General features: G+C 41.9%; 90 protein-coding genes and 1 pseudogene (2 of these 91 cut by a window edge). 19 read left to right on the top strand and 72 right to left on the bottom strand.

The window, feature by feature from the left end; all coding sequences use genetic code 11:
* Together dhaK and NST25_RS14855 are read right to left on the bottom strand one after the other, a co-directional pair.
* Window positions 1-1,599 carry the 5' portion of a dihydroxyacetone kinase subunit DhaK gene (gene dhaK, locus NST25_RS14860; protein ID WP_339191078.1) on the bottom strand. 162 nt of this gene lie to the left of the window's left edge, so 1,599 of the gene's 1,761 nt are visible here — the first part of the coding sequence; the start codon lies at window positions 1,597-1,599; its stop codon lies beyond the left edge, outside the window.
* A gap of 1 nt (window position 1,600) precedes the next feature.
* The gene (locus NST25_RS14855) at window positions 1,601-2,737 is read right to left on the bottom strand and encodes a glycerol dehydrogenase (RefSeq protein WP_076280637.1); all 1,137 of its coding nucleotides are present in this window, start codon (window positions 2,735-2,737) and stop codon (window positions 1,601-1,603) included.
* Window positions 2,738-2,940: 203 nt separating this feature from the next.
* Between NST25_RS14855 and NST25_RS14850 the strand changes: the two genes are divergently transcribed.
* Window positions 2,941-3,999: a PocR ligand-binding domain-containing protein gene (locus NST25_RS14850; RefSeq protein ID WP_076217596.1), complete on the top strand. Its 1,059-nt coding sequence runs from the start codon at window positions 2,941-2,943 to the stop codon at window positions 3,997-3,999.
* A 24-nt stretch (window positions 4,000-4,023) separates the two neighbouring features.
* Here NST25_RS14850 and NST25_RS14845 read toward each other — a convergent pair whose 3' ends face one another.
* The 3 genes from NST25_RS14845 to NST25_RS14835 form a co-directional block, all read right to left on the bottom strand.
* A complete protein-coding gene (locus NST25_RS14845) occupies window positions 4,024-4,950 on the bottom strand; it encodes a VanZ family protein (RefSeq protein WP_076280638.1) in 927 nt (308 codons plus the stop codon).
* Between the two features lie 158 nt (window positions 4,951-5,108).
* The gene (locus tag NST25_RS14840) at window positions 5,109-7,067 is read right to left on the bottom strand and encodes an RICIN domain-containing protein (protein ID WP_076280639.1); all 1,959 of its coding nucleotides are present in this window, start codon (window positions 7,065-7,067) and stop codon (window positions 5,109-5,111) included.
* Between the two features lie 208 nt (window positions 7,068-7,275).
* Window positions 7,276-7,701 (bottom strand): MerR family transcriptional regulator, encoded by a 426-nt coding sequence (locus NST25_RS14835; RefSeq protein WP_076276522.1) that lies wholly within the window; start codon window positions 7,699-7,701, stop codon window positions 7,276-7,278.
* Window positions 7,702-7,870: 169 nt separating this feature from the next.
* Here NST25_RS14835 and NST25_RS14830 point away from each other — a divergent pair, with 169 nt between their 5' ends.
* Both NST25_RS14830 and NST25_RS14825 read left to right on the top strand, forming a co-directional pair.
* Window positions 7,871-8,191, top strand: a complete 321-nt coding sequence (locus NST25_RS14830) for a carboxymuconolactone decarboxylase family protein (RefSeq protein WP_076276521.1) — start codon at window positions 7,871-7,873, stop codon at window positions 8,189-8,191.
* 18 nt (window positions 8,192-8,209) lie between these two features.
* Window positions 8,210-8,605, top strand: coding sequence for a cupin domain-containing protein (locus NST25_RS14825; protein ID WP_076217591.1), 396 nt, complete (start codon window positions 8,210-8,212; stop codon window positions 8,603-8,605).
* A 68-nt stretch (window positions 8,606-8,673) separates the two neighbouring features.
* Here the strand turns inward: NST25_RS14825 and NST25_RS14820 are convergent, their stop codons facing one another.
* The 25 genes from NST25_RS14820 to NST25_RS14700 form a co-directional block, all read right to left on the bottom strand.
* On the bottom strand, window positions 8,674-11,838 hold the full coding sequence (locus tag NST25_RS14820) for an ATP-binding cassette domain-containing protein (RefSeq protein ID WP_076280640.1): 3,165 nt from the start codon (window positions 11,836-11,838) through the stop codon (window positions 8,674-8,676).
* 103 nt (window positions 11,839-11,941) lie between these two features.
* On the bottom strand, window positions 11,942-12,358 hold the full coding sequence (locus tag NST25_RS14815) for an SRPBCC domain-containing protein (RefSeq protein ID WP_076125634.1): 417 nt from the start codon (window positions 12,356-12,358) through the stop codon (window positions 11,942-11,944).
* 2 nt (window positions 12,359-12,360) lie between these two features.
* Entirely contained in the window at window positions 12,361-12,681 is a 321-nt protein-coding gene (locus tag NST25_RS14810; RefSeq protein WP_339191074.1) for a metalloregulator ArsR/SmtB family transcription factor, read from the bottom strand.
* Between the two features lie 216 nt (window positions 12,682-12,897).
* A complete protein-coding gene (gene ascB / locus NST25_RS14805; RefSeq protein ID WP_076278465.1) occupies window positions 12,898-14,370 on the bottom strand; it encodes a 6-phospho-beta-glucosidase in 1,473 nt (490 codons plus the stop codon).
* Between the two features lie 42 nt (window positions 14,371-14,412).
* The gene (celB, locus tag NST25_RS14800; protein ID WP_038571015.1) at window positions 14,413-15,711 is read right to left on the bottom strand and encodes a PTS cellobiose transporter subunit IIC; all 1,299 of its coding nucleotides are present in this window, start codon (window positions 15,709-15,711) and stop codon (window positions 14,413-14,415) included.
* Window positions 15,712-15,770: 59 nt separating this feature from the next.
* Window positions 15,771-16,094 carry a PTS lactose/cellobiose transporter subunit IIA gene (locus tag NST25_RS14795; RefSeq protein ID WP_051490993.1) on the bottom strand — a complete coding sequence of 108 codons (324 nt, stop codon included), beginning with the start codon at window positions 16,092-16,094 and terminating at the stop codon, window positions 15,771-15,773.
* A gap of 23 nt (window positions 16,095-16,117) precedes the next feature.
* Window positions 16,118-16,435: a PTS sugar transporter subunit IIB gene (locus NST25_RS14790; RefSeq protein WP_036677859.1), complete on the bottom strand. Its 318-nt coding sequence runs from the start codon at window positions 16,433-16,435 to the stop codon at window positions 16,118-16,120.
* A gap of 143 nt (window positions 16,436-16,578) precedes the next feature.
* A complete protein-coding gene (locus NST25_RS14785; RefSeq protein ID WP_339191072.1) occupies window positions 16,579-18,501 on the bottom strand; it encodes a BglG family transcription antiterminator in 1,923 nt (640 codons plus the stop codon).
* 221 nt (window positions 18,502-18,722) lie between these two features.
* On the bottom strand, window positions 18,723-19,613 hold the full coding sequence (locus NST25_RS14780) for a hypothetical protein (protein WP_339191071.1): 891 nt from the start codon (window positions 19,611-19,613) through the stop codon (window positions 18,723-18,725).
* A 213-nt stretch (window positions 19,614-19,826) separates the two neighbouring features.
* On the bottom strand, window positions 19,827-20,747 hold the full coding sequence (locus NST25_RS14775) for a zinc ABC transporter substrate-binding protein (RefSeq protein ID WP_076306448.1): 921 nt from the start codon (window positions 20,745-20,747) through the stop codon (window positions 19,827-19,829).
* Window positions 20,744-21,586: a metal ABC transporter permease gene (locus NST25_RS14770; protein ID WP_036677866.1), complete on the bottom strand. Its 843-nt coding sequence runs from the start codon at window positions 21,584-21,586 to the stop codon at window positions 20,744-20,746. Before NST25_RS14770 ends, NST25_RS14775 begins: the two co-directional genes overlap by 4 nt.
* The gene (locus NST25_RS14765) at window positions 21,579-22,322 is read right to left on the bottom strand and encodes a metal ABC transporter ATP-binding protein (RefSeq protein ID WP_303047199.1); all 744 of its coding nucleotides are present in this window, start codon (window positions 22,320-22,322) and stop codon (window positions 21,579-21,581) included. Before NST25_RS14765 ends, NST25_RS14770 begins: the two co-directional genes overlap by 8 nt.
* Before the next feature lie 239 nt (window positions 22,323-22,561).
* On the bottom strand, window positions 22,562-24,364 hold the full coding sequence (locus NST25_RS14760) for an alpha-L-fucosidase (RefSeq protein ID WP_340394310.1): 1,803 nt from the start codon (window positions 24,362-24,364) through the stop codon (window positions 22,562-22,564).
* Entirely contained in the window at window positions 24,358-25,524 is a 1,167-nt protein-coding gene (locus NST25_RS14755; RefSeq protein WP_076125641.1) for a glycoside hydrolase family 88 protein, read from the bottom strand. Before NST25_RS14755 ends, NST25_RS14760 begins: the two co-directional genes overlap by 7 nt.
* Window positions 25,525-25,571: 47 nt before the next feature.
* Window positions 25,572-26,603 carry a glycoside hydrolase family protein gene (locus NST25_RS14750; RefSeq protein WP_340394309.1) on the bottom strand — a complete coding sequence of 344 codons (1,032 nt, stop codon included), beginning with the start codon at window positions 26,601-26,603 and terminating at the stop codon, window positions 25,572-25,574.
* A 16-nt stretch (window positions 26,604-26,619) separates the two neighbouring features.
* Entirely contained in the window at window positions 26,620-27,819 is a 1,200-nt protein-coding gene (locus NST25_RS14745; RefSeq protein ID WP_340394307.1) for a glucuronate isomerase, read from the bottom strand.
* A gap of 59 nt (window positions 27,820-27,878) precedes the next feature.
* Window positions 27,879-29,441, bottom strand: coding sequence for an extracellular solute-binding protein (locus tag NST25_RS14740; RefSeq protein WP_340394306.1), 1,563 nt, complete (start codon window positions 29,439-29,441; stop codon window positions 27,879-27,881).
* Window positions 29,442-29,649: 208 nt separating this feature from the next.
* Window positions 29,650-31,476 carry a sensor histidine kinase gene (locus tag NST25_RS14735; protein ID WP_076276513.1) on the bottom strand — a complete coding sequence of 609 codons (1,827 nt, stop codon included), beginning with the start codon at window positions 31,474-31,476 and terminating at the stop codon, window positions 29,650-29,652.
* Complete coding sequence (locus NST25_RS14730) at window positions 31,476-32,501, bottom strand: response regulator (RefSeq protein WP_076276512.1); 1,026 nt, start codon at window positions 32,499-32,501, stop codon at window positions 31,476-31,478. The genes NST25_RS14735 and NST25_RS14730 overlap by 1 nt, the downstream gene beginning before the upstream one ends.
* A 171-nt stretch (window positions 32,502-32,672) precedes the next feature.
* Entirely contained in the window at window positions 32,673-33,536 is an 864-nt protein-coding gene (locus tag NST25_RS14725) for a carbohydrate ABC transporter permease (RefSeq protein WP_076125649.1), read from the bottom strand.
* A gap of 18 nt (window positions 33,537-33,554) precedes the next feature.
* A complete protein-coding gene (locus NST25_RS14720; RefSeq protein WP_076190487.1) occupies window positions 33,555-34,448 on the bottom strand; it encodes an ABC transporter permease subunit in 894 nt (297 codons plus the stop codon).
* 179 nt (window positions 34,449-34,627) lie between these two features.
* On the bottom strand, window positions 34,628-36,988 hold the full coding sequence (locus tag NST25_RS14715; protein ID WP_340394304.1) for a glycoside hydrolase family 95 protein: 2,361 nt from the start codon (window positions 36,986-36,988) through the stop codon (window positions 34,628-34,630).
* Window positions 36,989-37,158: 170 nt separating this feature from the next.
* Window positions 37,159-38,973, bottom strand: coding sequence for a hypothetical protein (locus NST25_RS14710; protein WP_340394303.1), 1,815 nt, complete (start codon window positions 38,971-38,973; stop codon window positions 37,159-37,161).
* 289 nt (window positions 38,974-39,262) lie between these two features.
* Window positions 39,263-40,246, bottom strand: coding sequence for an aldo/keto reductase (locus NST25_RS14705; RefSeq protein ID WP_076184577.1), 984 nt, complete (start codon window positions 40,244-40,246; stop codon window positions 39,263-39,265).
* A 15-nt stretch (window positions 40,247-40,261) separates the two neighbouring features.
* On the bottom strand, window positions 40,262-40,852 hold the full coding sequence (locus NST25_RS14700; RefSeq protein WP_340394302.1) for an SDR family oxidoreductase: 591 nt from the start codon (window positions 40,850-40,852) through the stop codon (window positions 40,262-40,264).
* A gap of 156 nt (window positions 40,853-41,008) precedes the next feature.
* Between NST25_RS14700 and NST25_RS14695 the strand changes: the two genes are divergently transcribed.
* Window positions 41,009-41,917, top strand: coding sequence for an AraC family transcriptional regulator (locus NST25_RS14695; RefSeq protein WP_076278454.1), 909 nt, complete (start codon window positions 41,009-41,011; stop codon window positions 41,915-41,917).
* 570 nt (window positions 41,918-42,487) lie between these two features.
* On the opposite strand, the gene NST25_RS14690 is transcribed toward NST25_RS14695, so the two are convergent.
* Window positions 42,488-43,984, bottom strand: a complete 1,497-nt coding sequence (locus NST25_RS14690; RefSeq protein WP_340394301.1) for a glycoside hydrolase family 43 protein — start codon at window positions 43,982-43,984, stop codon at window positions 42,488-42,490.
* Between the two features lie 143 nt (window positions 43,985-44,127).
* Between NST25_RS14690 and NST25_RS14685 the strand changes: the two genes are divergently transcribed.
* Complete coding sequence (locus NST25_RS14685) at window positions 44,128-44,991, top strand: AraC family transcriptional regulator (RefSeq protein ID WP_340394300.1); 864 nt, start codon at window positions 44,128-44,130, stop codon at window positions 44,989-44,991.
* Between the two features lie 460 nt (window positions 44,992-45,451).
* Here the strand turns inward: NST25_RS14685 and NST25_RS14680 are convergent, their stop codons facing one another.
* Window positions 45,452-46,432: an aldo/keto reductase gene (locus tag NST25_RS14680; RefSeq protein ID WP_076125870.1), complete on the bottom strand. Its 981-nt coding sequence runs from the start codon at window positions 46,430-46,432 to the stop codon at window positions 45,452-45,454.
* A gap of 352 nt (window positions 46,433-46,784) precedes the next feature.
* On the opposite strand from NST25_RS14680, the gene NST25_RS14675 reads away from it, so the two are divergent.
* Window positions 46,785-47,915, top strand: coding sequence for a glycosyltransferase family 61 protein (locus NST25_RS14675; protein WP_340394299.1), 1,131 nt, complete (start codon window positions 46,785-46,787; stop codon window positions 47,913-47,915).
* Between the two features lie 76 nt (window positions 47,916-47,991).
* Here NST25_RS14675 and NST25_RS14670 read toward each other — a convergent pair whose 3' ends face one another.
* Both NST25_RS14670 and NST25_RS14665 read right to left on the bottom strand, forming a co-directional pair.
* Window positions 47,992-48,717 (bottom strand): RibD family protein, encoded by a 726-nt coding sequence (locus NST25_RS14670; RefSeq protein WP_340394297.1) that lies wholly within the window; start codon window positions 48,715-48,717, stop codon window positions 47,992-47,994.
* Window positions 48,718-48,729: 12 nt separating this feature from the next.
* Window positions 48,730-49,476: an SDR family oxidoreductase gene (locus tag NST25_RS14665; RefSeq protein WP_076278451.1), complete on the bottom strand. Its 747-nt coding sequence runs from the start codon at window positions 49,474-49,476 to the stop codon at window positions 48,730-48,732.
* Window positions 49,477-49,644: 168 nt separating this feature from the next.
* On the opposite strand from NST25_RS14665, the gene NST25_RS14660 reads away from it, so the two are divergent.
* Entirely contained in the window at window positions 49,645-50,190 is a 546-nt protein-coding gene (locus NST25_RS14660; RefSeq protein ID WP_076278450.1) for a TetR/AcrR family transcriptional regulator, read from the top strand.
* 316 nt (window positions 50,191-50,506) lie between these two features.
* Here the strand turns inward: NST25_RS14660 and NST25_RS14655 are convergent, their stop codons facing one another.
* The 11 genes and pseudogenes from NST25_RS14655 to NST25_RS14605 form a co-directional block, all read right to left on the bottom strand.
* Window positions 50,507-52,366, bottom strand: coding sequence for an ABC transporter ATP-binding protein (locus NST25_RS14655; protein WP_076125678.1), 1,860 nt, complete (start codon window positions 52,364-52,366; stop codon window positions 50,507-50,509).
* Window positions 52,353-54,092: an ABC transporter ATP-binding protein gene (locus tag NST25_RS14650; protein ID WP_312150640.1), complete on the bottom strand. Its 1,740-nt coding sequence runs from the start codon at window positions 54,090-54,092 to the stop codon at window positions 52,353-52,355. The genes NST25_RS14655 and NST25_RS14650 overlap by 14 nt, the downstream gene beginning before the upstream one ends.
* Window positions 54,093-54,110: 18 nt before the next feature.
* A complete protein-coding gene (locus tag NST25_RS14645; protein WP_076184571.1) occupies window positions 54,111-54,596 on the bottom strand; it encodes a nitroreductase in 486 nt (161 codons plus the stop codon).
* On the bottom strand, window positions 54,583-54,975 hold the full coding sequence (locus tag NST25_RS14640) for a hypothetical protein (RefSeq protein ID WP_340394295.1): 393 nt from the start codon (window positions 54,973-54,975) through the stop codon (window positions 54,583-54,585). Before NST25_RS14640 ends, NST25_RS14645 begins: the two co-directional genes overlap by 14 nt.
* Before the next feature lie 201 nt (window positions 54,976-55,176).
* On the bottom strand, window positions 55,177-56,781 hold the full coding sequence (locus tag NST25_RS14635) for a response regulator (protein ID WP_340394293.1): 1,605 nt from the start codon (window positions 56,779-56,781) through the stop codon (window positions 55,177-55,179).
* Window positions 56,771-58,537, bottom strand: a complete 1,767-nt coding sequence (locus tag NST25_RS14630; RefSeq protein ID WP_076190387.1) for a sensor histidine kinase — start codon at window positions 58,535-58,537, stop codon at window positions 56,771-56,773. The genes NST25_RS14635 and NST25_RS14630 overlap by 11 nt, the downstream gene beginning before the upstream one ends.
* Before the next feature lie 103 nt (window positions 58,538-58,640).
* Window positions 58,641-59,480 (bottom strand): carbohydrate ABC transporter permease, encoded by an 840-nt coding sequence (locus NST25_RS14625; protein ID WP_076125690.1) that lies wholly within the window; start codon window positions 59,478-59,480, stop codon window positions 58,641-58,643.
* The gene (locus NST25_RS14620; RefSeq protein ID WP_076125692.1) at window positions 59,480-60,379 is read right to left on the bottom strand and encodes a sugar ABC transporter permease; all 900 of its coding nucleotides are present in this window, start codon (window positions 60,377-60,379) and stop codon (window positions 59,480-59,482) included. Before NST25_RS14620 ends, NST25_RS14625 begins: the two co-directional genes overlap by 1 nt.
* Before the next feature lie 57 nt (window positions 60,380-60,436).
* Window positions 60,437-61,792 (bottom strand): extracellular solute-binding protein, encoded by a 1,356-nt coding sequence (locus tag NST25_RS14615; RefSeq protein ID WP_340394292.1) that lies wholly within the window; start codon window positions 61,790-61,792, stop codon window positions 60,437-60,439.
* 225 nt (window positions 61,793-62,017) lie between these two features.
* The gene (locus NST25_RS14610) at window positions 62,018-62,347 is read right to left on the bottom strand and encodes a hypothetical protein (protein WP_256717452.1); all 330 of its coding nucleotides are present in this window, start codon (window positions 62,345-62,347) and stop codon (window positions 62,018-62,020) included.
* Between the two features lie 116 nt (window positions 62,348-62,463).
* Window positions 62,464-62,631, bottom strand: a pseudogene (locus tag NST25_RS14605) (formylglycine-generating enzyme family protein); the annotation flags it as partial.
* Window positions 62,632-62,821: 190 nt separating this feature from the next.
* Between NST25_RS14605 and NST25_RS14600 the strand changes: the two are divergent.
* Together NST25_RS14600 and shc are read left to right on the top strand one after the other, a co-directional pair.
* The gene (locus NST25_RS14600; RefSeq protein WP_076125698.1) at window positions 62,822-63,268 is read left to right on the top strand and encodes an OsmC family protein; all 447 of its coding nucleotides are present in this window, start codon (window positions 62,822-62,824) and stop codon (window positions 63,266-63,268) included.
* A gap of 135 nt (window positions 63,269-63,403) precedes the next feature.
* A complete protein-coding gene (shc, locus tag NST25_RS14595) occupies window positions 63,404-65,296 on the top strand; it encodes a squalene--hopene cyclase (RefSeq protein ID WP_076303776.1) in 1,893 nt (630 codons plus the stop codon).
* Window positions 65,297-66,513: 1,217 nt separating this feature from the next.
* On the opposite strand, the gene spoVB is transcribed toward shc, so the two are convergent.
* A complete protein-coding gene (spoVB, locus tag NST25_RS14590) occupies window positions 66,514-68,070 on the bottom strand; it encodes a stage V sporulation protein B (protein ID WP_076302059.1) in 1,557 nt (518 codons plus the stop codon).
* Window positions 68,071-68,546: 476 nt separating this feature from the next.
* On the opposite strand from spoVB, the gene NST25_RS14585 reads away from it, so the two are divergent.
* The 5 genes from NST25_RS14585 (at window position 68,547) to NST25_RS14565 (ending at window position 77,536) form a co-directional block, all read left to right on the top strand.
* Window positions 68,547-72,026: a sugar-binding domain-containing protein gene (locus tag NST25_RS14585; protein ID WP_340394291.1), complete on the top strand. Its 3,480-nt coding sequence runs from the start codon at window positions 68,547-68,549 to the stop codon at window positions 72,024-72,026.
* Between the two features lie 493 nt (window positions 72,027-72,519).
* Window positions 72,520-73,206, top strand: a complete 687-nt coding sequence (locus NST25_RS14580; protein WP_076278442.1) for a response regulator transcription factor — start codon at window positions 72,520-72,522, stop codon at window positions 73,204-73,206.
* Window positions 73,193-74,182: a HAMP domain-containing sensor histidine kinase gene (locus NST25_RS14575; RefSeq protein WP_340394290.1), complete on the top strand. Its 990-nt coding sequence runs from the start codon at window positions 73,193-73,195 to the stop codon at window positions 74,180-74,182. Before NST25_RS14580 ends, NST25_RS14575 begins: the two co-directional genes overlap by 14 nt.
* An 82-nt stretch (window positions 74,183-74,264) precedes the next feature.
* On the top strand, window positions 74,265-74,951 hold the full coding sequence (locus tag NST25_RS14570; RefSeq protein WP_076125710.1) for an ABC transporter ATP-binding protein: 687 nt from the start codon (window positions 74,265-74,267) through the stop codon (window positions 74,949-74,951).
* The gene (locus tag NST25_RS14565) at window positions 74,948-77,536 is read left to right on the top strand and encodes an FtsX-like permease family protein (protein ID WP_340394289.1); all 2,589 of its coding nucleotides are present in this window, start codon (window positions 74,948-74,950) and stop codon (window positions 77,534-77,536) included. The genes NST25_RS14570 and NST25_RS14565 overlap by 4 nt, the downstream gene beginning before the upstream one ends.
* Window positions 77,537-77,765: 229 nt before the next feature.
* Here NST25_RS14565 and NST25_RS14560 read toward each other — a convergent pair whose 3' ends face one another.
* From NST25_RS14560 to NST25_RS14525, 8 genes are all read right to left on the bottom strand, one after another.
* Entirely contained in the window at window positions 77,766-80,555 is a 2,790-nt protein-coding gene (locus tag NST25_RS14560; RefSeq protein ID WP_340394288.1) for a glycoside hydrolase family 3 C-terminal domain-containing protein, read from the bottom strand.
* 180 nt (window positions 80,556-80,735) lie between these two features.
* The gene (locus NST25_RS14555) at window positions 80,736-82,217 is read right to left on the bottom strand and encodes an Lsa family ABC-F type ribosomal protection protein (RefSeq protein WP_340394287.1); all 1,482 of its coding nucleotides are present in this window, start codon (window positions 82,215-82,217) and stop codon (window positions 80,736-80,738) included.
* Between the two features lie 301 nt (window positions 82,218-82,518).
* The gene (locus tag NST25_RS14550; protein WP_339191021.1) at window positions 82,519-83,427 is read right to left on the bottom strand and encodes an NAD(P)/FAD-dependent oxidoreductase; all 909 of its coding nucleotides are present in this window, start codon (window positions 83,425-83,427) and stop codon (window positions 82,519-82,521) included.
* Between the two features lie 279 nt (window positions 83,428-83,706).
* Window positions 83,707-84,219: a DinB family protein gene (locus NST25_RS14545; RefSeq protein WP_076125721.1), complete on the bottom strand. Its 513-nt coding sequence runs from the start codon at window positions 84,217-84,219 to the stop codon at window positions 83,707-83,709.
* 413 nt (window positions 84,220-84,632) lie between these two features.
* The gene (locus NST25_RS14540) at window positions 84,633-85,178 is read right to left on the bottom strand and encodes a CueP family metal-binding protein (RefSeq protein ID WP_076278438.1); all 546 of its coding nucleotides are present in this window, start codon (window positions 85,176-85,178) and stop codon (window positions 84,633-84,635) included.
* A 212-nt stretch (window positions 85,179-85,390) separates the two neighbouring features.
* Window positions 85,391-86,257 (bottom strand): SDR family oxidoreductase, encoded by an 867-nt coding sequence (locus NST25_RS14535; protein WP_339174188.1) that lies wholly within the window; start codon window positions 86,255-86,257, stop codon window positions 85,391-85,393.
* A 195-nt stretch (window positions 86,258-86,452) separates the two neighbouring features.
* Window positions 86,453-88,204 (bottom strand): HAMP domain-containing sensor histidine kinase, encoded by a 1,752-nt coding sequence (locus NST25_RS14530; protein ID WP_339174185.1) that lies wholly within the window; start codon window positions 88,202-88,204, stop codon window positions 86,453-86,455.
* Window positions 88,201-88,956, bottom strand: a complete 756-nt coding sequence (locus tag NST25_RS14525; protein WP_339191016.1) for a response regulator transcription factor — start codon at window positions 88,954-88,956, stop codon at window positions 88,201-88,203. The genes NST25_RS14530 and NST25_RS14525 overlap by 4 nt, the downstream gene beginning before the upstream one ends.
* A 191-nt stretch (window positions 88,957-89,147) precedes the next feature.
* Here NST25_RS14525 and NST25_RS14520 point away from each other — a divergent pair, with 191 nt between their 5' ends.
* A complete protein-coding gene (locus NST25_RS14520; RefSeq protein WP_076184558.1) occupies window positions 89,148-90,179 on the top strand; it encodes a M23 family metallopeptidase in 1,032 nt (343 codons plus the stop codon).
* 200 nt (window positions 90,180-90,379) lie between these two features.
* Window positions 90,380-91,255, top strand: a complete 876-nt coding sequence (locus NST25_RS14515; protein ID WP_076303784.1) for a deoxyribonuclease IV — start codon at window positions 90,380-90,382, stop codon at window positions 91,253-91,255.
* A gap of 44 nt (window positions 91,256-91,299) precedes the next feature.
* On the opposite strand, the gene NST25_RS14510 is transcribed toward NST25_RS14515, so the two are convergent.
* The 10 genes from NST25_RS14510 to NST25_RS14465 form a co-directional block, all read right to left on the bottom strand.
* Complete coding sequence (locus NST25_RS14510) at window positions 91,300-91,623, bottom strand: hypothetical protein (RefSeq protein ID WP_036677934.1); 324 nt, start codon at window positions 91,621-91,623, stop codon at window positions 91,300-91,302.
* A gap of 84 nt (window positions 91,624-91,707) precedes the next feature.
* The gene (locus NST25_RS14505; RefSeq protein WP_340394284.1) at window positions 91,708-92,928 is read right to left on the bottom strand and encodes a GNAT family N-acetyltransferase; all 1,221 of its coding nucleotides are present in this window, start codon (window positions 92,926-92,928) and stop codon (window positions 91,708-91,710) included.
* A 94-nt stretch (window positions 92,929-93,022) separates the two neighbouring features.
* Window positions 93,023-94,390, bottom strand: coding sequence for a Na+/H+ antiporter NhaC (gene nhaC, locus NST25_RS14500; protein WP_076278433.1), 1,368 nt, complete (start codon window positions 94,388-94,390; stop codon window positions 93,023-93,025).
* Between the two features lie 223 nt (window positions 94,391-94,613).
* Entirely contained in the window at window positions 94,614-95,240 is a 627-nt protein-coding gene (locus tag NST25_RS14495) for an HAD family hydrolase (RefSeq protein WP_076278432.1), read from the bottom strand.
* Window positions 95,241-95,298: 58 nt separating this feature from the next.
* Window positions 95,299-96,774 (bottom strand): DUF4179 domain-containing protein, encoded by a 1,476-nt coding sequence (locus NST25_RS14490; protein WP_339191012.1) that lies wholly within the window; start codon window positions 96,772-96,774, stop codon window positions 95,299-95,301.
* 17 nt (window positions 96,775-96,791) lie between these two features.
* A complete protein-coding gene (locus tag NST25_RS14485) occupies window positions 96,792-97,289 on the bottom strand; it encodes an RNA polymerase sigma factor (protein ID WP_076125874.1) in 498 nt (165 codons plus the stop codon).
* A gap of 166 nt (window positions 97,290-97,455) precedes the next feature.
* On the bottom strand, window positions 97,456-99,840 hold the full coding sequence (locus tag NST25_RS14480; protein WP_340394283.1) for a polyprenyl synthetase family protein: 2,385 nt from the start codon (window positions 99,838-99,840) through the stop codon (window positions 97,456-97,458).
* A gap of 76 nt (window positions 99,841-99,916) precedes the next feature.
* Window positions 99,917-100,687 (bottom strand): flavodoxin family protein, encoded by a 771-nt coding sequence (locus tag NST25_RS14475; protein WP_076184551.1) that lies wholly within the window; start codon window positions 100,685-100,687, stop codon window positions 99,917-99,919.
* A 165-nt stretch (window positions 100,688-100,852) separates the two neighbouring features.
* Window positions 100,853-101,419, bottom strand: coding sequence for an adenylyl-sulfate kinase (gene cysC, locus NST25_RS14470; RefSeq protein ID WP_076302047.1), 567 nt, complete (start codon window positions 101,417-101,419; stop codon window positions 100,853-100,855).
* A gap of 35 nt (window positions 101,420-101,454) precedes the next feature.
* Window positions 101,455-102,534, bottom strand: a complete 1,080-nt coding sequence (locus NST25_RS14465) for a saccharopine dehydrogenase NADP-binding domain-containing protein (protein ID WP_076184549.1) — start codon at window positions 102,532-102,534, stop codon at window positions 101,455-101,457.
* A 128-nt stretch (window positions 102,535-102,662) separates the two neighbouring features.
* Between NST25_RS14465 and NST25_RS14460 the strand changes: the two genes are divergently transcribed.
* Complete coding sequence (locus tag NST25_RS14460) at window positions 102,663-103,748, top strand: helix-turn-helix transcriptional regulator (protein WP_339191007.1); 1,086 nt, start codon at window positions 102,663-102,665, stop codon at window positions 103,746-103,748.
* 78 nt (window positions 103,749-103,826) lie between these two features.
* On the opposite strand, the gene NST25_RS14455 is transcribed toward NST25_RS14460, so the two are convergent.
* Entirely contained in the window at window positions 103,827-105,350 is a 1,524-nt protein-coding gene (locus tag NST25_RS14455; RefSeq protein WP_076184547.1) for an MDR family MFS transporter, read from the bottom strand.
* A 276-nt stretch (window positions 105,351-105,626) separates the two neighbouring features.
* Between NST25_RS14455 and NST25_RS14450 the strand changes: the two genes are divergently transcribed.
* Window positions 105,627-106,049: a MarR family transcriptional regulator gene (locus tag NST25_RS14450; protein ID WP_256721010.1), complete on the top strand. Its 423-nt coding sequence runs from the start codon at window positions 105,627-105,629 to the stop codon at window positions 106,047-106,049.
* An 80-nt stretch (window positions 106,050-106,129) separates the two neighbouring features.
* On the opposite strand, the gene NST25_RS14445 is transcribed toward NST25_RS14450, so the two are convergent.
* From NST25_RS14445 to NST25_RS14420, 6 genes are all read right to left on the bottom strand, one after another.
* On the bottom strand, window positions 106,130-106,471 hold the full coding sequence (locus NST25_RS14445; RefSeq protein WP_076125767.1) for a DUF1801 domain-containing protein: 342 nt from the start codon (window positions 106,469-106,471) through the stop codon (window positions 106,130-106,132).
* Window positions 106,472-106,763: 292 nt separating this feature from the next.
* Window positions 106,764-110,276 (bottom strand): discoidin domain-containing protein, encoded by a 3,513-nt coding sequence (locus NST25_RS14440; RefSeq protein WP_340394280.1) that lies wholly within the window; start codon window positions 110,274-110,276, stop codon window positions 106,764-106,766.
* A gap of 290 nt (window positions 110,277-110,566) precedes the next feature.
* The gene (locus tag NST25_RS14435) at window positions 110,567-110,926 is read right to left on the bottom strand and encodes a multidrug efflux SMR transporter (RefSeq protein ID WP_076217536.1); all 360 of its coding nucleotides are present in this window, start codon (window positions 110,924-110,926) and stop codon (window positions 110,567-110,569) included.
* Window positions 110,927-110,943: 17 nt separating this feature from the next.
* Window positions 110,944-111,270 carry a multidrug efflux SMR transporter gene (locus NST25_RS14430; RefSeq protein ID WP_340394278.1) on the bottom strand — a complete coding sequence of 109 codons (327 nt, stop codon included), beginning with the start codon at window positions 111,268-111,270 and terminating at the stop codon, window positions 110,944-110,946.
* A 13-nt stretch (window positions 111,271-111,283) separates the two neighbouring features.
* A complete protein-coding gene (locus NST25_RS14425) occupies window positions 111,284-111,817 on the bottom strand; it encodes a TetR/AcrR family transcriptional regulator (RefSeq protein WP_139329874.1) in 534 nt (177 codons plus the stop codon).
* A 115-nt stretch (window positions 111,818-111,932) separates the two neighbouring features.
* On the bottom strand, window positions 111,933-112,409 hold the full coding sequence (locus NST25_RS14420) for a GNAT family N-acetyltransferase (RefSeq protein ID WP_340394276.1): 477 nt from the start codon (window positions 112,407-112,409) through the stop codon (window positions 111,933-111,935).
* A 129-nt stretch (window positions 112,410-112,538) separates the two neighbouring features.
* On the opposite strand from NST25_RS14420, the gene NST25_RS14415 reads away from it, so the two are divergent.
* Entirely contained in the window at window positions 112,539-114,200 is a 1,662-nt protein-coding gene (locus NST25_RS14415) for a ribonuclease J (RefSeq protein WP_076302129.1), read from the top strand.
* Window positions 114,201-114,272: 72 nt separating this feature from the next.
* Here NST25_RS14415 and NST25_RS14410 read toward each other — a convergent pair whose 3' ends face one another.
* A protein-coding gene (locus tag NST25_RS14410) for a phosphotransferase (RefSeq protein WP_340394275.1) crosses the window boundary here: on the bottom strand, window positions 114,273-115,343 show its 3' portion. The gene runs 45 nt beyond the window's last position; the window shows 1,071 of its 1,116 coding nt (coding positions 46-1,116); its start codon lies beyond the right edge, outside the window — the gene reads right to left on this strand; its stop codon occupies window positions 114,273-114,275.

The raw sequence follows: 115,343 nt of genomic DNA, 5'->3' as shown, positions 1-115,343 counted from the left end.
ATTTGCCGCCACTTTGATATCGTCGCCTTGTTCTGCACTTTGGGTCCAGGCATCTGCGAACGGTACAAGCGCATCAATCAATGTCTTGTCTCCGACGACAGCCCCTCTGCCAAAAGATCTTTCACCCGTATCTTGAATCCCTTTGACAACAGCCTGCATCATATCAGCAAACTCCTGAATGGTCAGCTCTTCCTTCTGCTGAACATTTTTACTCGCTGCGCGGAAGCCTGATCCCCAGATCGGTCCGGATGCTCCACCGCAATATTCCATAATGACCATGGAGCAGGCGTCAAGGAACTCACCGATATTAGTGAAATGATGAGCTAAAATATCTTCCCACTCGACTTTCAGCTGTTTAAAGCCCTTAGCTACACTCATCCCGAAATCGCCGTCTCCAGCGTGGGAGTCAAGCTCACAGAACGGAACTTCATTCTCGATAATAACCTGGCTCATTTGATCGAGCAGATAGACGATATTTTGCAAAGTAAACCGATTGTTCTTAATCACCGCTGCAGCAGCATCCGTATTATTCTTAAAGGATACATTGCTGTCTGCTTTCTCTTCTTGGATTACTTCAGTATAGTTCACAGGCTCAAAAGGGCCTTTAATCGACAAGGCTGGTGTATCACAAGGCGCAGATAACCATTTCTTCAGTGTCTCATCCAGCTTCATTATCGTCACCGATGCACCTGCCATGTCAATGCTGGTCATGTAGTTACCAACAAACACTTTAAACACTTGCTTATTCTTAGCGGTTAATTCGCGGATGACAGAATTGTTCAGCAAATATAACTCTTGCAGCGGGGTGCCGCCAAAACCATTAATTAATACGGCTACTTCCTCCTGCTTCTGATCATTCATTTGGAAGTTGTCTAGCAAAGAGGTAACCATTCGCTGTGCTAATTCATCTGCGGGTACAATTTTCTCCCTGCGTATTCCAGGTTCTCCATGGATGCCAACCCCGTATTCCATCTCGTTCTCTTCAATATGAAATGTCGGAGTACCTTTGGCAGGCACGGTACAAGAGGTATAGGCGAAGCCTATGCTGCGCACATGATCAATTGCATGTTGCGCCGCTTCTTTCACCTCCGCTAAGGATAATCCAGCTTCTGCTGCTGCTCCGGCTACCTTATGAACAAGCACTGTTCCGGCTACGCCTCTTCTCCCTACTGTATAAAGGCTGTCTTCAACGGCAATGTCGTCGTCTACTTTGACATAATCCACTTCGATGCCGTCTTCAGTTGCTAGATGGGCCGCATTTTTAAAGTTCATGATGTCACCGCTATAATTCTTGATAATAAGCAGCGAACCTTTGGTGCTGGCAGTGCGGCGAATCGCTTGATAAACCTGTATTTGGGATGGAGAAGCAAACACATCACCGCATACAGCTGCATCCAGCATCCCGGTTCCTACAAACCCGGCATGAGCCGGCTCATGCCCGCTTCCGCCACCACTGATCAGGGTAACTTTATCTTGATTGATCTCTTTCTTAGAAATCACTTTGAATTTAGGATCGAAATCCAGCTCGGGATGCGCCAAGACAAGCCCGTTACACATTTCCCTAACCAGAGTCTCCGGCTTGTTTATTATTTTTTTCATCTTAAAGCTCCTTACTTGATTTATATTGACGGCCTAATTGATCGGCTGCCATAATTGCTGATGCAACCGCATCCTCCGTAATTGGGAACGGCATCGAATGGATAGATTCCTCAGCAATGCAAGCTTTTTTAGCAACCTCAAGCAGTTCCTCATAGGTTACATGCTCAACACCAATATCCGCTAAGCATACTGGGAGGCCAATCGAAAGACAGAAGTCCAACACTTCTTTTAATTCAGTCCGGTCTGCATTTTCAAGAACCAATTGAGCAATCGTGCTGAAGGCAACCTTTTCACCATGATAATAATGATGAGTTCCTTCCAAAGCAGTTAACCCATTATGAATCGCATGAATCGCTGCCAAACCACCACTTTCAAACCCAAGACCCGATAAAAGAATATTCGTCTCAATTATATTCTCCAAAGCTGGGGTTACGATATTCAGATCGCAAGCTTGCTTCGCCTTGAATCCATTCTCAAGCAATGTCTCATAGCAGAGCTTCGCAAGTCCCAACGCTGTTACTGTTCCTTTAGCTTCACCGCAAACCCCTTCTCGAACTCCGCAAGGTAAACCTGCATTCACATTGGAGTAAGAATTTGCAGTAGCTCTTGCTTCAAAATAGGTTGAAAGTGCATCTCCCATACCTGCCACAAGAAATCTTGTAGGTGCATTGGCAATAACTGTTGTATCAATCATGACTACACTCGGGCTTTGCTTGAAATAAGCATAATCATCGAATTCACCTTCCGGTGTATAGAGCACCGCTGAGTGGCTTGTCGGAGCATCAGTTGCTGCTATCGTTGGAACGATAATCAGCGCTTCTCCTTCAGCTACACATTTTGCCGTATCAATCGCCTTACCTCCACCCAAGCCAATCGTACATGAACATTGATGTTCTTTGGCTAGCGCTTGTAATCTGGCGACTTCTTGTCTTGAGCATTCCCCGTGGAAGCCGCTTTCAACAAGAGTTATATTAAATTTCTGTTTAGTTGACTCCAGTTTGTCTTTCACACGTGTTACATCATCTGGATGGGCAATTAACAAAGCAGAATCACCAAATGTTTTTACGAAGTAACCTAAGTTCAATAATTCATTCTCACCTTGTACATATTTCGTCGGACTGATAAATGCTCTTCTCATTTTTCGTTCCTCCTCAGTTGTTTATAGTTATCATTATAGATTGCTCTAATTTAAGAAACATGAAACAATAAAAGCTTATTAAAGCGTTTTCTTATCGTATTTTTTTGTCATAATCGTGAAAAATCGAACTTTCATGTCATTGTGTTGAATTATTCTGTATAATGTTCATTAAGATTCTATAACTTACATAGGAGAATTTTGTGATGTCAAAATCCCGGTTCAATCTAGAAGAAATTATTGATTTGAAGAAATGGGAAAAGCTCCAGGATTCCTTATCTCTTGTAACCAAAATGGCTATTCTTACTGTTGATTACAAGGGTGTTCCCGTGACCAAGCACAGCTATTGCCAGCCATTCTGTCAAGGTGTGCGCCAGGACTCCCATCTCTCTCAATATTGTCAAAAATGTGATGCCCGCGCTGGGATTGAAGCGGTTCGCCAGAACAAACCGTTTATTTATTTATGTCATTTCAATATTATAGATATCGCGATTCCGATCATTATAGATAATCAATATCTAGGTGCAATTATGGCCGGACAGCTCAAGCTTCGTGAACCTGACGTGCCACAACTGGAGCAAATTGTCTCTCGCCCTCCGAATGTGGAGACGAACATGAAATTTAAAGCACTCAAAGAGGATTACCAGGCACTGCCTGTTTTATCCTACGATGAAGTAACAAAGTGTGTTGAGCTGCTGCTGCAGTTAAGTACCTATATCGTGGAGGAAGCCATTCAAAAGCATACTACTGTGGATTTGTACAAAAAGGTTCTGACCACCAATATAGAAGAACCCGCTTCTGCTGAAGCAATGGACGAGTCAGACCGTACGTATCGAAAAATCCAATCCATACAGCAGGAGTTATCCGGGGCCTTGATCGAGACCAAATTAAAGAATGGTGTACAAAAGTTCGTCTCAGTAAATTCTGTGCTTCAGCCTGCTTTTAATTACATTTATGCTCACAAAAATGAGAATTTCAGCCTCAAAGAGATGGCTAAGCTTTGTCATATCAGCCCCAGTTATTTCAGCCGTATTTTCACTAAAGAAACTGGAGAGAATTTCTCCATCTTCATTGCCAGACTCAAGATTGAATGGGCTAAGCAACTGCTGGAATCCACGGATTCCCCGATCAATCAAGTCAGTGATGATTTGGGCTTTTGCGACACGGGCTATTTCATTAAAACCTTCAAAAAATACGAGAACCTCACCCCGGCTGTATATCGGAATATGTATATGAGGCGATCAGCAAAAGAAACCCTCCGTTAATAAAATTAACGAAGGGTTAGTTTCTCATTCCCACCAATGCTTCATTTCACTAAATCCTACATCCCATAACTTCACATTCCCTTTAAGGATAAAGGTTATTTCTTTTACGGTAACTAATGCCGTATTGTTGAGTTCAGCTTGGGAACTATATTGTTCACTGGATTGAAGGATCATGTTACCATCAGCTATAATCATTAGTTCACTGCTAGAATTTTCATTTTGCGGGAATCCAAAGCTGAAATATAACCATACCTCTTTTTTATCACCCAAAGTATAGGTGTATTTTTTAATTTCTTCACCTTCACTGCTGTACAAATTCATTTTTGGTATTATATTTTCACCTGCGATAGTGAAACTGGGAAGATTATGCGTGATAGGCATGCTTCCCGTAAGCTTTTCCAACGTTTGTAATCCCTGCACAGGTCTTTCACTTTTCTTCAGAGTTAAATCAATGATCTCAGAGATTCCCATGATTCCAACCAATAGCACAACAACAGATAATGCCGAAGTAAAAAGTGATCTCCTGGTGATTTCCGGGGAAAATCCAATCTTATATGCACAAAATCCGATCATTGCCCCTAACGTATTGGAGATGACATCGGCTACATCAAAGGAACCCAAAAAAGTTAAAGCTTGAAGACTTTCCAGCATAAAAATTGTTAAGATAAACAAACAAATAAACTTCTTAAAATGTGTACGATACAGCAAAGGGAATAATACGCCAAAAGGAATAAAAGCAGCGATGTTCCCAAAGTCATAAACCCAAGAAAAGGATAGGTCAAAGAGATCAGGAAAAAGAAGCGGAACACTTTCTGGAATCAACATAAACGTATATTCATACTGGCTTGTTGCATGCTCTACTCTATTGAAAGCAAAAAACAAAAAATATAAGATCAACAGTGTATACAAAATAGTTCCTATAATAAGAATCTTTCGTAATTTCACTCCCATAATAACTTCACAATTCCCTCCATATGTCGATGGAAATAGTATATCTCTCCAAAGTGACATTCCCGTGACACTGAAGGTGACGATTTAGTCATTCAAAGCTTATATCGACAAAAAGTCATCCCCCTTAATTTAAGGTCGATGACTTTTGGTTACATAAATTATCTATTCGAGACTAGTTTCCAGTGCTGGCCAGCAGAACCTGTATTATTTGTTTGAATAATATTTGCTCCCTCTGTCGTCGAACCCTGATCTACTGCCAGAGCTTTTCCACTATTACGATTAATAATATTGTAAAAATCACCTGAGGACTCCAAAGTCCACTGCTGGTCATTCGATCCGTTATCATTCCATTGTACACTTTGAGCACCGTTAGCTAATGAACCTCCTAAAATGCCCAGGTTTTTACGACTATTAGTATTGACCAGCTTCGTATAGCCATCAGCTGTGCTGACTACAAACCAATTTTGGTCATGGGAAGAAATTCCGCTGGTCCACTGAACCGCCTTCCCTCCATCCGCCATCGAACCTTGATAGATACCCAACACTTTACCACTGTTCTCATTAACTAATCGATAACTGTCCACCATAATATGTCCTTCATCTGGAACTAACTCCCACAGCTGATCAGTGCTGCCTGCATCAGTCTGCTGTATAACTTGGGTACCCTCTTCAGTAGAACCCTGCGCTATACCTAACGTCTGACCACTGTTACGGTTAACAATCTTGTAGTAGTTACCAGAGGCTTGTAAAGTCCACTGCTGGTCATCGGAATGGTTTTCAGTCCATAATACGGCTTTAGCTCCTTCTGTTGTTGATCCTTCTAATATTCCGGCGACCTTTCCACTCTTTGCATTCACAATGGATTTGTAACCGTTAGGAGCATAACCACTTTCCGCTGTGGAAATGAGCCAATATTGATCCAAAGAATTAGTCCCGCTGCTCCATTGGACGAGCGGATTGCCATTCGCAGTTCCACCTTCCAATACACCTAAAGCCTTCCCACTCTTCACATTAATTAATTTGTAGTAACCTACGGACATATCGCCATATTTCACCGTGTTTTTCCCACTAAAAAATCCGGCTTGAGGGATAAATAAGCGGCCATTGCTAAGCGGCAGTAGTTGGCGGTTATACCCTGCATCTACGGGCGGATTATATGGAACCCAGCTTCCGGATGCATCCACTCTAGAAGAGTTGATCAGCACTTCTTTTTTTCCTGCAACGTTTAATACGAGTCTCCCATCTCCCAAAGCAGAAATATAGGGACTTCCTCCGTACCCTACAAGAGATCCTACTTCAGTTAGATTCCAGCTCTCAGGATCTGCTGAAATTTTCAAATAATTGGGCACGCCCGGGTATCCGACCATCTCATAGGTCATTGCGTAATTACCATTGCCCAGCTTAGCGATTGTAGGCATTCCTGGACGTAATTTACTGTCTGCAAATGCCACATCAACTACCACAGGTCCCCAGTTCGTACCCTCCAACGTAGTCTGATGAACTAACTTCTGGGCATGGGCAGGATCACGTTCATCTGAATAATAAACAATGAGTTTGTTGTTGTGAACCAAAAAGAAAGGCTCCCAAATGGGATCGTAACCAATATCGTTTCGTCCACCTTCAGCAATGGTGCTTACATATGTCCATATTCTACCTAAATCATTGCTTTTATATAATTCCAACTTGGTAGCTGCTTTGTTGCTTGGCACAGAATTTCCTGCAAGAAGCATAGTACCTGCAGGCATGTTACCTATAGATTGGGGGAGTTCAAACAATTCAGGGCAATTTAACATTCCCCAACCGTTTTGAGTATCCTCCACTTCTCCAACCTGATTCCAAGTGACACCATTGTCAACGCTTTCATAAATAGGGAAAACAGGGGTGGTATTAGAGGTTTGTTCAAATGTAGCATACATTTTATTATTGTTGATGCCACTATATTTAAGCTGGATTGCCCTAGGTGATAAAGCCCCATAGGATGGTGAATCTGCTGGTGGTACATATAAGACATTAGGACCGAAAGCGTTTACAATATTGCCGTCAAAGCTAATCCCTGTGCCAACCACTGTCACTAAAACCAACAAAAAAGACAAAACCTTCCTCAGTTCTCTTCTCAAAAGTAATTTCTCCTTTACTCTGGTTTTTTTAAACGAATACAGCTTCAATATAATTAATAAACGGATAAATGAGAATGTAATATCTCGACCGGATCATGCAATATGATTACACAAATAGACTCTCATCTTCGATTTCAAGTTTTGAAATTAGAAGAGGCAGATGAACAACCTTTGATAATCAAAAGTTGTTCATCTGCCTCTTAACTTGTTAGGAATCTACTTTTTCTTCTTGATGTGGTATCTTTTCATTGTGATAAAGGACGAATTCGTATTTATTCCCCGTTAGTTGATCATTATAAAATACAATTTTACGGTTCAGTATATCCAAGTTTTGTTGCAATGCCTTAATTTCTTGTTCCACTTGTTGCTTACGCTGTTCAAGTAAATTTTTCCGTTCAGGAATTGTCTCGTCCCCCATAGCCCGCCACTCGGTATATTGCTTCAATTCTGCCATCGTCATTCCTGAATCTTTTAAATGAAGCAAAAATTGAACCCAACCTATATCCTGATCTGTATATTCACGTAAATTATTGTCACTTCGATGTGGAGTAAGTAAGCCTTCCAATTCATAATATCTGAGTGTGCTCTTGTTAACACCGACGATTTCTGCAAATTCTCCAATGGAATAAGGCATGATCCCCACCTCCATTTCTAATTTTGTTTCTATTCAAAGGATATACTTAAATTAATAAAAAACCAAATGTCGGAGTATGAATCCATTTTTATGGCTTGCCTTAAAGTGTACTTTAAGGTCTATACTTCATTTTGAAGCAGTTAATCATCGATGAAAGGGATGTTCTTATATGGCTGAAAAACAAACAGCAGGACGAGACTTGTTAGGAGAATTCGCTCCGAAATTTGCTGAACTGAACGATGATATCTTATTCGGTGAAGTGTGGTCAAGAGAGAAAGAATTATCTGCACGTGACCGCAGCATGATTACAGTTTCAGCATTAATATCAGGAGGAAACTTTGAACAATTAACTCCACATCTGCATAAAGCAAAGGCAAACGGAGTCACAAAAGATGAAGTAGCGGAAATCATCACGCACCTTTCGTTTTATGTAGGGTGGCCTAAAGCATGGTCGGCATTTAATATTGCTAAAGAAATTTATAAAAATTAAACGAAAGAGGTTTTTATTATGGCTAATGAGCAACTAAGCAACAGTACTATCTTTCCACTCGGACAAAAGGTTGAAGCTAATTTTATAGGTGATGCATACTTGCAGATGATTTATACTGATGCGACACCTTTGAATGCGCCTATTGGGAACGTAACCTTTGCCCCGGGAGCTCGCAATAACTGGCACTTCCATAAAATCGGACAAGTATTATTAGTTACCGGTGGTGAGGGTTGGTATCAAGAAGAAGGCAAACCCGCTCAATTCCTCCAAAGCGGGGATGTTGTGAATATTCCAGCGAACGTAAAACATTGGCATGGTGCTACAAAAGACAGTTGGTTTGTCCACTTAGCCATTTCACCCGGAGAAACAGAATGGTTAGAACCTGTTGATGGTGAGCTTTATAATCAATTATAAAAAAACGCATCGAGTCTATAGACTCGATGCGTTTCTTTTCTATATCGTCTTTTTAAGAAAACTAAACTTTATTGCTCAAGAAATTGGTAAACTGCCATCATCTCTTGTTTATTCAACTCACGAATACGATTGAAAATTGGAATATCAGCAACAGCTTCAATATTTAAGCTTTCAGAAATAACGTCACTTACTTTACCCGTTAGCCAAGTTTGAACATCTATACCTTCAACGACTTCCTTACGTCCTTCATCATTGATTCCACTCGCATAACAACTCACACAGGGAATAGTTAATTTATATACACCATCATGAAGTCCATCTTCCGAGATAACTTTTTTTCCTTTACAGAATGGACAGGGATGGCTTGCTTTAACCTTATTAATTAAGGTGACGATTTTTTTGTAACCAAACGCTTCATAGACATAAGTCAGCTTTTTATATTTTCCATTAGTGAAATACTTATCTATGATATTTTCTCTTGTTTCGTGGATATTGGCAAAATCACAGATCGTAATCCGGTTTTTCATGCTGATGGTTTCGATACTGCCGCTAATGCTGTCCCAGAATGGCAGGGCATTTTGTAACACCATTTCATATTGCGCAAAACTTCCTAACTCTAGTTCAAGCATTTTTAGAGCGACTTGTGTTTCCCTAGGTAATAGAGAGACCTCTTCTGTCAAAACCATATCGCCGCCCACGATGGCTTTCATTTTTTCTAGTACCTGTAATTCGCCAACAGTACTAATAACTTGATCAAGGGGCATCCCAATAATCTCACGAATATCAGTGTCGCCGTATTTAAGCTTTTTATGATGATTTAATACCGTTCCTTGACAAATTGGACAGGTAATCATTTTTTTGGATGCTTTAATATGCTCTTTAATAATCGATTTCGAGATAACCATATAGTTCCCGATAATGGTATTAAAGCCATCCCAAGTTCTCGAGGCTTTAGCTGCTTTATCATAGAAGGACTTTTCCCAATACCCGTATAAAAAGGTGTGTTTTTCAGCTTCTGTCATCTCATTATAACTTTTGCTAATATCCTGTCCGAGCTCATTCTTTAACTCATCAAAGATGAATTTTATTTTTGGTAATTGATAGAATTTCAGAATCTCCATCGCATCTGGATGTAATGAACCGTCCCAAAAGGGTACGTTCTTGTCCTGAAGAACAATATCAAAGTCAAATTCTTCAATCACACGGCGGCCCTTACAGCTTGGACAATGATTGTCTGATTGATAGAAATCAAAGCTTTTTGTATCTTTATTAGTGGGATGCGCTGCCACAATATGGTTGATCAAGCCACCCATTTCATAAAGGAAAGTAAACTGACTATACAAGTGTCGTTCCAGATCAATGGCGATGACAGGCGCAATCGTATCCGATTCATATTCACCATAAATCAGGCGAGCCATGGAGGATAAGCTTTTTAAGATGCCACCTTTATAGATGTTCTCTGCATTTTTAAAATAGGGGATCTGACTTTCTTTTAAATAGTCAATTCCATTTTGTAGCTGGAGTGTTGAAGAAATGTGCGCAGGTGCCAAACTATCAGCAGGATTTTGTTGACGATAATAATCATCATGACTGAGAACATCAAGATGCTCCACAGGTGCAAGCTGTCTTTTGCCAAAATCAACGATAAAATCAGAGTTCTCTAACATATAAGAATTATGTTCAATCATGATTATGGAGACAGATTCATCCTGCAGAATGTCCCTAATGCTGTCAATGAATTGATTTAAAATATTTTGTGATAAACCTTTGGAAGGCTCGTCAAAAATAAAAAGTGTATGTGGATTTCTTGAGCCCGCAAACAGCTCAGAAACTAAATGGACACATTGAAATTCACCCGTGGATAAGGACTGTGTTTTTCGCTCCAACGTCAAATAACCAAGTCCAAGCTTGATCAATAAGCTTAGTCTTTTATGAGCAATGTCCTCATTTGGCAGTTCAACAATAATATCTTCAATCGAGCGCTCAAAAATATCATCAATATCCTCACTGTACTTTGTGAGTTTCCTTTTAATATCAAGAAAAGTGGCAACGGTCGAGCGACTGGTAATCGACTGATTTCGATCTTGCCCTACGATCACCAGCTTATCTTTGGAATAACGCTTTAGAAAATCTTTGACCATACATTCATTAACCAGTGTAGATTTACCACATCCGGACTCACCTGTAAAAGTTACCAGTCTATTTTGAGGAATCTGAATTTGGGCCATTTGAATATTACGACAATAAAGATCATGAAATTGATAATATTCTGCAGGTGCTGCCTGATTTAGTTCTCTATTGATGGGCTCAGGACGTGGTGATTCTTCAACAATTTTCCCGCCATATTTGCCACTGCCAGGTCCAAAGAACAAGTGTTTATCCGCTGTGTCCAGCACGGTGTCAGAATGGTCAATGAGCCAAATTTGATTTTTATATCCCAACTGTTTAATCTCCGCTAAAATCTTCAATAGGGTTTGGTGATCGAGACCCACGGAGATTTCATCAATGATAATCACGGTATTTTCACTTGTTGCCATGAATTCTGCCAAGTAAAGTCGTGTTAATTCTCCGCCTGATAATGTACCCATAATACGATTTAATGTTAAATAACCAATATTCATATTGATTATATTTTTCAGAATTTGTTGTTTACCTTCACTTATTTTTAGAATATCTGCCTGTGATAAAATGGTCTCTATACTTAAGTCGTTTAGATCAGAAATACTCTTTGCTTGATCCAATAATTCAATTTTATATTGTTCAGCTGCTTGATTATAGCGTTTCCCCTGACACTTTTTACACTCGACATTTTTTGTAGTTCCACGACCCTTACAATCAGGACACCAACCCAATTCATTATTAAATGAAAAAACCTCTGGAGAGAGATTATATTGCTCAGCAAGAGTGACACGGATTTCAGTAAACACACCTGTATGTGTGCCAATGGTTGACCGAGGATTTGAAGATATGGATGATCTACCAAGAAAAAGAACAAGTGGCATTGCTTCCATTTTGATCGCACTGAAATTAGTCTCCATAATATTGGGGAATAAATACTGGTATTCAGCTTTTGGCAGTAAGGAAACGAGACGTTTTTTTGATTCTTCCCCAATCGTTTGACAAAAAGTTGTTTTACCAGATCCAGACAAACCAGCAATTCCTAACGACTCATCAACTGGCAGTACCGTTTCTAATCTGTTAATATTGTTCGCAATTAATTGATTTATTTTCATAGTAAGCTCATCTCATCTCCATTCTCTTCATCTAGTATTGCCATGATTTATTCCATTAAAAAGGGCACTTTCCTTGTTCCAGAAAAGCGCCCTATTCTTGAAATTATAATTCTGCTAATACCTTTTCGAGCTGACCACCCATATTTGTCCAAGCATATTTAGCACCTTCGATGGCTCCTTGGCGGGCTTTCGTCTCTTCACTAAATCCTGATTGATCTAAATGGAGATTAACCTTCCCCTCTGAATCTTGACTCAAAGTCCAAGTAACAGTTGTACTTTCTCCCGCACTATTCCAAGTATAAGATAACGTATGCGGCTCATCCACGACGAGTACTTCGCTATCTACAATTCCATCCCACCATTCATTTGGCTCAGCACGGAATTGAAATTTATGACCAACGACGGGTTTAAAATCATTACTCCAGATCCATTTCGCAAGCGTATCCGAATCCGTTAAAGCATTCCATACCTTCTCGATCGAACTTGTAAATTGAAAATCTAATGATACATCTGGTTTCATAGTTATTCCTCCAATATAAGTTTTAATTTATCAATTCTTTGTTTCCAGAATCCTTCATAAAAAGATACCCAATCTTGAATTTCTTTCAAAGGATTGGCATTCAACCGATACCTCGTCTCTCTGCCAACCTTTCGAGCAATTACGAGACCAGCATCTTTAAGTATATTTAAATGCTTCGAAACGGCTGTACGACCCATTTCAAAATGAATCGTTATCTCATACAGAGGTAATTCATCAACATCAGCCAGAATTTGAAGAAGTTTTCGTCTTGTTGGATCCGCAACAGCGTCATAAACATCTCTCACTTGACTATTTTCGCTCACAACCACCCCCACCTTTTCCGTAATATTTCCTGTAATGTCACCTAGTATCCATCATTATTAATTAATAGGACACCATTTGGTGTCTGATCGATTATAAGACACCAAATGGTCACATGTCAACAATTCAGTAAAAAAAGCATTACCAAAAGCGAGTCCAGCATAGGACTGCTTTTGATAATGCCTCCAGATAAATCATTTCGTTGTACGCTTTAATAATTAATCTAATTGTTCTCCATTAGTAGCGATAACATTTTTGTACCAATAAAATGATTTTTTCTTTATACGACGTTTTGTACCTCTGCCCATATCATCTTGGTCCACATAAATGTAACCATAACGTTTGGACATTTGATTTGTTCCTGCACTCACCATATCTATGCAACCCCAGCTTGTGTAGCCCATTACATCTACACCATCTGCAATGGCTTCTTTTATTTGCTTAATATGTTCTTTTAAATAATCAATTCGGTAATCATCCTCTATAACATCGCCTTCTTGTAATACGTCTAAGGCACCTAGGCCATTCTCTGCAACAAGTACCGGCTTTTGATAGAGGTCATACAATTGGTTTATTGCAGTTCGTAAACCCTTAGGATCAATCTGCCAACCCCAATCACTCGATGGTAAATAAGGATTTTTCACTCCGCCTGTAAGCAAATTCCCTTCTGCGCCTTCTATCTTTTCTGGATGTGCACTGACTGCACCAGACATATAGTAGCTAAACGATACATAATCCACTGGATAGTCTTTCATGATTTGTTCATCCTCGGGCTCTGTTTTCAGAACTATATTTTTTTCTGCAAACATTCGAGCGGTATAAGCCGGATAGTAACCTCTCGCTTGTACATCAGTAAAGAATAAAGAGGTACGTTGTTTATCAACTGTGGCTTGAACGTCGTCAGGATCACAGCTATAAGGAACAAGAAGTTGATAACTAACCATACATCCAACCATTGCTTGAGGATTACTTTCTTTACAGGCTTTGGTTGCAAGTGCACTTGCGACAAATTGATGATGCGCTCCTTGAAACATTGCTTGTTCAATATTCGGATGATTTTCTTCGATAACCCCTAGACTTACATATTGGTGGTGTACTACACAGTTAATTTCATTAAAAGTCATCCAATATTTCACTTTATGCTTGTATCTTTCAGCTACAGTGGTTGCATAGCGAACAAAGAAATCTATAACTTTCCGGTTCACCCAACCTCCATACTTAGTTGTTAGATGAAGTGGCATTTCATAATGGGATAAAGTAACAATAGGCTCAATTCCATATTTGTTCAATTCATCAAACACACGATCATAAAATGCAAGACCTTCTTCATTAGGGATTAATTCATCCCCATTTGGAAAAATACGAGTCCAAGCAATGGACATACGGAAGGCTTTAAAACCCATTTCGGCCAATAAAGCAATATCTTCTTTATAGTGGTGATAAAAATCCACCCCATGTCTTTTGGGATAATACTTTTCACTTGCGGGATCTTGTGCTTCTTCTATTTGTTTATGAGTCATGAGGTGCCACTGGTCAGACCAGTTTTTTTTAGGGGTGTTTTCGTCAAAAATATATACATCTGCTAGAGAAAGCCCTTTACCGCCAACATTACTTGCTCCTTCTAGTTGATTGGCAGCTGCTGCTCCTCCCCATAAAAAGTTTTCTGGAAATGTCGTTTTCAATTCAAACATGTGTAAACCCTCCTTGTTGTTAAATAAAACATATGCTATGGATTAAACCTGTTGGATAAGGGCATCTTGTTCTTCTTTATATTTTTGATTATCCATTATTCTAAAGAACGGATAGTAAATAATAAACGCTACTGCAAACAGTACAATTTGTAAGATCATTCCCGAGATACTACCTGTCATCAAATATCCGCCGATAATTAATGGCATTGTTCCCGGAGGCAGTACACCTATTGGCAACGCTACTAATCCAAAATCCATGGAGAGATAGGTTATCAAAACAGTAACAATCGGTGTTATAAGAAATGGGATTAACATCATTGGGTTTAATACGATAGGCATCCCAAAGATTAACGGCTCATTGATATTAAATAGTCCTGGTCCAATCGTCAATCGACCCATTTGTTTCAGCTGTTTGCTCTTCGCAAAGAATAACATAGCAATCGTTAGTCCTAGAGTTGCACCAGATCCACCGATAAAGATAAGATATCTGAATTCTGCTGTAACAATATTATGGACGGGTGAACCCGCTGCGTAGGCTGCAGCATTTTCTGAGGTCAATTGCAACCAGATAGGCAACATGACAGAACCTACAATGGTGGAACCATGTAATCCGATTGCCCATAATAGGTTGATTAACAAGAACACAACAATTGTTCCCGCTAAGCTTGTTCCAACAGTGGTTAATGGTTGTTGAAGAAGCTTGGCAACAATGGTATGCACGTTATCAAAACCAGTAAAGTTCTCAACAAGTAGGCGAACTCCCCAGACACTCACGATAACAAAGAAACCAGGAATAATCGCTGTAAAGGATTTAGCAACTGTTGGCGGCACACCATCCGGCATTTTAATAACTATATTTTTTTGTACGATTCTGCGATATATTTCTGTTGCGAAGATTGCGGTTAACAATCCTACAAATAAACCTTGACTCGAAAAATAATTCACGTTCATTGCTTTTGTGACAACATCATCTACTGTGAAAGAAGTTGATGGAGTGACTACAAAATATGAACATAATGCCACAGCCCCTGAAGAAAGCGGATCCACTTTATAGCTCTCTGCTAGTCTGTATCCCACGGCAAATGTTGCAACTAATGCGACAAGGTTAAATGTACCATTGTACGGATATAGTAAGGCTGTTTTGATATTTGGATGGGCGACCAAGAAATCTAAATAGGCTGGAATTGGCAGGTTTGCTAAGATTAAAAAAATGGAACCGATAATAATAAACGGGATAGTTAAAACCATTGCATCGCGAAGCGCTTGTAAATGCCGCTGACCAGAGATTTTACCTGCAACTGGCATTACCTTATCTTCTAAAAATTTCGTTATTTTATCCATAGTTTCTTGCACGCTCCCGAAGAAGTATTTTCTTATTGCGATGCCACTTCTTTTTGATCCTATTTTGAAAGCTTATAAAGTTCAATGATTTCCGTAACAAGTAAAGAAATGGTCTCTACACTCATTAGTTGGTCTTCCGCATGCATAAGGATCAGTGAGAATTGAAGCTGTTCGCCATTTGCTTCTCTTTTGATTAATGATTTATGCATTTTATGACCTTCTCTAAAAAATTGCTTTGATTCTTCTAATTTTTCTTGTGCCTCTTTAAATTCTCCCTCTTTGGCTGCGTAAAGCGCCTCCATTACTAAGCTTTTAGCTGCGCCTACATTACTGATAATGTTAAAAGCCACAGTATAGTATTCCTCTTTCACTTCATCTACCATTTCTCTCTACTCCTCTCTTATCTCTATTTACTTTCAATTAATTGCAAGGCTTGTTCAAGTACTTTTTCACCGTTCATCATTCCGTAATTCAACATATCAATAGCTTCTATAGGAATGTTTTTATCTGCTAATCTTGTTTCTAATTGCTTTTTCATATATTTCACCTGAGGTCCTAACAATAAGACATCAACCTTTTTCTCTTGCAAAGTAATATCAATTTCAGATGCTGATTTAGCAAAAACATCGACATCCAACCCTTTTTCTTCAACAACCTTCTGCATTTTTGTTACTAAAAGGCTTGTACTCATTCCTGCTGAACACACTAACATAATTGTATTCATATTGACTTCCCCCTAAAATTATCATTTATTGAACACCTTTAGTGTAAACTTAAATCGCTTTCTTTTTAAGCTAACCTTTTTCCAAATCAACAGGAAACGGTTACATTGCAAATAGTAAGGCAGTACCTAATTTCTCACTCACTCTAGTTTAGTAATTGTATAATTTCTTCCACAGAGTCCTTAGCAAGGATCTGCACAACAATCTCTTTATCCTCTATCAATGATCCTAGCTTTTTATACATTTTATCTAGGTCGACATTGTTTCCTTCTTTAATGTTTAATAAACAAATTAATTGCACCATTTGCTTATCATTCCAACGAATAGGACGTTTTAACGTACAGATTGTCCAAAAGGTTTCCGAGGTAACAGGAATTGAAGGATGTGGAACAGCGACAAGATTTCCAAAACTAGTGGGTGCATAGGACTCTCTTTCAACTACTAAGGATTCATAATGCTCTGGTACAAGTCCTTGTTTTGTTAGCTCATTGCTTAAAAAATGAATCACACTTTCCTTTGTGGTAAATTCTTTTTTCACGAATACTCTAGATGCGTCAAGGTAAGAATGAGTTTCTGCCACCTGTTCTGAAGACAGTAAGACGTCCTTGATTCTTTTGAGGTCTTTAGCTTCTAGAAAGGTATTTACAACATAGACGGGAATACCTATATCTTCATTGATCGGAACTGTACTGATAATAAAATCAATCGAGGAGAGGTCCGTTTCTGCTAATTTGTAAAAACTAATTGTGTCTACAATCTGCAATAGATTCTCAAATGAATTGATCAATCGGTAATAAAGTAATTTGGCACTTCCAACACCAGACGCACATACAAGAATAACTCGTTTTATTTTTTTGTTTTTATTTTTCATTCTTTCTAAAGCAACCCCAATGTGCAAAGCAATGTAAGCAACCTCATGTTCTCCAACTTCTGAATCCAAATAGTAGTTAATACATTTACTCGCAATAAGTGCTCCTTCGAATGCGGCTGGAAAACTCGTCTTAATATCATTTAACAGAGGATTTCTAAAATTCATGTTGTATCTTAATCTATTCATCGCAGGCCTAATGTGAAGGGTCAGGGCTTGAATAAATTCATGGTCATGGCCAAAATCCCAATTCAACTCAGTTTGTAAACTTTTTAAAATACAGCTGACAATGGAGTCCACTTCATCGAACTTACTGTACTCCGTTAGATTTTCTTTCGGCAGCAATTTTGTTCCAACCAAATGGATGATAATATAATTAATCTCTGAATCGGAAAAGAGCAGATCTGTGAAATCTTCAATGTCTTTAACAATTTCATGGGCAACAATTTTTTCAAAAGGATACTCTTCCATAAGATTTACCGACGGTTGTTCGATTAAAAATCCCTCTTCGATACGTTTACAAGCTATTATTAAGTGAATAGCGAGGTTTTCCAAGGAAATATCTGAAATCTCAATTTTGTATTTATTTACTTTGCCGATGATTATTTCTTTGATTTTCGTGTATACCTCTTTGTCAAACAAAGTAAAGTTATCGAAAGTTGGATCGGAGTTTTCTTCTCTTTTGTATAAAAAATTAGACAAACATATTCGTTTCTTAAATTCATCGCCCTCTATAAACAGGCCATAATGAGGCCGATTAACTAAATTCAGGTTGTATTTTTCCAGTATCTTACGCACTTCTTTTAGATCGTTTTGGATTGTCGATTTAGATACAAACATCTCATCTTCAATAGTGGCCAACTTGATATACTTATTTTCTAATAAAAACCGACTCAACAAATAAAGAACCCTATTATCTTGTTCAGAAAAGTCTACTGTAGAAGGATTGATTTTATCATTAGTTAACTCATTTAATTTTTGAGAAAATATATCTTTATCGAAGACTCTTACAACGAAGCCCTTCCCACGAATTAACTCTATTTTTAGTCCTACTATGGCGGATATATTTTGTAACTCTTTCAAATCATTACGGATCGTTCGATCGCTAACATTCAGTTCTTTAGCAATCCATGCAGCTGTGACAGGTTGATTGGAATTAATTAAGTATAAAAGTATTTCTTTTTGCCGTTTTGAAAACAATTGTATCCCTCTTTCTTAACCAGAGTATGAATATGAGCTAATATTAACTGAAGCATACATTTACATACATTTGCTCATTTTTTTATATCGGTTACAATATCACTTCCTAAGAAAATTTGATAGTGTTCTTACAGTAACATACGAAACAGGCGTCCTCATTTAAGAAGACACCTGTTTAAATTTCAGCTTCGTTTGACGAGTCATGACAAGAAATTTGCGGGTTAACTCAACTTCTGCTGCAGTATAATTGCTAGCTCTTCCGCTGAATCCCACACAATAGGACGAATATCCTTAAGCTGTACAAAAAGTTTATCCACCTCAATACTGTTTACGGTCCATAATACGGGTATGTTTAAACCAAGTGCATATCCCGCTGAAAAATACACCTCTGGGGATTGCCCCGTTAAATCTGCGATAATCAGTTTGCTTTCTGCGATTTGATCCAACTCGTATTTTTCGCCGTTTTGAGTTTTCGTATGTGTTAATAAGCGCGGCAGGAAACCACACTGCTCTATTTTGGGCAATAACTTCTCCAACCATGTTGTAGACAAATTTTCTTCATCCGACACGAGCACGAGACAAGGTTTTAGTTTTTTACCTCCAGCGCTTTCCGCAGCTTCATTCCAGCCGGTTTCAGTAAGCTTAAAGGTCATGCCTTCCCTGATCAGAAGCTGATCACTTATCAACTTGTCTATGATGTATACCAGCTCTTGCAGATTGGGAGAATACGTCAAGTTATAGCTGCTAGAGAGGGGTTGAATGACAACCGCTTCCCCCGGGCCTTCAGAATGTCTATATAAATATTGCAGTAGACGGTTTCCTTTATCTTCAATGCTCACAGGTATTTTGGGTGAATTTACAATGGACTCTAAATCATCAGCAGATATAGTGATCTTTTCATCACAATCAGTCAGCTCACGTATGTAAGCAGATACTACATGAAGCATGTCGCGTTTCTTTTGATGCGGGAGCGAATTAATGGGTTCGTAGCTGTCTCTACGTAGACTATAAAACCCGCCTGGTGAACAAGAACAGCCTATATATCTATCGTTATCGCCTTCTGGTTCAATGGAAACAATCTCATCACAGAACAAACAGTGTTTCTTAATCATGACAACTCTTCACCTCTTATTAAGTGTTAGCCTCTACCTTACCAAGATTTTTTTGAAAAGTAGACAAGAAGATATTTCCTGTAGCAGGTTATCCCAAGGCGTAAACGTATTATTTCGAGGCTCGAATGTAGATTTTATTCAATAAAAAACCGACATAATCATCAGCTAAAAAACTGAATCTTAGGTCGGTTAATATAGGCTTGGAGCCGGCATTTAGGATTGTGATAAACCTTCTATAACTTTATCAATATTCCATTTGATCATCTTAATGTATGTGTCGCCCTCTTCGCCTTTCTTAGCTAAAGAATCGGTGAAAATCTTAGAGTGTATCGGTACTCCCGTTTCATTTGCGATAGTTTCCATTGTTTTTGGATTTACGCTAGTTTCCAGAAATAATGCAGGCACTTGATTTTCATCAATGATCTTAATTATGTTTTTCATTTGTTCAGGCGTTCCTTGACTATCCGTATTGATCTCCCAGATAAAAGCTGATTCAAATCCGTAAGCTTTGGAAAAATATTTGAATGCTCCTTCGCTGGTAACAAGGATACGTTTCTCTTGTGGAATTTTTTCGACTGCTTCTTTTGCATATTGATCCAATTCATTCAGTTTCTTAACATATTCCGATTGATTATTAAGATAAAATTCTTTGTTGTCGGGATCCTTTTCGATTACACGTTTTGTGATGATATCTACATATTTTATTGAATTCTGAATATCCAGCCAGGCATGAGGATCTATCTGTGTTTCTTTTCCTTTTTCTGTTAGGTACATTGGAGATACTTCATCTGAGACCGCAAAAGCAACATCCTTTTTATTAGTCACATCTAGAAGATCTTGAAACCACCCCTTACCTGTTTCTAGGTTCAAACCGTTATAAAACACTAAATCTGCGCTAGAAACCTTACTTGTATCCTTGGGTAATGGATCGTACATATGCGGATCTGTTCCGATGGGTACCATACTGTAAACTTCAGCTTTCTCCCCTACAATGTTTTCGGTCATATCAGCGATAATGGAGTATGTTGCAACAATCTGCAGCTTATCATGGTCTGCATCTCCTTCACTAATCTTTGAGCATGCGGTAAGAAGTACGATAAACATTGTCAAAGAGAGTATTTTTATGGTCTTCATCCTTGTTTCAACCCTTTCCTGAAAAAATTATTTTTGGGTGAGATTATAAATGAAATTCCGAACATGCTTACGCCGACCAGAACAATAGTGGCACTTGTAGGTAAATTGAATTTAAAGCTTACAATTACACCTATAATCCCGGATACAGCGCCGATTGTAGAAGCCAGGATAATCATGTGGAACAGCTTATTCGTCCAGAGATAGGATGTAGCAGCCGGTATAACCAGCATTGCAATCACAAGCACAATTCCTACTTGAGATAACGAAGATACGGTAACCACAGATAGGAGCATCATCAATAAATAATGATAGAACCCTGTTTTTAACCCATAGGCTTTGGAAACAACCGGATCAAACGAACTCATTAAAAGCTCTTTATACAGCAATGAAATGATGGCAATAACAACAATCATAATAATAAAGGATTGCATTAACTCCGACTGTGGGACGGCCAGAATATTACCAAACAGAATGTGAGTTAGATCAAGCCCGCTTTTGGCAAAAGTAATTAGGACGATACCTAGCGCAAAAAATGAGCTGAGAATAATGCCGATAGAGGTGTCACTTTTAATATTGCTGCGACTTGTAATAAATTGAATGAGAACCGCTGCTAATAGTCCAAATAGTGAAGCTCCAAGAAGAATGTTGATTCCTAAGATATAAGATAACGCCACCCCGGGTAACACCGCATGTGATAACGCATCTCCCATTAATGACATCTTTCTAAGTACAATAAAGCTTCCTAAAACCCCTGATACAATTCCAAGAATGATAGCAGATAATCCCGCGTTAAGTGCATATATCGGAATGTTTAATACTCCTGAGAAATAATCAATCATGATCTGTCGCCCCCATCCCTTTGATCACCAGATTACCTAAGGAGGCACCATAGGCGCTGAGGATATTCTCTGGCGTAAAGGTGTCTTTAACGTCACCAAAAGCAATTAATTTCTTATTGAGAATGATGACTTTGTCAAAATATTCTTCGACCTCATGCAAATCGTGATGAACGATGAGTATGGTTTTTCCTTCTTCGCGAAGTTGTTTTAGCAGCTTTACAATGATTTTCTCACTGACTAAATCTATGCCTACAAAAGGTTCATCTAAAAAAAATACATTTGCTTGTTGTGCAAGTGCCCTGGCGATAAAAACTCTTTGGAGTTGTCCCCCGGACAGATTGCTGATTTGTTTATTCGCAAGATCACTTATATCCACCATCGCCATACATTCCTCGACTCTTTGCCGCTCTGTTTTTCCGGGACGCTGGAAGATTCGCAAATTAGGGTAAGTTCCAGTCAGCACTGTATCCCTTACCGTGATTGGAAAAGAAAGATCAATGTCATTCTTTTGCGGCACATATGCGATCTTCCGTTTGTACTCAGAAACATCTTTTCCCTCCACCATAACTGATCCTGTTCTCTTCTTTATCACCTCTAACAATGACTTGATGAATGTAGATTTTCCCGCACCATTTGGTCCGATAATTCCGATTGTATACCCAAAGGGGATATCAATATTTACATTTTCTAGTGCAGAATTACCGAAATAATCTACGTTTAGGTTTCTGATTTCAATCATAAAAAAACTCCTTATCTCTGTTAAGTTCATATGTAGCACTGTTCTGTTCATCCTGTTAATTTATTTCCCAATAGAAACAATGATTCCTATGATCCAATTTGTTTCCCTAGGTAAACTTTTATTCTTATATACAATATATTTACCCGAGGGCAATATGTCAACAACATTCCTTAAATCAACAAAAAAAAAGAACCCAAGTGATTTGAGTTCTTTTGCATTATTTCAATATAAAAATCTCATAGTTGCAGTAGTTTTAAACATCTAGGCTGCATCAAATACCCCCCTGTAATACGCTCTGCCTGCAATTGAATCGTATATTCTCCTGCCGTGGGGAAATACAGCTCACCTACTTGAAAGCTTTGAAAATTACTAACCCCATCAGTAGAATGAACTTTAGCTTGTAAAATTTGATCCGCTGCCTTGATGAGGTAGTCTCCGCCACCACCATTCTCTCCTTCTTCGCTGCGATATTCGATACTAACCTGAAATCTTACCGGACCTAATGTCCGGACATGCCAAATTGCGGTATCCTCTCTATCCTTCCAGTCCAACAGATTATCATGGTCTTTTTTTCCTGTATCGTAACGGAGGGTTGGACCAACGATCTCACTTTCAAATACCCCTAATTCTTGTAAGGTATCTTCTCCAAAGTCCAATAATCGGACTGGATTACCTTCTACAGGTTCTGCACAGACAATTGCGATGACCAGCGGCAAGTTGTTAGAATTTTCGGCAAAGTTCGGTAAGCTGGGGAGTTCGACTTCCAGATCCTGCTCAGATAGCTTTGTGAAAATCAGCTCCTCCCCTCCATCTAAAGCAAATACCTTTTGAACAGCGGTCTTCAGACCGGGGACGATTAGCTTATTTCTCTTCTTAAGATCGAAAACATGCAGATATAATGTGTTTCCTTTCAGAGTGCATCTGCCCCATGACGGTTTGGCTGTGGGCGATTCTCCAGCACCGTAAATGCTATCCCCATTGGTATTTAACCAATCTCCTACATCAAGCAAAATGGATTCGGATACCGAATCCCATTCCCCTGTTGCTGTTGGGCCGATATTGATTACCAGATTTCCATTTTTACTTACAACATCGATGATCTGGCGGATGATAGTTACAGGGGATTTCCAATGGTGATCGGATCTCTTATACCCCCATGAGTCGTTTAACGTAATAATATTCTCCCAGTACTTACCAAGGTTACGAGTCGTAAGTTGATTATCAGATGTATTTGAATAATCTCCAAGTGGTGCTTTCCATACTCTGCTATTGACCAAACATTCTGGCTGAATTGCATGAACCGCCGCCAAAAACGCTTCTCCTTGCTCACGGGTCAGTTTGTCTCCGCAATCAAACCACATTAAACCAACTTTGCCGTAGTCCGTCAGCAGCTCACGGACTTGAGGGATTGATTTGCTGTGCAAATATCGTTCAAAGCGGGTTCGTTTATCGGTATCATTTATCCACGTTTGAACGTCATCGTAAGCGCCGATATTCAGTGGATAATCCCAGGTATTCCCTTGAGAGTCTGGATCATGCCAATCCATCGCATGAGAGTAGTAAATTCCGAGTACCATTTTTTCCGCACGACATGCCTCCATTAGTTCCCGAAGGGGATCACGGCCCAATGAGGTGTGCTTGACGATCGAATATTCGGATACACTTGAGTCATACATCGCGAAGCCGTCGTGATGTTTAGCTGTAAAGATGATATATTTTAGGCCAGCACGCTTGGCAGTCCGTACCCACTTCATTGCATCAAAAGCTGATGGATTGAACGCTGCGGCCATTTCCTCATATTCAGCCACTGGGATCTTCGCGCGTAGCATAATATGCTCACTGTAAGAAGCTTGTATTTCTTTTCCCTTCCATTCACCCGCAGGCAGGGCATAAGGGCCCCAGTGAATAAACAAGCCGAGCCTGGCTTCCTGCCACCATTCCATACGCCGAGCCTGCTCATTATCTATCGGAGTTTCGACCGACTGTATACTATACGGATCATCGAGAAGGTTTTCTGTTGTTTTTCCGTTCCTTACCATAACTGAAGAACGGCTCCGCGGAGTTTAGATACAGCCTCGACGAAGAAATAATCGCCATAGATCAGTGGCGTATCAATGTGCACACCCCCTGGAAGATTGGATGTTCCAGAAAGAATCAAACCCTCCTCTTCCGGAATGTCCCAAGTCCCATAATTCTCATAAAGTGAGCGAACGATTTGTTCTGCGGCTCGCAGGTAAAAAGAGGCTTCCGCCTGTGGTACGATCTTTGCCAGCTCAATCAAGCCACATGCCGCACATGCACCAGCAGAGGTATCACGCGGCTTTTCGCCTGCATCAGGTGCCCTGAAATCCCAGTGAGGTACATGATCCTCCGGAAGATTAGCTAAGAAGAAGTGCGCAGCTCTTTTAGCTCCCGTTAGAAACTTATTCTCTCCGGTATAGTGAAAAGACAAAGTAAGACCGTAAATCATCCATGCGCTGCCCCGTGCCCAAGCGGATTCTTCCGCATAACCTTGGCCGGCCATAGCGCCGATTTTTTCGCCTGATTCCGGGTTGAACTCCAGAATATGATAACTTGATCCATCCGGACGTAAAAAATGCTCAACTACCGTTTCCGCATGCGCAGCGGCGATATGCCGGTAACGCGGATCCTCTGTAACTTCCGATGCCCAGTATAGTAAGGGCAGATTCATTACAGTATCAATGATGGACCAACCCGCCCGGTTTATCTTCTCCGTGTCATGCCAGGCTCTGATAAATGACCCTTTCAGGTTAAAGCGGCTGGCCAGTTGAGCAGCAGCCATCAACCCGCGCTGCTTGGAGCGTTCATTACCAGTCACTCGGTAATTGGCCAAAGCTGAGAGTGTCCATATAAAACCAGCGTCATGATGTACGGTAAGGGCATAAAGAGGTTCATCCAATTTCTCTTCAATTTGCTCGGTGATTTCTTGCAGCGCCGGATGATTACCTTCTGCGGCAATCTGCCACAAAATACCCGGCCAGAACCCTGCTGTCCACCACGATGGACGCATGTTGTCGTATACTCCGCTCACGGAAGCATGCGGAAAACTAACACCAATTCGCTTACTAGTCTTTTCCACTTTATTTACAATTTGTTGCCAAGCGCCATCCGCCCATTCCAGAGTAGACTCCGAAATTACCAGTCCGCGAGTTTGTTGAGTTGGTATTACTTCACTCATTTTAGTTCCTCCTGTAAACACTGATGATATTTATGAAATTTAATTTCTTAAAGCGTTGTCCGTAGTGGAATTACCATATTCCAAGTGTGCTTCGCATTTCGAAACCCTCCCGGTCCATCTGCTACTGCAGCGAATAAATGGGTAGGGACCCCTTCTTGAAATAATAGGAACGGACGTTCAAAGCTTCCCATCCACTGCTCTGTGCCGTCCTCCCAGAGTACCCGCCGGGAATACGATTGCGTTGAATCAGCCAGCTGCCAGTCGGTTCCATCCGTAGATGATGCAAATATCCCACCGTGCTTTTCTCCACATATCCGGCCATCCATATCCTTGGCGATCATTTGGTACCCGTCCGTGGTCCGCCAGATAAATGGATCTTCAATATGAGACCGCTCTGGTGGAAACAGCGGTGCGTTGTTAATTACTTTATATGGCCCTTCGTCCTTAGATGAACCGGCAATGCCAAGCGTCATCTGTCCATAGGAATTGCCCTCGTATTTGCGGGCTTTATATACCAATAGCAAGGAGCCATCTTCGCGGATACAAGGAGCCGGATTGGATGTGAGAAAGCTGTCGAACCTGCCCGGACGTGTAGGCAGAATAGGTGCGTCCATCCTTATCCATGGTCCGAATACACTGTCGGCTATAGCTAAGCCAACACGTTTGTTGGCACGAGCGGCAATCACCCGATAGTCGTCAAGTTCCACTGTTTCATTAGGCTGCGGCTCAGCGAATGGATGAGTTGAGCCCATATAATACAACAGATACTTATCACCATAACGAAGGATATGCGGATTATGGGTGCTTCGTCCGTCCCAGTATTCCGCTCCCCTTGCGGGTAGTACGGTTTCTTCGTACGTATAAGGTCCTTCCGCGTTATCGGCAGATGCGCGGACAATTTCTGAGCGGAGTAACCATCCCGGATGCATCGGCAGCCACTTCGGCCAACGGGATGCAAATAAATGAAAACGCCCATCCTCGCCACGCACAGCTGATCCACACCACACCCACCAATCCTCCATGCGGAACCCTCCGTTCAAAGGAGCAGGCAACATTCGGTCCATCAATGAAAAAGTCATTTTCTCCCTCCACGGCTTATTGCTTTACATCTGTTAGTCCATAACGTTTAGCAGCACTCCCATGTAGCCATTCCGCCGCAATATTCAGCGCCTCCTCCCGGCTGATCCAGCCTTCCGCTATTTGACTTTCCAAAAAGCGCGCAAGTATTTTTTTAACGATCAGCAGCTTGCCATATGTCCATTCGATACAGCGCGCATCCGAGACAATGAGCGAACACTTGAGCGGGGCGAGTGCCTCCAACCGATACTGCATGCTCTGCAAATAGGTACTGGGTCTGAAGTTATACCACCACATCCCACCTACATGAACGTTAGGGAAATTCCATGCAGCCTGCACAATATCCAGGTTATTTAATTCTGAAGCCACCACCAGCTCAAACGGAATGGAATACCGTTCAAACAAACCATACAGTTTAACAATCCGTAGCGGATCGTTAACTGGCGCAGCCGATTTATTACACCATCTGCGTTCGACGCCGAGAAACAGCTGCAAGAACATTCCTCTTACTTGCAGTTCCGAACAGATATGATGAAGGAGCAGCATCATGATTTCATCCGGTCCAGTTACGCTGCTAAGATTGTAAACATCATGAGCATTGGCTTCAAAGGCTGGCAACGTAGTCATGATTCCCGGACAGCCCATCGTCTGATATGAGTGCAACTGCTCGCTAATAAACTTTTTCGCTTGAGTATAAGCCGCTTCCCGGCTGGGATCAGAGGCATCTGTAATATCCTTTGCCAGCTCAGGCAGCCAGGAGTCAATTCGAGGAATCAGTAGAGCATTTTCTCTCATGTGTGCAAAGTTGGCATGCTCCGAGCGGTTTACAATAAACCGCTGCACATGCAGGCGGTCAGCTACGTTTTGCGCCCAGCCGGGATCGTTACTTTTCTGTTTAACCGTTATATCCGCTTTGAACACCGACTCTGAATCAGTGATGGAGATACCGTACAAATCTTTCATGATTGCTGTAAAAGCACGATTCATCATCGTATTACGGGAAGCGTGGTAAGCTCTAACAAAAGAGTCAGTCCGCTTCTCTTTCGAAAGTTGGTCCGCATCCGCCGGATATCCTGCTGACTGAAGCTCTTGGTTCAACCAGAAATAATCGGCTATTTCCCAGAAGTCAGCCGCGTTTAGCTTATCGCCGACGAGATGGGTATGTGTATCGATTACAGGCAGACGCATGATTTCATCACACAGAGCAGTTTGACTCATTGTTCTCCCTCCTAACTGGCAGGAAGCCCTTCGAATGAAGAGGCTTCCTGAGAATCTATCTATTTCCGACTTTGCTGATTAAGGATTCCCTCATTATTTTTGTAGCGTTCTGTTGCTTCTTTTAAGATTTCTTCGCCGCCCTTTAGCTTATATTCCTCGATGACTTTTGGGAAATCACTAATCGGTTCTTTGCCATAAATCATTTTGACCATATGGTCTATGATCAGTTTTGGTGCCTGATCGGGACGTTTGGAGGCTAGATCAGGGAATTTGCTGAAAGACTCCAGATCAGGTACAAATCCGATGCCCCCTAAGCCTTCTTTACTCAGAGTTTCATCCAATGCTTTCAAAACATCTTTACCACCCGTAAGCAGCTCAGTTCGTTCGCGGTTGATTGTTCCGTCCCCTACCCAGCGCAGCTGTGTGCGGAATTTCTCTTCATCTTGGGCAGCCTTGTTCTCTGGCAGCTTATAATCAACTTTTCCGTCTTTTACCGTGTAATTCTCGCCTTCAATCCCAAAGCTATAGAAATTACTGGCTTCCGGGGTCTGCATCCATTCAAACATTTGGATAATCCGGGCAGCCTTTTCTTTACTGACTTTATTGTTGATATACAGTGAGGTATTGACCGAACTATACAAGCCGTATCCTTTTTGTCCATGGTCACCGGTTGGCGACGAGATAATATCCACTTTCGCTTCCGGATTGGACGCGGCGATCTGGGTCCGGAAATCCAGGAGATTCTGCGCATTAGCTGTCCAGATCCCTGCATTGCCTGCAGCAATATTTTCACCATACTGTGCCGTTTGAATTGTCGCAAAATCCTTCTGAATGAGGCCTTCGTCATACATCGTCTTGTATACGTTCAGTGCTTTTTCCATATTCTCGGAATTATAAAATTTGGGTACGATCTCTCCATTATCCTCTGTAAACTGATAGCCAAGCGCGTCATATGCACCAAATGCGATATCTGCATACTTGAAGTTCTCACGCATCTGATAAGGAGCGCTCACACCGAGTTTCTTAAAAGCGCGCAGCACATTCAAGAAATCTTCAATCGTTACTGGTACCGGAAGGCCAGTTTTCTCCAATAAATCAGTTCGGATAAAGGTGGCACGTCGAGACGGATTGCTGAGCCAAGTCGGAATGCCATATATTTTTCCGTCGTAGCTGACTTCATCCCATGCTTCCTGCGGGACAACCTTCATCAGGTTGGGCGCATTCTCCTTCAGCAGATCATCCAGCGGCATAAAAACACCAGCCTGAACCGACCCAGCCATCGATTTATCCGTAGCCCCTCCGACATTTTGAACCACATCCGGGATATCACCGCCGGCAAACATAACAGCCATTTTGGAATCAAAGTCCTTCAAAGGAATTAACTTAATGTCTAAATCGACATTCGCCCGTTTCTCTAACTCCTTGACCCACTTATCGGTATTAATGTCTTTAGAACTTTCCGTGTAAGCGTTTCCGCTTGTGTTTAACGAAATACTAAATTTAAGCGGTTTTGATTCGCCTGCTGCATCGACGTTACCGTCCGATGTTTCATTGCTTCCGCATCCTGCGACGAGACTTGAGACAAGCGCCGTGGATAGGATCAGACTAACCCATTTTTTCATCTGGATAATCCCCCTTATTAGTATAAAAAGGTATTTGGTTTACCTGTACCCATCATAAAGCTGTATCATCAGCACTCCCATGGGGTGGATTATTGTGGGATGTGTTTTTTTGTGATCGGTTGTCGTTATAAAAAAAGGCCATCCCAAAAGTCCGCGGCTCGGACCTCAGGACAGCTTTTTGATCCTCGTTCTCTTCGGCGAGAAGCGCCTATGCGTTAAGCACTTGCTGTTCCTTCCTTCCGGAAATCGGCATTTTCATGATCATGCGTGTTCCGCATTCTGGACTGCTTTCTACGTCAACTCCGAATTCTTCTCCGAAGACAAGCTGAATCCGGCGATGAACATTTTGCACACCGATGCCGCCTGGGCTTCCTTTCCCTTCCTCCACATCGGCGAGTCGATTTTCACTCAGTTTGAGGCGAAGTTCTTCAAGCCGCTCCGGGGTCATCCCGCTGCCATTATCCGTAATGCTGACCCAGAAGATATCGCCATCCTCTCCAGCATCAATCGTAATCGTGTGATAATCTTCAACACCATAACGAAAGGCGTGCTGGAACACATTTTCCACAAGTGGCTGTAAGGTCAAGCGAACCATTTTGCGCAGAAGCATTTCAGGCTTTATCCGCACATCGATTTCAAACGGCCTTCCGATCCGGTGATTGATAATGACCATATAATGGATGACATGCTTCAGCTCATTTGCTACGGTTATCTCTTCAAGATTGGTGCGCACCGAATAATGCAGCATGTAGGACAGGGCTCCGACAATTTCTGATATTTCATCTGAATCCTGAATTACTGCATAGCAGACCACTGTTTCGAGCGTATTGTATAAAAAATGAGGGTTGATCTGCAGCTGTAAGGATTGGAATTCGGCCTTCTGCCGCTCAGCTTCCATTTCCTTGTTCTTCAGTTCTGACTGATACACGGTGTCCACAAGCTCTGACAGGCGGGTTACCATCAGATTGTAACGAACGATAAGCCCAGTGACCTCATCCTGGCTTTTCGGAAGGGAGATTAATTCCCAATTTCCTTTTTCGGTCTGGCTCATTCCTTTCATCAGTATACGGATGGGTGTAGTAACGGACTTACCAAATCGGCTTGCCAGAAACAGCGCTATCATAAATGTCAAAATCGCGACAACAATAATATAATTCCGGATGGTAATTAGCGGCTTTTGCAGCTGAGTGTCTGGGATGGATACAACCAGATGCCAACCGGAATATTCCGCATTACGGCTGATATAAGATTTTTCCACGCCCTCTGCCGAGCTGCGGAACATCGCCTCTCCTGCTTGCTCAATTTGCTTGCCAAGACTATCGGGAATCAACGTCCCTACTTTGTTTTGATCGTTATGATATTGAATCCTGCCTTCGCCATCTACAATAAAAAAATAGCTTTCGGGACCAAGATCGATTCCTTTCCATAACGTAGAGAGCTCCTCCGCTTTGACTTCGATGCCTACAAATCCTTTCATCTCTGGTGACTGAAGACCGCGAATGCTGCGGATTAAGGTCAACATCGGCGTTTGATCCCCACGGATACTGTAATTGATTACATTCAACTGTCCACTGACATCTGTATGTTCTTTGAAATACCGGATCTGTCTAGCGGTGTCTTCCTGTGTAAAAGATGGCGCTGAACCGCCATTATAATAATAAAGCGCATTCCCGGAATACCCGATAATATATAGGGCTTCAATCTCGGGATTGCGAATCCATACAGGTTCAACAATAGCATCGCGTATATCGGTCGTGTAGCGGTAATTTTCATATTCCTCACGGTCTGCTGATAGATCAATATATCTTTTAACTCTCAAATCCGTTAGTAGCGCCACGGTCGACCGTTGATAGGATGAAATATAGAGATTGGTATGATGAACTGCATTATTTACGATCTGAATCATTTGGTTTTCAGTGCTTGACTGCAATTGCTTGGCAGAAATGCTGTAAAAGGAAATCCCCAGCGCTGACAGGGAAAGTAAGATGACAATGGTAAAATAAAATAGCAGCTTCCGGCTGAGGGTTGCTCTCATTATTCAATGCCAAACGAAGCACGGTATTCCGAAGGTGATACACCCACGAGATTTTTAAATGTCTTCGTAAAATGAGGATAATCCTCGTAACCTACATGAATCGAGATGTCACTGATTGTCATGGTGGGTACGGCAAGAAGTCTGCGCGCTTCCTCCATTCGTCTCCGGATCCGATAGTGTACGAAGGTTTCCCCCGTCATTTTTTTGAATAATGCGCTGAAGTAGGTGCGGGCAAGTCCCACCCGTTTGGCTACTTCTTCTAACGATACATCCTCAGCCAGATGTTTATCAATGAAAGCTTTTGCTTCTTCAACCGGGTCCTTATAGTTGCCTTTGCGAGTAAGCTGCAGCTCCGCAAGTATACCGTTTATTATCGCGACAAATGCTAACATCGTTTCTTTTTTCGTATTGGCGGCTTTCACATCTCCACAGCACCGGGACGGAGGCTTCCAGCCTCGGCGTTCCAAGCGATCTACGATCATTTGCAGACAATCATTCAGCACTGCATCCATGCTAAAGACGTTCAATCCTTCAAATAAACCCGATGTTTCTCTTTCATCAAGCAGACGGTTTGTCTCATCACGTTGCAGCAGCCAGATGTGTTGTTCCAGCTGTTCGGCCCAATCCACGTATTTATGAACAGGAATAATGCTGCCTGTCATGCCGGATATCAGTTCTCTCAGCATATCATGCACATCCTGCTGGAGAACCGGCTTCAGTAAATACCGTTTAACGCCATAGGCCATTGCTCGTTGTGCATATTGAAAGTCATTGTACCCGGAAATGACTGCCACCTGGACATGACTGTAATCACGGTGAATTCGTTCACATAAATCAAGGCCATCCATCCGCTTCATGCGCAAATCTGTCAGCACTAAATGCGGTTCTAGCTTTTGGATAGTTTCTAAGGCTGCTTCGCCGTCGTCGGCTGTATAAATCGCGGTGAATGAGACCGGATAACGCTGGACCATCTTCACCAATCCTTTTTGAATGACAGGCTCATCTTCTACAATCAATACTCGCACTTGTATCAAATCCCTTCCGGAATGGAATCAGAATCAGTTGTCTTGTGGTATGAAATTGATTTGAAGTTGCGATTATTGGCAACGCTTCCATTTTTGAGTTTGGATTATATCTTACCATATTTTGATAAGCAGATGGCTGTTTCTTTTAAAGGATGATGCAAGCTGATTGATTTAAGACTTAATAGATCCGATTAACATCCCTTTGATAAAATACTTTTGCAGAAACGGATACACGATAATAATCGGTATGACGGAGACGACAATAACTGCCATTTGCACACCTGCCGGAGATACTTCATTTACGTTTTCTAATAAGCTGCCCGCTTGCCCAAGGTCGTTACTCAGTACGATTTCCCGAAGCCGCAGCTGAAGTGGATAAAGCGCTCGTGTATTGATAAAATACAACGCCGATGAATAAGAATTCCAATGGGATACCGCGTAAAACAAGCCCATAGTTGCCATAACTGGTTTGGACAAAGGAAGGATGACGCTCCACATCGTGCGCAGCTCTCCCGCTCCATCCATTCGCGCGCTGTCTATCAGCTCAGTAGGCAGGGCTGAGAAAAAAGAACGCATGATGAACAGGTTATATGCACTGATGGCCGATGGGATGATTAATACCCATAAAGAGTCGATCAAGTGCAAGTTTTTGATGACCATATAGTTCGGTATGAGCGGAGCGTGAAATATCATCGTAATTAGGATTAAAATCAGAACTCCTTTGCGCATCGAATATTCGGATCTGGATAAAGGATAGGCCAGTGATGCAGTTAAAATCAGATTAATAAGCGTTCCGACAACTGTAATAAATATACTTACCATGAAAGCTCTCCAGATGGAGGTATCCCCAAGAATAACTTGATAATTCATAAGCGTCCAATCTACAGGGAATAGCTTAACCTCGCCTGCATTAATGGCATGAGTGCTGCTAAATGATTTGGCGAGCACATGCAGCAGAGGGAAGACCATCAAGCACCCGACCAGCATCAGAAATATATAGTTGAAAACGTCAAATAGGCGACCTTTATTTTTCATTTACTCTTCGACTCCTTTCTAGTAAAGTCCATCCCCTGATGCTTTTTTACTAAGCGTATTCCCGATCATGACTAGCAACAGTCCGACGACCGATTTAAAGAGGCCTATAGCTGTTGTATAGCTGTATTGCTGATCAATAAGACCCACTCGGTATATATAAGTATCGAGAATATCTCCATTGGTCTCATTAAGCGAATTGATAAATACAAACACTCGCTCAAAGCCAAAATCAAGGAAGTTACCGATATGAAGCAGGAACATAATCATGATAGTAGGCAAGATCGTCGGGATCGTTATAGATAAGGTTTGTTTCCAACGATTTGCTCCGTCAATCCGAGCCGCTTCGTACAGCTCAGGATTCACAGCAGCGAGTGCGGCTAAATAAACAATAGTTCCCCATCCACTGTCTTTCCATATGCCTGTTCCAACCAGGATGGTACGAATATACGAGTCCTCGCCCAGAAAATAAACGGAGTCGAGCCCAAAAGTATTTAAGATCTGGTTCACGATACCTGTCGTTGGGGACAAAATGCCAATCATAATCCCCCCAATAATGACCCATGAGAGAAAATGGGGCAAATAAACGACGGTCTGCAAAATCCGTTTATAGAAAGCTTTTCTCACTTCATTAAGAAGGAGGGCGAATATTATGGGAACCGGAAACGCAAAGACCATATCATATAGGCCGATCAGGATAGTATTTTCAAGAATTCTCAAAAACTCTGGATAGGTGAACATCCGCCGGAACTGATCAAGGCCAACCCACGGACTGCCTGTAAAACCTTTGAATATGTTGTAGTTTTGAAAGGCCATGATGGAACCCGCCAAGGGTAAGTATTTAAATACGATAAAAAAAATAATGCCTGGAAGTGAAATGAGATATAGCGCCTTATATTTGCGCAAATTGGTCATTCGTCTTTGGAATGGGGAAAGATCTGGCCTGCTCGCTGGCAATGCGGCTGGCACTTGTTGTGGCATAATTATCGCTCCTTTGGTTGCAGTTTGGATTTTGTTGTATGGCTAATGTTAATCCAATATCCAGGTCTTCAAAATGGAGATTTTTCGGCTTGCCTGTGTTTTATTACGATTGACTATTGTGCACGAATCTTGCGGGACTTCCCTGCAACTGAAGAAAAAGTATATTCAAATCCCTGACCATCGCTAATAAGAGATTGTTCTGGCAGATCGAGCGGAACGGCAGACCAAATTCGATATTCAGCGGTAACCGTAGAGTGAATCGTCGCTTCATCCAGCTTTCCTTGGCTCCAAGAAAGATCAACGGTAAAACCACCTCTTGCTCTCATCCCCCTTATGCTGCCTGAAGACCACTCCTTAGGAAGGGCAGGTAATAGTCGAAGTTCTGCTCGGTGGGATTGCAGCAGCATTTCTGCTACCCCTGCTGCTCCACCAAAATTGCCGTCTATTTGAAAGGGTGGATGGCAGTCTAAAAGATTCGAATACGTGGAGGAGGCTAACAGTTTAATTAAATGCTCATAGGCTTCCGCACCCATACCGAGACGGGCATAAAAGTTGACGATCCATGCCCTGCTCCAGCCGGTATGACCTCCACCTCCGTCAAGGCGGCGTTCAAGCGTTCGCCGGGCTGCTGCGGCAAGCTCAGGGGTGTGCCTCATGTCAATCTGTTCCCCCGGATGTAATGCGAACAACTGAGAAATATGCCGGTGACCTGCGTCTTGCTCTTCGTAGTCAAACAGCCATTCCTTAATCTGTCCATGACTGCCCACACTCGGCTGTGGAATGTGTTCAAGCGTCTCATGTAGTTCAGAGAGAAACATTGTATCTTCTTCTCCAATAATTAATGCCGCTTCCGAACAGGCGGATAGCAATGTATATGCGATTTGCAAATCCATGGATGGTCCCATACAGAGGCTGCCGCTGCTTCCGTCCGAAAGAAGGAAGCGGTTTTCCGGGGAGACTGAAGGCCCAGTAATTCGTAAGCCACCTTCCTCTACCATGTAATCAAGCAGAAAAATCGCTGCTTCCTTCATCAGTGGATAGGCCCTTTCCTTGAGAAAAGAAAGATTCAGTCCAAACCGGTAGTGTTCCCACAAATGAAGGCATAACCAAGCAGCACCCATTGGCCAGACCGTGCAGGTAATTAGGATGCCTTCTGGTCGGGTTTCCGCCCATAAGTTAGTGTTATGATGAGCAACAAAACCGCGACAGCCATACATTTCTTTTGCCGTTTCTTGACCGTTCAACTGCATCCGTTCGATCAAATCAAACAGCGGTTCATGGCATTCAGCCATATTTAGGACTTCGGCAGGCCAGTAATTCATCTGGAGGTTAATATTAATTGTATATTTTGATTCCCATGGCGGGGTAAAGCTATCATTCCATATGCCTTGCAGATTAGCAGGCAACGTACCTGGTCGAGAACTGGAAAGCAGTAAGTAGCGCCCATACTGTACATATAGTGCAACTAGTCCCGGATCACCAGACTCATTGGGATTGCTTCTTTCATCTTTTGCTTGCTGTAACCGCTGTAATCGCTTATCGGTAGGAAGCTCAGCGTACAGGTCTCCACCCCTAGTTAAATCGATTGAAAATCGAGCAAACCGGGACTTGTATTCCTCCTTATGCTGCTTTATTAGAGTTGCAAAAGACTGAGCCGTAGCTTGATCCAATTGCTCTAGACAGGCTTTTTCAGGTTGATCTACACGGAAGGTACTCTGCGCTGCCAGCATAAGGGTGACGGAGTCTGCCCCCTCAATAGAGATGTAATCCCCGATGAGCCTCTGGCGGCCCCCTTGTTGAACTGCCCTTAGTGCTGTGCAAAAGCGAACGCCATCCGCTCCGCATTCCCCATTCATTAAAACTGTGTTTGCAGGACCAGTGCTACAGCCGGTATCGAACGGACGACGCATAAGATTCGCAGCCAACGTGATCTTGCCAAGTCTGTCAGCTGTCAATCGGACTAGCAATACACCGTCCGGTTCACTTATAAAATATTGCCTGTAATAGCGAACCCCGCCACAACGGTACGATACCGTAACGACCGCTTGCTCCAAGTCGAGCTCCCGCTCGTATTTTTCTATAACCTCACTGGAATCCAGAAACTTTAAAATCAAATCTCCAAGTGGCTGGTACGGCTGCTCATATTTTGGTGAAGCAGTCATAGCCATTCGTGCCAAATGTTCTGCCTCCGCCTGCCTGCCGTCTTTCAGCATTTGCCGAATCTCTGTTAAATATGGCTGAGCTGCAGGATTAGCTGCACGTCCAGGGCCGCCGTACCAAATTGAATCTTCGTTAAGCTGGATTTTATCTTGGCCGATCATACCGGACACCATTGCCCCGAGGCGCCCATTTCCTATGGGAAGAGCCTCATTCCAATTTGACGCCGGGTTTGTATACCATAATCGAAGACGTTCTGATTCCTGCTTGGTTGCCGGTAATGCCACCTCTTGTTTCGCTCGTCTTCTTTCACTCAACTCTTGTTCACCTGGCCTTTCCTATTTTCAGGTCATATCATTCGTCAGTAACTCTACTTCCTATGCTACTCTTGATCCTGATGTCTCTCCATGGCATAGATTGTTAGGGGTTGTGTTTTTTTATGATCCAAACTAAAAAGGATGCGGAAAATTCCGCACCCTACTGTAAATTATTTTTTTATAATACTGAGCGCATTTCGACCTAAACGTTCCATCAGCTGCTGCTTGTAGAGACTATTAATGACGACATGTTGACCGCAACTGCACCAATATCCATCTTCACGGGGCCGGGAATCATAATCGTTAGGAAGCAGTCCGGGTATCTTGCTACCAACATGGCCAATGGCGTAGTTTTGAGCGGTTGGTGGCCGCTGTAAAGTGAGCTCTCCTTGTGTATTCCAAGTCACATAATTCGCACCTGCCCAGCCATGTCCGCTGCCTAACCACGCCCTATCCCGAATAGAGATGGGAGCTTTGATATTATCGAACAGGCCTCCGACTGACCAGCGATGATGAGGTTCACTGGTGTTATAATTTTTAACAGCTTCTCCATCCAGAAATACATTCGGCCCCGGTACCCAGCTATCGACGGTGAACGCATGCCGCGCCGTCTCTGTATAAATACGTTGAGCGAGATTTAGCTGGCCCATCTGATGTATGACATAACGGCGACCCCCAGTAACCACACTGATCATATCGTACATTTGACAGTCCTGAACCGTAACCCATTTGGAATAACGCTTCATTTGAACGAGAGAATAGGACAGATGGTAACCTCTCACCTCTCGAACCCAGCCATTCTTCACACTGTTGAACACGACGAAACGTTCAGCATGTTTTTCGTCCGCATAATAAGGATCTGTTGTATCGTTATCCATCTTAATATCTATAATGCTTGGGTCAAAATCGGACTCTACCCTCATTTTCTCTACCCCCACCTGCTGAATGCGGGCATGGTCTGTATATTTATAGATCTCTCCGCCGCCCCACTGACGTTCGATAGCATTCGCCAATGGGGCATCGACCGTAATCGTATTACCTACAATAGCAGTGATGACTCGGTCAAAATCCAGATTGAACGGTGACCATTGGGTTACGGTTCCACCCGGGCGCTTATAGATGTTATCCATACCAATTTCGTGAATCCAGTTTTTATTACCTATTCTGCGGACTATGATCTGATCGCCTACATTGTAAGCACCCCCGTCTTCTACATGGAAAGAACGCGAGCCTGAGGGCACATACAAATCTGAAATCATCTGCTTCGAGTTGCTGTCCAGCATAAGATCTGCATTTTCACCAATTTCAATTAGATTTCGCAGTTTCGCTCCGGTACCATAGAGAATAGTGCCCTCTTTGTCCTGACCTTCACCGCGAAGGACGATCCCGCTTGCTTTAATGAACAACGTGCCTCCGACTTCATATCTGCCTTTTTTCAAAAGGACTGCCCCGCGGAATCCGTTCTTATCGAGCGGGAGCATAGCCAACTGGTCAATTGCCACCTGAATACGGTCCGTCGCGTCTCCGTCCAAGGGTAGAACGGTCGACTTAACGGGAATATTCGGGATCTCAACACCACCACCCCTATAACCCGCATTAGAAAAGTCCAAGATCCGATTACCTCGATAATCACCGATATACATCATCATTCCATCGTTACCAAGGAAAGCGATTGTGCTCTGTCCCGCGGGGATGCTCTTTGGATCCAGCACGGTAAAATAATATGAGTCATACTGAGGAGCTTTTCCGTCCTGCTTGAGGGTCATTCGCAGTTCATAAGTACCCAGTAGATCAGCCGTGCCTAACGGTGTCCATTCCATTAACGAGTCTTTAACCATAGGAGTCTCAGGCAACTCAGTCACCAGTTTCGTTCTATCAAAAATCAATTCACCGGCAACCCTTCCGTTAACACACGGTGTGAAGGAAACCGTCGGGTACACCTGACTTGGATTGAGGATGGCTGGTTGGCCAATTTCAGTATTCATGTGCGTATGCTTCAATGTGGAATTAATAATAAAGAGTTCATCTCCTTTTCTATATTCACTCTCACATATCGGATACATATTACCTTGGCTTAAGAAGAATTAACATGTCATTTTTATCGATTGGAATGTGTTTTCTTATTCACCTATTTATGCAAACCCTTGCACCCGCATGGTGCTGAGCAACGATTAAGCCAAACTAAAGACAAGTTTCTAAAGGCACTAAATGGTAGATGAAAGTTTAGCTTAGGTAAAAAAAAGGCGCGATCCCCAAGGGTATCACGCTTTTTATCTAGCTTAGATTTCCTATAACTGGGTGTGGCACATAAGGCTCTTCCAGACTCGCTATTTCACTTGGCTCCAGCTTCACTGATACCGCTGCAACGGCGTCCTCCAGATGATTTGCTTTGGTTGCACCAATGATAGGCGATGTTACTTGCTCTTTTTGCAGAACCCAAGCAAGCGCTACTTGGGCACGTGGAATCCCGCGCTTTGCCGCAATTTCGGCAACTACCTCAACAACCTTGCGGTCAGCCTCAGCCATTTTTGCATAAAATGCCTTTCCGACTTCGTCTATCTCTGAACGAGCTGTTTGTTCATTCCAATCACGGGTTAGTCGACCTTTAGCAAGCGGACTCCATGGGATCACACCGATTCCTTCTTCCCGGCAAAGAGGCAACATTTCCCGTTCTTCTTCCCTGTAGAGTAGATTCAAGTAATTTTGCATAGAGACAAATTTAGTCCAACCGTTACGCTCAGCAACATGCTGTGCCTGCAAGAACTGCCAAGCATACATAGAGGACGCTCCAATATATCTAACTTTACCTGCCTTTACTACGTCATGAAGGGCCTCCATGGTCTCTTCGATAGGAGTGTCATTATCCCAACGATGGATCTGGTATAGGTCCACATAATCTGTGCCCAGCCGTTTTAGACTGTTGTCTATTTCGGTCATAATCGCTTTGCGTGAAAGTCCTGCTCCATTTGGTCCCTGATGCATCCGGAAAAACACCTTTGTAGCAATGACTACCTCATCGCGGCGAGCGAATTCTTTTAAGGCACGTCCGACAATTTCTTCGCTTGTTCCGTCAGAGTATACATTAGCCGTATCAAAGAAGTTGATGCCAAGCTCCAGTGCTCTTTTAATAAAGGGTCTGCTCTGCTCCTCATTTAGCGACCACGGAGCCATTCCACGTTCAGGTACTCCGTAACTCATACAACCAAGACAAATTCTAGATACATCCAAACCAGTACGACCAAGTTTTGTATATTCCATTAGTTTGTGTCTCCTTTAGATTTTGGGTTTGTTTACTCCTAAACTGCGGCGAATTTCCATATCTGGTGACTCGGCCAATTTAACAACTAATGCAGCCACACTTTTTCGCGACACTTCTCTCCCTTTAAAAGGTTCACCTTTCTGAGTTGTTTCGTAGTCTATCTCGTCTTTATAGGTAAACCATCCAGGTCTCAGAATTGTATAGTTAAGATTTGAAGATTCAATAATTTCTGCAGATTTACGATATGGATCCAATATACTGCTGTACTTCTCTCCTGGAACTTCATCGTAAATGCCCATTGAGCTGATAAAAATCAAACGTTTAAGACCAGTGGTGTTCATTGCTTCAACGATAGCCTTAGACATTTTCTCCAAATTACCTGCCAGATTAGCATAAACAACATCTTGCCCGATCATCGCTTCTTTTAATTGCTCACTATCCAACACATCTCCTTCAACTACTCGAGCACGGCTGGATGTTATATGGCTTAATCTGTCCGAGTTACGGAGATAAAGTGTTAAGCGGGCATCGGTTTCGTTCAAAAACAAATCAATCGCATGTCGTGCAATTCCGCCATTAGCGCCTATGATCAAAACATTGCTCAATTTCAAAACCCCTTTCTTAGTTCTAATTATGCGATAAATGAAGTGAACGCCGTTATCTCAATTATCTTAAATGATTGCCTATTCCTCTCACTATCACTAACACAAAAGATGTTTTTACTTTATAATTGAATAAGAACAAAACATTAGGAGGAGCACATGTCTAAAGAATTACTAGAGCGGAAAGAAGAACTCGCCAGATTGATTGAACATCATTCGAGCCAGGATGGAGTATATGAGACCGCTATCCCCTCATTGTTTGTGATTCGTAACTCCAATGTGACCGAGCCAGTATACAGAGTATACAAACCTTCTTTATGTTTCATTGCGCAGGGAACAAAGGAGATCTTATTGGCCAAGGAGCGTTTTGAGTATGGTCCCGCAAATTATCTAATATCATCAATGAATTTACCCGTTATCGGTCAGATTATAAAAGCTTCTCCCAACGCACCCTATTTAAGCTTTAAGCTAGAATTCACGCAGAGTCAGATTTTGAAAGTACTAAATGATTCCGAATTTAAACTCGCTCCGAAAGAAAATGCTAAGCGAGCTATGTATGTCGGGCAGATAGAGTTATCACTATTGGATGCGATCCTGAGATTGGTACGTTTGCTGGATGATCCCAAGGACATTCCGTTTTTGGCTCCGATTTATACTGATGAAATTCTATACCGGCTTCTGCAGGGACCCTATGGAGTTACACTCGCTCAAATTGCGATGGAAGGTAGCAGCACCTACCGCATTCGGGAGGCCATCGAACAGATTATCGAGAACTGTGATAAACCTTTGCGGATTGAAGAGCTTGCTGAAACAGCCAATATGAGTATTTCTTCGTTCCATAGACACTTCAAAGAGGTAACTGCCATGAGTCCTATTCAGTTTCAAAAGCATCTGCGCTTACAGGAAGCTCGCCGCCTTTTATTATCTGAATCAGCGGATGCAGCGGATGTCGCGTTCCGTGTTGGCTATGAAAGTGCATCACAATTCAGCCGCGAATATTCTCGGATGTTTGGTTCACCCCCTAGAGCAGACATCAAGCGTTTGAAGGAAGATATGCTCATTGGATAAAAGCGAACGTGTTCTTCATTCACAATATGGAACTATCAGCTTAACACCAACTTGTATGGGTAACCTTTGCGCACACGCTGATTCTATCGGGCTGGTCCTATCAGGTTTATCCTATCAGGCTTATCCTATCAGGCTTATCCTATCTGCTGATCACTATCGGACCCAGGGGACCTTAAACGCAGTATTATCTCACATTTGGGATGCTAAAGGACCGCATAGCCGCTATTGGCTCAAAAAACACTCAATATGAATCTATTTCGAAGTAATAGCTGCATTGGGGTCCGAAACTATGCTTAAAAAGTGATAAATACGCAAATAACGTCCTCTGAGTCCTTAAGCCTAAGAGGTTGATAAATACAAGCTGAGGGAGACAACCAACGACGACAAAAAAACAACGATATCCAAACAACAACAACAACCAAAAAACAACATCAACAACAACCAATAAACAACTAAATCCAACAACCAAAAACCACAAAGCAGCGATTCATCCATACTTGGAGAATCGCTGCTTTGTATTTTTCACAAGCTAACACTGCTTTTTCTGACGATCACGTAGCCGACCGCCTTTTATTTCTTTTGATAGCTAAACCAATCATAATAAGCAGTTGTTCCATAAGGAGAGTAGTTATACATGCCGAAGAATACTCCAGTAAATCCGCCTGCGACTTCAGTAGATATCAAGTGTGTCTCGGCTTCGCCAAGCAGATGCCATATTTGATCCACACCTCGATAGTAAAATATATATTTTTCAGGTAATACCTGGATTCTCAATTCTACCCCTGTTCCTTCGAAAGCCGAAGAATATGCCACATCACTAATGCTCCCTACCTGTCTGCGCAGCGTAATAACATTTTCACCTTCCATCTGCGTTAGTCCAATTGCGTAGTGATACTTCTGATCCATAAAAACTACAAGACCAGCTTCGTCACCCTCAAGAGGGCTAAATTCCATTTTGGTGGTAATTTCACAATTCAAATGCCGCTGTCTACAGCCAATAAAAGCAGGCGTACCCTTCTCATTTAATCTCACATCTGATCCACGTAAAGCTAGCCACCCTCCCCGTTCCTGCAATGACCAATCCACCTTATTAGCATTACGTATGAAATTCCAGCTCATTCTTAGGTCAGATTGATCAAAATCGTCGGTTTCAGGCTCTTCTTCCCACGGCATTGGTGAAGGCAGGTCAGCTTCCATTTCTAAACCAACCACTCCGTTATCACCAATCATTGGCCACCCCTCCTCCGTCCACTGAACAGGAGCCAAATATGTCTCTCTGCCAAGATGATGACGGTAAGGATAACCTACTGGTCGAATCCCCAGAAATACCGCCCACCAGCTACCATCCTGTGCTTCAACTAAATCGGCATGCCCTGTAGCTTGAATGGGGTAATCTGAACTTCGATGTGTCAAAATGGGATTGTGAGGAGACGATTCATAAGGCCCATATGGCGATCTACTTCTTGCAATAGTCTCCATATGTCCATATTCTGTCCCACCTTCCGCACACATCAAATAGTAGTAATCGTTTATTTTGTAAAGATGTGGACCCTCAGGGAATTTCCCTCCGCTGCCAGTCCAGATCAAGCGTGTATCGCTAAGCTTTTGACCCGTTTCAATATCAATCTCACATTGGTAGATCCCCATCCCTTGCTCGGAGCCTGTGCTTGTGAAATAAACCTTTCCATCGTCAAAAAACAAGGAGGGATCAATGCCTTCCTGCTCCACATAAAGTGGATTCGACCATTCGCCTGCCGGGTCATCCGCCCAAACGTAGAAATGACCTCCGCTATCCTGATTTGTCGTAACCATATAAAAACGACCGTTATAATAACGAAGAGTCGGCGCCCAAACACCTCCGGACACCACGGATTCATCAAATTGAAGCTGATTCTCACGAGTCAAACAGTACCCAAGCTGCTTCCAATGCACCAAATCCTTGCTGTGCCAAATGGGTATTCCCGGGGAATAGGCAAATGAACTGTTTACCAGATAATAATCCTCGTCTACTCTGCAAATGCTTGGATCTGGATAAAACCCCGGGATAATCGGATTGTTATATTTCATGTAGTATTCTCCTTCTCTATCTTAATCACTGAAACCTATGTCAAGGATTATACTGCTTCAACTGGATAGAAAGCCTTGATTATTCGGTCCTAAAATAGCATGATATAGACATTCATCTGGACAAGCTTTTGGAGGGTAACGAGTTGAGTGAATTTTATTTAAAATGGTTTACATCTGATCGTCAATTTCCATTTTTTATTCAATACGGCTATCACGACGAAGACACCGATCTACATAGACATGCGGACTTTTCAGAGCTCGTAATTGTATTGAGTGGCACAGCTACACATATTGTTAATACTGAGGAGTCTTTTATCAAAAAGGGAAATGTGTTTGTAATTAATGGTTCGACCCCGCATGCTTTTAAAGATCCTCAGGATTTCAAGATCTGCAATGTTATGTTTCAGCCTGAATTGCTATCGACGGCCGGAGCGGATTTGCGGACATCCAACGGCTTTCAAGCCTTATTTGTGTTGGAACCCCTGTATCGTCATAAACATTCCTACACAAGCAAACTCAGCTTGCCGATTCCTAACCTGGAGTATGTCTCTTTTCTCATTGCGGGTATGATTGAAGAATATCACAACAAGCTACAGGGTTATCAGACCATGCTGGGCTCCAAGTTTATAGAACTGGTCGTCTATTTGTCCAGACATTATGACCCACAGGAAAAAGGGATTCAGGGGAACCATCTGATGCATTTGGCGAATGCACTCTCATTTATGGAAGATCGTTATCTTGAGCCGTTAACACTGGATCAGATCGCCAAACATTCGGACATATCAGTCAGACACTTAAACCGGATCTTTCGCTCCTACTATCAGACAACCCCGATCGCTTATCTTCATCGTTTACGTCTGGAACGGGCTTGCGGGTTATTAAAGCATTCTAATCTCAGTATCACCCAAATCTCACATGAATGCGGGTTTAGTGATAGTAATTATTTTACTCGCCAATTCACTAAAATCTATGGGATGTCACCCAAGGTCTATAGGAACAAGCTTTGAGTGTAAAAAAAGAACACCAGGCAGCGATTCTCCTATTATTGGAAAATTACTCCCTGGTGTTTTTGAATTAATACGCATTACCTGATCAGATTATGGGCAAGTGAATATAAACAGACTAATGGTCGCTAATCGCTTATAGCAAACCTTGAACTTGAGGCGATCGGAATTTACTCTCCGCATTCATGTAGCTCTACGTTTTAATGGAATCTGGAAAATAACTGCATTCTATACACTTATTCCGTACGCAGAAAGAACCTTCATACTTTAACTGCACTTTATACAACTAAAAACAACCAAACCTACCTAATGGGTAGAAAATCAAGGAAATAGATGTACGAAGTACACTTATATCCCCGAGCTGAGTGATTTGAAGGAATATAGCTGTACAAAATACAGTTAAACGTTGGTAAACAACGCTGACTTCGGCTCTACGGGATTATCCTCCCCCATTGATTTTTTATTAATTAAAACCAACGATGGAATGTGGTACATAAGGCTCCTCTAAAAACGCAATTTCTTCAGAGGTTAAAGTAATGGATAACGCACCTACGGCATCTTCGAGATGCGATGTTTTTGTAGCCCCGATGATAGGTGCTGTAACAGGTTCTTTTTGAAGCAACCAAGCAAGAGCGATATGAATCCGTTGAACACCGTGTTTTTCGGCGATTGTCGCAACTCGCTCCACGACTAATTGATCGGTATCGGCAGTTCCATCATATTTAGATTTTTGAATCTGATCAGTTTCTGAACGATGAGTTGATACCGCCCAGTCTCGCGTAAGTCTTCCTGATGCAAGGGGACTATAGGGAATAACACCAATATTCTCTTCCTTACAAAGCGGCAACATCTCTCGTTCTTCTTCACGATAGATAAGATTGAGATGATTTTGCATAGATACAAATCGGGTCCAACCGTTTTTCTCCGCTACATATAACGCTTTTTGAAACTGCCAAGCATACATTGCTGAGGCACCTATGTATCTTGCCTTACCAGCCTTCACTACATCATGAAGAGCTTCCATCGTTTCTTCGATAGGTGTGTGATAATCCCAGCGATGAATCTGATATAGATCTACATAATCTGTTCCCAATCTCTTGAGACTCTTATCAATCTCACTCATAATTGCTTTCCGGGATAATCCTGCTCCGTTCGGACCTTCATGCATACGGTTAAAGACCTTAGTTGCTAAAACAATCTCGTCTCGATTGGCATAATCCTTAAGCGCTCGTCCAACGATTTCTTCACTCGTTCCATCGGAGTATACATTCGCTGTATCAAAAAAATTAATACCCAGGTCAAGCGCTTTTTTTATGATAACACGGCTCTGCTTCTCATCAAGCACCCATTGATGGATCCAACGTTCGGCAACGCCAAAGCTCATACAACCTAAACACAGTTGGGATACGTCCAGCCCCGTTTTTCCAAGTTTTGTATACTTCATTTATCTCGAATCCACACTTTCCAATTAAATTGTAATATCCTAATGCCCTGTCTTAAAGGGGTACATATTAATTCATAAAACAGCTCCAACGCATACCGATGAAAAGGAACTGGGGAATAGTTAACACTTCCAGCAGTACATTGCACCTAATCGATAATTTAAACGGCGTTTGAATAAACTGAATTTATATTCAATCCTAGTCCATGTCAAGCCTATTAATCAAGTAATAACAGCATTTGAATCAAATCTTGTTCATCCGCCTCTTTCCGTGTAAGTCTGTGTCCGAAGATTCTTCATTTCATAAAATAGCTTAATAAGTTTTCTGCGCTTCTACTTGGGAATATGAGGTGACATGATGTTATTTTCTGCACAAGGGGTACCACCCCAAGGATATTACCAAAGCATCTGGGACTTTACTTCCCACAACGAAAACAGTACAAAGGAAGCTGGGAATGTCGTTCCTTTTGACTTCGGACGGGCGGCTGAGTTCAGAGCGCCTAAAAGCATTGAAACGAGTATTGCTCCAGCACTAACACCTTATTGTTTGAAGCCCTTTGGCGGATACGTTGCCACCATTTCCAGAGGGAAGGTATGGGGAGAATCTGGTGCTGTTCTAACACCAGAAGGGAAATTGATCTTTGATCTTTCCCAAGAATATGACGCCAAGCAATATAGGATGCTTGAAGCAGATGAGCACCCAGTGTTTCACCGGTGGAATGATCCGCAGCTTCAACATTTTGCCGGGACCGCGGCGGTGTTAACCTTTTGCGGAGCCCATAACTATTTTCATTGGATGTATGATGTGCTTCCTAGATTAGCGATGCTTCAATCGAGCGGAATCACTTATTCCACTATTATTATGAATCCAAATCCGTATGGACCCTTTGTGGAACAAACGTGGACCATGCTTGGGATATCCGAGTCATGGGTGATCCGGACGAATTCAGAAGCATATGTTCAGGCTGACCAGCTACTCGTCCCTTCCTTAATGATGAATTCACATTATCCTCCTTGGACCACGGATACACTGCGGAGATTTTTGTTACCGCATAGAGAAACAACACTAGTCACTCCAGAACGTTTTTATATCTCACGAAAAAAAGCAAGCTCAAGACGGTTGGTTAATGAAGATGATGTCATCCGCTGCCTTGAGAATTTTAATATCGTACCGATTTGTCTAGAGGACTGGACGGTTTCCCAGCAAATCCAATTATTCGCCTCAGCGAAAGTAATCGTAGGTCCACATGGTGCTGGACTCGCTAATCTGGCTTTTTGCCAGCCTGGAACACAGGTCATTGAAATTTTCCATGCCCAGCATGTTGTTCCAACCTATTGGATGATCAGCAACCATAATAATCTCGAATATTATATGGTGTACGGGCAAGGTGTACCCGATCCTGCGATTCGTTTTCCAGGATTGGAGGACATCTATGTGAACGTAGATCGTCTGAAACAAACGATGCATCTGGCAGGCTTGGAATGAGAAGATTGCTTACTACTTTTTCGAATTCAAAAAGCGCAAAGCATATTTTGCTTTGCGCTTTTTAAGAAACATAGATTTAATCACGCCGTGTTACATACTTCAACCATAGCCCATCATCCGCAAGTTTTTCTACACTCTTCAAGCTGAAATTTGCTGGGGGCTGTTGTTTCAAAGATGCATCCATTTCAAATAAGGTCACAGAATTAGAGGCACCATCTGCGATGGGAACTATAACCAGGCTCAACTCATCAATTAAATCTTCATTCAGGAAAGACCCGTTTAAAATGCCCCCACCCTCCAGCATCAATTTATCGATTGAGAATAATTGTTTCAGCTTTCCCACGACTACAGAAAAATTCAATCGTTCTTTTCCACCAAATATATATGAGATTCCTAGATTTTTCAGATAAGCTAGATAAGCATCAGATACCTGTTCTGTAAGCACTTCAATGATATGATCCTCTGTTCTATTGTGACTTCCTTCTGAAATGTAGTTTTTGGTCCAGCCTAATTTTCCAGTGGGATCTACAGCTACTGCATATGTTGAGGCATCTTTTTGAACGATATAGTCTGTTCTTGGAATGCTTGAAAGGTTACTCTGCTCTAATTCTAGTTTATTGCCTAATGTAAAATTCTCCTCCATGGTAATCCTGCCACATATCCAAGCTTTACATCCATACCGATCATGAATATTTTCGTACTCATCAATAAAATAGGCAGTCCGTTCTTCATCCAAATAATCTCCGATGATTTTACCATCCAATGAGGTAAGCATATGGCAAATAATATAGGGTCTGTCCATAATGATCCCCTTTTAACCAACTTGAACAGTTGGACGAATAATCATTTCATTGATAGCTACATCTGACGGTTGCTCAATGGCAAATGTGATCGCACGTGCAATGCTGTCTGCATCAATAGCCACTTTGTAAAATTCATCCAAGCCAGCTTTTGACTCTGCATCTGAGGTAGTAGTTAACAATTCGCTGCTGACGGCACCTGGAGAAACATTGGTGACACGAATATTGGTTCCACTCATCGCTTCTTCTTGACGAAGCCCTTCAGAAATTGCTCTAACCGCATGTTTGGTGCCACAATATACTGTACCCCCTGGGTAAATGTTATGACCAGCAACCGATGACAGATTAATAATATGACCTGATTTTTGCTCTCTCATTGAGGGGAGAACAGCTGCAATCGCATATAAAACCCCTTTGATATTTACGTCAATCATTTGATCCCATTCATCCACCTTTTTCTTAAAAAGAAAGGCTTGTGGCATGATTCCCGCATTATTAACTAATACATCAATTTTGCCAAACTTTTTAAGTGCATAAGCAGCCAGTTCTTCCATCTGTGTTTGGGAAGTCACGTCTGTTACTTTGTAGATGGCCGTTCCACCACTTTGTTCAATTTCTCCTTGTAGCTTTTGTAGACGTTCCTCACGACGTGCGCCTAGGACAAGCTTAGCTCCTTTAGAGGCTAGTTCTTTAGCAGCGGCTTCCCCAATCCCACTAGAAGCACCTGTAATAATTACGACTTTATCTTGGATATTAGACATGCGAATAAACACCCTTTCGATATTGAATATTGATTCATTAATGGACTATAGTCTATTATTATAAACAGTTACAAAATACATTCAATTGTACGATGATTCTGTTTTGTTCAATACTGAACAGATCCTATGAATGTGTTCAGTATTTTCTGAAAGTTAGGTGAACCACGAATGTCTAAAGTGGATAGAAGAATACTCAAAACTCAAGATGCGCTTAAAAAGGCTGTTATTGAACTAATGTCTGAGAAAAATTTTGACGACATAACCATACAGGATCTCTCCGACACAGCAAATGTAAGCCGGGGAACGATCTACCTTCATTATCTGGATAAATATGATTTGTTAGATAAACTTATCGAAGAACATATAGAGGTCCTAAGAACACTTTGTGAATCGGCGTCTGAATTGGGTTTTAGCGAGGCAACGTTGACCTGGACGGAATACTTCGATAAAAATTATTCTTTCTTCTCTATGATGCTAGCGAGTAAAGGTGCTCCTTATTTCCGAAATCGTTTCTTAAGCTTTCTTCTCGATGAGTTTAGACATGAAGTAACTACCACCGAAGGCATAAACGAAGGGTTACATGAAGAGGTTATTATTAGTTTTGTTGCATCGGCTTATGCAGGGGTAGTGGAATGGTGGTTCAAGAATGAAAGACCTGTGACCTATCAAGTCTTAGCTGAACAACTCGGAACGTTATTAGAGAGGAATTTATAAAAAAAGCGGCGATTCTCCTATAATAGGTGAATCGCGCTCTTTTTTATCGGGCATTAATTACGCCAATAGATTACACATCTTTTTAAGGACTTCGGACCCATATGACATTATTTGGTAGTTTTCAGCTCTTGAAACAGGGCTTCGGACCTCCAGGACGTTATTCCTTAGAAAGTGACTTATATTTGGTGTTTTTCACGCCAATAGCTGCAGTGGGGTCCTTTAATCTTCTTAAAATCAGAAAATCTCGCCTTTAAGGTCTGATGAGTTCGATAAAAGCATCTACTTACAAATGTTATCGGTTCAAGTAAAGATTCTTTTAAATCGCTCGTTTGAACTGGGTATTGTACAGCTCGTAATAAACACCTTGCAGCGCAAGAAGCTCTTTATGACTGCCTTGCTCGGCAATTCCGCCACCCTGAATAACGAGTATACGATCAGCATCCTGGATGGTACTAAGCCTATGGGCGATCACAAAGCTTGTTCGTCCCTTCATTAGCTTTTCCATCGCCTGTTGAATATGCATTTCCGTACGCGTATCCACACTGCTAGTTGCCTCATCTAGGATCAAAATAGCTGGATCAGCTAGAATGGCGCGGGCAATCGTTAAAAGCTGACGCTGGCCGTGGCTCAAATTACTGCCTTCCGCATGGAGAATAGTCTCATATCCATGCGGCAGTCTATTGATAAAGGCATCTGCATTGGCCAATCTTGCCGCTTCCTCTACCTCTTGGTCAGTCGCATCAAGACGGCCAAAGCGAATATTTTCCCGAATCGTTCCCGAGAATACATGCGCGTCTTGCAATACCATTCCCAATTGACTACGAAGTGCATTTTTATCCAGCTCTCCAATATCGCGGCCATCAATGAATATGGAGCCGCCGCTCAAATCATAGAATCTGATCAGCAAGTTGACAATGGTCGTTTTTCCAGCACCCGTTGGGCCGACAAGCGCAATTTTCTCTCCGGGTTTTGCTTCAAACGTAACCCCACTCAGAATTGGTGAATCCGGCTTGTAAGCAAATGAAACGTCCTTGAAAACAACGTTCCCTTTTAACCTTGGCAGATCGTCACTTTGTTCATCACCGTCACCGTATTCGGATGGCATATCCATAACTTCAAACACACGCTCCGCACCAGCAATTGCCGACTGAATTAGATTGTACTGGTTAGCAAGATCGGAGATCGGTCGTCCGAACTGTTTGGAATACGTAAGGAAGCTAACGATTACGCCAACCGTAGCCATATTATGAAAAGCCATCCAGCCACCCACCCCGGCAATGATCGCAAATCCAAGGTTATTAATCATGTTCATAACCGGTCCCACTAATCCGGAAACAATTTGTGCCTTAATGCCGACTTTATTCAACTCTCCACTGATTTTGCGGAACCGTTTCACTTCTGTCTCTTCCCTGCTGTATTGTTTGACTACTTTTTGTCCGCTGATGGTTTCTTCGATAAATCCACCCAACTCACCTAGATGGCGTTGCTGATTTTTAAAATAAGTTCGACTTAAACCTATGATTTTACGGCTGGACAATAACACAAGAGGGATCGTTATCAGTGAAACTACGGTCAACGGAACGTTCATCATTAACATGATCACTAGTGAACCGCTTAGGGTGATCAAACTGTTTAATAACTGGGTCACACTCTGATTAAGTGTACTGGATACGCTCTCTATGTCGTTGGTTGCCCGGCTCATTAGTTCTCCGTTAGCTTGCGTGTCAAAAAACTTAATCGGTAGCTGTTGATATTTGCTGAACAGATCACGACGCAGCTCAAACACGGTATTCTGTGAGACGGATGTCATAACATAGGCTTGCACCCAAGCAACCACACTGCTTAGCCCATAAATACCTATTAGGAGTAGACAAAAGCGAATAAGACCCTGATAATCGTGAGGAATTACGGCAGTATCAATCGCTTTACCGATTAGATAAGGCCCGATCAACGAAAGGATTGCATTCAACACTGTAAATACATACACAATGATTAACCCGAACCGCTGGCGGTTCAAATACATCCAGATGCGTTTGAGTGTTCCCGCTTGATTCTTAGCGCGTACGATCGGCACAGCTCCGCCGCGTCCGGGGCCAGATCCCGGTCCAGATCCAGGTCCGAATCCGCCTGATCGATTAAAAGGAGTGGTGTTCATGCCATTATTAAGCTTTGACATAAGGCACCTCCTCTCCCTTCATCTGTGATCTCCAGATATCTCTGTATATTTCACTGCTGTTCATAAGTCCATCATGTGTACCTTGTACAGCAATTCGGCCGTTTTCTAATACCAGAATACGATCAGCATCAATTACAGAGGTGACACGCTGAGCTATCAAAATATTCGTGCTGCTGCGCAGTCGTGTTTTTAACATCTGCCGGATTCGTGACTCTGTCGCTGCATCGAGCGCACTAGTGCTGTCATCCATAATGAGGATTGTTGGCTGAATTAAAAGTGCCCGTGCAATCGAAAGCCGCTGCTTTTGCCCACCGGACAGGTTAATGCCACGCTGGCCGAGCTCTGTATCGTAACCCTGTGGAAGTTCTAAAATGAAACTGTGAGCTTCAGCGGCTATTGCTGCTTCTTCCACTTCCTCATCTGTGGCATCCGGTCTGCCGTATCGGATATTATCGCGGATAGTACCGCTGAACAGAATAGCCTGCTGCATAACAAATCCGATTCTGCTGCGCAAATCTTCCAGAGCAATCATACGAGTGTCGGAGCCATCAATTGTAATGGATCCAGAGGACACTTCGTAAAACCGGGGAATGAGGCTGACCAATGATGATTTACCAGTACCGGTGGCACCAAGAATGGCCACTGTTTCTCCTGGCTCCGCAGTGAAATTAATATCGTCTAACACTAGATTTTCATCCGAAGGATCATAAGCAAAAGATACATTGTAAAATACAATCCGACCGTTGTGTATGGCATCTTTTTTAGCGTTGGCAACTTCTTTAATCTCACTAATGGTGGAAAATACTTCATTCTCCCGATCGGCAGAAACCTTGGCTCGTGAGAAGAAGGTCAACATATTGCTTAACATCAGCATTGACATCAACAATTGGGTTATATAGTTAATAAAAGCGATCAGCTGACCAACTGGCAGCCCACCGTTCCAGCTTTGCACTCCCCCAAACCATAGTACAGCAACAATACTGGCATTTAGTACAAGCATCATTAGCGGCATATTTAATGACATTAACCGTACCGCTTTTATCGCAATTTCTGTATAATCCTTGTTAGCTGTATTAAAGCGTTTCTGTTCATGGTTAGCGCGGACGAATGCTTTGACTACACGAATGCCTGATAAATTTTCCTGCAACACTGTGTTCACACCGTCTAATTTGACCTGCATTTTCTGAAACAAAGGAAAAGAAAGTCGGATTAACCCATACAAAATTAAACTCAAGAGTGGCACGGCAACGGCTAGGATGAGGGTCAGCATAGGACTTATCCGAATCGCCATCACCAAGCTTCCGACTAATAGCAAGGGAGATCGAATACTCCGCAAAATCATTTGCACAAAGGTTTGCAGCTGTACCACATCATTTGTTAATCGTGTAATCAGTGAGCCCGTCTTCAATTGATCCAGGTTCTTATTAGAAAATTTCTGAATATGTTCAAACAAGCTAATCCGCAAATCATTTCCGAAGTTTTGAGAAGCAATACTCGAAAAAATAGTGCAGCCCACCCCACCAATTAGACCGATAAACGCTACACCCAGCATGATCAGTCCGGTCGAGAAAATATGAGACAAATCTTTTGTCATGACACCCTTATCCACAATGCTCGCCATGAGCGTGGGCTGCAGTAAATCCATAGTCACTTCGACCAGCATCAGCAATGGTGCCAACACACACCACACCCAATATGGCCTCAAATAATGCTTAAGCTTCCACATTCCGCCACCTTCAATTGTTTAAGATAAATACGTGATTTTAGAACTAATCGGTGTTCTGGGTTTCGCATTCGGCACTTCCTCCGGATACCCCATTCCAAATATCCCAATAACATCGTAATTTTCTTGAACACTAAGAATCTCACGATTATGAGGCAAAGCCCCCAGCGAAGCCCAATACGTACCTACACCTGCTTCATGTGCAGCTAATAAGAAATTTTGTACGAAACAAGCAGCAGCCATAACATTCTCATCGCGTTCAAACGCAGTTGCGGCAGGCTTAGACAGAACTGCAAAAACAACAGGTGCGTTGCCAAAATCCGTCTTATGCTTTAATTTCGCTCTAGTATTGGGTCCGATGAAAAGAAGCTCCCAAGGTTCGGTCATACGATGATTAGGAGCGTAACTTGCAGCCTCCAGCCATGAATGTAACTCCTCTTCACGAATTGGAGTCTGTTTGAATTGTTTTGTACTTCTACGGGTTTTAATGAGCTCAGTTATTTTCATCTTTTTCTTTACTCTCCTCTTTATTAACTTTTGATGTTGTATCTTCTGGAGCGATCTCATGAATCTGAAAGATTTGTTTAAACTCTTCAATGATCGCTTCCGTTGCTTTTAATTCACCGCTAACCACTTGTTTAATCGATTCAAGCTCAGGCTGATTTAACTGCCGCTGTAATGTAGCCCGGTTAACCATAAGCTTATCTAAAAAAGCGATGGCTCTGCCACGACGAAAAGTTTGAGCACTTTTAGGATGTGGATCCATTGATTCCGTCATCCCATGTTTCATAAAGCCACGATCTCTGTGTTCGCCACGTCCCTCACGATCTCTATGCTCTCCATGCTCCCTATGACTGCCACGTTTGCCGACATGTCCTTCACGCATTTTATTTCCTCCTTTTGCGGTGTATACATTTGTATACGCGCTCTTCATGTATACAAATGTATACGATATAAACCATTTCTGTCAAGATCATTTTTCCATTTTGTAACATCATTATTGCTTACTTTATATCTTAAAAAACAATAAAGAACCCGCATAAAGTGCGGGCTTAAAGAGGAAAATTATCAATTTCAACGGAGTGATTTATAGGGAAAAGCTATTTTTCTTATACTCCTGAACGGATACTCCCATTACTTTTTTAAAACAGTTACTGAAGTAAAATGGATCTTTAATGCCGACCTTTTCAGCAATTTGATAAGCTTTCCAATCCGTTTCATTCAGAAGCTTCACCGCTTTTTCCATTCTGCACTTGAGAAGATAATCCGTAAAGCTAATCCCTGTGTCCTGCTTAAAGATCCGGCTAAAGTAACTGGAATTCATGTGGAATTTATTCGATACATAGGATAAAGACATCTCCGGAATGTGCATCTCCTGTTGAATAAATTCTTTAACTTCATGGATAATATTATTAGTTTTATTGCTTCGTGCCCGGGTTACTTGAGAGGTTACCTTCTCTGTGAGTTCAAGTAATGTCTGTTGCATGTCTGGCAGGCTATCGAGCTCAAAAATCCTTTTATATGGCGAAATATCGAAAGAAAGATTATTATCTAGTATAACTCCCATTTCAGCGAGTGAATTGATTAATGTGGAGACAAATTGGGCCGAAACCAGCCTAGCTCGTTCCACAGAAAAAGCCTTGGACTTCTCCAAATCCTGAAACATTTTCTCAATGGATTGCACAGCCTTGTCTAAGACACCAGCTTTTACAAAAAACAAAATTTCCTCAATTTCATTCGTCTTAACTTCCCAGGATCGGCCCCCGAAATGAATTTCATCATTAAAAAAATAAATGGCGTTACTGCCCTTTAACTTACCATATCTAACTGCCTCCAGCGCCTCTTTATAGGATTCTTTGATCCTATTGAAATCCGTACAGGTACTACCTACGCCAATGCAAGCTTTACATCCAAGCTTTTCATGGAGCGATTGGGCCAGCCACTCTCCAATCTTCGTAAGATTCTGATTATCTTTTCTATTAAGAAGGACAATCCGTTGACTGTTATCAAAAAAAACTTCGATTCCCTCATACTCTTCAAGCGCGTAATCAATAAACCTCTTACAACGCAAAGACTGTAGGATTCGTTGTTCCTCCCCTTCTTCTAAGGGAATTTGAAGTTCAATAAGCATGATTGAAAACAAGCTGTTCGCTGATTCAGGAAAAAAGTAATGGAATCGGCTATCCAACTGATCGGGGTCCCAGAGGCCTGATAGCAAATCATTTAGAAATTTTTCTTTTAGTTGAACGGCGTTTTCATTTAACTGTCGGTTCAGCACCTGATATTCGTTCCACCGCTCTGTCTCTTCCCGGATTTTTCCATGAAGATCTACCGCAACTCTTCGTACCTCCTCGGCTTGGAGCGGCTTCAAGATAAAATTTTGCACTCCAATGTCCAGGCTTCTTTTTGCATATTCGAATTCGGGATGTGCAGTGATGATCACAATTTTGACTAGCGGATACCTTTCTTTTATCAACCGGCTTAATTCCAGTCCATCCATAAAAGGCATACTGATATCTGTAAATACTACATCCGGTTTCATGGTTTCGATCAGATCTAACGCTTCGCTTCCATTCGAGGCCTCACCTACGAATCTGTAACCAACTGCTTGCCAATCTATAATGATGGGAACAATTTTTCTCGCATTAATTTCATCATCCACAATAATGGCTCTGAGCAGTTCAAGCTCCATGACTATTCCCCTCCTCAAGCGGTAGTTCCAATTCAATCCGAGTTCCTTCTCCCGGTGCACTGACCAAACTACAATTCATGTCCGCCCCATAGTACAGCTTCAAACGCATCAAAGTACCGCGCAACCCAAAACTGGACTCATTTTGCCCATAGGGCTCAGCTTGCATTTCCCGACGTTTGTCTTCATTCATCCCCACACCATCATCTTCCACGACTAGCTTCAGTCGATTCCCCTGAATACGGGCAAGGATGCGAATCTTACCACACTCCCCTAAAGGGCGAATACCATGATAAAGCGCATTTTCTACAAGCGGCTGAAGCGTCAATTTGGGTATCCGAACATACTCAGCTTCTTCCGACACCTCAATTTCACTGATGAAAATTTCTGGATAGCGAATATTTTGTATACTCAGATAACTTTTAGTGATCTCTACTTCTTCTCTTAACGTTACTACATCACTGCCCTTACTAAGACTCTGACGATAGAAGGCTGCAAGCTCAGAAATAATCTGGTACGCCTCATTATTATTTCCTGACAAAGTTAAATAGCCAGCTGATTCTAACGTGTTATATAAAAAATGTGGTTTAATTTGCTGCTGCAAAATATCCAATTCGAGTTTCCGAATCAATTTCTGTTCTTCTTTCTCCCGCTTAAGCGCTTGCTCAATGGTCATAATCATATTGTTATACCTATCTTTCAACTGGTTCAGCTCATCCGTTCTCGCCTCGTACCGAACCAAACTGAACTCTCCAATCTCCACTTTTTTCATGGATCGCAGCATATGTAAAATAGGTGTAGTAATGAATCTAGAAATCCAGACGGAACCTAAAAATATAGAAATGAAATTAAACAACATAATCATTAACAGCATCAGATTAAATTGACGATAGGGGCTTTCCCATTCCCCCAAAGGCTGAGCGCTAGTAAACCTCCAACCACGATCCATTGAAACCAGAGAAGAGATCAGATAATTATGATCTTTGATCTTTACGATTTTGCTACTGCCGAGCGGCACATCAAGCATAGAAGAGTTTGTATAAGTCGATAATTCAGGCCGTGTAAAATCAAGGAGTGTCTCATATCCAGTTTCGATCATTAAATCAGGTTTATTATCGTTGATCGAACGTTCATAGCTTTTTTTTAGCTCCTGAACTGTAATGTTCACGACTAATACTCCTATTTTCTTAGAAGTGTTCATGTCGTTTACGATGCGAATCAGAGAAATATATTGTGGATCCTGCTGGGGTTCCTTCGTCTCAAAATTGAAGATACCTCCGGCATTTTTCCTCCAAATTGCTTTTCCGTCTAAGGCGACCGCCTCGGAGTACCATTCCGCTGACTCGATCCCATCCGTTCTGATCGGTTTTGCTGACTGCAAATCAATCGCAAACTTACGTCCTGCATTATCGAATAGATAGACAGAAGAGATAGAGGGCTCTGCGAGCATAAAATCTGACAGAGCAACCTCTAGCTTGTAAGTTAAAATTCCGATGTCGTTACCCGCCAGATCACTGCCCAAAATTTCCTGAACCGTATTGTTCGACACGATCATCTTGGAATAATTATTCGTGCTGTCAAGAAGTGATTCGATTCCGGAATTCATGGCGTTCAAGGTTTGAAGCGATACCTCACCTACCTTTTCCTCGGTGAATTTCTCATTGATTCGTTGGTACATAATACCGCTTGCAATCATGGAAACCACTAATAAGGCCAAGTAGTAAAAAACGATTTGTGATCGGATACGTGCAAACCTCATCGGTAACCTCCTGGCCGACATTAAGCGAATACGGACTTTTATTTATAGCTTCTTCAATACGACACTAGTATAGCATTTTTCGAAAGATTCCTATCCCATTGCTTTAACCCTTAACTGCCCCGGCAATAATGCTTTTTTGGACTTGATTACTTAGGAACAAGTAGATAATGATCATGGGTAGTGTAGCCACAACCATTCCTGCGAACATAGGTCCAAATTCTGTGGCATAGGCACTTTTAAACGAATTGATGGCGACGGTAATTGTTGCTAAGTCAGGATCATTAATGAATGTATTGGCAAACATCAGTTCGTTCCAAGCGGATAAAAAAGTAAAGATGGAAGTGGTTACGATAGCCGGCTTTACAAGCGGAAGCATAATACGGAAAAAAACCTGATAAATATTGCAGCCGTCTACAACGCTGGCTTCTTCCAACTCCCCTGGCAGCGCTCTAAAGAAACCAATCATGATAAAGATTGTAGTAGGAAGTGCACTAACGGTATAAGGAATGATTAAGGCCCAAGGCGTATTCAGCAAGCTTGTCATTTTTAACATCTGAAAGACAGGTAGCAGCGTAGCATGAACGGGGATCATCAATCCCAGCATGAAGAAAGTAAGCACCACATTATTAAGCTTCCACTTCATTCTTGCGACAGCAAAAGAAACCATTGCCGATAACAGAGCAGAAATAATGACAGTTACCGTTGTATACATAAGGCTGTTCAAAAAGTTACGTGCGATATTCGCCTTAAAAAGTGCGTAGTCGTAGTTCGCCCACCGCCACTCATTAGGCAAGCCCATCACATTTGAGCCTGTAATTTCTATGTTTGTTTTAAAGGAGGAAAATACAAGCCACACGAGCGGATACAGTTGAATAACTGCGAAGATTAGAAACGCAATCTGCAAAACAACCTTTGGCCAGCGGCGGTTATGTGTTGTTGTCATTAGCTCTCCTCCTTATCATCGTAGGTTCTGATCAGTTTTTGTAGAACTAAGTAGAAAAAGAGACATTCCACAACCATAAACACGGCCATCGCGCTGCCGTACCCATACATATTGCGATTAAAAATCGACGAATACATCAATGTACTTGGAACACTAGTTTCCGGTGTAGGGTAGCCATTGGTCATAATGAAGACTAAATCGAAAAACTTCAATGATCCCAAAACAGCAAATATGACGCATACCTTCAGGATCGGTGAAATAAGTGGAATAGTGATAGAGAAGGCGGTTCTTATACTTGATGCTCCGTCAATTTTCGCAGCCTCGTACAAATCTTCAGGAATCCCTTTGATGGCAGCGTACATTAGAAGCATATGGTAGCCGATATATTGCCAAACGATTGGAATCATAACACTTATTAGTGCAGTTCCGCTTTCCGTTAACCAATCATGTGTCCAGGAGGACAAGCCTAGTTGATTGAGTATCGTATTCAGCAAGCCATATTCAGGCTGATAGATTTTCAGAAACATAACCCCGATGACAGAGGAGGATACCAAGACTGGAATGAAATACAAAGTACGATACAGCTTTTCACCCCACACCCCTCTGGCAAGAACCAGAGCGAGCACCAGAGCTATCGGAAGTTGCATGAAAACAGAAAGAACTGCCAGATACAACGTATTAAGTATCGAATGATTAAAATCCATGCCGTACGTATCTGCAAAAAATAAATCCTTATAAGAAGCTAAACCAATAAATTTAGCCGGTTGTATCCCATCCCAGTCCAGCAGACTGTAATACATAGACTGAAGGATCGGGAAAAAACCAACAAGAATGTATAAAATCAAAGCAGGAACAACAAATACGGCGATAGCCTTTTTGTTTCCGAATACTTGATGCATGCTTCACTCCACCTTAAATCGATCAGGCGGCGAACAATTCTCGCCGCCTGACGCAGATTATTGTCCTTGATTAACCTTGCTCTGTAGTTCTTTCGTGTAGTCTTCAGGTGTTGTTTTTCCGGCGACGAATTTCATCAGCGAACCGAACATAGATTCAGTGTCATTACCATTCAGCATTTGATCCCACCAGTAGGAGAAACCAGTTGCTGATGAGGACAATTCACCAATTTGCAGAGCCAGTGGATTCATTTGAGAAGTGTCACCTACATCAACTTTCCATGCTGAGGAGCCTGAACCAGCCAGAAATACTTCTTTAGACATGGTCTCAATAAAGAACTTGTATACTTCCCATATTCTTTCCTTGTTTTTCAGATCGGCATTGAGCACGAATGTTTCACCCGAACCTCCGAACCACTCGTCAGCATTTCCTTTCCCCCCTGGAATGGTTGGAAATTTAATCGGTACCACTTTACCTTTGACCAGAGAGTTATCATCTTCAATCTGTCCGTTGACCCAAGCGCCCATGAACATCATAGCTGCTTTGCCTGATAGGAACATATTTGTCGCGTCATCATAAGAAGTTCCAACAAAATGTTTGCCGAAGGAGTCCGCATCAATCAATTGTTTGTATTTCGCAGCAGCTTCTGTGAATTCAGCTGTGTCGAATGATCCTGTTTTCGTTAAAGCGGCATTTACAGCATCCACGCCTGCCATCCGGATGGCTAGAATCGCGTTCCATTGCATTGCTGGCCATCTGTCTTTAGCCCCAAGTGCAATCGGCTGAATGCCTTTTGCTTTTAGTGCTTCAATCGCAGCAACAAGCTCATCCCATGTTTCCGGAATTTTCGCTCCTGCTTGCTCAAATAGTTCTTTATTGACGTACATTTGAGCAGTAGCTATATTGATCGGCAGACCGTAAAGCTTGCTATCGAAGATGAAATTGTCTGTCGTACCTGGTACAATTTGGTCCAGCGTTCCATCTTTTGCGAGATCATCAATGGACAAAATCCGGTTCCCCGCTATAAATGGCTCAGAGAATCCGCCACCCCAGGTGTAAAAAATGTCGGGCAGCTCATTGGCGGCTGAAGCCGCTTTCACTTTTGTTTTATAAGATTCGCCCCCAACACCCACATGCTCGATTTCTATATTAGGGAATTTAGCCTTGGTTGCCTCAAGTGCTTTATAAAAACCAACAAACCCGCCGTCTTTAGAATTTGGATCCGCGAATTGGGACCACATGGTAATCTTGAGCTTCTCTTCCGCAGCAGGTGTTTTTCCCGTATTGCCTGCGTTTGCATTAGCCTCAGAATTCACTTTATTCCCGTTGTTCCCACCACAAGCAGTGATAAGCATGGACATAGCCATCAACACTGTTAGAGTTAGGCTAATCCTTTTTTTGTTGACTTTTTTCATTCTTTTTCGCCCCCCATTTTTATATTGCTTACAGGACTAATTATATAAATCAATTTATCGAGTGAACATGAAAGCGTTTTACTTAATGATGTATTCTCTTTACATTAGACATTTTTCTTTATTAGCTACACATAAAGAAGACCTCTGATTTCTTCAGAAGTCTTTTTTTCATTCATATCAAAACTTAGGGAATGAACACCTCTATATAGCTGAGTGGCTTAGGTTCTATCTTCTCTCTTCTCTATTATCAGAAGTTATCTCATGAATCTGAAACATATGTATGAACTCATCGATGATCGCTTCCGTAGCTTTTAGTTCACCACTAATGACTTGTTTTGCCGATTCAATCTCTGACTCGTTTAGCTGCTGCTGCAACGCCGAACGATTAATCATTAGCTTGTCCAAAAATGCGATCGCCCTAGCACGACGAAAGGTCTGAGCGCTTTTGTGAGGATGCTCCGAACCCTCCTTGACTCCATTTATATTCATTTCTTCATGCTCTCCGTATTCTCGATGCTCGTTATAACCGTGCTTATCTATGTGCCCTTCGCGCATAATTATTCCCTCCTCTAATTCCACTTACAAAACCATAGCCCATTAATAAGACCGGGCAAGATGGAAGCCGTCTGACTCCTTATCCCAAGTAATGTGTATACCATCTTCACCTATATATTCACAACCGGCTTTAGATCTCCCTGAGATGAGTTATTAATTATAGCATTGGATAGATCCATAGTTACAGGATAGGGTGCAAGAAGAAACGGTTTGAATTGTACTTTCCATCTACGCTTTATCCGATCGTCTCTTAATTCTATTTTTCCCCCTGGAATTGCAACCATAGGATAGTCCAAATAGCCCTCAATTTCGGTCGACACTCTAGCTGCCTCCTAACTATAATTTTAATCATGTATTGACGGGTATACAGAATAGAACTATAATCTATACAATTCCTAGAAACATACTATGAATTTCAAAAAATAAGAAACATTAAATCATCCTTAGTTTGTCCACAAGAAGGAGTGTAAACACATGCCAAATGTTCAAACTTTCAAAGCAACTGCTCATTTGCAAGACGGCGTAAAGGTCGTTACTAATGCAAGACAATTCGAGCTGGTCATCGATGAACCGACAAGTCTAGGGGGTACGGATACAGGAATGAATCCTGTTGAAGCTTTGCTCGCTTCTTTGGGTGCCTGCCAATCCATTGTAGCTCGGGTCTACGCCTCTAAATTTGAGGTGGAGCTTGAAGATTTCAGAGTAGATGTAGAAGGTGACTTGGATCTCGACGGATTCTTCAACCGCTCTGAAGTACGTCCTGGCTATTCCGATATTCGGTATACATTCTACATAAAGACTCCATCCCCTGCTGAGAAGGTCGAACAGTTCGTACAATTTCTGGAGAGCAAATGCCCTGTAGGTGACACCATTGCAGCTCCGGTTAATCTCAAGCTAAATCGTATTGTGATTGAAAATTAACCGTTTAATAATTCTAAGAGGGAATGTAAAAAGGGCTGCAAAGTTGCGTAAAAGCGACTAAGCAGCTCTTTTTCATGTCCTGTTCTCCGACTTCATATAATGTTAAAAATGATGCCCTTCGGAGGAACCCAAAACATGACGGATATACTAAGTAAAGTAGATGAAGAAATCGAACGTTTGTCAACGTTCTTGCTACAACAACAGAAGGATGACGGCTCATGGCATTTTTGTTTTGAGAACGGGATTGTGATCGATGCTTATATGATCATTCTCTTTAGGGTGTTGAACCTACAGAATGAAACGCTCATTCGGCAGCTACATGATCGCATTCTTGATGCACAACAGCGAGAGGGTTGCTGGCAGTTATATAAGGACGAAGAAGCTGGGAACTTATCCACATCAGTCGAAGCTTATTATGCCCTGCTCTATTCTGGATACAGTAAGATAACAGACGAGCCAATACTTCGGGCTAAGCGTTATATACTGTCTAAAGGTGGTTTAGGCAAGGTCACAAGTATCTTAACTAGAGTCATTCTCGCCGCAACGGGTCAAAGCAAGTGGCCTTTAGCAATTTCTTCGATTCCACTGGAGGTGCTTTTGTTTCCGTCTTACTTCCCAATTAACTATTTCGAATTCTCTGGCTACTCTAGGGTACACCTCACTCCTATGCTCATTATGGCCGATCGGCGATTTTCGATCACTACAACCCATGCTCCTGATCTGTCAGATCTTATGGAGACACGATTGGATAGAGATGAATCGCCTACCCGTGGATATCAGGAGATGCAGGATGTTATTCAAATGGGTTTGAGCAGATTACTCGGGAGTCCACACTACATACATGAAGCTGCCAAAAACAAAGCGGAGCAATATATGCTCCAGCGAATCGAATCCGACGGTACCTTTTACAGCTATGCCAGCAGTACAATTCTTATGGTTTTTGCCCTGCTTGCTCTCGATTATGATCGGCAGCATCCGATAATTACACAGGCCATTCGAGGTCTCACCGCGCTGCAATGCCAATCAAATCATAATACTACAATTCAAAACTCTCCATCTACAATATGGGATACAGCGTTAATCTCCTATGCTTTACAAGAGGCACAAATTCCAGTTGATCACAAAGGAATAAAACACGCTGCTTCTTATCTTCTGGAAAAACAGCATCATAAAACTGCTGATTGGAGCATCCATAATCCGGATATAGTTCCCGGTGGATGGGGATTCTCTGAGTCTAATACAATCAATCCGGACGTAGATGATACAACGGCAGCCTTGCGAGCCATCCGAAGCTTATCAACCATTCACCCTTCATATCTGGAATCATGGAATCGCGGACTGAATTGGGTCCTATCGATGCAAAATAACGACGGCGGCTGGCCGGCATTCGAAAAAAACACCAATAAAGAAATGCTCACATGGCTCGCTATCGATGGTGCTAAATCTGCAGCCATTGATCCTTCGGAAGCAGATCTTACCGGACGAACTTTGGAGTTTCTCGGAAACTTCGCTGGTTTAAATACACAACACGAGTTCATTAAAAGGGGTACAAAATGGCTGATTCAACATCAGGAGAAGGATGGTTCGTGGTACGGAAGATGGGGTGTTTGTTATATTTATGGCACTTGGGCATCATTAACAGGCCTGCAGGCTGTTGGGCTCCCTATAAATCATGATACATTGCAAAAAGGAGTGAAGTGGCTTCTAAGCATTCAGAACTCGGACGGCGGTTGGGGGGAGTCTTGTCACAGCGACCGGCTACTACAATATGTTCCTTTAGGAGAAAGCACACCTTCACAAACCGCCTGGGCACTCGATGCGATTATCGCCGTTCAGCCAGAGCCAACAGCTGCGGTGGAAAAAGGAATTCAAAGACTAATCACGTCTATTCATGAAGAGGATTGGAAAACTTCTTATCCCACTGGCGCTGGTCTCCCCGGTAATTTCTATTCCAATTATCATAGTTATCGGTATATCTGGCCACTACTCACACTGAGTCATTACAGAAAAAAATACGGTCAAGGTTAGTACTCGGTAATACTCGGTAATACTCGGTAATAACTAGCGTTGTCCTGCTCCACTTTTTAACTGTCTCGTAAAAGCTTGAATCGCACCATTTGCCGTCCTTTACGACAAACTCTCCTTATCAGTACTTACTTAATAGTCTACATCTCCATTACAGTCAGTCCGTAAACGGGTACGAACCAGTAACGCAACCAAATCATTCATTAAATGCCATAGGGATTGGTATATCAGCTCCCCTACCCTCTCCAATAACTTGCTCCAGTACGTATTCATCTGTTCAAACTATACTACATGTTTTCTTTCCATAAAGACCGCCTACTATTTCTTTTAGTAAAAAACAGCAGAGCAGCGATCATCCGTTATAGGAGAATTGTTGCTTTGCTGTTATGAACCGGGGGTCGAATGCTTTTATCCGTTGCACCTACCTAAATCACCCAGTCTTAATCAAGATTAGAGCTTTAGGACTCAGAAGACGCTATTTGCTTGTTTTTAGGCTTTTGAGTTAGGTTACGGACTCCAGTGCAACTATTCCTTAAAAAGAGAGTCATTTTTGGAGTTTTTCATGGTAATAACTGCGATGGGGTCCGATAAAATTCCAAATGTAAGCTAAATCTGCTCTTAAGGTCAGCTGTGTCCGATAGCAAATACGTGTGCGCAAAATGTTACCTAATCAATCCAACTTGCCATATGAATCATCCCTATAAGAATTACTTAAATTACTTATGAGATAGACTCCATTTTTGCTTTGAGGCAATTGAGCGTAGTTAACACATGGTCAATTAGGCAGCAATCTCCGATAATCAAGGATCATTGCCTGATATTTTGGATCACTGGCGGTTTGCCTGAGCAAATTATGACTGTAACTTCTGATATCCCCACTCCGTATATTTGTAGCGCAAGATTTTAACGCAATCTAATGAGATAACTGTATTTTATACACTTAATCCATATTGCTAGGGAATAACTCCGACTTTAACTGCATTCTATACAATTAAAATCAAGAGAAATCACCTAATAGGCTTAAACTCGTGAGAATAGATGTAAGAAATACAGCTATTTTCAATGTGTAACTGTTTTGAACGATTATAGCTGCACAAAATACAGTTAAACATCTCGCTGCTCCCCATCCATTACCTTCATCCGCCCCCATACGGGTACACAGAGGGTTGCATTACTCATTTTACTTTTTGGAGCATGCTACCGGAATATCCCCTCCTCTTTCAAGAAACAGGTGTAATTGTTGGTGGTTTTGGTGCCCTTTCCCACGCATGGGTTACCTGCAATGTTGCTGCATAGGTGATTAACGAAACAAGCAACGCTCCGAACAGTTGAATAATCTGCCCCAGGTCCAATCGCTCCAGAATTCCGTGAGCCGCCAACCCGCTAAGCGCCATGACAATTCCTCCCGCTCCCACCTTGAATACAATACGAAAGTCAAAATAAAATCCGATCGTTCCTGCCACAGATAAAAAATTCAACAGTGTCAGCAGCAAGAGCCCCAGTCCGAATCCCATGGCCACCCCTTCGATTCCAATATTAGAACCTAGAACAAAGATCGCAATCACTTCAAAGACATTCGTAAGAATATGATTCCACATAACCGTTGATGCTTTCCCCAAACCAAGCAAAATTGCTTGCAGTGGCGCTCCGAAATAATAAAGAAAAAATAAGGGTGCAATTAACTTTAACAGCTCGCCCGCTTCTGGCGAATGATAGATCATGGTTGTTAAGGGTACAGCCCATAAGTACAGGATGATTGTACATGGGAAACCTACTATAAGCGCGGATCGCATAGCCATATCCATCCGACTATGCATAAGCTTGCTATTGTTGCTCACACTTGCTTCGCTGATCGCCGGAATTAATGCAGTCGACAACGATTGTGTGAAGAAGCTGGGGAGAAACAACATGGGAAGAGCATAACCCGCCAGAAGTCCGAATTGCTTGGTCGCCATCTCAACACCCACACCAAACAGTACTAGACTTTTCGTAATCAGCAGTGGTAGAAAGGCATGATAGAGAGAATGAATAAAACCGCTGCCTGTCATCGGTAAGCCGATGCGCAGCAAATCTCTCAACGTACTGTCTCCTTTAATTGAAATTCTTGACGTAGGTGGTGGAGAGGTTTTGATCTTACCTCGATTTGCCCATTTGAAAACAGCAAACAAATAGAGCAAACCAAAACCTTCCCCAACAACGGAGGCAGCCATTGCACCAGCAGCCGCATAGGCAATACCGTAGGGCAACAAAACGTTGACCACACCGATAATGACAATGATTTGCGCCAGATTCTCAATAATATCGGAAAAGGCAAGTGGGTTCATGTTCTGTTTTCCACGAAAATAACCTTTCAGTACAGCAGACATCGCAATAATTGGAATGATCGGCGTAATAGCAACCATAGCATAATACGCCCGCTGATCGGCCAAAAAAATCGATGCGATCCATTTGGAGCCAAATAGAGCCACTAAAGTTAATATAATACTCAACGTACCCGTAATACTTAAGGATACTGTGAGAATCCGCTTTACTCGCGCTTCATCCTGTTTAACCTCAGCTTCCGATACAAGCTTTGAAATCGCAACAGGAAGCCCCAGCTCTGTCAGCGTAATAAATAAGGGAAGCAGTGGATGAGCAATCATAAGCAGCCCTACTCCCTCTGCTCCCAAAAAACGTGCCAGTAAGACTCCGTTCAAAAAACCAAGCCCTTTTGTGAAAAATGACGACACGGTTAATATGAACGTGCCACGAATAAAACTTTGTTTACGCATCCCCATTTATACGCATCTCCACCTATGGTTTGTCCTGTCCTTCTTTCTAACTTATTCGAACAAACACAAGTACATGCAGACAAGTATTTGTAAAGTATTAAATCAGCGATAAGCTCAACACATCTTAGCCGGTGTACCAGGCAATTTCCCTCACTTCACTTTCATTAGCTTCTGTAGCGAAATCATTTTTCATAGACCAGAGATACTTCTCTGCATCATTTATTAGTACTGTTTTTGTATAAATTTCATCCTCCGCAATAAAAGATATATTAAGAAATAAATAGATAATTTACCAATGGCATGTTATCATTTTGAATGCGATTTCAATAGCGTTGTTATAACAGTTTTTTTACTCTTCTTCGTGAATGTCTTTTTGCAAAATCTTTGATATGATAAAAAAGAGTACAAAAGGCTTTACGGAAATCATTCACATCGTTAATAACCACTTCTAAATTTTCCAAAGATAAAGGAGAACTTCATTCATGAGTCAGAAAACAAGATTAAATAATGACTGGTTATTCAGCAAACAGCCGCTTAAGTCCACTTTAGAATCGGTGATAGCAGCTGATTCGGAGTGGATCGACGTAACCTTACCCCATGACTGGCTAATTTTTGATACACATAATCTATATCAAAGCGGAGAAGGCTGGTACCGTAAAAGCATAGTTATAGATGAGAAAGTGCCAAATAGTCTTGTCTCGCTTCGTTTTGAAGGCGTATACATGGACTCCACTCTCTATGTGAACGGCCATATCGCAGGCGTCTGGAAAAATGGATACTCCACTTTTGAAATAGATATCACGCCATACATTATTGAAGGTATCAACGAAATCTATGTTCAAGTGGTTCATGAGTCTCCTAATTCACGCTGGTATTCTGGTGCGGGCATCTATCGCAGTGTATGGCTGAAGACGTATCCGGGGACACATATTGTGCCTGATGGTATTTATATCTCTACTCACAAAAAAGAGGATTCCTGGAATGTTGAGGTAGATACCGAAGTCTTGTGCAATGATCTATTGCAAAGCGAAAAACACTACATAATTCGTCACAGTATACTGGACGCTTCAGGTATCTGTATCTCTCATGTAGAAAATGAAAGTCCAGTACAAGTCGGGTCTGCTGTATCCAGCTCTGCCCTCTTATCCGTCAATAATCCAATGCTCTGGGATATTAACCAGCCTTACTGCTATTCCCTAAAAACTGAACTGCTGGAGAATGATCAGGTAATAGAAGAAGAAATCCAAACCTTCGGATTCCGTACGATGGAGTTTGACAGCCAACAAGGTTTCTTTTTGAATGGCCGAAAGGTGAAGATTCATGGCGTATGCCAACATCATGATTTGGGATGTTTGGGGGCTGCGGTGAATAAGGCAGCTCTAAAAAGACAGATTATCCTCCTGCAGGAGATGGGCGTAAACGCTATTCGTACGGCCCACAATATGCCAGCCGTTGAACTGATGGAACTAGCGGATGAGATGGGCGTGCTCATAGTTTCCGAAGCATTCGATATGTGGGAACGCAGTAAAACTCCTTTTGACTACGCCAGATTTTATCCGGATTGGTGGAAACAAGATATTGCCAGCTGGGTACGCCGGGATAGAAATCGCCCCTCCATGCTCATGTGGAGTATCGGAAATGAAATATACGACACCCATGCCGATGAACGCGGCCAAGAGTTAACCATAGAATTACGTGATCTGGTGCAGGTTCATGACCCTAAAGGAAATGCAGTGGTTACTATCGGTTCCAACTATATGCCATGGGAGAATGCACAGAAATGCGCAGATCTAGTGAAGTTCGCAGGGTATAACTATGCCGAAAAATACTATGACCAGCATCATGAGGAACATCCCGACTGGATTATTTATGGTAGTGAAACTTCGTCTACTGTACAGAGCAGAGGCATCTACCACTTCCCTTATGCTCAGTCTGTATTGTCTGACGATGATGAACAATGCTCAGCCTTAGGGAACAGTTCTACTAGCTGGGGTGCCAAAAACACAGAAGCTTGCATCATCGCAGATCGTGATGCGACCTACTCACCTGGACAATTTATTTGGACTGGATTTGACTATATTGGGGAGCCGACTCCGTACTTCACTAAAAACTCGTATTTCGGTCAACTGGATACCGCAGGATTCAAAAAGGATTCCTATTATATTTATCAAGCAGAATGGACGGATTACAAGGTCGCCCCGATGATTCATATTTTTCCGTACTGGGATTTTTCTGAAGGGCAGCTTATTGATGTGCGAGTATGCTCCAACGCACCACAAATCGAATTGTTCTTTAATGATCAATCCATGGGCACGGTTAACATTGACCATAAACATGGTAAAAAGCTGCTTGGGGAATGGCAGCTCCCCTATAGCAAAGGTACTCTCCGAGCAGTCGCTTATGATGAACACGGAGTACAGATCGCTGATGATACGGTAACTTCTTTCGGAGATTCGGCCACTGTGGTCATGAATCCTGATAAAACTCAGATGACTGCTGACGGATCGGACTTGGTATTTGTGGAGATCTCGACCCTCGATCAAGAAGGACGTCCCGTGGAGAACGCCAATAATCGTATTCAAATCTCTGTAGAAGGACCGGGGCGTCTTGTTGGTTTGGATAATGGTGACAGCACTGACTACGATTCATATAAAGGAACAAGTCGCCGGATGTTCAGCGGCAAATTGCTTGCGGTCATTGCCTCTTCATTGGAGTCAGGTACAATCGTTGTACGTGCATCTTCCCATGGCTTACAGTCTGCTGAGCTTACACTGACTTTGGAAGCACGAGAGCTAGATCATTCTAAAGACGAAGAGCTTGTACTTTATCAACACTCATCACAATCTCTATCGGATGTGAGCGAGTTATCCCAAAACTATTTATCAGATGAAATTCCCGTTCGCAAGCTGGAAATCATATGCCCGCAAGGAAATCAACTAACGAAGGACACCCGTTCACTTCCGGTTCGTGTGCAAATTCATCCAGAGAACGCATCCTATCAGGAAATTGAATGGCGAGTTACGAATGCTGCCGGTATTGACGCCAATATAGCCGTTCTTGAGGCAAATGGACATGAAGCAGTAATTTCGGCTTTGGGAGACGGAGACGTCTATGTACGATGTGCAACGAAAAACGGTGCAGATCAAGTGCGCCTGTATTCGCTTATGGAATTCCATATTCGAGATATGGGAGCTGCCTTTTTGAATCCTTATGAGTTTGTTTCCGCTGGTTATCATAGCAATACGAGCCGGAACTTAACAAATGGGAATGAACGCGGAGTGGCTACTGCAAGAGAAGGAGAAAGCTGGATCTGTTTCGACAACATCGATTTCGGTGATTATGGAACTACTGAACTTACCCTTCCTATCTTCGCGCTAGATAACGATAAATATACGATTGATATATGGAAAGGTACACCGGATGCTCCAAACGCAGCTCTGCTGACACAGGTAACCTATCAAAAACCATCCATATGGAATGTATATCAAGAGGAGACCTACCCATTACCTGAGCGAATAAAAGGTGTCACCACCCTTTGTTTTGTTCTTCATAAAAAGATTCATCTCAAGGGCTTTCAGTTTAACAAGCCTTTAAAAGCGTACGAAGAACTTAACGTTCTAGAATACAATCAGATTTATGGGGATTCCTTTACGCTGGCAGATGGACAAATCAAAAATATTGGTAACAACGTCTCTCTCATCTTTAAAGATATGGACTTCGGTGATACTGGAAGCACTAAACTAACCTTATGCGGGCATTCGCCTATCGATAAAAATACTCTGCATATTCTATTTAGCGGACCAGAGGGTGAAAAGAGACAGCTTGTGGAGTTTACACAGTCAAGTGATTATTGCGAAAGAGAATTTGTATTGGAGCGCATAACCGGTCCGCAAACCGTCACCTTTATATTTCTACCGGGGAGCCAGTTTGATTTTAAGTGGTTCCAGTTCCAAGCAGAGTAAGGTATTTTCAACTTTAAACTAGATGGATAGCTTTATTACAGAACAAATCCCCTGCGCATTTGTCACGGTTCAATAAGGATGTTTTCGGCTTTTGAGATTTGCCGTAGGATTATCAAGTCCTACGGCTTTTTTCTTGTTTTAAACCTTTTATCAGACATTGCTTTTGAAATTCATCCTTAATTTGCAGACTCTTTTCTTTCGAGAGATTTCTTCCTGTTACATTTAGCTTCATACTATTTAACCCTATTACATTTTAGCGTTCATATTTCTGCCTTTAATATAAGTTTACACACCCTATATTTTTTGTTTATACCTCGGACTGTATGTTTCTGTCAAAAGAAATATAATAGATCTAAGGAGGTGTTATGCATAGATTATATAACGACAAAGGAATCAGCGAAAAAATGGGAAATACTTGCCTTGTTCCAATTGACGCTAAAAACCCGGCTAACGGACGATATAGTTGCAGTAAAGTAAAGGACGGTGCAAATAAATGAACCAGATATTTTTGGTTGAGGACGATAAGACAATCGCTAAAAACCTTGTGCTTCTGCTCCGCTCAGAGGGATTTACAGTCTCTCATGTCCCTACGCGGAGTGAAGCCCTTACCGCGCTTGCCGGAAATAAATTTGACTTGGCGTTGATTGATATTTCTTTGCCTGATGGAAATGGCTTTGCGGTTTGCACGGAAATCAAAAAAACGCAAGATATTCCCATAATCTTTCTGACGGCTTCTGGCGATGAGTCAAGTGTTGTTACCGGGCTGAACATGGGCGCGGACGACTATATCACTAAGCCTTTTCGTCCGCGTGAATTGATTGCACGAATTGGAGCCGCCTTGCGAAAAAGTGGGCGTTCCATATCTGATTTTAAAATTCACGGGCTTCATGTCGATATGGCAAGTGGCATTGTGGAGAAAAACGGTAGCGAGGTCTTTCTTTCAGCATTAGAATACCGCTTGTTGCTGATGTTTATTAGCAATTCGAAAAGTATTATCACGAGAGGCAGGCTGCTTGACGAATTGTGGGACGCTGCAGGCGAGTTTGTCAATGACAATACACTGACCGTGTACATCAAACGTTTGCGGGAGAAGATAGAGAACGATCCAGCAAGTCCGCAAATTATTCTGACTGTTCGTGGGACGGGATATAGATTGGGGAACGAGTATGCTTCGGAATAGAGAGTTTCGACATTTTGTCATTTTGTTCTCCTTAATTGCCACCTCCGCTGTGACGCTGGGATTTGCAATCAATATGACGGCGGGAATCCTTACCACTACCTCTACCGCCGCTTTTGGCATAGCGTTTTTCGTGTTTACCAAAGCCCGATACATAAGCATTGCACGGATTTCACATCAAATCGACCTTGTGCTTCATAATGCTGACCTTCTGTACATTGAAGAGTCGGACGAAGGCGAGCTTTCTATTCTGCACAGCGAGATAACAAAAATGCTACTGCGCATTCGGGAGCAAAACGATGCGCTGAAAAAAGAAAAAGAACATCTTGCCGATTCGCTGGCCGACATAGCCCACCAACTCCGAACCCCACTCACATCAGCCAACCTCATTCTGTCTTTGTTAGAGAATAGCCCTAATGAAAACGAACGGAAAGCATTTATACGAGAAACAGAAGAATTGCTTGTGCGGATGGATTGGCTGATTACTTCTCTACTAAAATTATCTCGCTTGGACGCGGGCATTGTGGTATTCCAAAACGAGCAGATAGATGTAGATAGCTTGATACGCTCCGCCCTTCGCCCGTTCCTAATCCCAATAGAACTGCGCTATATTGATTTGCAAATAGACGTGCCGAAAGTAGTACTTATTCAAGGCGATCCAGGTTGGATTTCGCAAGCAATTCAAAACATCCTCAAAAATTGTATAGAAAGTGCAGGCGAGCACGGGAGGATTGAGATTGATTGTACGGATAACCGGTTATTTACCGAGATTGTCATCCACGACAGCGGTGCGGGTTTTCAGAAAGAAGATTTGCACTGCTTGTTTGACAGGTTTTATCGCGGGAAAAACCCAAACGCTACAGGATACGGGATTGGATTGGCTCTCTGCAAGATGATTATAACGCGGCAAGGAGGAACGATTACCGCAAAAAACCACCCGCAAGGCGGCGCAATCTTTACCATTCGTTTCTCAAAGTGACAGATCTCTCACCTGAAAGTCACAGAGATGTAAGTTGAAGGTTCTATTATATGGGAAACCCATCAGAAAGGAGACTCACATAATGGAGTTTTTAAAAATTGAAAATTTATGCAAAGTCTACGGTAAGGGAAATAATCAAGTTACTGCGCTTGACCATGTTTCACTTACAATTGAAAAGGGAGGATTCACCGCAATCATCGGTTCGTCCGGATCGGGCAAATCTACATTGCTTCACAGCGTCGGGGGCGTAGACGTACCGACAAGCGGAAAGGTATATTTGAACGGGCAAGATGTATATAGCCAAAGCAATGAAAAACTCGCCATCTTCCGCAGACGGCAAGTTGGACTGATTTACCAATTTCACAACCTCATTCCCACTCTGAATGTAGTGGAAAATATCACTTTGCCTATCCTTATGGACAAGCGCAAGGTCAACGAGGAAAGGCTAAATGACCTGCTCGAAATGCTTGGGTTGCAAGATCGAAAAACGCATTTACCCAATCAGCTTTCAGGTGGTCAGCAACAGCGTGTTTCCATAGGACGCGCTTTGATGAATGCCCCGGCGGTTATGCTTGCCGACGAACCCACGGGCAGCTTAGATAGCCGAAATGGACATGAAATCATCAAGTTGCTCAAAGAAAGCAATAAAAAATATGGGCAGACCCTGATCCTCGTCACCCATGACGAAAATATTGCCCTGCAAGCAGACCGTATTATCGGTATAACAGACGGCAAAGTAACGCGGGATGAACAGGTGGTTCGGCCATGAATATTTTTAACAAAGTCACACTGCAAAGTATGAAAAAAAGCCGTTCCCGAACGATTGTCACGGTGATCGGAGTTGTTCTGTCCGCCGCCATGATTACGGCTGTCGCTACCTTTGGCACTTCCCTGTTAAATTATCTGGTAAACGGTTCTATTGCGAAATACGGCGGTTGGCACGTTGAGTTTTTGGATGTTGATTCCTCTTTCGTGCAAGAGAGAACCCATGACAGTAAAGTTGCAAACAGCGCAGCATTTGAAAATATCGGTTATGCAACGCTTGAAGGCGGGAAAAGCCCTGAAAAGCCCTATCTTTTCATCGCCGGATTCAGTGAGGAAGCCTTTGATACCTTACCCACAAGCCTGATTTCCGGCAGGCTTCCTGAAAATAGCAAGGAGATTCTCGTCCCGTCTCACGTTACTGCAAAGGGCGGTGTTAGATTTAAGTTGGGCGACACACTTTCACTTTCTGTTGGAAGCCGATTGAATGGAAACAAGAATCTCGGCCAACACGACCCTTATCAGACCGGGGGTGAATCGGGAGAGGACAAAGAAACCCTTGTTCCAAAATCAGAGAGAACCTACAAGGTTGTAGGTATCTGCGAAAGACCCAGTTTTGAGGAACATTCCGCACCGGGATACACCTTGATAACGAAAGCAGATCCTAAAGACCAAGCGGACAACTTCAGTATATTTGTCACACTGAAAAATCCGCACGGTGTAACGGCTTACGCAAGCAGTACAGTCGGAGCAGGAGCTTATGTCTTTAACGATGATGTACTGCGCTTCATGGGCGCTTCGGACAATAAACTGTTCAACACGCTTCTGTACTCAGTTGGCGGCATTTTGGTTGCCATAATAATGATAGGCTCGATTTTTCTGATTTATAACTCGTTCAACATCTCGCTGAACGAACGCACACGCCAGTTCGGGATTCTCGCATCGGTGGGTGCAACGGCAAGGCAACTGCGAAATTCTGTGCTATTTGAGGGACTTTGCATTGGTGCAGTCGGCATACCTATTGGCATTATGGTCGGCATAGGCAGTATCGGACTTGTAATTCCTATGGTTGCCGAGAATTTCGGGAAAACTTTCCACAGCACCGTGCCTTTAAACCTATCGTTGTCTGTCCCCGCAATTGTCGCAGCTACAGCAGTCAGTTTAGTTACCATTTTGATTTCAGCCTATATCCCGGCCAGAAAAGCTGCAAATACTCCCGTGATGGAGAATATTCGTCAGACCAACGAGGTCAAAACCGAATCGAAAGCGGTAAAAACATCAAAATTTGCACAGCGTATTTACGGTTTGGAGGGTACACTTGCGTTAAAAAACTTTAAAAGAAACAAAAAACGTTATCGCAGCATTGTGTTATCGCTCACTTTAAGCGTCGTGCTGTTTGTATCGGGAAGTGCTTTTGGAACAACTCTAAAACGACTTTCAGAACAGTTGATAATGGACATGGACTATGACATTCTTTTTACCACTCAGGTGACGGACGACAGCGAAATGATCCCGCTTTACAACAAACTTAAAACCTCTGACGGGGTTTATGAAAGCTCGTACCAAACCGTTTATGTGTATACATCCGTAATTAAGGCAAGCGATTTTTCAGACCGTTACCGGGAATACGCGGGGTATACTACGCCGGACGAAACGGTTCAACTACCCATGGACATCCAGTTTATTGAGGACAGCAAATATCTGAGTTTTATCAAAGAATTGGGTTTGTCTGCAGATGAATATACCGGGCAGGACGCGAAGATGATTGCCGTTGCCAAAAAGCGGATTGATAATAATGAAAGGCCAAGCGAAGTGTTTAATATGTTTGCAAATCATTCCATGACATTTAGTGTCGCCCCCCAAACAAATGACAAGCAAATGATGGAACAGGGGCAAAGCATAAACATTACGTTTGTCGATACGTACCCGGTGGATCCGCCTCCAAGGCAATCTTTAGAGCAGCGGCCATACGTTTTTATGGTGGTAGCTCCCTATTCACTTAAAGAGAACTTTAAAAGCCCGGATACCCATGCGGAAATGGGCCTGGCCTTTCTTTCAAATAATCCCTCGCAATCGGTGGCTGAAATGGAAGCGATCATTCAGGATACGGGAATGATGTCTGCTTATACCCTTTACAATGTCCATACAATAGTTGAACAATACCGCAGTTTAATATTTGTTATTGATGTGTTCACCTATGTTTTTGTTATTATGATTTCCCTGATTGCGGTTGCAAATGTATTCAATACTATTTCCACAAATATCAGACTGCGCAGGCGGGAACTTGCCATGCTCCGCTCGTTGGGGATGTCCGACCGCGATTTCAATAAGATGATGAGTTTTGAGTGTTTCTTTTATGGGATGAGGACGTTGCTGTTCGGAATTCCAATAGCGGGAATCATCTCGTGGCTGATTTATGAAGGGTTAGTGGCCGTAGAAAGGATAGATAACTTTAATTTTGTATTCCCGTGGGGCAGTATGGCAATTAGCGTGTTTGGCGTAATCTTTATCGTGTTTATTACAATGTTGTATGCCATTAGCAAGATAAAAAAAGAAAATATCATTGACGCGCTTCGGGATGATTTGGCTTGATTTTAATACCGATATTAAGATCAGGTTTTACTGCAAAATTGTGGACATACGGCTTTCTATGTATTCAAATTTAAACTTCACCAAAAAGTAAATCCTCCAATATAGATTATTTACAATTCAACAGTAATCGTTCGGCTGTGTGCCTAAACAATTATGTTTATCGTAAACATCCTTATTGGAGGATTTGCATTAGCGCAGGGTTTTTCCTTTAACTTATATTTAGAGCTACTTAGTCAACTTTATTAAATTCGATCCAGTCGATCTGTAAACCTGGTTTAATGAATTCCAGTTTCATTTCATAAAGACCTGCTTCGAGTTCTACTTTCACAAGCTTTTGTCTAATCCATTGACCTTCTGTCCCGTTGGTTTGAATGGTTGTCATCAATTGATCATTCAAATTAACATTGCATGCACTTTGAGCCAGCTCAGGTTCTGTTGACATGATATGCACGAGGATCCGATATTGTCCAGCTTGGCCAACTTCAAAGAAAGTCGATCCTTCAACGGCTGGCTTAACCTGTGGATTTTGAGATAAGGATTGTACTTGTTCTGCAGTAAGTGAAGGATTAGCCTTAAAGGACTCAACTGTTTCAACAATTTGCTGTTTTCTCGAGAATACTGGAGCATGTATGATGAACTCACAAATATTCATTGCAGAACGTTGCAGCTCTCCTCTAGTCAAAGATCCATTTTCCAAGGATTCAATGGTGTTGTCATTCCATCCATTAATTTCGGCGCCATAGTTAGCTACAACCATGTACAGGTCATTTTGTGCACGGACCATCCAATTTGTAAATTTCCGGTCTGCAGCTCCACCATTAACGACATCATTCATGATAGCCCACCAGTCTGTCATGACAATACCTTTGAAGCCCCATTCTCCGCGGAGAATTGTAGTGTTCAAATCGTAATTTGAAGCGGCCCAATGTCCATTAACAGGGTTATAGGAGGTCATAATTGAATTCGCTCCACCCTGCTTCACTGCAATTTCAAAACCTTTCAAATAAATCTCGCGAAGCGCACGTTCCGACACAACAGCGTCTACTTTACTGCGATGTTTCTCCTGATTATTGCAGGCAAAATGCTTCAGCGTGGCATTAGAGCCACCTTTCATAATCCCACGTGTACATGCAGCCGCAAACACCCCAGAGATCAAAGGATCTTCAGAAAAATACTCAAAGTTGCGGCCATTAAGCGGGCTGCGACGAATATTTAGACCTGGTCCAAGCAAGGTGTCTATGTTGTTTCGTACCAACTCTTCTCCTTCTAACACATACAGCTCTTCGACTAATTCGGCATTCCAAGTAGCTGCAAGAAGCGTTCCGATCGCAACCTGAGTCGCTTTTGCTCCACTATCCATACGAATTCCTGAAGGACCATCTGCCGTACATGCAACAGGGATTCCTAAGTTATATAGACTATCACTTACTCCTCCAAATGCAGAAGCTGTACCCGGTGTAACCAATGGGCTGCTCATACCTTCACCCCGTACAATGGCAGCCAAATCATCGTCACTAAGCTGGGCAATAAAAGCTTCCATACTAACTTTTTGTTCAAATACATCTCTTAATTTATGCCCTTGATTGCCTGTCTGGGAGATCGTTGTTGGTAGATTGCTCTCGATCCGTTCTGCTAACGAAATCTTGCGTGTTGGAACCTCTGCATAAACAAGTTCATATGAACCGTCTGATTTTTGAACACCAGGTTGCATTCTTGTAAAGCTTTGCGTGGGTGCAAGAGCTTCTTGTAACTGTTCCACAACTTGAAGAGTTTCCACGACATAGCCGCTATTCCCTTCAACCTTGACTTCCTCCACTTTTTTAACACTCGTTCCCACAAATATGCGGTACGTGCCTTCTTCTAGCACATAAGCGGAAGCATGCCCTGACACACCAGCATCATCATAGGAAGCCATTGAATGAACAGGGAAACTCACGGTAAGACGTTGTGCTTCGCCTGGCTGAAGGACTTCTGTTTTTGCGAAGGCTGCCAAAGCTTTAGCAGGCTGTCCCAATTTTCCTTGTGGAGCTTCATAATAGACCTGAACAACCTCTTTTCCAGCAAAGGTAGTTCCTGTATTAGTTACGGTTACGCCGACTTCAACATTAAGTTCGCCAGCTTTGTAAATAAGTTTAGCTTCTTCTGGCTCGAGCTTAAACGTGGTATACGATATTCCATAACCAAATTCATATTGAACCTTTTCTGGGCAAAATGTCTCGAAATAACGATAACCAACATAGATATCTTCCTGATAAAGGTTTGTAAATTCATTACCGTAGTTGTGTGTTGACGGGTAATCGTTGATGGAATATGCGATCGTGTCTGTTAATTTTCCGCTTGGAGTTACTTCTCCAGCCAGCACGTCCGCAATTGCATTACCACCTTCCATTCCCCCCTGCCAAGAGTAGATGACAGACGAAATCGGATTTTTATAGCTTTCATCGTTCAGCCAGCTCATATCAATAATATTAGAGACGTTCAGTACAACAATCGTTTGCTCAAAATATGTAGTTACCTGCTTCAGCATCGCTTTTTCATCAGCTGTTAGTTGGTAGCTTCCTGAACCATCGACATTATCCTGATCTTCTCCTGCTGTACGTCCGATTACAATGATTGCTTTGTTCGATTTACTTCTAGCCTCAGCTACCAATTCGTCGGATAAAAGCATTTCCTTCTGGTTCCATGGCTCTGCAGCCCAAACGCCGCCACCATTATCAAATGGATTTTGCTCAATCCACTTCTCATATACTGCTGCCAAATCTTCGTTGACCGTAAGGTTCTTTTTACTGCGAAGACCGCCCAGCAGGTTGGTCGTATAAGTAACATGAACACTACCGCCCGAACCAGTACCACTGCGATAATAATTCACTTGAGTTCTGCCAAAAACAGCAACATTATCACTTTCACCAAGCGGAAGCACCTGATGATCATTCTTCAACAGTACCGCACCTTCTGCTGCTACCGTCCGGCTAAATTCTGCAAAACCTTCTAATGGAATTCCCACACTCTGTGTACTCAACTTGTTTCCTCCTGTTGTTCAATTCTATAGGTTGTTTCTTTAGGCATCAATTACATATCATAAAGTTTAACTATACCATTATAGTACATTGGATAACTGTAATATATATAATAATTATCTTTATTAATATAATAATATTGGTCTGTTAGAGTTGGAAATTTTCAATCGATGTTAAAAATATCAGCTAAGTTCAATGATCTTCGTGGCAACATTATGGCAAAATTCGCGATCATGCTCCACAAAAACGAGTGTTGGTGTATATTCAAGCAATAGCTCCTCAATTTGCATACGTGAAATAACATCAATAAAATTAAGCGGTTCATCCCAAATATACAAATGAGCTTTTTCACTAAGACTTTTGGCGATCAGGACTTTTTTCTTTTGGCCGCCACTGTAAGTGGATATATCCTTATCAAATTGAATTCTGGAGAAATCAAGCTTTCGCAGAATAGATTTAAAAAGACTTTCATCTATCCCATTCTCTCTAGCATAATCTGTTAAATCGCCCCGTAGATCTGAAGTGTCTTGTGATACGTAGGAAATGATAAGCTGGCTATCCATAGTGAAGGTGCCGGTATAATCTATATCCTCACCGCAGATCAATTTGATGATACTTGATTTTCCGGAACCATTTTTACCCGAGAGTGCAATTCTCTCCCCCTGCTCAATGGTAAAGCTTACTTCTGAACACACCCTTTTCTCTCCGTAAAAAACCGAAACATTGTCCAGCTCCGCAAGATGACGTTTATGATAAGCAAGCTGCGTAATCTCTAAGTTCTCAGAATTTTCGATGTTTTTAAGAAGCTTAGACTTTTCGTTGATGGCAGATTGCTGTCTCTGCTCGATGGCTTTAGAGCGTTTCATCATTTTAGCGGCCTTGTGTCCAACATAACCTTTATCTAACTTAGATCCAGAATTTCTAGTTCCATTTTTAGTTTTTTCCACCTCATGTGACCAGTTACCTGTTCGTTTAGATGAGGCTGACAAGCGTTTGATATCTCTTCTAAGTTTTTCGTCTTCCGCTATCTCAAAGTTATCTTGTCTGACTTTATTCTCCCACCAGCTAGAAAAATTGCCCTTTTGAATCTCTATATTGGTTTTGTTAATTGACAAGATGTGGTCCACACAATTATCAAGAAAGGATCTGTCGTGAGAGACCAGAATATATCCACTTTTCGTATTGAGGTAATCACTGACAAGCTTTCTTGCCGTCATATCCAAATGATTTGTAGGTTCATCAATCAACAGGAAGCTATTTTCCTTAATGAATAATGTGGCTAACAGCACTTTCGTTTGCTCTCCGTTAGACAATGAATCAAAGGGACGATATAACACATCCTCAGAAACCTTTAGCAAAGAAAGCTCTCGCATTAATTTCCAATGAATATAATCCGGAAAAATCTCGCTGATCACATCTATGGTGTTAAGCTCCTTGTTATTCACCTGAAAGGGGAAATATTCAAAGCTGACATGAGCAGAAATATTACCGCTGTATTCATGCTTTCCAAGCAATAAGCTAAGAAATGTAGTCTTTCCTCGACCATTTCTCCCTGTGAAACCTAATTTCCAATCGGTATCGATTTGAAAGTTTACGTTCTCAAATATGTTATCGTAGCTGCCTTCATAGGCAAAGGTTAGATTTGTGACATTTATTAATGACATAAAATAATCCTCCTGTATTTTAACAAAATAAAAGCCACAAGAAAGTTACTTTCTTGTGACTCAAATAAATACAGCAAATCCAGCCCCAAATGGAGTTAGATATGGATATATTTTCGAGTGAAAAGAAGTAGTAACTTTCTTGCATACAAAGAATAAAACAAACGAAATAAACCATTGTTGTTGTTTTATTCATCATGGGACGCAAGAATAATTACTACACTATACTTTTCAACTCCGATCATTAATTTGTAATTATGTTATCATGCATACTTATTATTTTCAACTTCCTACCCATAATTCGTTAAAAAAGTTCAAATTCTTCTTCTATAAGATCCATATTTACACTCATAGCTGTCCGACTCCCGTCAGCCGCGGCAAACACTAACTGAGAAGGCATAAAATAAGAAACATCTCCAGCCGAATATAATCCTGGAATCGAGGTTCTCCCCGCACCATCCGTGCTAAACCCACCAGAATCATTCCGCTTTACAGTCAAATGGTCTACGATTGATGACGTTTGGATCAAATTCGGAGAAATAAACCCTCCCGTTCTTAAGATCTCAGTACCATCTGCAAAGCGAACCGCCTGAAGTTGCCCGTCATGACCCATAAAAGAGGAAACTGTTTGTTCATTGACTACAACTCCCTTAGCCTCAAGACTTTTTTTCTGTTCATCTGAAAGGAATGTCTTGCCGTTCGTGCAGATAACCAAATCTTTACTCCAATTGAGCAGCATTTTAGCCATATGAAAAACATGTGGATTTTCGCAAACAACGACAAGGGGTTGATCTCGTAATTCCCAGCCGTCACAATACGGGCAATTAAACAGACTTTTTCCGTATAATGGTCGTAGGCCCTCTATCTCAGGAAGGACCTCTTTTAACCCGGTCGCCAAAATCAATCTGCGAGCTTCAATGTGACGACCAAACGAATCATGTACCGCAAATCCAGAATCATTTTTGTTAATCGAAATAATCTCAGTCTGGATATGCTCAACTGACGGATAACGTAGTACCTCCTCATACGCAATACGACGAAACTCGGCTGGTGTAACCCCGTCTCTTGTAATAAAACCATGTGATGCATGGGTAACAGCATTCCTTGGCTGATTATTATCAATTAAAGCTACTTTTCTTCTTGCCCTACCAAGAACAAGGGCTGCGTTCAAGCCTGCGGGTCCACCACCAACAATAATGCAATCGTAAATCATATGAATCATCTCCTATATGCAGATATTAAAGACTCTTTTTGTCTATTATTAAACCAAAAAAATATTCGTTCCATCATAGACTTAATGAATCTATAATATCTCCAAATTAGCTAAAGTGTCAACCCAAACTTTCCGATCCTCCGTGAGTTTTATTTAGTGTAATACTAGAAAAAAGTAAATAAGCCCATTACCGTATGTTTGGAGGTAACTTAATACTCCAATATATCAGGTAAGAGCTATATGTTGAACTTACTTGGCAGTGCAGGGCTTCCTCACTTATCAACCTTCACCGTTTGCTAATTCTAAATCATCAGCCGAGGGTCCGTAAAGACCAGGTACCGGCACGTCAAGCAGCCGCAGATAAACTCCAAGCTGCGCCCGGTGGTGAACCATATGATTCAATCCGATGGTACGAAGCGCAGCTGCCCGTGTCTGACGACGGATGATCTGCTCCCCGTTCCGCAAGGTCCACTCCGCGCCGAGCATCTCCACATTGCTTGCAGTAATTAATTCCTCAATCTCACGAGCTTTCAGGTCGAACTCTTGTAGAACCGCGTCGGGACTCTCCAGTGCTTCTCGTCGATATGCCACAGATGCCAAATCAAACTCCGAGTAAAGTAGAATTGCAGATTGCCAGCTCAGAAGGTTAACGAGGTGTGTGGCCAGCCCACCCAGGCTCATTGACTTAGAGTGTGGTTTCCATGTCATATTCTCTTGAGGCAGCTTCTCCAGTATCCGACGTGTACCAGCCAGCTCTTGCAAAACATCCCCAATGATCAGCTCTTTAACCATTCATCTCTCTCCTCTCTTCTGTAAAGCAATTTCTTTTGATCATTCGTGTGATACTTTTGATTTCTTTTCCCAAACACTTTCTAACTCTCCGCTAGATCGGACCGAGGTGCACTTATTTCGTAGATTTATAGCATTTCACCAGGTTATCGGACCCAGATGCAGTTATTTCCCTAAATACACTCCAATTCTGTGCCATTACAAGCCAATAAGAGCTATGCAGTCCGATAAGCTTGAAAAATGCAGCGAAAATCTAAAATAGCTGCAATGGAGTCCGATACGATGGACATTTGGCGAAAGTCCAATACAGAATACATCAGAAGGAAGATCTAATTGGATTATCAATAACGACTTCGACATCGCTTAAGAAACATCCTGCTGAGCATTCGCTTTTCAAGTCTTCTCTCTGCAACTTTTTAGATACTTTCTGCCAATTGCATAGTTGTAACACATGTATTATCACTCTTAAAAGTGGAAAGCTCAGATTTTGCTGTTTTTCCGTCCTGCTCAATGGTTACGTTATATTGTTTGTCCCGGGGCAACCAAAGATCAATAAATCCGTTAGATAGCGATTTCATTTCTTGATCCACAATCACATTGCCTTCGCTGTCTTCGATATATACTTTAAACTCATCATCCGTTAATTCCCCTTGGCAGCCAGTCAAGCTATGTGTTGCGCAAGGATGCGTATTCTCCACATATGGAGCTATAGAAACAAAAAACTCATCTTTAGGCAAGTCGTAAGTTTTCTCTTTATTGTTACTATCGGTTACAATAAGTTGCTCAGAAGTGATAGACGCGGACAGGTTTTCCAGACTGCTTGAACTATATTCTTGCACTAATTGCTTAATGTCGGTTGTATCTTGTGCTGAAGGCGTATCCTTATCGATACCTCCCAATAACAAATACGCACCTAATGCAACAACCGCCGCTCCCGATACCACCAAGATATTTCTTTTCATTTGTAATCATCTCCTTCGCTTATTCGCCAGATTATGTACTCACTCAAAGTATCTTCCATTTCTTTTAGTATAACTAGTTAAACTAAACTAACACAATTATGAACAAGGCAAAATAGTGAAAAGTTATGTATTTGATTCATCCTCTATCAACACAAAAAAAGGCCTCCTCACTGGTTTTTCAACCTCGAGGAAGCCTTTTATCTTTTATATTATTATGCTTGTAAATTACCGACCATAACACGAATGACATCCGCAAGAGGAGTAGCTGAACGTTTCAGCAGTTTCTCTAAATCGCTACTTTCAATATTAAGCCAACCTTCACGAATCCCACGTTGTATAGCTACAACTATTGGAAGCGCAGCTTCTGGGACACCCACCTCCGACATGGTCTTGGCATAAGCCTCGTCGTCAACCTGGATTACTTTGATTTCTTTACCGATTACACTGCCTATGATCTCAGTCAATTCCTCTTGTGTTAAAGGGTTGCCAGACAATTCATACACTGTGTTCTCATGTCCGTCACCTGTCAGAACATTTGCTGCAGCTTCTGCATAATCTCCGCGTGTAGCCCAGCCAACTTTACCATTCCCTGCTGAAGTCACCCATGGGGCACCTGCTAGAGCACCTTGAATGGAGCCGATCTCATTCTCCAAATACCAGTTATTACGGAGGAAGCTGTAAGGAATGCCTGTTGCGCGAATAGCTTCTTCGGTGATGCGGTGAACTTCAGCAAGAAATAGTTCACTCTTGTCTGCTTGTCCTACACTTGTGTAGGCAATGAAGCCGACGCCTGCTTTTTCCGCAGCAGCAACAGCTGCTTTATGTTGACGAATCCGGGTTTCATTATCACCATCTGCAGATACAATTAATAATCGATCCACACTGGCAAATGCTGATTCCAGCGTCTCAGGTTGATCAAAATCACCATGACGGACTTCCACTCCACGTGCCTGAAGATCACTTGCTTTTTCTGGGTTCCGCACACTAACTACAAGATCACTTGCGGGTACAGTTTTAAGTAAAGCTTCTATCACCAATGATCCGAATTGACCTGTTGCTCCTGTTATTGCTATTTTCATTTTTACTTCCTCCTCAAATTAGGATGATAAATTTATTTTAACCACTACCTGTAACTATTGTAGTTACAATCAGTTTGGATGTCAACTTATTTATGATCCCAACTCTGGCTGGATAATAAACAGGAGAATTAAAAAATTATATTCAGAACAAAAAAACCACCGTCATTTCCGTTAGGAAAAACGCTGGTTCTATGATTAGCTCCAACTCAACTTAATAATGGTCCCTTGTCCAGGGCTACTCTCAACAGCAATTCTGCCCTCCATACATTCGATTAATCCCTTGGAGATCGCCATGCCAAGGCCGGATCCGTTGGAGCTAGATACGGTGTCCGTTCCTCGATAATAACGTTCAAATAATCGGTTAAGTGTGACTTCATCCATTCCATCGCCATCATCGGAAAATTGAATAGTAAATCCACTGTCCAAATCATTCATAGTAAGCGAAACCGTTAAAATCGTATCCGAGGGGTTATGAAGTAAAGCATTCGCAGTCAAATTGTTCACAACCCGCTCTAGCCATGGAGTATACAATCGGGCCCTCACTTCGTTTGGTGCCGGCACAAATATAATTCGCTGCTTCCCGTATTCGGGATTTGCAGCAGCTTGATCAAGGGTTTGATGTAACCAAGAGTTCAATTCCACTTCCATCAGCTCTGGTGGCTTGATCCCTGTTTTTAGCCGATAGGTCATGGCAAGATCACTGATCAGCATGTCCATATGGGCTGATTTATCCAGCATCGTCCTTGTAAACTTGCGAACTTCCTCTTTCGACCAATCATACGAAGGCTCCGCCAGTAAATGAGCATAACCAGTTATAGAAGATAAAGGAGTTTTTAAATCATGTGTAACACCTGCGATCCATTCTTCCCTCAAATTCTCTGTTTGTTGCCGCAACGCCTGATCTCTCTGCAAATTAGCAGATAATTTCTCTATGGAGACCATTACATCAGAAAAAACCCGGTATCTCCGCCTCCATTTACCTACGTGTGTTCGACTACGACGATTTCCTTTACGGTCCAAAGGCTCTGTATATATGGCATTTCCAATAGAATCGAGCCATACAAGCATATGCAGCATTGGCGCTCCAAACCTATGAGCTTGCCATAAAGATAGCAATATAAATGCAAGCAATAAAGCCGCGAGCATTGCTAATGAGCCTTTAATGACAATTTTAACCTCTTCAGGTACCCATACCTTTTGTCCTGTATCTGCACCCTTTACGTTCGGTTGTCCAACGATCCATGTTTGGCCCGTTTGTTTATCAAAAGAAGATCGGACATGATAGCCGTAACGTTCACTGTAGAGAGTGCGTAGTGCTAGCTCTGGCACTGAGTACTTGGTGGGAATCATCTTTGGCCTATTATAGGAGAGCAGCTCCGTACCCGATGAATCAATGAGTTGAACAAAAGCCTGTGATGATTTAATTTCTCTTTCAATCGAATCAGGCAGAACCAGATCTCCATCTACTGCATCAAATGTACCTTCGCTCATTTTTTTTAACAAAGGATCTAGTGTATTTGGCGCGCCATAAAGAAGCGTGAATTGTCTCCCATTTTTCTCTTGAATCCATACAGCCAGAGTATACGGAAAAGGCTGAGTCCCTGTCCAATAGGCGACTACTTCACCCGGTCCATATTGAATTGGGACATCTTTTGGAGTGTTGTAGGCACTTTCAACTTTTCCATTTTCATCGATATTTTGCAGCCAGCCCTTATTCTTCTTCACTTGCTCCAGCAAGCTCGGGGAAAATTGAATGCCCTTCTCATCGATTTTGGAGGATTCAACCAGTTGCTCTAAGCCAACATTAGCAAAATCACGCGTAATACTGATATCGAGAAAACGCAACAGCATCCAAGTAAACGTTACTGCTGCAATAGCGAGAACAACCATTCCCGTAATTGCTAGCTGTAGAACGAACCTTAACGTTAACCGACGTTTGATATTCATGGCATGGACAACTCCTGGCGGTCTACCTTCACCAGCTTATAACCAAGACCCCTAACGTTAACAATAAATTTTGGATCGGACGGGTCTGCTTCGATACGTTCTCTAATTCGATGAATATGAACCATGACCGTATTATCATCGCTCAGTGCTTCATCGCCCCATACTTTCTCATATAACTCACTTTTGCTGAAAATCTGATTAGGATGTTTGCATAAGAAGACCAGCAGTTGAAATACAAGTGCCGGACAAGCAACAGACTGACCCTCTACCAGGAGTTCTCCCGCTGTCTCATCTAGCTTAAACCTTCCGTAATCATATACATTTGCAGATTTATTGGGGACTATTTCTACACTCTTGCCAGTAGCCTGTTGGTTAGCAGAAGCAAAATATCTCCGCAGTTGTGCTCTTATACGAGCCACCACTTCAAGCGGGTTAAAGGGCTTGGTAATATAATCATCTCCGCCTATAGCAAATCCCGTTAATTTATCGAAATCAGACGTTCGAGCAGTCAGAAAAAGAATAGGGGCATCCGTCGTCTGACGGATAAAAGGGCAGATTTCGATACCACTTCGTCCGGGCAGCATTACATCCAGCACAATTAAATCATATTTTTTGGATTCACAGGCACTTACTGCTTCCTCACCTGTTTGCACTGTATCTATATTGACGTAGCCCTCCTTACGCAGCACTGTCTCCATAATGTCTAAAAGTGATACCTCATCATCAACCAATAAAATTGAAGCCTCATTCATATAAATTTTCCCTTTCACAATAGACGTTTTTAACATCATAGCATGATTTTTTTGGCTAGCAATCTTACTAATCTTAACGGAAGCTTAATTCGTATTCATTAAATAGCTAGTAAATTATGTAAGTGTTAATATAGAATTTCAGAAGAGCTAAGGATAGACTGCTACAATCGTAATACTGGGAGGCGATATATATGAACAAAAAACCTAAAAAAATCATTCATAAAGTTATTTTGAATACAAGAACTGCATTGGCTGTAGGGTCATTGTCTTTATTAATGGCTGCCTGTGGAGGAGAGAATGCAGATGTGCCGACTACTGAAAAGGCGGAGCAGACAACAAGCCCGGCCACAGCTGCCATTCTGAGCGGATTTGCTCCAGATGAACTATCAAAGATTCTACTGGACGGGAAGTACAAGGAGTTGTATGCCCGCTTTAATCAGCCTTTAAAAGATGAAATAAGTGAAGCAGAATTAACAGAGACAGGAAAAGAATTCACAAAGGGTATCCATACATTGGAAAAGGCATCGACCATGCAGCTTAATGGATTTGATCGACGCACATGGGTTAGTGATGCTGGCAATAAGGGGCTTGTCGGGATGTTTGATCCGGATGGGACGATTACATTAATTCAAGTTCAAGAGCTTACCCCTTCTCCTGAAACCGACAATGTACTAAGCAAACATGAATACGCACTGCCGTTTGAGGGAGATTGGTATGTATTTTGGGGTGGTGAGAATGTGCTTGTGAATTATCATTATGAGTTAGAAATCCAGCGTTACGCTTACGATTTTATCCAAACCAAAGATAACTATTCCTATACAGGAGATCCACTAAAAAATGAAAGCTATTATGCCTTTGGCAAAAACATCCTCGCTCCAGCGGACGGCACCGTTGTATCGGTTGTGAATGACATTAAAGACAATGAGCCAGTTGGGGTCATGAATCCGAATCAAGCTACCGGAAATATCGTTGTCATTGATCATGGCGGGGAATATAGTCATTTGGCGCATCTCAAACAAGGGTCAGTTACTGTAAAACCGGGGGATAAAGTCGAAAAAGGTGAAGTTATTGGCTTAACAGGTAATTCTGGTAATACGAGCGAGGCCCATCTACACTTCCAAATCTCAGATGGAGCTGATCTATTCACTTCCCGGGCAATCAGAGTTAAATGGGAGAAAAATTTAAAACCAATTCAAGGTGAGACTATTTCCGCCGCTAATTAGCGCTAAATTCCGGGTCGCTAAGGTTGTCTCTCATAAATAATAAATCAGATGAGACAACCTTGATCTTCCCTAAAAAACATCCTACTTTCTTGTAATACCAATACATATAATCCGGGTAATTCACAAATAATAATAGACATATAGGATATATAGTGACTAAATATGGCTCTCTTTTCAGAGGAAAGGAAGTGTCAACCCCGATGTCTTTACTCCTAGGCTCTCATGTGTCTATGACCGGAACAAAAATGCTCCTTCGAGCTAGTGAAGAGGCAGCCTCTTATGGAGCGACCACCTTCCTTTTTTATACCGGAGCCCCACAAAATACACGCCGCAAACCCATTGAAGCTTTGAATATTGAAGCAGGACATGCTCATATGAGAGATAACGGTATTTCTAATATTATTGTACACGCTCCATTTATTGTTAACTTAGGAAATACACTTTCGGCACAGGTCTTTGAGCATAGTATAGAGTTTCTTCAATCAGAAATCATAAGAACAGAAGCTTTGGGTTCAACCCAAATCGTCCTACATCCTGGCTCCCATGTTGGTGCTGGCTCTCAAGCTGGAATCTCTCGGATCGTGGAAGGCTTAAACGAAGTGCTAACAGATAAACGAAATGTTCAGGTTTCATTAGAAACTATGGCTGGAAAAGGTAGTGAATGTGGAGTCTCTTTTGAAGAACTTGCAGCTATTATTGATGGAGTCACCCATAATGAGCGTCTATCAATTTGTTTGGATACTTGCCATATCCATGATGCCGGTTATAACGTAAAAGAAGATTTTGATGGCATATTGGATAAATTTGATCGATTGATCGGAATAGAGCGACTAAAGGTAATTCACGTCAATGATTCAAAGAATATTATGGGCTCACATAAAGACAGGCACGAAAATATAGGACACGGATATATCGGCCTTCAGGCGCTTCGATATGTGGTCCACCATCCTCAACTATCAACCATTCCCAAACTCCTAGAGACTCCCTCCATCGGTGAAAAGAAATATGTAAACGCACCCTATAAGCATGAGATTTCCTTGTTAAGGGGAGAAACAGATGAGCTGGTAAAAAAATAAAAACCGCCAATTACGCGGTTTTTCATCTGTGCAGCCATGATCGACTATCCTTTTGTGGAATCAATTGTAGTAGGTGCAGTTCCATTTACCTGGAGTTTTTTTAACGAGTTTTTCTTTGCTGTTAATTCTTTGGAAAGATCAGCTTGCAGGCGATTCATGTTCTTAATTTCATCGTTAAGCTTTTTGATTCGCGTCATTTTACTGCTCAAATCTGTGTGAGACTTGCTAAATTTCATATCCTGTTCTAATTGATTAATTTTGAATTTGGATTTTTCTTTTTTGTTCTTCACGTTTTTGAGCTTGCTCTCTACCTCTATGATTTCTTGTTCTAACCTTTGGATCATTGGTTTGGTGAAATTAATCGCCATTCTTACACCCCATATCATTTAGTGTTGCCGAGAATCAATTCTACTATAAAAGAAGAAAAAAGCACACTCATTAGAGTATGCTTTTTAAAAATAATCAGAGAAATAAGGATGTTCTGGCCTGATTAACCCTTCCAGGAATTGAACTGTAGCTTCATCTGCCTGGATCCGACCGATCCTAGCCAAATAGGTAGGTCGCTTATAGCCCATTAACATCGTGGTTAAAGTAGGAATGTCAATCAACAAAGAAGGGTTAGTCCCTCCTGCGTGCAAAACACCTGTTCCATCTTTATCCACATTAAGCGTAAATGTACCCCGGTTCCATTCCAGCATCGGATCACTCAAGGTGAAGATAAGGTAACCATCTTTATCCTGTTTTTTAAACGGATACTGTTCGATAAATAATTGCACATCCACTATCCTGGCCATAAAATAAGGAGCAATGGTTTCCTTGATGTCACCATCATCTAAAACGAAGGAAAGCGGCTCCCCTTTATAAATATCCCCTTTGACAAGAGTAATCATCGAAAAATGTGCACTTATAAAGTTCCATAATCCCACGCGAGCTTCTTCGTTAATATATACCATTTCTTTGATGTAAAAGATCTCCTCAGCAACCCAATACAACAAATACCCCGTGGGCAAATCATCATTGTTATAGTAGATGCCCACTGTCATTTCATCCAGATCCCAGCGTAAATATTCTTCCCAAGCCAACTTATTTCGAAGCATAGCTCCATGATGCTGCATGGAGAACTGATCATATATCTCCTTGATATCTGGATGTTCAATAGTTACCCGCTCCACGTTCCCAGGAACTTTTTTAGTTTTCGGCAGCTGGGTATCCGGAACTTCAAATGAGATTTTATCGGTAATGATCTCCCAGCCTTTCCGCCTATAATACGGAATAGAATACGGAAATAGATAAGAAATTGATTGCTTGCGGCCCCGCATTTTAGTTAATGCATGCAACATCAGCTTATTCATTAAACCTAAATTAGCATATTCGGGATAGGTTCCAACACCCGTCAGGCCACCCATCTCATAAATTCGCCCAAAAATATTTACTTGAAATGGGTATACTGCTAACTGTGAAATCAATTTATCACCATCAAACCAACCGACCACATCAGCATACTTTAGAACTGGCAGCTTCGCTTGGGTGATTTCACGATTTTCCCAACCAAAGATTTGTAAATCACGATTCGTCACTTGAAATACATAACGCAATAAATTATTAAATTGCTCTGCATGTTTAGTCTCGACATTTGCTAACCTGATTCTATCCTGCAACTTATTGCGACTCACTAGCAATACCCCCGCTGAATTCCCCAGATATAAATCAGAAATCACTCTTATTATTCTTTATATCCGTTCAATAAATACATTCTTTCAGAGAAGGTTAGCCTAACGAGTTCTTTTGCAGCTTCGGGATCAAAGCATACGCAAACGTGATGAATGGGCTTAACCACAGAAGGGTGGCATAAGGTATATATTCAATTACCGGCACACCTAGTGTAGCAGCGAAAAAAGCACCGCTAACTCCCCAAGGAATTAAAGGATTAACAAGGGTTCCACAATCCTCTAACGTACGGGATAGTGTCTTTGCTGGAATGCCTCGGCGATTATATTCATCTTTGAACATTTGACCAGGCAACAAAATAGAAAGATACTGTTCACCAGTCATCCCATTAACCGCAATGGATGATGCGCCGCTCATAAGCACGATACTGCTTTTACGTTTGAGGGGTTGAATGATTTTGCGAAAAAAAGCCTCTATGACACCACAATGTTGTATTAGCCCGCCTAATGATAAAGCAATCAAGATAAGTGAAACGGAACTCATCATTGATTGCATTCCACCTCGGTTAACGATAGAAGCAACGGTTTCATTGGCAATAGTACTTTCGTATCCATTCTGCATCACACTGAACCAGACACCGATTTCTGCCTGCTGCTGAATAATAGCGGTCACCAGAAGACCAGTGACAATGCCAACCATCAGTGTAGGAAGGATTGGGATTCGTTTGATTGAGCAAATAATAACGGCAAGTGGTGAGATCAACGTTAACCAGTGGATATGAAATCCATCTTGTAGAGCAAACTTAATCCCCTGAATCGACGATAAATCAATCGCATCGGCTTTTGGTGCGAACAAGAAAAAGACAGTAGTTATTATAAGCGCCGGAATCGTTGTGTACATCATATTACGAATATGTGTGAACAAGGATATACCTACCACTGCAGGTGCAAAATTCGTCGTATCGGATAAGGGTGACATTTTATCACCAAAACAAGCTCCGCAAATGATCGCTCCAGCAGCAAGTGTGGGAGAAATCCCTGTCGTCAAAGCAATACCCATCAAAGCTACGCCGATCGTGCTAACGGTGGTGAATGAGCTTCCAGTAAACATAGAGACGACAATTGTGACATATAACGCGCTTACTGCAAAGTAGTTCGGATTAATATAATCCATACCATAAAATAAAAGTGTAGGCACCGTACCACTCATCATCCATACAGCGATCAATATTCCGATTAGCATGAGGATAAGAATGGGCATTATAGCTGTTTGGATGCCTTTAATGATAGCTGCCTCAATATCTTTCCATGACACGCCAAATAAACCCAATAAGACTGCTGTGCCAACTGTGGTTGCGAGAAGAGGGATATGAGGTTCTGCTTTCAATAGGAAAATAGATACAAAAAGAAGTGCGAAAATAAAAGCGATGATAATCATACTTTTTGAAAAACTAAGCTGACGGTCCATAACGATAGTGCTCCTTAACATTGTGATTGGGATAAAATTCGGAGATTGCGGTGCTTCCTTACTTTTAAGCTTTTAAGCTTTTAGGCTTTTGGGCAATGAAGCACAGAGGTAATATTAACGATAAGATAGAGAAGAGTCAATGTTAAGAACATACAATGAAGGTTTTTCCATTAAAAAAACAGAGGGCAAAATGCCGCTCTGCTATATATTCACCCTATTCACTTTACAATTGCAGCTTTAAAATATCCTGCGGAGTTTCAAATTTATATTTCGCGGGAATATGCTCATGCTGCTTGCATCCCCATAAAGCTAATCCAAAATCGACACCAGCATCTCTTGCACATTCATAATCATAGATCGTGTCTCCTATGTAAATAGATGATTCAGGGTTTGCTTTTGATACTCTAATAAATTCTAGCAAGGGGTCTGGATGTGGCTTATGCTTTGCTGTATCTTCTGCGATAACGGTATATGATAAATATTTAGTTAAGCCAAATGGAACGAAATCGTCATTTAGCTCATCTCTTGTCTTGGAAGTCACAATTCCTTGAACGATCTCTTTTGACTGTAATGAACTCATTACATCTACAATTCCGTCAAAGATGTTAATAGTATCATAGAAATCTTTCATGAAAACATTCCATCTCTCATTGCCCTCATGAATATCTTCGATCCCAAGTTGTGGTAATGAAGCTGAACCGGGAATACCTAACACAAAATAGAGCTCTGACAATTCATACTCTCTGTTATGATCCACCTTTAACATCTTTTGCAGAGAACTCAAAACAGCGATTTCTGTATCAATTAAGGTTCCATCCACATCAAAGATTACAGTGTTATAATTACGCATAACTACCTCCTATAGGATTACAACTAATACAAGATTATTAATCGTTAAGCTTAATCTATTACTTAGTAAATAACTCTACGGCTTGCGTATCCATAATCGGATTGATATATTTCTCTAGCATAATCGTTAGGGGTTGAGGATAATCTTTCGCTCCCTTTCCAAAAGTATAACGCATTTCATCCACGGCTGTACCATCCTTTGAAGTCATGTAACCACCGAAGTTTCCTGCCGAAGTTGTTTTGATTGCTCTTTTATGCACATTTCCTTCCGCATCAGTAAAAGTCTCAGCAAGTCTAGTGTAGTATTTTAAATATTCGGCATCAGTAATTGTATGCCGCAACAAGATCTCTCCTTCATCAGCATAATTCTCTTGCGTTGGAGCAACAAGCTCAAGGCCACTTCCCGGTGCTTCAATGATTTGCTGCTTATTGAGATCGACAACAATTTTCATTTTATTCTTTTCCACTGCCGAGATACCAAAGGTTTTTAATGAAACGGTGTCTGGCTGACGGTTTAGACTGCTCTGGCTGTTCCTGAACACCAGCGTAAACTTGGAGTTGTCCGAATAGACTTCAGAATTGTCTGAGTTGACGATGTCGGGGTAAAATAATTTTTCGGTAGCTCCACCATTTGTATTAATCAGAACTGGATTAATCAATTGGAAAATTTGTTTATCATTGTTCGGATCATACTCCAAATCTACATAGGTACTAAGCGGTGTATATTGCACTAGATTCACTTTAATCTTTTGCCCGTCAACTGTCAGCGTTTTATCCGTTTTTAGAATTCTTTCCTGTGCTTTGAGCATATCAGGATTAAGTTCGAAAGCAACATCCAGATTAGTCCGGTACTTATTACTACTGGATTGTAGCGCCTTATCTGAAGTTTCAGTGAGAATGACATTATAGTTTACTTCCTTTGGATATTTAACCGTTGGTGAAAGACTAGTAGTGTATATAAAATCCTTAGACTGGCCTGGTTGAATTCGGTTATCGCTGGCAAGCATACTTAGTGCAGCACCTTTATGTAGATTCGACTCCTGTATGCCTTCATATTGAAGCGCAAAATTCGCATGTATAACTTCTTTGTCTGTATTGTTCTGAACACTGTATAGAATATACACCTTCCTTCCATCTGTTACTGCACCAGTTACATCCACTCGGTACCCCTTGTTTTCCGCGCTCTGACCCACCGGCATCACGAGATTCTCTTCCAGAGCACTAGCAAGCGCTGGTTCTAACCTTGAAAATGAACGATAAGCTGCAAAATCATCTGTATTTTTAGGGCTGGCGGTTTGAACTGAAGGTTCAGCCACTTCCTTGGCCGGTAACCCGATTGAAGAGTATGTAAATAAAAGGGCTGCGGCTGCGATCACTCCCAAACCTGCGGTATAAACGCGGCGTTTCTCACGTTTTTTTCCTTCCATAATTCCCTTTCGCATCGCGTTATAAATTTTCATTTCCTGTAAAGTTTCAGTATTCTGATTCATTTCATCAACATTTTTCTGCAAAATACGATCTTCTTTATCTGTCACTCCGTTCACCTCCCATATCACTTCAGCACATTACGAAGCTGTTTAAGTCCCTCGCGTAACCAGGTTTTGATTGTACCTTCAGGTTTTTTTAGCACTTTTGCGATTTCGATTGTAGTCATGTCATTGTAATATTTAAGAAGTACCACATGCCGATATTTGGGCTTTAATCGGTTCAGAGCACGTTCCAGATCAATCCGGTCGTTACTTTTCATTTCCTGAGTTGCAACCTCTGCCAGCTTCTCCGTAGGAATCACTCGTTTTTTTCGTCGTAGTTCATCCATACAGCAATTGATCGTAATTCGAATCAACCAAGGTGTAAATGACTGTTCATCTTTAAGCTTCTTACGTTTCATCCAGGCTCGACATGAAGCCTCTTGTACAACTTCTAACGCGTCCGCTTCTGTCCGTAGATAACTATAAGCGACGGTGTACATTTTCCGATGCTCCACATACAGGCGTTTAAAGAAAACTTCCTCATCCATTCGGGCAAAATCAACCATTCTGACCTCGTCCATCGTCCTATCCACCACTCACCACACCCCCTCTTTTTTTGTCAGTGTCGGTATTAGGATAAAGTCATCGTTCTGATGTTCTTATAAGTAAGACGGAGTTGAACGTAAAAACGATTGATTTTTTTCATAAAAAAGTGCTGGCAAAGATGCCAACACTCCATTTTCATATTTATCGATCACGATTAACCATATAATTCAATAGATGTTTTAAAAAATTGATATTGCGGGGGATCTCTTTTAGCGCCTCCATGGCAAGACAATAGTGCTCCCACATCTCTTTTCTAGCGCCTTCTGAACCCAGAATGGATACAAACGTTGCATTGTTATTCTCAACATCCTGCCCTGTGGGCTTACCCAGTAATTGTAAATCCCCTTCCAAGTCGAGTAAATCATCTTTAATCTGAAAAGCAATCCCCGCATGATAAGCGAATTTCTTCAAAGCTTCAATTTCTGTCTCCTTAACCTGTGCGAGAATCGCTGGCATAACTAGTGAAGCTTCGAACGCAATGCCCGTCTTATAGAAACAAATCATATTTAATTGCTCTAGCGTCAATGCTTTCCCTTTAGAATTCAAATCCATCGCTTGCCCCATGCAGGTATCTTCCGCCTTTTGAGCTGAATATTGCATTAAAGCAATTACGGATTTAGCATCGAATGTAGAAAGGGATGCCTGTTCCTCAATCGACTTCTGAATTAGAAAGAGTCCTGTCAATTCCGCCGTTGCGCTATTATACACCTCATGTAGAGTTGAACGGCCTCTTCGAGTGGGGGCATTATCCTGAGAGGGCAGATCATCGAAAATTAAGGATGCAGTATGCATATATTCCAAAGACCTCAAAAGCGGCACAATTGCCGCGCTGTCTAATCCGTATTCGTTCACCCCCATAACCCAAGTCAGAATAGGTCGTATTCGCTTGCCATCACCCTCTAAACTATAATTGGCTGCATCAATTAACATTTCTTTCATAGCTGGTGTCCCAACAGGTTTATTAATCGGCAATTGATTGTTGATTTCACCACGAACCTTTTGAATCGTATTGTGAAAATCCACCTTTTCCTGCTTGTTGTTTTTTAAATTCGTAAGCATTTGATCTCTTAGTAGTTTGTCAAAAAAATCCACATCATCAGCTTTCAACACCATTTGCTGCACGAGTCGATTAAATTCGGGTTGACCCGAAGCAAAGATCTCCATAATCTCTTTATACTTTTCAGTACCCACACGTACTTTACAACGCTTCAAACCGTTAATTGCTCGATCTAGAATCACTTCACGGGTTTTGGCATCGGAGTGATATACGGAATGGATTAGATGAGAGATGACGGTCCAGTATAATTCAAAAGGGTTTATCAAATCTGAACGTTGATCACGGTATTTCAGAAAATAGGTATACGGCGTTACCGCTCCCTCTTTCATATCGTCAAACATATCTGCAAAATCATCAGCCAGTTGATTGTAAAGACCATAATAAAAAGTGCGTTGATCAAATCCATCATCTGTAGGTGCACTAATAACGGATCGGACAATTAAACGGGAAGAAGAGGATTTTAAGATAATGGGGATATAAAGCTCTTCATTGGTGTAATTAGCGTTGGAAAGTTCCTTAACACGGTCCAGCTCCTGAGATTGAAAAAACACAAAGGATTGCTCGAAAAATATGTTCTGCATTTCTGGACGTTGATAGCTTTTAATATATTCGAAAGCTTCACTAAGCTCCGAATGTACGTATCGAATGAATTCCATGTTCTCTCCGGACCATTCTCCAAGCTCAGGCACAGATCTAGTAAGGACAGCGTCGCGTATCATGAGGGAAAATTGCTCTTTTTCTTGAACCGTTAAGACACTGGAATCGAGAAGATCATCAATAAAAGGGTAAGTCAGCCCATAAGAATAACCAAGTCTAATGGCTTCACTAAGCTTCTTAGAACGTTCCAAAGGTGGGGTACTCTCCCCCATTTCCTCCATTACATGCAGAATGACCCCGATAATGATCTTAATTAACTTACGCTGCGCTTGTTCAGCATTCATTTCCTGCGGAATATGGGTTGATACGTTCTTTAGCTTGTCGATCACCCAGATGGTGGCGGTCTCGACGCCTTCTTTCTGCGCCCAGCGATATACTCCTGCCAAGCTCATAAATTCCGATTGATCTCTTATCGTTGTTGAATCGTCTGGGATCAATTGAGATCTAATGTCAGCAACCATTCGCTGAATCCTGTTTTGTGTATCAGTAGAATCCAAGGCTTTGCCCAGATCCCTCATATATAAATAGGACACGCTGCGATCTAAATAATCATCCAATTTACCGTTAAGATTCAGCCAGCCTATATACCTATGATAATCCTGCGAATCAGGTTTCCTTTTCCCTCTAGAGAAAAATGACAACCATGAGCGGCGATGAATATGCTGTTTTTTCCATAATTGAATGTCTTCAGTCAGAGTAGATACATAAGTTTTTTCTTTGAACTGCATGTGCAGTGAAACAAAATACTGAGCCGCCCTCTGCTCGGCTAGCGAATAGGCTGAATCGGCATGATCGGTTACATTCACATTCATAGGTGGATTACCTCAACTTCTCTTTTGGTTAATTGTCGGTCATGTTCATATCTTATACGGAGAAGTGTCTTTATGGTTACGAATTCTTCGCCATACGTTTCCCAATAAAGTCAAAGATCAGACCCGCTGTCCTTTTTATAGGCCCCAATGAAACAGGATAATAATAACCCGACTCAAACCAGCCTTGTTCTTTGTAATAACGATAATCCTTGGAATGATCATCAAGCATTGTTTTTATACTTGTACGTGACATTCGAAACAGCATTAATCTGAGAAAAGAAGGAACTGGAGTCTTGGGCGACATAAGGTCCTTATAGAATCTTTCGGAGGCTTTCTTTATTTCTCTCGTCATTTTTTTCTGCGCAACTTCTGTTCTTGGCTCCAAAGTAGTCAAGACACAGCCTTTTGTAACTTGAAATCCGAAATTCTCGCCCATATTACTAAGGTATTTCACAATTTTGCTGCCTCCAAAGATCCCCTGATTGACAATAGCCGTGAAGGTTTTCCCGAAGAATCGAGGTCTATGAAACACAAAAGCAAGCCGGTCCAAGAGGTTCTTCATCGGTGCCGATACATGAAATGCATAATTAGGTGTGGCGAAAATAATTCCGTCAGAATGGATCATTTTCTCCATCAATACATCGCGATCATCCTTTAGTGGACAATATTCCTCACCTTTATTGAAACATATCTTGCAGCCCCGGCAATATTCAAGCCGATAATCTTTTAAAAAGACATACTCAAATTCAATATCACCATATGCTTTTAAATTATTGCCAAATTCACAAACCGCTTCAAAGGTCGCATGCTTTTGTTGATTCCCAATAAATGCAGTAACTTTTTTCATTTGAACCCCTCCATATATGCATATTTTGAATAACACCTTCAATGTGAATGAATTATATTTTATTCATTCACATTGTAGCACCTTGATCCCTTTTATGCGATATAATTCCATTTGAGAATGCAAAAAAAAGAAGCCCGACTTGACCAGGCTTCTGTTAACTTCCCTCTATATCTTTTTAGCGTAATTATGTGTAACAAAATCAACTAGCAGATTCACACTGCTCTCCATATCGTAAATCTCTGTGTTAACTGTCAATTCGGCATGTTCAGGGGCTTCATAAATAGCATCAATACCTGTAAACTCACGAATTTCACCTTTTCTAGCTTTCTTATACAGCCCTTTAGGATCACGTTGTTCGCAGGTTTCTAATGAACATTGCACATAAATCTCTGCAAACTCGCCAGACTGAAAACGATATCTAATCGCTTCTCTAGCAGCTGAAGAAGGTGAAATCATCGGGACAAGCACTATAAAGCCTAGATCCAAAAACATAGATGCTACTTCGGCTGCGCGACGCATATTTTCTTTACGATCCTCTTCTGAAAAGCCTAAATCAATATTCAAACCTTTCCTTAGCTGGTCGCCGTCGATCACAGCACATCGGATGCCTTGCTTAAACAATTCTTTTTCAGCTTGTTGTGCTAGTGTACTTTTTCCTGAACCTGAAAATCCTGTGAACCAAAACACGCCCGCTTTATGACCGTTCAACAGCTCCCAATCTTTTCTATTCATTCTAAGACGCCCCTTTCTATATGATTAATATTATACTAGTTTACCGCAGTCTTGAGAGAAATGGCTGATCCTAATTCCTTCTGTATATACGCTATATCAGTCATCTGCTCAATATGGTAAACTCCACCTGGGGGTGGTGAATCATATAGATGTTTTGCTACTGCCGCTGTTACTTTTGCCGTAATGATAGATTGATTCTTTCCTTGTAATAAAAAATCCGCATGAAGTAATTTACCTTCTGAATTTCTTCCATGTGCCTCAACCTTAATAGCGAACCCATCATCCCCCAAATGCAGCCGCCCCATAACACGAACAATTGAATTCTTCAGCCAGCCTATTTGCAGTAAGCGAACGGCTCCAGTTCTTTTCGTTATTGCCAGTATTTTAGTAACTACAGCTGAATCAAGACAAAATCGTGTAGAGATAGACGATGATTTTAGTGTTCTGCTAAGTGTCTGTTGATCTGAGAATGGAAAACGGTAAGCATATCGCTTACCCATCTCATCACCAAAATGATACAACCTTCTGTCTGTAAAGCTCTCCACCTCAACCTGGCGATTATCCTGCTTCACTTCGAACTTAGCTGCTAAACTGTCAACTGTCCATTCTAGCGCCGCTTTGCCATGAGAATCACCTAATCCGAGCATAATCGCAATTTCTATCTCCTCAATCTGATCCATCTGCCGCTCTGCTTCAAGGGCCAGGAGATTAGTGATGCCGGGAGCAAGTCCTACACTTAAGACAGCACTTGACCCATTGTCTTCAGCTTCTCTCTTGTATTTCTCAATTTCATTCAAAAACAAACCGTTCGCAGATACATCCACATAATGAATACCGCTTCGAAACACCGCTCTTATAAAATCCGTATCCGTTTGATCTAAGCACATAATGATTAATTTCACTCGTTCTAACTTATCAGTAGGTAAAGGTTTATTAATATCCAACTGCATCGGCTTAATTTTCCCATTAGTTGCTTGACTGAATTGCTTTGCTTTTACAAGGCTTCGCCCTGCAGCATATACTTTTCCAGGATATTTTTTCTCTAAGATTTCACAAATGGTACGCCCTACATGGCCATATCCACCGACGACTACAATATCTTCTTTTCTCTGCATTTTATCACCGCATCCTATATAATAGAAATAATTAAGAACCATTCTCAATTATACGGATATGGTTTACATTCACTATCCCATAAATGTGGGATACTTGTTTTTATACTCCATGACTAGAGGGCTGACCTATGAAAACCATAAGACAACTTAATCATATTAAACAACAAATCATAAGGTTAGGTGCTGTTTCTGAATCTTCACATAGCTACCGTACTTCATTACTGTCGATTTTACGCGAGGCTGTACCCTTTGATGCTGCCTGTTGTACCCATGTTGATCCACAGACACTACTCTCGACAGGTGCGGTTACAGAAGATAACGTGGAATCCATTCATCATCACTTGTTCCAGATCGAATACGGTGAAGACGATATTAATCCCTATGAGCAAATGGTTCATAGTAAAGTGCACGTAGCTACTTTATATGAAGCAACCGAAGGGCAGCCAGATTTGAGTGCTCGCTATCAAAAAGTACTGTCTCCGGCAGGATTTGAGGATGAATTACGCGCTGTACTTGTTCATGGAGATGCGTGTTGGGGGTATCTGACACTTTACAGAAAGTCCGGTCAGCCTGTATTTTCACTGGAAGATTGTGAGTGGATAAGCTTAATGCTTCCTGAGATTGCCGCTAGAATGCGGGCTTTCAGTCTTGAGTTGCCTGAGAGAAATCAGACTTGGCTGGAAGAAGATTACGGTTCCGGAATTGCCGTCCTTTCTGATCAACTAATGCTCCTCTCCTCTAATCCTACAGCGGACCGTTGGTTAGAGAAACTTCGTTCATTAGAAAAAATTGATCACCATATCCTGCCACGACCAATTCGGGCGGTGAGCACACAAGCAATCAATAGTCCCTCTGAATCTTCGGGGATGGCAAAGTCCTGTATCCGGATGTCAGACGGACCTTATCTAGTGATCCGGGCTAGCCGGCTTCATGCATACGACGGTCAGACGCAAATTGCTATTTCATTCGAGCCTGCACGTCCAGCAGATATGCTTCCTATCATTGCAGAAGCGTATGATCTGACGAAACGGGAACAGCATTTACTTGAAGGAGTAATTCGCGGATTATCTACTAAAGAATTGGCTGCTGAGTTACATATTTCTGCTTACACGGTTCAGGATCATTTAAAATCCATTTTCGCTAAAGCAGGTGTCAGTAGCCGTAGAGAGCTTATCTGGCATTTACATTCTCGATATAGCATTTCAGAGAAATAGGATCGCCGAGCTTCTTATCAAAAAAGCCCAAGCCTTTATTAACAAAGGACTTGGGCTTTTATTTTATCTTTTATTTCCTTAATGCGATGCCGTAAATTCTTCCAGCTCAGAAGCAGGATCAAACTTCTCCCTGCTCATCACAAATGCTGCCATTAGAGCTATAACTGATGGAATAATCGCCCAAGCAAAGGTATGAACAAGAGAAGAAGATAATCCTTCGGTGATTTTATCAAGAACCTCAGAGGGGATTTTGGCCCGTGTGTCGGGAGTCAAAATTGTACTTGGATCACTTAGATTAACACCTTCTGGTGCCGCGCCTCCCTTACTGAACATGGAAGCTAGTTTATTCGAAAAAATGTGACTTTGAATAATACCAAATACCGTAATGCCAAGTGTCATTCCCAGCTCCCGTGTGAAGCTAAGTGTCGAACTTGCAGAACCCCGTTGTCTTGCTGTAAATCCATGAATCGCTGCATTGCTTAGAACAGAAAATGATGAACCTATGCCAAGACCCACCAGAAACATAAAAATAGTGACTATAAACCGGGAGGAGTCTGGTGTTAGTGTGGTAAGTAGAGCCATACCTGCTACAAGGAGTACTAACGTAGAAATCATGATCGTGCGATAATTAAATTTAGAGAGCAAGAATCCTCCGCCAGCAGCAGTGATAACAGAACCAATCATCATCGGAAGTAGAACAAGCCCCGAATTTGTGGCAGACCCGCCAAGAACCCCTTGAATATAAATTGGAATGTACACCGAGGCTGTAATAAATGCCGCTCCGCTAAATATCGCCATAACATTACTCGTAGAATAGAGACGATTCTTGAACATGCCAAAGGTAATGATTGGCTCTTCTGCACGACGTTCGATAACAATAAAACCAATTAAAAACACAACAAAAGCCATAAACAATCCCAGAATCATTGTCGAGTCCCAAGCATATTTCTTACCCCCGAGCTCAATCGCAAACATGAGACAAAGGATTGAAGCTACAAGTGTAAAAGCCCCAAGATAATCAATTTTCTCTTTGGAATGCTCAACAGATTCTTTGTAGAAGAAAGCGATCATAAAGAATGCAATAACACCAATGGGTAAATTGATATAAAAGACCCAAGACCAATGAATATAATCCGCTATATAAGCGCCAATAAGAGGACCAAAAATACTGGAAATACCATAGGCAGCACCGAATAACCCACCGATTTTCCCCCGTTTTTCTGGGGCCACTACATCGAACATAATCGTGAATGCAATAGGAACGAGTGCCCCTCCACCAATACCCTGAATTGCCCGATAAATACTAAGCTGGACAATAGAATTTGCCGTACCACATAAAGCTGAACCAATCATAAAAACAATAATACCGAAAATAAAAAATCGCTTACGTCCATACATATCCGATAATTTACCGAAAATCGGCATACCCGCCATCTCAGCTATCATATAAGCGGACGTAACCCACATCAATTTGTCAAAGCCGCCAAGGTCACCTACAATGGTTCCCATTGCGGTTGCAAGTATAGTATTATCCATTGATGCCATAAGTGTAGCCAACAATAGAGCTACTATAATAACCCCAACTTTATTTTTCTTTTCCATGCTCCTTTTTCTCCTCCACTTTTCCCAAATGTTTAGTTCTACTCTAATTGTTAAAGGATTGTGCACAGGCTTCATTCCAAACCATGTGATGTTATACCCTTTGCAAATTAGTGAATAATTCGATAAAATCAAGACAATTAATTAGATGTTCATCAAGCATCTTGTTCATTGATTATCTTGACTATCAAGATACAAACATTTTAAAAGGAGGGTCCTCTTTTGTCAAGAGATCGACACAATCAAGTTACAATTCAGCAGGAAGACTTAACTTTACGCATGCGGGGCCTAGGTAGCCGAACGGTTTTGTATCAGCAAAAAGTAGCAACTTCTCTAGGGTTATACAATAACGATTTTCTATCTATAGATATCCTTCATGAAAAAGGTCCTATCACCGCCGGCGAGCTATCCAAATTAACTGGACTTACTACAGGCAGCATTACCACATTAGTTGATCGACTTGAAAAAAACGGCTTTGTTCGCAGAGAACATGACCTCAATGACCGTCGTAAGGTGATCATTGTTCCTTTATATGAGAATAACGACGTTGGAAATGCCTACCTTCCTTTACACACTAAGATGGTTAAACTGGCGTCTTCCTTTACTGAGCAGGAGCTTGAGCTTATAACAACATTTTTAGGCAAAGCAAGTACCATCCTGGAAGAGCAGATTCACTATCTCAGCACTACAACGAGTAACTAAAACTGTATAATCGTCAAAAAGGACGATCTCCCATGAAGTCAAATGACTTTGAGATATCGTCCTTTTAATATAAGTATGGATCAAAGAGAAGCTGAAGCTTGAGCAACTAAAGAGACCAATTGTGCAGAATCAAATGTGTCTCCTTTTCGAAGCTTCAGGGTTTTCCTTTCAGGTGGTCCCTCAAATACTCCCTCTGGAAGCGTTAGCTCGGTTGTATTAAAGATTACAAAGCTGACTGCGTCTTTTGATGTCGAGATGGCCGCAGCGTATTTTCCATTTTTCAAAAAATGAGGTTTCTTATACTGAATACGTTCCTGCACATCCGGTATAGCCTGATGAACAACCTCACGTAGTGAGGTGGACAACTCCACCTGCCATGATTCTTTTAGCGCTTCAATAAAATCGATTACTTCCTGATTCATTTTTCATCTCTCCCTTTAAGTAATTAAATGGTTTGCCTGAATAAGCGCAGTAAGTTGTTTAACAAAATCAGGAGGTCCTTTGAGATCCGACGCATCTGCTATGACGAACATAAGATGATGAAATCAACACATCTGCAAAAGAATTTCAAAAATTTAATAGTTTAAATTCCCCTTATATTAATTTCTTGTTCATGTAGTCATTATCCTTCTGGCAATTTAGAGATATCCAGCTCGTTTCAAGCTAAAAAGGGAAAAGCTCCTAAGAGCTTCTCCCTCAACCTCGTACATAAAATTAGTGAATCGTTAGATTAAAACCGCTCTGAATATAATTCAGATTCGGATAAGCAATGTTGGAGGTTGTCAGGTTATTAAAGGTTGCAGCACCATTGCCTGTATAGGTGTAAATAGCTGCACCTTTATGTGGACCTGAGAACCGTGAAGTTGTTATTCCATCAAGTCCTGTACCGTTAATATTGATGTTGTTGAACACGATGTTCTCGAATCCACCACCATATCCAAATTGAATCGCATCACGCTGGGTATTAATGATGTCTATGTTATTAAATGTAACGTTCTTGATAGCATCATTTGATGCTTCAAGATCAATTGCGCCACGTTCACCCCCATAAAGATCTTTACTCGTGCCACTGTTAATAATGGTTGTGTCTGAGAAAACTACACCCGTATTATTCTGGAAATGATAACCTGGAAAAACGGTATTCATACGTATGCCGGAACCACCAACTGTATCAATGATATAGTTATGATCAGCCTTATGACCACTTCCTCCAAAGAAAGCAATCGCTGCCGCACGCCAGTTATTCTCAATGGTGTTATACGAGAAGGTATTATTCACACCAGCAGGTGCACCATTTGTGTTACTGGTCCATACTGCAAGACCATCGTCACCATTATTTCGCACACTGCTATTGCGTACAATTGAATTGCTAGTTCCTTGCGAGAAGTTGATGCCGTCTGCAAGATTGTTCCGAATCCGACTGTTTTCAACTACCAGCCCGGTAGCATAAATAGCAGGTGTATGAGCGTAGTCGCCTACCCACATTCCGCATTCAAAATGCTCTACCCAGACATCATGGATAATAGAGTTGGTTCCAAAGTTATCCATAAAACCTTTGTAAATTGCATTTTGTCCATAACGTGAGCGCAAATTAGAATTCATATATACATTACTGAAATCTAGCTTACCTGAAATACGGAGTGAAATACCACCGCCCGCAGCATTAGGATTGGTGAACTGAATATTGGTATGCCAGAGACCAGCACCAGTAATAGTGAGGTTATTGATCATATTACTAGCAGAACCAATCTCCCACATACTGCTAAGATTAAAGGTACCTGCTGGAATATAAATAGACTTTCCGCTTGCCACGGCTGCATTTACAGTAGCTTTAAAAGCTGCCAGATCATCTTGTCCGTCGTTTGCCACAGCACCGTAATCTGTTACAGATACGGAGTTAGCTGGGCGGGCAATTGCTGTTGGAACAGATTCAATTTCAAGGAAATCCACACCATATTCCAAGCTATCTCCATTGTTCTTCTGGATTCGAATCTTATCCCCAGGTTGGAGGGGTGTATCCATCTTCCAGTGAACTTCATCAAAACGGAATAGTGGACGTCCAGCACTAGGTGTATCGCCAGGCATATCACCTGAGAAATACTGCCAGCTGTAGTATGAGGTTAAGGAAACTGTTTTTACTTTCGCTCCATTCACATACACATCCAGTGAACCATTCAATCCCATCCCATCTGCAGAGTCAGGCATTGTAAATCTCATAGTTACACCTGCGCCGCCTTGACCCTGTCTGACCGTCCACTCTAAGTTCGAACCATTCGAAGGAAGAGCTATATAACGCTGACCAGAAGCCTCAGAGGCGATTAATGCTTGATCAAAGGTTGGCGCCGATTTCAATGTCGCGCCACCCCCGAGTGTAGCATCCTCGGTATCATATCGGCTATACGGCATGCTTGCACCACGCGCAGCATAGACAACGAGATTAGAAACACTTACATTATTCGCTTGCTTGGCAGCTATCTCATTAGCATCCACTTCAACAGTAGTGGTGACTGTGTAGTTACCATTAATCGCTGTCCAAGTCCCTGGAATCGCAACATTAACTATTGCCCCCGCTGCTAAGGCACCGTTATAAGATCCATTATAGGTTTGAATAGTGGACCCCGCAGAGTTTTTAAGAACAACGCTTATACCATGTGAACCACTTGCAGAGGCAATGGTTCCTTGATTCTTAAGATTTACATTAAACGCTACATTGTTATTAGCAACAGGATTACTTGGTGTCCATGTAACAGTTCCCACTAAGTCAGAGCTGGACACTGGAGCGATAATAAGTGACGCTGGGTTCGTGTAGCTGTTATTCGCTTCATTTTGTTCGATAACTAGGTTGTCTTCATCAACTTTGGCACTAACTGAATACGTTGCGGCAGGCTTAACTCCTGCGGTAAGTGTCATCGATGCTGTTGTCGATGCTCCAGTTGCTAGTACACCTACCGGAGCTGAGCCTACAAGCTCATTATTTAAATAGAAATTAACAGTAGTAGCTGGAGAGCTGGCATTGCCGATATTCTTTACGATTGCGTTCAGCGTAATCGCATTAGACTCAACCGGATTCGTTGGTGACCAGGACATGCCAGTAATCACCAAATCCGGATTCGGAGCTGGAGTACCGTATACTTCAAATTCGGCGATCTGTCCAGCTGGAGCACCCGAGTTGGCAGTAATATTAAGCTGTAGACGTTTGACAGTTGCGGTAACAGGAATGGTTACTGTATTTCCTGAAGCTGGATTAAACGAATACGATTGTGCTGACACCAGATTCCCAAATGTCGTTGTGTTCTGATTGTGACCGAGCACTTGAATCGTTTGGGTACGTGCTCCCCATGCAGCGGCTGGATTTAACTTTAGAACGATGGAGGAAACGTTGTAGTTTGACCCCAGGTCAAGTATCAATGAACTAGGATTACTGCCACCTTCCCAGTATGTGTTGGTGTTGTTGTCATTAGCATTTGCTGCCACAAATGATTGCGTATTAGAGGATGCGGTAATCGATTTGCCAACCGCGATATTACTGCCCGCAACAGGTGTGGCCGTTGGCGTTGGTGTGGCTGTTGGCGTTGGTGTGACTGTTGGCGTTGGTGTGACTGTTGGCGTTGGTGTGGCTGTAGGCGTCGGTGTGGCTGTTGGCGTCGGTGTGGCTGTTGGCGTTGGTGTAACTGTTGGCGTTGGTGTGGCTGTTGGCGTCGGTGTTGGTGTACTAGCTCCATAAATTTCGAACTCAGATACTTGCGCTGCCGGCCAAGCCGTATTGCCTGTTACATTCAGGCGTACATAACGAGTGCTGGTTGCTGAAAAATCAATCTTAACGGTGTTCCCTCCTGCTGAAGGATTGAACACATAATCAGCTGAACCAACAATGTCAGTGAATGTAGATCCATTTGTGCTGCCTTGAACGGCGAGTGTTTGCGTACGCGTCTCCCAGCCCGTTGGCAGCTTCAATACGATTTGGTCAATACTTGTCTCTGTACCGAGATCTACTTGGATCCATTGCGGAAATGCATTATTGCTGCTTTCCCAATACGTCTCTTGATTGCTGTCTTTCACATTGTTTGGACTATACGTTTGTGATTGACCACTAGCCGTCACAGTTTTGCCCAGCGTCAAATTCGCGCCACCAGAGGCACTAACAAATGTGAACGGACCCGCTGCCAGGTATAAACTTGAAATCAACAGGGTTACTACAAGCGACCAAACGACATACTTGTTGCGCATTATAATCCTCCTCTTAATGTAGATACTCACTAACGTGTCGCCTTATCGGAGTGCTCAAATGATAGCGTTTACAATCAAATTCATCTCAGAGCACATTAAATAACAACCGATCCTCCTTTCAATGTGAGACACTCTCATTATAGAGAAGAAGCGGATCAAGCTATAAGATGTAATTCTACGGAAAAGATATGTGATACCAATATCGCGAAACTACCCTAAATATGGAATCTATTAACATCACGTCCATCAAATAAAGGCCTGATTTCTCAGGCCCTAGTTTTTTATGAAGATTAACTTGTGGTTTTAAGTTCTTTTTCATTAGCTGAATCTGGAGAGTTTAATAAAACCACACCTCCAACTATTAATACTATGCCTGCAAGTGTAAGCATACTAAATGGATCCCCCCATATTACGATACCAACGATGGCGGTTAGAACTGTACCTACACCTGCCCAAATCGCATAAGCTAGGCTTAAAGGTAAAACTCTGAGACTTATGGACAAACTATAAAATGCGATAATAAAACCAATAATAACACCTATAGTAGGCAATATTTGTGTGAACCCTTCTGACATTTTCAGCATAGTTGTACCTATTACTTCGCTTATAATAGCTACCCCCAGTACCCAAAAACCCTTATTCTTGTTCATAACATTTCCTCCAAGCTCTAATGAGATCCACCAGAAAGTTTCATAATGACTACTCCACCAATGATAAGAATCAGGCCGAGTAATTTCTTCAGATTGAAGTTTTCTTTATAAATGATGACTCCAATTAACGCAGTTAAAGCCGTACCTACCCCCGACCAAATAGCATAAGCCGTCCCTAGTGGAATCGTTGAAAGCGCTAAAGAAAGACAATAAAAGGCTGAACCCATGCCGAGTAAGACTCCTATTGAAGGTAAAATCTTTTTAAACCCGTTAGAAACCTTAAGCATGGAGCTACCAAATACCTCGCAGATAATCGCTGTTGCCAGTAACACATATGAATTCAACAATAGCCCCTCCTTACTCCGTCATGTTTATTAATTCTTGAATTACTTTATCTCGTAAATCCTTATCTAAAGCTCCTAATCCGAACATTTCTGAATACCACAAACCGTCCGCTGCCAGCCTGACAATTGTGGAACGTACAGGATCTATTCCATCGTTCTCTATATTGTTTTGCCATACTGAGTATTGATCTTGAAATTTCTTAAGGATATCCGGATTCGTAAAAAGAGCAGCCGTAAGCGCTGTGCTAATCTCTTGCTCTTCCTTAAGATCGTCGTCAATCGCCTGAACAAACGCTCGTCCCCACTTCCCCGTTTCTCTAGATGCATTCGCTACTCTTTCTTGAACATTACTGAAAAAATCACTTGTTAACTCTTCCACCATACTTTTTATTAAAGCTTCCTTATTCGGAAAATGGTGCAGCAGTCCACCTTTACTGACCCCCGCTTCTTTGGCAACGGCTTCAAGCGTAAGCTTCTCCACCCCATTATTTTTAACTACTATAGAAGCTGCTAATAAAATACTACTTCGTTTTGAATTACTGTTCACGATAATCACCTCTGTTATTTACTATACCGTCTGGACGGTTTTATTGTCAAATAAAAAATCATTACCTTATATCAAAAAAAGCCTGGTAATCCAGGCCTCCAACATTTTAAAGCAATTACATTAATTTTTTAATATACCAAGCATCACAAGCAAAATGCTCTGACCCATCAAGCGGTTCATCCAAAAGCTCAAATCCATTTTTCATATAGAAACGGTTAGCTGCGTGCATGTTTTGAAGTGTCTCCAAATAACATTGGTTGTATTGAAGCTTGGCAAAGTCCAGCGCTGTGTTTAAAAGTTCGTTGGCTATCCCGTTACCTCTAATCGACTGAGATAAATACATTTTTTGCAACTCACATATCTTGTCATCATTCCCGAAAGGAGCAATGCCACACCCCCCTAATACTTCCCCTCCCTCTTCGACAACCCAATAAGCCCGATTCTCACTATGATTATAATAATCTGATAAATGATGCAGGCTGTCATCCTCCCAGGCTAGACCCGAGCGATTCCCGCCAAACTCAATTAGGCAGTCCCTAATGACCTTTTCAATGGAGCTATTATCTTTCATTTGTAATAGTCGGATATTCATGAGTAACGTTCTCCTATCTTTCGATTAGCTTTCTTCAGTTATTATATTGTATCAAGCTTCAGAATGGATAATTATAATGGGATTCAAACATAATATAGAGAAATTTATTTAGGAGGGGCTTCAATGAAAATGGCAGCTAAGCAACTCTCGATTGCAGCATTAGGTGGGGTTCATGAAATTGGTAAAAATATGTATATCCTGCAATACGCAGATGATATTGTTGTCATTGATTGCGGCTCTAAATTCCCAGATGAAAGTCTCTTAGGGATTGACCTAATTATTCCTGATGTTTCGTATTTATTAAATAATATTGATAAGGTACAAGCGTTGGTGGTGACTCACGGACATGAGGATCATATCGGCGGGATTCCTTACCTGCTTAAACAGTTGAATATCCCAATATATGCTTCCCGTTTAACCTTAGGATTAATCGAAAATAAACTTAGGGAACATGGAATTTTACGACAAACGAAACTCCATTGTATTAATTCAGAATCTACGTTAACCCTGGGAGCCATTACTACAACATTTTTTAATACAAATCATAGTATTCCAGATTGCCTTGGCGTAGTATTCGATACACCTGAAGGTATCGTAGTTCATACGGGAGACTTCAAATTTGACATGACGCCTGTCAACAAGCAGTATCCAGATATACATAAAATGGCCGATATTGGGAAAAACGGTGTAAAGATCTTGCTGTCAGAAAGCACTAATGCTGAGCGTCCTGGCTTCACCCCTTCTGAAAAGCTTGTTGGCGCTCACATAGAAGAAGCCTTTTTAAAAGCAGACCGTAGAATTTTTATTTCTACCTTCGCCTCAAATGTACATCGTCTACAGCAGATCATTGATGCTTCTCACTTAACTGAACGTAAATTGACCTTACTCGGCAGAAGTATGGTAAATGTAGTCAGAGTGGCCCAAGAACTCGGTTATTTGAACATTCCGGACGATATGCTGATCGAACCTGCAGAAGCTGCTAAGCTCACTCCGGCACAGGTAACTGTTTTATGTACAGGCAGTCAAGGAGAGCCCATGGCCGCACTATCCCGCTTAGCGAACTCAAGCCATCGATTGATGGAGATCCAGGCTGGGGACACGGTGCTGCTCGCAGCCAATCCCATCCCGGGGAATGAACGGAATGTTTCAAGGATTGTCGATAATTTATATATGCTGGGCGCTAAAGTTATCTATGGTTCACGCAGTGAGCTTCACGTCTCCGGGCATGGCAGCCAAGAGGAGCTTAAACTAATGCTGACTCTAATGAAACCTGAATACTTTATTCCGATTCATGGTGAATACCGTATGCTGCATCATCACAGCTTGTTAGCGGAGGCGGTAGGCGTCAAACCGGAAAATATCTTTATTCTAAAAAATGGAGACATCGTTGAGTCATCGTCTGGTGTTGTCCGCCAATCCGGTCGAGTGACTGCTGGGCAAATTCTAGTGGATGGCCTTGGGATCGGAGATATTGGAAATGTTGTGCTTCGCGATCGTCGCCAGCTGTCAGCAGACGGCATTCTGATTACAGTGATTACACTGAGCCAAACCGATGGACGTCTATTAAACGAGCCAGACACTATTTCCAGGGGATTCGTTTATGTCCGTAACTCCGATAATTTAATGGACGAGATCAACCAGCATGTAACATCGACCCTTAAAAAAATGAACGAAACGGATCTCGGCCAATGGAATATCATCAAGCAGACCATCAAAGAATCATTAAGTAAGTTCCTATACGAAAAAACGAAACGGCGGCCAATGATTCTTCCAATCATCATTGAGGTTTAATAAAAAGGAGTTCCCGTGGGGAGCTCCTTTTCTCTTTGTATCCAGTTGTAGAGGATAGATTTTAACTACATTTTAACTAAATTGCGCCCATGTATTCATCTTGATACATTCTGTCGCCATATTCCGTTGAATATTAATAATTTGCTCCAATTGGGAAACTCGATCTTGAAGCTTTAGGTTAGTTGGATCCGTTTTTAACTGTGCGGCCAATGAAAAGTATTGAGGCACTTCCCAGATACAACGTAAAGCAGTGCCTAAACAATAACCATATCTTGCAAGGGACTCGTCCCCCTGCCATCCTGAATCTTTTAATCCCTCGATATAGTTTTGGAATAAAGACTCTTTATATTCCTCGTAGCGATGATTAGGAAAAACTCCTAAGCTCATATTTACGCCAAACATTTTGCCAAGGTCTTCACCTATCCCCGATATACTCATAAATTGCCAGTCAATTAATATTAGCCGTCCGCCGTCCGTATCACTTTGAGTTAGCAGCATATTCATTTGACTGAGGTCTTGGTGTGCAAGCACTCGCGGCAAGCTATTCAAAGAACGCAAGCTTCTGTCAATCTGGTCTGTGAAGTCTTGGAACCATGTCCAGATACTACGTTCATTATCATTGTGTAATTGATTTATATATTTTGCTGGATTAGGGGCGTAGATTTTACTCGAGGTAGTCCATGATTTAAGCCAGTTTCTGCAAATCCACTTCTCATCAGGAATTTTCTTTCCTGTCAGATAAGTTCCATTGAAACGACCTAACTGTTCAGCGATGTAATCAAACTGTTCCTTTGTGTAAGCATATTCCCCATCTATTCGTTCCATCCATAACCATACGGTACCATCTGCTTGTTCCTCAACAAGATAACACTTAGGTGCCTTGATTGAGCTAGGAAGCTCGTCGAGAATCTTGGATTCAAAGACTAGAGCTTCTCGTCGCCAGTAATTGTGATGCTTAAGATTATCTTTCTCCGCACTATCTGGCTTGATTATCTTTAATATGATTGACCATGGAAGCTGCTTATGATTAATAGATGCAAAACCGCTTAGACGAAAGATACCCGCTGTTGTAAAGTTAGGTGTTTTATAATTTAAATCTTCACATGTAAAATTGACTATCTTTGCTTCGGATTCTTCAAAAAT

This window comes from Paenibacillus sp. FSL E2-0190, from assembly GCF_037992965.1.
Lineage (GTDB): Bacteria > Bacillota > Bacilli > Paenibacillales > Paenibacillaceae > Paenibacillus_AQ > Paenibacillus_AQ odorifer.
Note: the sequence above shows the minus strand (reverse complement) of the source record. Positions and strands in the feature narration are given on the sequence as shown.

What these genes read in the sequence shown, in the direction of transcription:
- NST25_RS14750 (WP_340394309.1), bottom strand. Translation starts at nt 26,603, where the DNA reads ATGACTTTTTCATTGATGGACCGAATGTTGCCTGCTCCTTTGAACGGA.
- NST25_RS14520 (WP_076184558.1), top strand. Translation starts at nt 89,148, where the DNA reads ATGAACAAAAAACCTAAAAAAATCATTCATAAAGTTATTTTGAATACA.
- NST25_RS14755 (WP_076125641.1), bottom strand. Translation starts at nt 25,524, where the DNA reads ATGAGTGAAGTAATACCAACTCAACAAACTCGCGGACTGGTAATTTCG.
- NST25_RS14705 (WP_076184577.1), bottom strand. Translation starts at nt 40,246, where the DNA reads ATGGAATATACAAAACTTGGTCGTACTGGTTTGGATGTATCTAGAATT.
- NST25_RS14665 (WP_076278451.1), bottom strand. Translation starts at nt 49,476, where the DNA reads ATGTCTAATATCCAAGATAAAGTCGTAATTATTACAGGTGCTTCTAGT.
- NST25_RS14515 (WP_076303784.1), top strand. Translation starts at nt 90,380, where the DNA reads ATGTCTTTACTCCTAGGCTCTCATGTGTCTATGACCGGAACAAAAATG.
- NST25_RS14525 (WP_339191016.1), bottom strand. Translation starts at nt 88,956, where the DNA reads ATGAATGAGGCTTCAATTTTATTGGTTGATGATGAGGTATCACTTTTA.
- NST25_RS14655 (WP_076125678.1), bottom strand. Translation starts at nt 52,366, where the DNA reads ATGTCAAAGCTTAATAATGGCATGAACACCACTCCTTTTAATCGATCA.
- NST25_RS14450 (WP_256721010.1), top strand. Translation starts at nt 105,627, where the DNA reads ATGCGGGGCCTAGGTAGCCGAACGGTTTTGTATCAGCAAAAAGTAGCA.
- NST25_RS14535 (WP_339174188.1), bottom strand. Translation starts at nt 86,257, where the DNA reads ATGAAAATAGCAATAACAGGAGCAACAGGTCAATTCGGATCATTGGTG.
- NST25_RS14455 (WP_076184547.1), bottom strand. Translation starts at nt 105,350, where the DNA reads ATGGAAAAGAAAAATAAAGTTGGGGTTATTATAGTAGCTCTATTGTTG.
- NST25_RS14675 (WP_340394299.1), top strand. Translation starts at nt 46,785, where the DNA reads ATGATGTTATTTTCTGCACAAGGGGTACCACCCCAAGGATATTACCAA.
- cysC (WP_076302047.1), bottom strand. Translation starts at nt 101,419, where the DNA reads ATGAATAGAAAAGATTGGGAGCTGTTGAACGGTCATAAAGCGGGCGTG.
- NST25_RS14625 (WP_076125690.1), bottom strand. Translation starts at nt 59,480, where the DNA reads ATGACAACAACACATAACCGCCGCTGGCCAAAGGTTGTTTTGCAGATT.
- NST25_RS14545 (WP_076125721.1), bottom strand. Translation starts at nt 84,219, where the DNA reads ATGGTTAAAGAGCTGATCATTGGGGATGTTTTGCAAGAGCTGGCTGGT.
- NST25_RS14740 (WP_340394306.1), bottom strand. Translation starts at nt 29,441, where the DNA reads ATGAAAAAATGGGTTAGTCTGATCCTATCCACGGCGCTTGTCTCAAGT.
- NST25_RS14780 (WP_339191071.1), bottom strand. Translation starts at nt 19,613, where the DNA reads ATGATTAAGAAACACTGTTTGTTCTGTGATGAGATTGTTTCCATTGAA.
- nhaC (WP_076278433.1), bottom strand. Translation starts at nt 94,390, where the DNA reads ATGGACCGTCAGCTTAGTTTTTCAAAAAGTATGATTATCATCGCTTTT.
- NST25_RS14795 (WP_051490993.1), bottom strand. Translation starts at nt 16,094, where the DNA reads ATGGTAGATGAAGTGAAAGAGGAATACTATACTGTGGCTTTTAACATT.
- NST25_RS14820 (WP_076280640.1), bottom strand. Translation starts at nt 11,838, where the DNA reads ATGAAAATAAATCAATTAATTGCGAACAATATTAACAGATTAGAAACG.
- NST25_RS14760 (WP_340394310.1), bottom strand. Translation starts at nt 24,364, where the DNA reads ATGGTAAGGAACGGAAAAACAACAGAAAACCTTCTCGATGATCCGTAT.
- NST25_RS14690 (WP_340394301.1), bottom strand. Translation starts at nt 43,984, where the DNA reads ATGAAATATAACAATCCGATTATCCCGGGGTTTTATCCAGATCCAAGC.
- NST25_RS14420 (WP_340394276.1), bottom strand. Translation starts at nt 112,409, where the DNA reads ATGAATATCCGACTATTACAAATGAAAGATAATAGCTCCATTGAAAAG.
- NST25_RS14555 (WP_340394287.1), bottom strand. Translation starts at nt 82,217, where the DNA reads ATGTCATTAATAAATGTCACAAATCTAACCTTTGCCTATGAAGGCAGC.
- NST25_RS14620 (WP_076125692.1), bottom strand. Translation starts at nt 60,379, where the DNA reads ATGCATCAAGTATTCGGAAACAAAAAGGCTATCGCCGTATTTGTTGTT.
- NST25_RS14575 (WP_340394290.1), top strand. Translation starts at nt 73,193, where the DNA reads ATGCTTCGGAATAGAGAGTTTCGACATTTTGTCATTTTGTTCTCCTTA.
- NST25_RS14790 (WP_036677859.1), bottom strand. Translation starts at nt 16,435, where the DNA reads ATGAATACAATTATGTTAGTGTGTTCAGCAGGAATGAGTACAAGCCTT.
- NST25_RS14670 (WP_340394297.1), bottom strand. Translation starts at nt 48,717, where the DNA reads ATGGACAGACCCTATATTATTTGCCATATGCTTACCTCATTGGATGGT.
- NST25_RS14475 (WP_076184551.1), bottom strand. Translation starts at nt 100,687, where the DNA reads ATGAAAAAAGTTACTGCATTTATTGGGAATCAACAAAAGCATGCGACC.
- NST25_RS14600 (WP_076125698.1), top strand. Translation starts at nt 62,822, where the DNA reads ATGCCAAATGTTCAAACTTTCAAAGCAACTGCTCATTTGCAAGACGGC.
- NST25_RS14770 (WP_036677866.1), bottom strand. Translation starts at nt 21,586, where the DNA reads ATGATTGATTATTTCTCAGGAGTATTAAACATTCCGATATATGCACTT.
- NST25_RS14710 (WP_340394303.1), bottom strand. Translation starts at nt 38,973, where the DNA reads ATGAATACTGAAATTGGCCAACCAGCCATCCTCAATCCAAGTCAGGTG.
- NST25_RS14645 (WP_076184571.1), bottom strand. Translation starts at nt 54,596, where the DNA reads ATGAAAATAACTGAGCTCATTAAAACCCGTAGAAGTACAAAACAATTC.
- NST25_RS14480 (WP_340394283.1), bottom strand. Translation starts at nt 99,840, where the DNA reads ATGAATGTGAATGTAACCGATCATGCCGATTCAGCCTATTCGCTAGCC.
- NST25_RS14695 (WP_076278454.1), top strand. Translation starts at nt 41,009, where the DNA reads ATGTCTAAAGAATTACTAGAGCGGAAAGAAGAACTCGCCAGATTGATT.
- NST25_RS14855 (WP_076280637.1), bottom strand. Translation starts at nt 2,737, where the DNA reads ATGAGAAGAGCATTTATCAGTCCGACGAAATATGTACAAGGTGAGAAT.
- NST25_RS14745 (WP_340394307.1), bottom strand. Translation starts at nt 27,819, where the DNA reads ATGAGTCAAACTGCTCTGTGTGATGAAATCATGCGTCTGCCTGTAATC.
- NST25_RS14830 (WP_076276521.1), top strand. Translation starts at nt 7,871, where the DNA reads ATGGCTGAAAAACAAACAGCAGGACGAGACTTGTTAGGAGAATTCGCT.
- NST25_RS14440 (WP_340394280.1), bottom strand. Translation starts at nt 110,276, where the DNA reads ATGCGCAACAAGTATGTCGTTTGGTCGCTTGTAGTAACCCTGTTGATT.
- NST25_RS14725 (WP_076125649.1), bottom strand. Translation starts at nt 33,536, where the DNA reads ATGAAAAATAAAGGTCGCCTATTTGACGTTTTCAACTATATATTTCTG.
- NST25_RS14550 (WP_339191021.1), bottom strand. Translation starts at nt 83,427, where the DNA reads ATGATTTACGATTGCATTATTGTTGGTGGTGGACCCGCAGGCTTGAAC.
- NST25_RS14495 (WP_076278432.1), bottom strand. Translation starts at nt 95,240, where the DNA reads ATGCGTAATTATAACACTGTAATCTTTGATGTGGATGGAACCTTAATT.
- NST25_RS14510 (WP_036677934.1), bottom strand. Translation starts at nt 91,623, where the DNA reads ATGGCGATTAATTTCACCAAACCAATGATCCAAAGGTTAGAACAAGAA.
- NST25_RS14680 (WP_076125870.1), bottom strand. Translation starts at nt 46,432, where the DNA reads ATGAAGTATACAAAACTTGGAAAAACGGGGCTGGACGTATCCCAACTG.
- spoVB (WP_076302059.1), bottom strand. Translation starts at nt 68,070, where the DNA reads ATGGGGATGCGTAAACAAAGTTTTATTCGTGGCACGTTCATATTAACC.
- NST25_RS14585 (WP_340394291.1), top strand. Translation starts at nt 68,547, where the DNA reads ATGAGTCAGAAAACAAGATTAAATAATGACTGGTTATTCAGCAAACAG.
- NST25_RS14775 (WP_076306448.1), bottom strand. Translation starts at nt 20,747, where the DNA reads ATGAAGACCATAAAAATACTCTCTTTGACAATGTTTATCGTACTTCTT.
- NST25_RS14630 (WP_076190387.1), bottom strand. Translation starts at nt 58,537, where the DNA reads ATGAGGTTTGCACGTATCCGATCACAAATCGTTTTTTACTACTTGGCC.
- NST25_RS14460 (WP_339191007.1), top strand. Translation starts at nt 102,663, where the DNA reads ATGAAAACCATAAGACAACTTAATCATATTAAACAACAAATCATAAGG.
- NST25_RS14580 (WP_076278442.1), top strand. Translation starts at nt 72,520, where the DNA reads ATGAACCAGATATTTTTGGTTGAGGACGATAAGACAATCGCTAAAAAC.
- NST25_RS14650 (WP_312150640.1), bottom strand. Translation starts at nt 54,092, where the DNA reads ATGTGGAAGCTTAAGCATTATTTGAGGCCATATTGGGTGTGGTGTGTG.
- NST25_RS14850 (WP_076217596.1), top strand. Translation starts at nt 2,941, where the DNA reads ATGTCAAAATCCCGGTTCAATCTAGAAGAAATTATTGATTTGAAGAAA.
- NST25_RS14570 (WP_076125710.1), top strand. Translation starts at nt 74,265, where the DNA reads ATGGAGTTTTTAAAAATTGAAAATTTATGCAAAGTCTACGGTAAGGGA.
- NST25_RS14445 (WP_076125767.1), bottom strand. Translation starts at nt 106,471, where the DNA reads ATGAATCAGGAAGTAATCGATTTTATTGAAGCGCTAAAAGAATCATGG.
- NST25_RS14635 (WP_340394293.1), bottom strand. Translation starts at nt 56,781, where the DNA reads ATGGAGCTTGAACTGCTCAGAGCCATTATTGTGGATGATGAAATTAAT.
- NST25_RS14720 (WP_076190487.1), bottom strand. Translation starts at nt 34,448, where the DNA reads ATGACCAATTTGCGCAAATATAAGGCGCTATATCTCATTTCACTTCCA.
- NST25_RS14530 (WP_339174185.1), bottom strand. Translation starts at nt 88,204, where the DNA reads ATGAATATCAAACGTCGGTTAACGTTAAGGTTCGTTCTACAGCTAGCA.
- NST25_RS14565 (WP_340394289.1), top strand. Translation starts at nt 74,948, where the DNA reads ATGAATATTTTTAACAAAGTCACACTGCAAAGTATGAAAAAAAGCCGT.
- NST25_RS14835 (WP_076276522.1), bottom strand. Translation starts at nt 7,701, where the DNA reads ATGCCTTATTCCATTGGAGAATTTGCAGAAATCGTCGGTGTTAACAAG.
- NST25_RS14815 (WP_076125634.1), bottom strand. Translation starts at nt 12,358, where the DNA reads ATGAAACCAGATGTATCATTAGATTTTCAATTTACAAGTTCGATCGAG.
- NST25_RS14415 (WP_076302129.1), top strand. Translation starts at nt 112,539, where the DNA reads ATGGCAGCTAAGCAACTCTCGATTGCAGCATTAGGTGGGGTTCATGAA.
- ascB (WP_076278465.1), bottom strand. Translation starts at nt 14,370, where the DNA reads ATGTTTGAATTGAAAACGACATTTCCAGAAAACTTTTTATGGGGAGGA.
- shc (WP_076303776.1), top strand. Translation starts at nt 63,404, where the DNA reads ATGACGGATATACTAAGTAAAGTAGATGAAGAAATCGAACGTTTGTCA.
- NST25_RS14640 (WP_340394295.1), bottom strand. Translation starts at nt 54,975, where the DNA reads ATGCGTGAAGGACATGTCGGCAAACGTGGCAGTCATAGGGAGCATGGA.
- NST25_RS14540 (WP_076278438.1), bottom strand. Translation starts at nt 85,178, where the DNA reads ATGAAAAGAAATATCTTGGTGGTATCGGGAGCGGCGGTTGTTGCATTA.
- NST25_RS14660 (WP_076278450.1), top strand. Translation starts at nt 49,645, where the DNA reads ATGTCTAAAGTGGATAGAAGAATACTCAAAACTCAAGATGCGCTTAAA.
- NST25_RS14735 (WP_076276513.1), bottom strand. Translation starts at nt 31,476, where the DNA reads ATGAGAGCAACCCTCAGCCGGAAGCTGCTATTTTATTTTACCATTGTC.
- NST25_RS14465 (WP_076184549.1), bottom strand. Translation starts at nt 102,534, where the DNA reads ATGCAGAGAAAAGAAGATATTGTAGTCGTCGGTGGATATGGCCATGTA.
- NST25_RS14485 (WP_076125874.1), bottom strand. Translation starts at nt 97,289, where the DNA reads ATGGACGAGGTCAGAATGGTTGATTTTGCCCGAATGGATGAGGAAGTT.
- NST25_RS14845 (WP_076280638.1), bottom strand. Translation starts at nt 4,950, where the DNA reads ATGGGAGTGAAATTACGAAAGATTCTTATTATAGGAACTATTTTGTAT.
- NST25_RS14610 (WP_256717452.1), bottom strand. Translation starts at nt 62,347, where the DNA reads ATGCGCGAAGGGCACATAGATAAGCACGGTTATAACGAGCATCGAGAA.
- NST25_RS14435 (WP_076217536.1), bottom strand. Translation starts at nt 110,926, where the DNA reads ATGAACAAGAATAAGGGTTTTTGGGTACTGGGGGTAGCTATTATAAGC.
- celB (WP_038571015.1), bottom strand. Translation starts at nt 15,711, where the DNA reads ATGGATAAAATAACGAAATTTTTAGAAGATAAGGTAATGCCAGTTGCA.
- NST25_RS14615 (WP_340394292.1), bottom strand. Translation starts at nt 61,792, where the DNA reads ATGAAAAAAGTCAACAAAAAAAGGATTAGCCTAACTCTAACAGTGTTG.
- NST25_RS14825 (WP_076217591.1), top strand. Translation starts at nt 8,210, where the DNA reads ATGGCTAATGAGCAACTAAGCAACAGTACTATCTTTCCACTCGGACAA.